Source organism: Micromonospora sp. NPDC047756, assembly GCF_055587245.1.
In genome coordinates this window covers 225894-338785 of sequence record NZ_JBVJGQ010000004.1, presented here as the reverse complement: position 1 = coordinate 338785, position 112892 = coordinate 225894, and the positions used below count along the sequence as shown (strand labels likewise).

The window sequence follows — 112892 nt, the reverse complement described above, 5'->3', positions numbered from 1 at the left end:
CCGCGGTCACCCTGCCCGTCGTCCGGTACGCCGGTGAGGTGCTGCGCGGTGGTGCGGCCAGCGGCATCCTGCTGCTGGTCGCGTTGGCGGTGTTCGTGCCGGCCGCACTGTTGGCGGCGGTCACCCCGCTGGTCGTGAAACTCCAGCTCGCCGACCTGCGCCGCACCGGCCAGGTGGTCGGCCGGCTCTCCGGGATCGGCACCCTGGGCGGCATCACCGCCACCCTGGGCACCGGGTTCGTGCTGGTCGCCGCGCTGCGCAGCACCGTCATCCTGCTCGCCCTGGCGATCTCGCTCGGGCTGGTCGGTCTCGGTCTCGGCTGGTACCTGCGCCGGCAGGAGCCCACCGAGCTGCCCGGTCCGGCCCGGGTCCGCGCCGCGCTGGCCGTGCTCGGCCTGGCCGGGGCGGGGCTGAGCACCGTGGCGCCCAACCCGTGCGACATCGAGACGGCGTACCACTGCGCCCGGGTCACCGCGGACCCCGCTCGGCCCAGCGGGCGGACGCTGCTGCTCAACTCCGCCCAGCACTCGTACGTGGACCTCGCCGACCCGAAGCACCTGGAGTACGCGTACACGAAGTGGATCGGCGCGGTCGGTGACGTCGCCGCGCCGGCCGGTCAGCGCCTGGACGCGCTGCACCTGGGCGGCGGCGGGTTCACGGTGCCGCGCTACCTGACCGCGACCCGACCGGGCACCGACAACCTGGTGTTCGAGATCGACGGCGGGCTGGTCGAGCTGGGTGAGCAGGAGCTGGGCGTACGGTCGGGACCGGACCTGCGGGCGGTGGTGGGTGACGCCCGGATGCTGGTTGCCGGCGAGCCGACCGACAGCCGTGACCTGGTGGTCGGCGACGCGTTCGGGCACCTGGTGGTGCCCTGGCACCTGGCCACCCGGGAGATGGCCGCCGACGTCCGGCGGGTGACCCGCCCCGGCGGCGTGTACGTGCAGAACGTCATCGACTACCCGCCGCTGCGGTTCATCCGCGCCGAGTTGGCCACGGTGGCCGCCGAGTTCGGGCACGTCGCGGTGATCGCGCCCCCGGAGGCGCTCGCCGAGGAGCAGGGCTCCAACTTCCTCATCGTCGGCTCCGACGCGCCGTTGCCGCTGGAGGCCGTCCGGGCCCGGCTGGCCGAGGTGGACCCGAAGGTCAGCCTGCTGTCCGGTGCGGCGCTGACGGACTTCGTCGGTCCGGCGATGGTGTTGACCGACGACTACGCCCCGGTGGACCAACTGCTGGCCACCGCCTGATCGGGTGACAATCCTGACCGATTCCGATACTCCAGGTGTAGGCGGGCCGTTCCTGGGCAACATCGCTCACCATGGGCGGTGGGGACCGGAACGGCGCGCAGTTGCTCGATGAGCGGTACCGGCTGATCGAGCAGCTCGGCGCGGGCGGCATGTCGGTGGTCTGGCGTGGCTACGACGAGGTGCTCGGTCGCCAGGTCGCGGTGAAGGTGTTGGCTTCCCGGCTGGCCAGCGACCGGGCCTTCCGCCACCGCATCCGGATCGAGGCGCAGGCCGCCGCGCGGCTCTGCCACCCCAACATCACCAACGTGTACGACTACGGCGAGTCCGAGCAGGTCGGTCTCACCGTGCCGTACGTGGTGATGGAGCTGGTCGACGGCGCCTCGCTGGCCAGCCGGCTGGGTCGGGAGAGCCAACTGCCGTGGCGGGAGGCGGTGACCATCGGCGCCGAGGTCAGCTCCGCGCTGGCCACCGCGCACGCTCGCGGAGTGGTGCACCGTGACGTCACCCCGGGCAACGTCATGCTCACCTCGACCGGTGTCAAGGTGGTCGACTTCGGCATCTCCGCGCTCGTCGGGGAGAGCGAGAAGGGCCCGGACGGCGCGCTGTTGGGCACTCCCGCGTACCTCGCCCCGGAGCGGCTGGACAACGGCCAGGTCTCCCCGGCCACCGACGTGTACGCCGTCGGGCTGCTGCTCTACCGGATGCTCTCCGGTCGACTGCCGTGGCAGGCCAGCACGACCACCCAGATGCTGCGCGCCCACATGTACAACGACCCGGAGCCGATGCCCACCGTCCCGGGTCTGCCCGACGGGGTGGCCGACCTGGTCGGACGCTGCCTGGCCAAGCGACCCGCGGACCGGCCGGTCACCGCCGAGCTGACCCGGACGCTCGCCGAGGCGGCCGGCATGCTCGCGGCGGTGCCGGTCTCCCCGGCCGCCGGGCCGCTGGACGCGGCGATGCTCGGCAGTGCCCGTACCACCATCCTGCCCTGGTCGGCGGCGACCGACGCGTTGCCGCTGTCGCGGACCCGCAACCGGCGGACGCAGCAGCGGGTGACCCGGCGTCGGCGGGTGGAGGCCGGCGTGGCCGCCGTCGGGCTGATCGCGGTCACCGGGGCGATGTGGGGGTTCACCTCGCGCAGCCCGGCCAGCGGAGGGGACAGGCCGACGACCGAGGCTCGGATGGGTCTGCCGACGGCGGCGCCCTGCGAGGTGGCGTACGCGTTGCGCACCGACTCCGGCACCGACTTCTCCGCCGAGCTGACCCTGACCAACACCGGTGGCCGTGAGCTGCGGGACTGGGCGATGAGCTTCACCTTCCCCGGGCAGCAGAAGGTGACGAAGGCGGAGCCCGCGCCGGTGCAGCAGCAGGGGAGCACGGTGCTGATCCGACCGGCGGCCCAGCGCACCACGCTGGCCCCCGGTGCGGTCGAGAAGGTGACCCTCACGGGCAAGTACAGCGGGGCGAACCAGTTGCCTGTCGAGTTCCGACTCGGCGAGGCGACCTGCGGGGTTCGGGTTTCCGGCGTCGCCGGCAGCGTGCCGTCCACGGCCCCGCCGGCCAAGGCCGCCACGGTGAAGGCCCCGCCGAAGAAGACGACGGCACGCGGCGGCTCCGGCGCGGGTGGCGGTGCGTCGAAGGCCAAGCCGCCGAAGCCTGCGAAGGCCCCGTCGAAGCCAGCGAAGCCCGCGAAGGCCGCCGGTGGTGGTCCGGGAAAAGTGTGAAGGTGACCAAGGGGCCGCGTGGTCACCGGAAATGAGCAGGCCACGGTAGGGGCGTGGCTGGTCAGCGCATCCCCGCGAACCGCTGCACCTGGTCGATCCCACCTTCCACGATGAGCACCCCGCCCTGGGGGAGCGTGGTGTCGTCGGAGGTGTACCGGAAGCGTTCGCCGGGCAGCTTGGCGCCGACCACGCGTACCCCGAAGCGCTCCTCCGGTCTCAGGTCGAGCAGGGTGCGCCCGACCAGGGACTCCGGCACCCGGACGGTGGCGATGGCGAAATCGTCGTCGAACTCGATGAAGTCGAGCAAGCGGCTGACGATCAGGTGCGCGACCCGGTCCCCGGTCTCCGCCTCCGGGAAGATCACGTGGTGCGCGCCCACCGACGCCAGGATCTTCGCGTGCTTCTGCGAGGTGGCCCGCGCCCAGATCTCGGGTACGCCCAGCTCGACCAGCGCCAACACGGTGAGCACACTCGCCTCCACCGAAGCCCCGATGGCCACCACCGCCCGCCCGAAGGTGGTGATGCCCAGCTGCCGCAGCGCTCCCTCCTCGGTCGCGTCGGCCTGAACCACCCGGTCGAGCTGCGCCGACCAGCGCTGCACCTTCGCCGGGCTGTGGTCGATCGCCAACACCTCGCGGTCCATCCGGGTCAGCGACCCGGCCAGGTGGCACCCGAATCGACCCAGCCCGATCACCACGATGCCGCCGCTGTCCGCCCGTCTAGCCGACACCTCGGCCCTCCCTGCTTCCAATGGCGTAGCCGGTGCGCGGGCCGGCGAGACACGCCCTAGCCGACAATGGGTTGCTCCTGGGGGTAGCGGTAGAGCCGGCGTCGGGTGTTCAGGGCGATCGCCGACCCGAGGGTGAGCGTCCCGACGCGGCCGATGAACATCAGCACGGTCAGCGCCACTTGGCCGCCGGCCGGCAGTTCGGCGGCCAGACCGATGGTCAGACCGGTGGTGCTGAACGCCGAGGTGATCTCGAACAGGGCCGCGACGAAGCGGACGCCCTCGGTGAGCAGCAGCAACAGCATGGTTCCGGCCATCACCAACGCGACGCTGAGCAGCGCCACGGTGATCGCCTGCCGCTGGCTCGCAGTGGCCACCCGCCGGTGCCCGATCGTCACGTCGGGCTCACCGCGCAGCTCCGCCCAGATGGTGAACGCCAGCAGGAAGAACGTGGAGACCTTGATGCCCCCGGCCGTGCTGGCGCTGCCGCCGCCGATGAACATCAGCACGATCAGCAGGGGATAGCTCTCCTCCTGGAGAGCGGTGATGTCCAGGACGCTGAAGCCGCCGGTGCGGCTCAGCGCGATCTGGGTGAACGACGCGAGGATCTTCCCGGGTACGTCGTACTGGCCGATCGTGCTCGCGTTGGTCCATTCTGCGGCGAGCAGGCCACCGAAGCCGAGCAGCAGCAGCACCACGCTGCCCCAGATGGTCAACTTCGTCGCCACCGCCCAGCGGATCGGCTGCCGCCATTCGCGGACCGCCTCGAAGAGGGCGGGAAAGCCCAGACCGCCGATGATCGCGCCGATCGCCAGGGGCAGCGACACCCACGGGTCGCGGCTGAAGGCCAGTAGGCCATCGGTGTAGAGCGCGAAGCCACCGTTGTTGAACGCCTGCACGGCATGGAAGACACCCGACCAGAGGGCTTCGGAGAACGAGTAGTCGTAGGTCAGCCAGAGTCGACCGGTGACCAGCGCTGTCATCACCGCCTCGCAGGCGAAGACGGTCAGTGCGATCCGGCGGAGCAACCGGCCCACGTCACCGAGGCCGAACTCCGCCGTCTCGGCCTGCACCAGCAACCGGTTGCGCAGTCCGAGCTGACTGGAGACAACCAGGATGACCAACGCGGCGACGGTGAGGATGCCGAGGCCGCCGAGCTGGGTGAGCAGAGTGATCACCAGCAGGCCCCAGCCGGACCAGTAGTTCGGCGTGTCGGTGATGGCCATGCCGGTGACCGACACGGCCGAGGTGGCGGTGAAGAGTGCCGTGACCACGGGTGGGCGTACCTGTTCGGCGGTCGCCCAGCGCGCCATGAGCAACCCGGTACCGAGCAGGATCGGCACCAGGAACGCGAACGGCACCAGCCGCACGGGATTGCGGAAGAACCGGTGCACCAGACAATCTTCCTGTCCTCCCGCTCCCCTGGAGTGGGAACGGGCATTCCGGAGATTCATCTGCCGGCCAGCCATCGACCAACTCCTGGCAAATCACGGGCGGTCTGCTTACCCGGACCATCGATGACAGGGGACGGCGTTGCGACGTACCCTCTCGACCCGAGATCTCCGGCACCACCGACGTGTCGACCCGCGCGGAGTTCGCGGCGCGTAAGGCGACGAAGACCATCGACGGTGTCGCGGTGACCGGGTGGTTCACCGAGGACTTCACCCTCGCCGAGCTGAAGACGCTGCGGGCGCCCTCACGCTGGCCCGTCGTCGCCACCCGGACGGCGGGCCAGCCCTGTGCCCGCCCGCCGGACGGTGCCGCCTGCGGGGTGCGGGCATCACCCCCCGACGCTATGGAGCTGATGCCGCAAACGAATCGCACCCGCCCCCGTCCGCCCGCGGTGGCCCCGGTCCGCCCGCGCTAACCCTGGACAGGGGCTCCCTGGTCGAGCACCGCAGGTGGAGCGGGAAGATCGCGCCGATCTTGCGGTTTCGGTTGTCGACATGGGTGGAATGCAGCTTATGTCGGGACAGGAAGTGCAAGATCGCGGGGCAGGGACAGCGCGGCGCGGGCGATCATGGAGTTGTGGTGCCCGGGTTGGCAGTTCGGGGGCGTTTTGTTGCCCACCACAACTGCATGATCGGCGAGGTGGCTGTCTGCGGCGGGCTGAGGGAGCGACATCGGCGAAGTGGCGATCTTCGCCTGCTCGGCCTGCGGGGGCGCGCTCGGGCGGCGTTACCGGTCGGGCTGAGCGCTGGGTTCCTCGTCGACGTCGATCGGGCGGAGACGACGGTGTCCGAGGAGGACGCTCAGCGCGTACGTCATCGGGTCTTCTGTGACAGCCCGCTCCACGATCGGCGGCGCTGCTCGCGTGCGGCTGCCCACCACGGGCCCTGCGGCTGACCGAACCGGGCGAATGGCGCGGGACGACACACGGCTCGGGTGGTCCGTGGCGGTTCGGGCCATCGAGGGCAGGGGCTCCCGACTGCTAGTGGGGCCCGTTGTAACCTCCGGCCACCTCATTCCTGTTACTTGTGTGTTTCCGCCACATAGCTCGTGGGTGACGTCACTTCTAGCGTGAGCCGTCACGAAGAAGTTCTCTCCCTCTGAGTCCTCATGTGGAGTCGCAATGACGGTCCGGACGACGCGGCGGGCGTTCCTCTCCGCCGCCACGATGATGGCCGCGGCGTTGGCCGCCACGGCCTGTGGCAGCCCGCAGGACACCGCCACCGGCGGCGGCGACAGTGCCGCGCCGGTCAAGGTCGGCCTGGTGTACTCCCAGTCGGGAGCCCTGGCCAGTTACGGCAAGCAGTACATCGAGGGGTTCAAGGCGGGGCTGGACTTCGCCACCCAGGGCACCGGCAAGGTCGGTGACCGGAAGATCGAGCTGACCGAGGTCGACGACGCGGGCGATCCGGCCAAGGCGGTCTCCGCGGCGAAGGACCTGATCGGCAAGGGCACGAAGATCATCGCTGGCTCCACCGCCTCCGGTGTGGCGCTCCAGGTGGCGCCGATCGCGGCGCAGAACAAGGTGCTGTTCATCTCCGGCCCGGCCGCCACGGACGCGGTGACCGGCGCGAACAAGTACACCTTCCGCTCCGGTCGGCAGTCGTACCAGGACGTGGTGACCGCCAAGTCCTTCATCGGCGACCCCACCGGCAAGAAGGTGGTGGTCTTCGCTCAGGACGGCGCGTTCGGTGACGCCAACGAGGCCGCCGTCAAGGCCGTCATCGGCAGCGCGGGCGCGACGGTGAGCAGCGTCCGGGCCCCGGCCAGTGCCACCGAGTTCACCCCGTTCGCCAGCCAGATCAAGGCCGCCAAGCCGGACCTGCTCTTCGTGGCGTGGGCGGGCACGACCGCCCCGGCCATGTGGCAGACCCTCGACCAGCAGGGCGTCCTCTCGTCCACCACTGTCGTCACCGGCCTGGACATCCGCGCCTCGTGGCCGACCTTCGGTGCGGCCGGCGCGAAGATCTCCTTCCTGTCGCACTACTTCGACGGCGCCAGCGACACCGAGGCCAGCAAGGCGTTGAAGGCCAAGGTCAACACCATCGACCTGTTCCACCCGGACGGCTTCGCCGCCGCGCAGATGGTGGTTCGGGCCGCGCAGGAGGGTGGGGACGACGTCGACAAGATGGTCACCGCCCTGGAGGGGTGGAGCTTCGACGGGGTCAAGGGCAAGATGACCATCCGGGCCGCCGACCACGCGCTGCTCCAGCCGATGTTCCAGGCCAAGCTGGCCGGCAGCGGCACCGCGTTCACGGCGACCGCGCAGAAGAGCCTCACCGGTGACGAGACCGCGCCGCCGGCCGTGGCCATGAAGGGCTGACCATGCTCGCCACCCGCGGTCTGACCTGGCGGATCGGTGAGGTCGCCATCGTCGACAGCGTCTACCTCGACCTGGCGCCCGGGGAGTTCCTGGGCGTCATCGGGCCGAACGGCGCCGGTAAGACCTCACTGTTCAACCTGATCACCGGCCTGCGCCGGGCCACCGAGGGCCGGGTCGTTCTCGACGGGCAGGACATCGGGGCGCTTCCGCCGCACCGGCGGGCCCGCCTCGGCCTGGGCCGTACCTTCCAGGCGTCCTCGGTCTTCGGCTCGCTGAGCGTGCGGGAGAACGTCCGGCTCGCCGTGCAGGCGCACCGCGGGGGCTCGATGGCACTGTGGCGGCGGGCGGCGGCCGACCGGGAGGTCGCCGTCGCCGCCGACGCGGCGCTCGACCGGGTCGGCCTCGCCCACCGGGGTACGGCCCTCGCCGGCACCCTGGCCCACGGCGAGAAGCGCAAGCTGGAGATCGCCCTGCTGCTCGCCGGTGAACCGCGGGTGATGCTGCTGGACGAGCCGATGGCCGGGGTCAGCGCCGAGGACGTGCCGGAACTGGTCGCCGTCATCAAGTCGTTGACCGGCGACAGCGGCCGGGCGGTGTTGATGGTCGAACACCACATGGACGTCATCCTGGAACTGGCCGACCGCATCGCCGTCATGCACCACGGTGCGCTGCTGGCCTGCGACACCCCGGAGACGGTGATGGCCAACCCCACGGTGCAAGAGGCCTACCTGGGGGAGTCGCTGTGATAAGTGAACCGATCCTCAGTGTGGAGGACCTGTCGGTCCGGATCTCCGGGCTGCACATCCTCCAGGGGGTGTCCTTCACCGTCGCCCCGACCGGTGTGACGGTGCTGCTCGGTCGCAACGGCGTCGGCAAGACCACCACGCTGCGCGCGATCGTCGGCCTCACCCCGCCCGCCGGGGAGGTCCGCGGCACCATCCGGATGGGCGCGCAGAGTCTGCTGACCCGGCCGACGCACCGGCTGGTCCGCGGTGGGCTCGGCTACGTGCCCGAGGACCGCTGCGTGTTCGCCGGGCTCACCGTCGCGGAGAACCTGCGGCTCGCCGAGCGGCGCGGCACCACCCCGGCGTACGACAAGGTCTTCGCGCTCTTTCCCGAGCTGGACCGGCGCGGACGGCAACGGGCCGGTTCGCTCTCCGGCGGGCAGCAGCAGATGCTCGCCATCGGTCGGGTGCTGCTCAACGACAACCGGCTGCTGCTCGTCGACGAGCCGACCAAGGGGTTGGCGCCGAAGGTGGTGACCGAGGTGGCCGAGGTGTTGGAACGGGTCGCGGAGTCGGTGCCGGTGCTGCTGGTCGAGCAGAACCTCGCCGTCGTACGCCGACTGGCCCGCGACGCGGTCGTGCTGGCCGCCGGCAAGGTGGCCTGGACCGGCGACGCCCACGAGTTGCTGTTGGAGACCGCGTTGACGAAGTCGCTGCTCGGTGTCGGCTCGGCGGAGGTGTCTGCGCCGAGCGCGAGGAGTGAGCTTGCGAGCCCCGCAGTCGCGAGGGAGGACCAGCACTGATGGGCACCGTGATCCTGTTGGCGTTGACCGGGCTCGGCCTGGCGGCGCTGTACTTCCTGGTCGCCTCCGGCCTGTCCCTGGTCTTCGGTCTGGCCGACGTGCTCAACTTCGCGCACGGGCTGTTCCTCGGCGTGGGCGCGTACGGCACCTGGTGGGCGGCGGGCAACCTGCCGGGCGCCGGCCCGGACGGGTTCGGCTTCGTGGTCGCTGTCGCCTTCGGGGTGGCCGCCGGCACACTGGTCGCGATCCTGGTCGAGCTGGTGCTGATCCGCCCGCTGTACTCCCGCACCATCGAGCAGGTGCTGGTCACCGTCGGGTTGTCGCTGGCCGGGGTGGCGTTGCTCCAGGCCACCTGGGGTGCGGACGCCCGGCCGTTCCCGCGCCCGGACTGGACCCGGCAGGTGACCGGGATCCTCGGCGCGCAGGTGCCCAACGGTGGTCTGCTGCTGATCATCGCGGCGGTGCTGGTGCTCGGCGCGATCCTGGCGTTCCTCCGGTGGACCCGGTACGGCCTGGTGATCCGGGCCGGGGTGGAGAACCGGGAGATGGTGACCGCGCTGGGCATCGACGTCCGCAAGGCGTTCACGCTGGTGTTCGCGATCGGTGGGGCGGCTGCGGCGCTCGCCGGTGCGCTCGGCGGGGTCTACTTCGGCACCGTCTCGCCGGGGCAGGGCGGCTCGCTGCTGATCTTCGCGTTCATCGTGGTGGTGATCGGCGGAATGGGCTCGGTCGTCGGCTCCGCGTACGCGGCGGTCGTGGTCGGGCTGGTGCAGCAGTTCGTCAACTACTACGGCACATCCGGGCTGGGCGACATCTGCGTGGTCGGGCTGCTGGCCGTGGTGCTGCTGCTGCGCCCGCAGGGCATCGCCGGAAAGGTGGCAACGGCATGACGGTGATCGACGCTCCTCCCGCGCAGGTGCCCGACGAGTTGACCCCGCAGCGGGGGCGGTGGCACCGGGTCCGCCCGTTCCTGCCGCTGGTGGCGCTTGTCGTGCTGGCGATCCTGCCGTACTCGACGATCTCCCTGCCGGGGATCTTCGAGGGGCCGGTCAACTCACCCGGCACCCTGCAGATTCTCGCCATCTGCCTGATCTTCGGTGGGCTGGCGGCCGGGTACGACCTGCTCTTCGGCCGGACCGGGATGCTCTCCTTCGGGCACGCGCTGTACTTCGCCGCCGGTGTCTACGGCACCGACATCCTGGTCACCCGGGCCGGTCTGCCGCTGTGGCAGGCGGCGCTGCTGACCGTCACCGGCGGCACCATCCTCGCCGCTCTGCTCGGCGCGGTGGCGCTGCGTACCGTGGGCATCGCGTTCGCCATGGTCACGTTGGCCTTCGCCCAGGTGGGCGCGATCCTGGTGGCCCGGGACTTCGGCGGGCTCACCGGCGGTGAGGAGGGCCTGCCGCTGGACGTGTCCGGGCTGCCCGCCGGCCTGGTCGGGGTGACGAACACGGTCAACCTGTACTGGTTGGCGCTGGCGTACCTGACGCTGGTGGTCTTCGTGGTGCACCGGGTGAGCGGCTCACCGACCGGTCGGGTGCTCGCCGGGCTGCGCGACGACGAGCGGCGGATCGGCGTGCTCGGGCTGGACCCGTACCGCTACAAGCTGGTGGCGTTCACCCTGGCCGGCGGGTTGGCGTCGGCGGGCGGGGTGGTCTACGTCCTGATCGTCGGCGGCGCGTCGCCGCACATCACGTCCTCCGAGCTGACCCTGTCGCTGCTGGTCATGGTGGTGCTCGGCGGGCCGGGCACCCGCTGGGGTCCGGTGCTCGGTGGTGTCCTCTACATGTACCTGGACCACCGGCTCACCGCCTTCGGCACGAGCGACGCGGTAGACAACCTGCCGGCCGTCCTCAGCCGCCCACTGAGCCAGCCCCTGTTCGTCCTGGGCACGGTATTCATCCTGGCCGTCTACTTCTTCCCCGGCGGCCTAACGAGCCTGGCCCCCCGCCTCTCCCACCTGACCAAAGCCCTCCGCCCCCGCCGTTAAGCGTTGATCAAGAGGTTTGCGTCAGAATCCGACCGGATGGTGACGCAAACCTCTTGATCAACAGGGGTGTGACGGGCGGCGCTGGTAGAAATGCCGGGTGGAGACAGCAGAGCGGGCAGCGGTACGTGAACGGGCCGAGGCGGTGCTGCGCCGGCTGGCCGGTGACCACGCCCGGCTGCGCGAGGATCAGTGGCGCGCGATCGAGGCGCTGGTCGTCGACCGGCGGCGCGTGCTCTGCGTCCAGCGCACCGGTTGGGGCAAGTCGGCTGTCTACTTCGTGGCCACCGCCCTGCTGCGGGAGCGGGGGGAGCACGGCCCGACGGTCATCGTCTCGCCGCTGCTGGCGTTGATGCGCAACCAGGTCGAGGCCGCCGCGCGCGCCGGCATCCGGGCCCGCACGATCAACTCGGCGAACCTCGACGAGTGGGACGAGATCACCGCCGAGATCCAGACCGGCGCGGTGGACGTGCTGCTGATCAGCCCGGAACGGCTCAACAACCCGGATTTCCGCGACGGCGTGCTGCCGAAGTTGGCCGCCACCACCGGCCTGCTGGTCGTCGACGAGGCGCACTGCGTCTCCGACTGGGGGCACGACTTCCGACCGGACTACCGGCGGCTGCGGACGTTCCTCGCCGAGCTGCCCGAGCGCACCCCCGTGCTGGCGACCACCGCCACCGCCAACGCCCGGGTCACCCAGGACGTCGCCGAGCAACTGGGCGACGCCCTCATCCTGCGCGGCACCCTGGACCGCGAGTCGCTGCGCCTCGGGGTGCTCGACCTGCCCAGCCCGGCGCACCGGCTGGCCTGGCTCGCCGACCACCTGGACCAGCTGCCCGGCTCGGGCATCGTCTACACGCTGACCGTGGCGGCAGCGGGGGAGACCGCCGAGTTCCTGCGCTCCCGGGGCTACCCGGTCGCCTCGTACAGCGGGCAGTCCGACGACGCCGACCGGCGCGCCGCCGAACAGGACCTGCTCGACAACAAGATCAAGGCGTTGGTCGCCACCAGCGCCCTCGGCATGGGCTTCGACAAACCCGACCTGGGCTTCGTCGTCCACCTCGGCGCGCCGCCCTCGCCGATCGCGTACTACCAGCAGGTCGGCCGCGCGGGTCGCGCCGTCGAGCATGCCGAGGTGCTGCTGCTGCCCGGCGTCGAGGACGCCGCGATCTGGCGGTACTTCGCCTCGCTGGCGTTCCCACCGGAGCAGCAGGTCCGGGCCGTGCTGGCCGCCCTGCACACCGACCGCCCGCTCTCCACCCAGGCCCTCGAACCCCTCGTCGACCTGCGCCGGGCCCGGTTGGAGCTGATGCTCAAGGTGCTCGACGTGGACGGCGCGGTCCGTCGGGTGCGCGGTGGTTGGCTCGCCACCGGCGAGCCGTGGGTCTACGACGAGGCCCGGTTGCGCCGCGTCGCCGAGGCGCGCACCGTCGAGCAACAGGCCATGCGGGAGTACGCGACGACGTCCGACTGCCGGATGCGGTATCTACGGGAACGCCTGGACGACACCGAGGCGGTCGACTGCGGTCGCTGCGACAGGTGCGCCGACCCCCTCTTCGCCGCGGACGTGTCGACGGCAGCGCTCGCCGCCGCGCAGACCTTCCTGGGTCGACCCGGCGTGGAGATCGCTCCGAAGAAGCTCTGGCCGACCGGGCTCGACGCGGTGGGCGTACCCCTCAAGGGCCGCATCGCCCCCGCGGAGCAGGCGCTGCCGGGCCGGGCCGTCGGGCGCCTCTCCGACCTGGGTTGGGGTGGCCGGCTGCGTGCCCTCGTCGGCCCGGACGCGCCGGACGCTCCGGTGCCCGACGACGTGGCCGGCGCGGTCGTGGAGGTGCTGAAGGCGTGGGCGCATGGCGACGACCCGTGGCCCCGCCGGCCGGCGGCGGTGGTCGCGGTCGGTTCCCGGCGGCGGCCCCGGCTGCTCGGCTCGCTGGCCGAGCGGATCGCCACAGTGGGCCGGCTGCCGCTGCTCGGTGAGGTCACCGCGGCCGGTCCCGACGGCCCGGCCGGGCCGCGCGGCAACAGCGCCCAACGGGTACGCGCGCTGCACGACGCCTTCACCGTGCCGGCCGACCTGTCCGACGCCCTGGCCGGGCTGGACGGCCCGGTGCTGCTCGTCGACGACCTGATCGACTCGGGCTGGACGATGACGCTGGTGGCCCGAGCCCTGCGTCGCGCCGGCGCGACCGACGTGCTCCCGCTCGCCCTCGCCGTGGCCGGCTGACCCGCTGCCGGCACGTCGGTCGCGAGGCCAGTCCTCGGCGATGGTCCGGTCTGCGCCGTGGTCCGTGCCCGCCCGGCGCTGCGGCGTGGTCCGTGCCGTGGTCGGCGCCGTGCTCGGGGCGTTGCCGGGCGCTGTGGCGTGGTCGGCGCCGTGGTCGGTGCTTGTTTGGGGTGTTGCCGGGCGCTGTGGCGTGGTCGGTGCCGTGGTCGGGGTGTCGCCGGGCGCGCTGTGGCGTGGTCCGCGCCGTGGTCGGGGGTGTTGCCCGGCGCTGTGGCGTGGTCCGCGCCGCTCGGGGTGGGAAAGTTCCCGGGCGGTGTCGAGTGCGACGGTCGCCACGCTGTCCGGGCGTCGGCCTGACCCGGCGGAGCGCGGCGGTACCGTGGTCGGCATGACCGACCGGCAGCCCTTCACCCGTGCGCGCACCGTCGCCGGCAGGACCGCTGGCGGCGAGGCCAGCGAGGCGCTGGGCGTCGGTCGTGGCTGACCAGGGCCCCGTCGAGCCGGACCGGAGCACCCTCCGGCTGGCGTTGGTGGTCGGCGGGCTGGTGCTGGCCGTGCTGCTCGGCTTCGGCCTCGGCCGGCTGAACGCCAACGGTGCCGCCACCGGCAGCCCGTCGTTGGCCGCCGAGCACACCGACCCACCGGGCGTCGCGCCGCACAACCACGGCAGTGCCACCGCCACCGATCAGGGAGCGGCCGTCGAGCCGGGCGGTCTGGCGGTCAGCTCGGCCGGGTTCACCCTGGTGCCCCTGGCCACCGAGTTCGCGGCGGGTCGCCCCGGTCAGCTCCGCTTCCAGGTGCGCGACGCGCAGCGGCGGCCGATCACCCGGTTCGCCATCGTGCACGACAAGCCGATGCACCTGATCGTCGTCCGGCGGGACCTGACCGGTTACCAGCACCTGCACCCGAGCATGGCGGCGGACGGCACGTGGTCGGTGCCGTTGACCCTCGCGCAGCCCGGCCTCTGGCGCGCGTACGCCGATTTCACGGTGGTCGCGGACAGCGGCGCGCAGACCGCCGTGACCCTCGGCGCGGACCTGGTGGCCCCCGGCGACTACCGACCCCGTCCCCTGCCGGGGCCGGCCACCTCGACGACCGTCGACGGCTTCACCGTCGGCTACCAGGGCACCGCGCAGGCCGGGGCGACAGTGCCGCTGACCTTCCGGGTGGACGGCGCTGATGGCGCAGCGAAGTTGGAGCGGTACCTCGGGGCGTACGGGCACCTGGTGGCGTTGCGCGAGGGCGACCTCGGCTATCTGCACGTGCACCCGGAGACCGAGTTGGTGGACGGTCAGATCAAGTTCTGGTTGACCACCCCGGGCCCGGGTCGCTACCGCCTCTACCTCGACTTCCAGGTGGACGCGGAAGTCCGAACGGCCGAGTTCACCCTGACCGTCCCCTAACCCCACCTCCCCGGGCCCACCCCCCGTTGATCATGAAGTTATTGCCCTTCGCCTCGGCGTGTCGTGGCAATAACTTCATGATCAACGGCTGCAAGGGGTGGGCGCGGGGCGGGGGGTGGGGGGGTTAGCTGGCTCGGCGGTTGGGGCGGCGGGCCAGGTAGCGGAGCAGGTCGCGGATGTGGTGCTTCTCCTCGGCGGGGACCGTGGGGTCGGCCAGTCGGTCCAGGATGGCCCGGACGTCGGCCTCGACCGGGCCGTCGTCGTGGCGTCGGCGGGGCGCGTGACCGGCGTCGGGCAGCCCGAGCGCGCGGAACGCGGCAGCGACCGGCAGATCCAGCGCGCTGCAGAAGCCGCGCACCTTGGCCAATTCGGGATAGTCCTGCCAGTCGCCGGCCAGCCAGCGGAAGACGGTGGAGCGGCCGACGCCCGTGTGTGAGGCAAGGTCAGTCACGGTCCAGCCTCGTTCCTCGCGAGCGTCATCGATGGCGCGCCGGACGAAGCGGGCGAAGGCCATCTGCGGTGATACGTCGGCTGATCCCATCCCTGCGTGTCTTCCCCCCTGCCGGAGCACCGGGACGATGCGCCTCCCGAGGGTAGTACGCGAGGAGCCGGAAACAATTGACTGACCGCACAAACTGTCCCGTGGGCGAGACTTTTCTCTGGAAGCGTGTGTGCAGAACGAAAATTGCATCGAGCGATCTTCATCGTTCTTCGATTAAGCTCGGTGCCCGTCCCGACATCGCGTCCGTCCCCTGCCGCCTGCGACCGGACCATCGCCGAGGAGCACCATGGCCGAATCGAGCCGCCCCCAGCCGTACCAGCCCGGTGCGGTGAGCCTCTTCTTCGTCGCCAAGGCCGGCGTCTTCGCCGCCGCGTTCTGGATCTGGTTGCTGGTCCTGGTGCTCCGCACCGACTCCGCGACCGGTCTCCAGGTGCTGGCTGCCACCGGCGCCATCACCACCACGCTGGTCGCTGTGCTGCTCGGTGCCCGGATGGCGTTGCAACACAACGCCGCCATCCGGCACGCCGAGGTGAAGAAGCTGCTGGTCGACATATCGTGGAACGCCTTCGCGGCGGCCGGCAACGCCGGGACCGAGGGCAAGGTCGTGCCATTCCCGACCACCCCGGGCGACGGTGACTGGGCCGGCCAGCGGCCCGCCGCCGACCGGGTGTCGGTCCTCGACCGTGCCGCCAGCGAGCGCAACGGTGGCCGGGACCGCCGACGCTAGGTGCCTAGGGGCTGAGCGGGTGCCTCTCCGGCGGCCAGCAGGGTCTCCAGCCGGGGCGTGACCTGCCACTGGTCCACCAGCGCGCGGTACTCCGCGCGCTGAGGCCCGGTCGCCCCGGCGCCGGTGCGACGGGCGCGGATCAGCAGGTTACGCGGGGTGTGCTGCGAGTCCACGAACTCCACCACCTCGGTTCGGTAGCCGTGCACCCGCAGCAACCCGGCGCGCAGCGCGTCGGTGAGCACGTCGGCGAAGCGCTCGCGCAGGATGCCCTGCCGGGTCAGCATCTCGTACGGGGCCGGAGCGGGATGGGCGCGGAGCTGCTTCGCCAGGTCGTGGTGGCAGCACGGCGCGGCCAGCACCCAGCGGGCCTCCCAGCGCACCGCGCGGGCCAGCGCCTCGTCGGTGGCGGTGTCGCAGGCGTGCAGCGCCAGCACCAGGTCGGGGGCGGGGTCGACGACGGCGTCGGCGATCGTCCCGGCCACGAAGCTGACCTGGTTCGCCCAACCCAACCGTTGCGCCAACTCGGTGTTGCGCCGCCGCTGGTCCTCCCGGACGTCCACGCCGACCAGGTGGACGTCGAGCCCCCGACCGGTCAGGTAGCGGTACGCGGCGAACGTCAGGTAGGCGTTGCCGCAGCCCAGGTCGACCACCCGTAGCGGACCGGTCAGGTCGTCGGGCAGGGTCGCGGCCAGGGCCCGCAGGAACGCGTCCACCTGGCGGCGCTTGGCCGCCGACCCGCCGATCTCGGCGAAGATCGGGTCACCGGGGTCGAGCAGGTATTCCTTCGCCCGGTCGTTCCCGGTGGGCGTCGCCGCCGGACGGGACGTCGCGGCCCGGTGCACCTGTGCCTCACCCGACTTGGTCACCCGCAGTTGCAGGGTCGCGTCGGCCGTCTCGACGTGCCAGTTGCCGAACGGCTCGGCCAGCAGTTCGTCGATCGCCGCGGCGGCCTCCGGACCGGAGGCGAGGTTGCGGGTGTAGGGGCGAGCACCGTCGGACGTGGTGATCTGCATCCGGGGCCCGGCCTTGAGCCGTACCGGCCGCAGTTCGGCCCGCTCAACTGTGGGGCGGCGACCGCGTCGACGTCCGGCGGCGACCGCCCGGGTCAGCGCGGGGTCGAGCAGCAGCGCCCGAACCTCGGTCAGGGCGGCGTCCAGTGGTTGCGGCATCGTTCCATCTTCGGCAGGTGGGGTGGGAGAAGGGAACATCCCCCGTACCGCGCGAGGCGGTGCGGGGGATGTCAGGTGTGGCTGGTGGTCAGTCGGCTGTCGCCTCTGCCGGCGTACCCGCACCGGAACCGCCATCACGGCGGCGGCGTCGGCGGCGCGGCTTGGACGCCTCGCCGTCGGACGCGGTGGCCGGCTCGGACGGGCCGGCGTCGGCGGAGATCACCGCGGTCGTCTCGGCCGCGACCACCTCGCCGGCCCGACGGCGACGCCGGCGGCGGGGGGTACGGGTGCCTTCGTCGGCGGCATCGGCCGCAGGTGCCTCGGCGGCGGCCGGCGAGCCGGCGTCGGAGCGGTCGCGGCGGCCGTCACCCCGACCGCGGCGCTCGCCGCGACCCTCGCCACGGCTCTCGCCGCGCCGGGACCCCCGACCACCGTTGTCGCCCCGACGGGAGCGGGTCGTCCCACCCAGATCCTCTTCGATCTCGGCGGACAGCCCGGCCCGGGTGCGCTCTGCCGTGGGCAGCGTGCCGCTGACCTCGGTGGAGATGTGCAGGTCGGTGTAGAGGTGCGGCGACGTGTGGTACGTCTCCGGCGGCTCCGGCATCTCCAGACCGAGGGTCTTGTCGATGATCCGCCAGCGCGGCATGTCGTCCCAGTCGACGAAGGTCACCGCGACACCCGTCGCGCCGGCCCGGCCGGTACGACCGATCCGGTGGGTGTAGGTGTCCTGGTCTTCCGGGCAGTCGTAGTTGATGACGTGGGTGACGCCGGTGACGTCCAGCCCACGGGCCGCCACGTCGGTGGCGACCAGGATGTCGATCTTGCCGGCCCGGAAGGCCCGCAGCGCCCGCTCACGGGCGCCCTGGCCGAGGTCACCATGCACGGCGGCGACCGCGAACCCACGGAAGTCGAGATCCTCGGCGACCCGGTCGGCCGCCCGCTTCGTACGCGTGAAGATCATGGTCAGCCCGCGGCCCTCCGCCTGGAGGATGCGCGCCACCACCTCGACCTTGTTCATCGAGTGGGTGCGGTAGACCAACTGCTGGGTCTGCGGCGACGGGCCGGTCTCGGCGGTGTGCCCGGCGTGGATCGTCATCGGCTGGCGCAGGAAGCGCCGCGACAGGGTGACGATCGGGTCCGGCATGGTGGCCGAGAAGAGCATCGTCTGCCGGTCTTCCGGAAGCATCGCCAGGATCTTCTCGACGTCGTCGAGGAAGCCCAGATCGAGCATCCGGTCGGCCTCGTCGAGGACGAGCGCGTGCACCCGGTCGAGCCGGAGGTGCTTCTGCTTCTGCAGGTCCATCAGTCGGCCGGGCGTGCCGACCAGGATCTCGACGCCCTTGCGCAGCGCGTCGATCTGCGGCTCGTACGCGACGCCGCCGTAGATCGGAAGCACCCGGACGCCGCGCGTGCGTCCGGCGGCGGCCAGGTCCTTGGCGACCTGGATGCCCAGCTCACGGGTGGGGACGACGACCAGCGCCTGGGGAACACCGTCGCCGCCCTCGCCCGGGGCGAAGACCCGGTCGAGCAGCGGTACGCCGAAGCCGAGGGTCTTGCCGGTGCCGGTGGGCGCCTGGCCGATCAGGTCGACGCCGCGCAGCGCGATCGGGATCGCGTACTCCTGGATGGCGAAGGCGCGGGTGATGCCGGCCGAGGCCAGGGCCTCGACGGTCTCGGCGCGGGCGCCGAGTGCGGCGAACGTGGGGGCCTCCGGTCGAACCGGGGCGGTGGGGGCCAGTTCCTGGCCGTCCAGCAAATCTTGAGTCAGGTCGCTCATCTGGATGTGGGGGTGCCCTCTCGTGGGTGCGCCCGTCATGTCCTCAGGGCGCGTTCGGTATGACGCGGGCCACACGGTCGGCGGCAGATTGCCGAGCCGGACCGGGCCGCACGCGCGCCGCGGGCTGAGCTTCGATCAGATCGGCGCCCACGGCAACTGCTCCATGTTACCTGAACAGGCATACCCCCGTCCCGATTCCCAGCCGGCCACTCGCCACGCGGGGCAAGTAATTGTGACCCACGCCACACCAGCCCCACCTCCCATCCCCGCGCGCCCCTGTGCCCCGCCCGCGCCGCCCGTCGCCTGCCTGCGCTCACGCCCCGCCCGCCGCCGGGGCCGATCATGGAGTTGTGGTGGTGGGCAAAAAGCTCAAATCTCCACTAATTCGGCACCACAAGTCCATGATCGGCGGGGGCGACGCGGAGGGCGACCACGCGATAGCCTGCCGCTCGTGTCCGCCTCCGGTTCCGCGTACGCCGACCTGCTCGGTCTGGTCGCCTTCGGTGAGCTGCTGGCCTTCGAGCGGATGGCGGGCGATGCGCGGCTCGCTCCCGACCTGCGCCGCCGGGCCGCGCTGAACGAGATGGCCGCGGTCGAGATCGCCAACTACCGGCGCCTCGCCGACCGGCTCACCGCGTTGGGCGTGCCGCCCGAGGACGCGATGGCGCCCTATATCGAGCCGTTGCAGGCGTACCACGACTCGACGGAGCCGCGGGACTGGGCGGAGGTGGTCACGAAGGCGTACGTGGGCGACGCGATCACCGACGACTTCGTTCGCGAGATCGCCGACGCGCTGGAGGAACCGGACCGGGCGCTGGTGCTGGAGGTCCTGCACGACTCCCGGTACGCGGAGTTCGCCGCGGCGGAGATCAGGGTGGCCGTCGCCGACGACCCCCGGGTGGCCGGTCGGCTCTCCATGTGGGCCCGGCGGCTGGTCGGTGAGGCGTTGTCCCAGGCCGGACGCGTCGCCGCCGAGCGGGCCACCCTCACCGCGCTGATCGCGCGCGACGGCCGGGTCGACGTGGCGGGGCTCTTCGGCAGGCTCACCACCGCGCACACCGCGCGCATGGCCGCCGCCGGGCTGAACAACTGACCACCCGGCCGGGCCGGGCCGGCCTGCGGCAGGTGGGCCGAGTGCCGACCTGCCGCGATGGCCGGACCGGTCAGCGGACGGTGAACCCGACCGCCCGGGGCGACGCCTCGGCGATCTCGACGTAGGCGACCTTCTCGACCGGAACGATGACCCGCCGGCCCTTCTCGTCGGTCAGGGAGAGCGTGCCGCCGTTGCCGGCGAAGGCGTCGGTCACGATCTGCTCGATCTCGGCCGGCGACTGCGCGCTGTCCACTACCAGCTCGCGTGGCGCGTACTGCACGCCGATCTTGACCTCCACTGTGCCTCCTCAACTGGGGCGAGAGAACCGCCCTGCGAAGGCTATCCGATCACGGGCCCGGCGGTCAGGCTGACTCACCTTGCAGCGGGAAGCTCGCGATGCCCCGCCACGACAGTGCGGCCACCAACGCCTCAGCTTCGGCCTTCGGCACCTGCCGGCCGCCGGCCAGCCAGAACTGTGCGGCCGTCTCCGCCGCGCCGACCAGCCCGGAGGCGAGCAGCTCGGCGTGCGCCCGGCTCACCCCGGTGTCGGAGATGATGGTGTCGGTGATCGCCGCGATGCAGCCCTGCTCGACCCGCTCCACCCGCTGCCGTACGGCCGGGTCGTTGCGCAGATCCGACTCGAAGACGAGCCGGAACGCCTCGCTCTCGTGGTCGACGAAGTCGAAGTACGCCCGTACCGACGCGCTGACCCGTTCCTTGTTGTCGCTGGTGCCGCGCATCGCATCCTGCACCTGAGCGACGATGGCGTCACAGTGCGTGTCGAGCAACGCCAGGTAGAGATCCATCTTTCCGGGAAAGTGTTGGTAGAGCACCGGCTTCGAGACCCCGGCTCGCTCGGCGATGTCGTCCATCGCGGCGGCGTGGTAGCCCTGCGCGACGAACACCTCCTGCGCCGCAGCGAGAAGCTGCTTACGACGCGCGGAGCGAGGCAGGCGGGTGGGCCGGCCAGCGGTCTGTGCACCGTTCCCCACAGCGGTCATGGGATCCTCCGAGTTCTCCGTACGAGCCGGCATTTTCCCCCCAGACCGGGCGAGGCCCGTGACCTCGGTCGTGGAAATGGCCCGCCGCTGTAACTTATCGCCACTCTCGGCACACGGTAGCCTCAGCGGGGGCGACCAAGGAGCGCGCGGTGAGTGAAACAGGGCAACCCGGAGCCGCCACCCCGGGAGAGCACGGTGACGGAGCGGGTCAGCACGACGACCCGAGCCGTTCCGTCAGTGGGTGGGCGCCTCAGGCGGGTGGGTGGCCCCGAGCCGCCGACCACGAGGACGCCCGGGATGAGGCGCCGCGCTGGCAGCCCGACCCCGCGTCGGGCTGGCGAACCTCCTCGCCACGGCACGGTGATCTGCCATCCCCGCTGGTCGGGCGGTCGGGCGACCCGGAGTCGCCGGCCCGCGCCAACGGCCACCACGTCAACGGCGCGCGTCAGCCGGACGACGTCAACGGCGCGCACCACCCCGGGCTCGAACCGCCCGCGGGGCGCCCCACACCGGTGAGCGCGCCGCCCGGGCTGCCCGCCGAGAGCCGTCCCGGGGCGGCCGGCGACCGGCTCGTGGTGCCCGCCCAACGTCCCGCGCCGCCAACGGAGCAGGGTGCCGCCGAGTCCGACCCTGGCCCCGCCCCACACGCCGGCGCCGACCCGGCTGCGGCGCACCGCGCCCGCTGGGCCGAGCCCGGCCTGCCCACCTCGGCCCCGCCGGCCGTCCAGGTGCCACCCGTCGGCACCGCGGCGTCGGGTTTCGAGGTTCCACCCGGCTTCCACGCGCCGATCGGCGAGCGGCTGACCGCCGACGAGAGCCCGGCCGCCCCCCGCGACTGGCGGGATCCGCTCGCAGCCGAGCCCGCCGCGACCACGGGACGCAACCCGGGCCCGGCCGCCTCCGCCGACGACGGCGAGCCCGGTCGCGCTTCCGAGGGCTCCCCGCCGGCAGACACGCCCCGCGCCGGCGAGGCGCATCGCGCCGGGGACGCGCACCGTCCGGGCGAGACGCACCGGGCCGGCGAGTCGTCGGCCATCGAGCCCGACTGGTCGGGGCCGAGCTGGAACCGCCCGAGCTGGGGTGGCGGGTGGGCCCCGCCCTGGTCCCGCCAGGACGACGAGCCGGCTGGCCCGGCAGCACGGGACGAGCCGGCAGCACGGGACGCACCGACGCCGGACTGGGTCGGCGAACCCCACCAGCCGTACGAGCCGGTGCGCGCCGACGTGCCCCGTCCGTACGAGCCGGTGCGCGCCGACGTGCCTCGTCCGTACGAACTCGGCCGCGTCGAATCAGCGTCCGCCCCGGAACGCCCCGCCGAACCGACCAGCGCACCACCCGCCGACCGTCCGTCGTGGGCGGGTGGCGCGACGCCGACCAGTGGTCCGCCTGCTGACCGTCCGTCGTGGGCGGGTGGCGCGACGCCGACCAGTGGTCCGCCCGCCGACCGTCCGTCGTGGGCGGGTGGCGCGACCGGCGGGCCCCGGGCCGACCGCCCGTCCTGGGCCGGCGGGGCCGATTCCGACCCCAGCAGCGCGTCGCCCGCGCGGCCCTCCTGGGCCGGGGGAGCCGATCCGACGCCGACCAGCTTGCCGCCGGCGCGGCCGTCCTGGGCCGGCGGGTCCGAGGCGGCGACCAGTGTGCCGCCGGTACGACCGTCCTGGGCCGGCGGTTCCGAACCGCCCGCCACCGGCGCGGCGGCGACGCGACCCTCCTGGGCCGGCGGAGCCGATCCGGCACCGGCCAGCTCCCCACCGACGCGACCCTCCTGGGCCTCCAGCCCGGCATCGGCCGACCCGCCCGCACCGACCGAGGCGGCACCTCCGGCACCCGCCGGACCGCCTCCGGCTCCGGCCGGGCCACCTCCCGCGCTGACCGACGCGCCACCGGCTCCGGCGGGCCCGTCGACGGTCGCGAAGCGCTCGTCCTGGACCGGCGGTTCGCCGACGGCGAGCAGTTCCCGGGCCGAGCGGCCGGACTGGTCCGAGGGCCGGCTCCCGGCCACCCCGGTCGAGCGCCCGTCCTGGCCGGCCAGCCGGTCGGCCAGCGCTGGTGGGGGCGACGGGGGCGAGACGCCGGGCCGGTCCCGGCCCGACGCCCGACCGACCGGGCCGTTCCGGCTCCGGCCGGCGACGCCCGAGCCCGGTCCGTCACCCGTCGAGCCGCCCACACCGGTGAACGGCTCGCCATCGACTGACGCCACCCCGTCCTCCACGGCAGCGGCCCCGCCCACCGCCACCAAGGGTTCCGGCCCCCGCGATCAGTCCGCAGCGACGTCCGCCTCCGCCTACGCGGCGCGCCGATCGGCCCCCGACCCGAGGTCCCCGGCTGACGACGGCCGGCAGTCGGCTGCGAGCGCTGTGGTGCTGCCGCAGCGCGTCCCCGCGGAACCGGACGTGCCTGTCGTGCCGGAGCCGCCAGCCGTGGAGCCACCCGCCGAAACCCCGGAACTCGCCCGCATCGCTACTCACCTGCGCCGGGACGACGAGCCAGCCCCACTGCGCGAGCGCCCCGAGGGGTTCGATGTCAACGCGATCCTGGACGCCGTCCGGGAGGTGGCCGGTGTCCGCGACGCGGCCCTGCGCCGCACACCGGCGGGGGCGCACAGTCTGCGACTGGACCTGGCCGACGGTGCCGACCCGGCCGAGGTGAGCCGGCAGGTGGCCCGCCTGCTCCAGGAGCGGATGGGGTTGGCCGCGGCCCCGCAGAACGTGCCCGGCCTGCCCAGCACGCCACCACCACCGGTTCGCCGTCGCGCGGCCGAGCCCGCCGAGCGGCGTACCCCGGAAACTCGAAACGCGGCTTTGCGCGATCCCGGCGAGGTCCGGTCGGCCGAGTCGCCGACGGTCGCCCGCCCGTCAAGCGGTCGGGTCGAGTCCCCGCCGGCCGGGCCGGAGCCACGGACCGGCACGGACCCGGCGCGCCGCCGCCGGTCGAACGCTCCGCACCGGGGGCGTGCCACGGTGGAGGAACCAGGGTCGGTCTCGCCAGCGCCGGCCGGCGCCGCGACCGGTAGCCCGGCGACACTGGGCACGTCGTACTCCGGTGGTCAGGTGACCACGACGGAGTCGGCGCCGTCGCGACCGCTGGAGACCGGCGGTACGCCGGGGCCCCGGGTGGTGATCGACCACGTGCAGGTCAGCACCTTCGGCCTGGACGCGAACGTGGAGGTCCGGCTGCTGGCCGGGGGTGAAAGCGCCTCCGGGTACGCCACCGGGCCGGCGGTGGACGGTTACGTGTTGCGGCTCTGCGCGGTGGCGGCGGCTGCTGCGGTGGACGAGTTGCTGCGCGGTGCCGAGAACGCCGAGCGTGGGCGCTGTTTCGTCGAACACGCCGCGGTGGTGCCCTTCGGCAACTGCGAGGTGGCCACCGTCGTGGCGCTGCTGGTCTGTGAGGGCTGGGTCGAGCAGCTCGCCGGGTCGGCCCTGGTCGCGGGTGATCCGCGTCAGGCGGTGGTCCGGGCGACGCTGGCGGCGGTCAACCGTCGGCTGGAGGCTCTGCTGTCCTGAGTGGTTCGAGGCAGACTGGAGCGATGAGACGCGCCACCCTCTGGCCGGACCACCTGCTCCCCGACGACCGCGTTCCGCCGCCGTGGCCGGGCCGGGAGGTCCGCCTCGACGGCCGGGTCACCTACGTCCGGGACACCCCGGCCACCGCCTCCGGGGCGGAGCCGGCGCTGTACGTGCACGGGTTGGGCGGGTCGTCGCAGAACTGGACCGACCTGGCCGGTCTGCTCGCCGACCGGCTGGACGGTCAGGCCATCGACCTGCCCGGCTTCGGCCGTAGCGAGCCGGGCCCGAGCTACACCATTCCGGCCTTCGCGAATCTGGTCGTCCGCTGGATCGAGCATTCCGGTCGAGGGCCGGTGCACCTGTTCGGCAATTCGCTGGGTGGGGCGGTCGCGGTTCAGGTCGCCGCGCTCCGGCCGGATCTGGTCCGCACCCTCACCCTGATCTCCCCGGCGCTGCCGTTCCTGGATTTCCGGCGCTCGTTGCAGGGGCGGATGCTGCCGGTGCTCGCCATTCCCCGAGGTGAGCGGCTGGTCGCCCGGCATCTCACCCAGCTCGCTCCCGAGGTGATGGCCCAGCAGGTGCTGGAGGCGTGCGTCGCCGACCTGAGCCGGATCTGCGATCAGCGCCGGGCGGAGGCGCTGGAGGAGATCCGGGTGCGGTACGAGGCCGAGCACTACGCCGCCGCGTACGTCCGGACGTTCCGTGGCCTGGTCTCCAGCTTCCTGCGGGCGTACCTGCGGGGGCCGGGGTCGCTGTGGCGCCTCGCCGAGGCGGTACGCGCGCCGACCCTTGTGGTGGGTGGTCTGCAGGACCGTCTGGTCGACGTGCGGGTCGGGCCGCAGACCGCCCGACTCATTCCGGACAGCCGATTGATGATGCTCGAGGGCGTCGGCCATGTGGCGCAGTTGGAGGTTCCTCGGCTGGTTGCTCGCGCGGTGGTCGGCCTGCTCACCGAAACGGGGGACGCCGCGGGGCGGTCTGATCTGGCAGGCTGACCTGGATGCTCAGCTCAGCCCGCCATCCTGCTCGCCGTCGGCGACGTTTCGCGCTGTTCGCCCAGCTGGTGGCGGTGGTGGTGGCCGTCGCCGCAGCGGTGACCGTGATCGCCGAGGGGTCGGGTGGGCATCCCGGTGCTGAGCGGTTGGCCGCTGAGGAGATCGGCGCACCGCCGCCGCTGGTGGCCGGGCCGCTGCCGCCCGCCCCTTCGCCCTCCGGCGCGGTCACGCCGAGCCCGACGCCGGTGTTGCGGGTGCCCGGCGCGGTTCCGAGCGCGGGCACGGGAGGGTTCGGCTATGACGCCCGTTCCGGCCCGGTGCTGGGTCGGGCGGGTGAGCTGCGGCGTTACCGGGTCGCTGTGGAGTCGGGCAGTGCCGAGGACGTCGCCGGGTTCGCCGAGGCGGTGGAGGTGGCGCTGGCCGGGCCGGGCAGTTGGGTCGACAGCGGCAGGTTGCGGCTGCAGCAGGTGCCGGGGGCTGCGCCTCGGGACTTCACCGTCTACCTGGCCACCGCCCGGACCGCGGGTCGGATGTGCGCGAAGGGTGGGGTCGACATCCGGATCGACGGCCGTCCGTACACGTCCTGTCGGGCGCCCGGCCAGGTGATCATCAACCTGGATCGGTGGCGGTTGTCGGTGCCGCACTTCGTCTCGGCCGGCGTGCCGTTGACGGTCTACCGGACGTACGTGGTCAATCACGAGGTGGGTCACCAGCTCGGGCATCGGCACGAGCGCTGCCCCGGCAAGGGCCGGCCGGCACCGGTGATGATGCAGCAGACGCTCTTCCTCAACGGCTGCCGGGCCAATCCGTGGCCGTACCTGAACGGGCGTCGATACACCGGTCCCGCCCTCTGAGAACGACACGCCGACCAGTGACCCCTCCATCAGGCGTCTTGCGGCAATAGCGGCGAAAACGGAGAAATGCCCGAATAATCTGGCAGGCTTGATCCTATGACGCCGTCGTCCCCTTACGGCCCGCCCCGGCCGGCCGAACCCCGGTCGGCGGTGCGGGGCGCGCGTCCCGCTCTCGTCCGGATGCACCGGCGTCGTCGTCGCAGCATGCTGCTCGGTCTGCTCGTGCTCGCGGCCGCCATCGGGGTGACTGTGAGCCGGGGCGGCGAACCGTCGGTCGAGTCTCCGGCCACCACCCAGGGCGGAATGGGCCACGGAGGTGGGGTGGCCGCGCACCCTGCCCCCACCGGCTATCCGTCGGTCGGAGCGGGACGCTTCACGGCAGCCGACGGTGAGACCCCGGTGCACGGCACGGACGGGCCGCTGCACCGATACCGGGTCGTCGTGGAACGCGACGCCGGCCAGGACGCCGACGTGTTCGCCTCGCGAGTGGACGAGGTGCTGGCCGACCCGCGCAGTTGGATCGCGTCCGACGAGCTGCGGGTGCAACGGGTGGCCGACGCCGAGACCGCCGACTTCACCATCTACCTGGCCACCCCGGTCACGTCCGAGCGCATGTGCGCCGAGGGTGGGCTGACCACCGAGGGCTACACCTCCTGTCGCCTGCCCGGTCAGGTCATCATCAACCTGGCCCGCTGGATGGAGGCGGTCCCCGACTACGGCGCTCCGCTGGACACCTACCGGACCTACGTCATCAACCACGAGGTGGGCCACGAGTTCGGCGAGGAGCACGAGGCGTGTCCGGGCCCGGGGGAGCCGGCCCCGGTGATGCAGCAGCAGACGTACGGGCTGCAAGGCTGCGTCGCCAACGCCTGGCCGTACCTCGACGGTCGTCGCTACGCGGGGGACATCGTCCCCTGATCCGCCGGGTCGTCGGTTATTCCCGCTCCCGCATACCGGACCACGTGTCGTCCCTCATGGCCGAGGGGGGCTCCCGCGAGCAACAATGGCGCGGTTCACACCGCCGATCCCGGGGAGTCCACCGTGTCGTTGCCCCCGCTCGTCGAGCCCGCCGCCGAGCTGACCGTAGACGAGATCCGCCGCTACTCACGCCACCTGATCATTCCGGACGTCGGGGTGACCGGCCAGAAGCGGCTGAAGAACGCCCGGGTGCTCTGTGTCGGCGCCGGTGGCCTCGGGTCGCCCGCCCTGATGTACCTCGCCGCGGCCGGAGTCGGCACGCTCGGCATCATCGACTTCGACACCGTCGACGAGTCGAACCTCCAGCGCCAGATCATCCACGGCGTGTCCGACATCGGCCGGTCCAAGGCCGAGTCCGCCGCCGCGTCGATCCGCGAGATCAACCCCCTGGTGAACGTGGAGATCCACAACACCGCGCTGGACCGGGAGAACGTCCGCGAGATCTTCGCCCAGTACGACCTGATCGTCGACGGCACCGACAACTTCGCCACCCGCTACATGGTCAACGACGCGGCGGTGCTGCTGGGTAAGCCGTACGTCTGGGGGTCGATCTACCGCTTCGACGGCCAGGCGTCGGTGTTCTGGGCCGAGCACGGCCCCTGCTACCGCTGCCTCTACCCGGAGCCGCCGCCGCCCGGCATGGTTCCCTCCTGCGCCGAGGGCGGCGTGCTCGGGGTGCTCTGCGCGTCGATCGGTTCGATCCAGGTGAACGAGGCGATCAAGCTGCTCACCGGTATCGGTGAGCCACTGGTCGGCCGCCTGATGGTCTACGACGCCCTGGAGATGGAATACCGCAAGATCAAGGTCCGCAAGGACCCGAACTGCGCGCTCTGCGGCGACAACCCGACGGTCACCGACCTGCTGGAAGACTACGAGGACTTCTGCGGCGCGGTCTCCGAGGAGGCCCAGGAGGCGACGCTCGACTCGACCATCACCGCTCTTGAGCTGAAGGAGTGGCAGGACGCCGGCAAGGACATCTTCCTCGTCGACGTACGCGAGCCGGCCGAGTACGAGATCGTCCAGATCCCCGGCGCGACCCTGATCCCCAAGGGCGACATCATCTCCGGTGAGGCCCTCTCGAAGCTGCCACAGGACCGGCAGATCGTGCTGCACTGCAAGTCGGGCGTGCGCTCGGCGGAGGCGCTCGCCGCGCTCAAGGCGGCCGGCTTCAAGGACGCCGTGCACGTGCAGGGCGGCGTGCTCTCCTGGATCAAGCAGATCGACCCGTCGCTGCCCGCGTACTGACCGATCGAGCCGGGGCGGCCCTGGCGCGGCCACGCCGCCGCGCCGGGGCGGCCCCGCGACCGCCTTAGGCAAATCGACGCAGATGACGCCGAGCGGCCGTCCGGCCGGAGCGACGCAGCCATTCCGGGCTGGCCGATTCTCTGAGGCGGCATCGCGTCTGCGCAGGTAGCGTCTCCGCCGTGGTCGACTTGGAAGCCGCGATCGGGTTCGTCGTGGCGCACGGGGATGCGGTGGAACGTGCCCGCCTCTCCTGGCTCCGCAACGGCACCGCCGTGCCCGCCGAGTTGCTGGAGACGGCCGAGGTCGGCCAGTCACCGGACGGCGGTTGGCCGGCCACCTGGGGCGGCGAGGTCGCCTCGATCGACGCCACCTGTTTCCGGCTCGTCGAGCTGGACGACCTGGGGGCGCTCGGCCGTCCCGCCGCCCGCCGAGCGCTGGACTGGCTGGCGTCCCGGCAGCAGGCCGACGGCGGTTGGGAAGAGGACGCGTCGCTGGCCGACTCCGCGCCGGAGTGGGCCCGTCCCGGCGATCCGGAGGCCGGGTTCCTCGTGTCGGCCAACGCCGGCTTCTGGCTCACCGTCGCCGGGCTGGACGCCCGGGCGTCGGGTCCGCTCGACCACCGGGTCGGTGGTGCGTACGCCGGGGTGGTGCAGGCCGCGGCCCACTCGCTCGCCGCGCGGCTGCGCCCGGACGGTGGCTGGCCGTCGTACCTGGCGGCGGGTTGGCTGAGCGCGGCGGTGCTGCACCGGCAGGAGATGTTCCAGGAGTCCGCCCGGATCCAGGTGGTGCTGGCCGAGCGGATGCCGAAGATGTCCCCCGGGGACGTGGCGTGGCTGGCGGCCACGTTGCGCCGTGCCGGCGTCGACCCACAGGACTGGATCATGGTGCGGGCGCTGCGCCGGCTGACCGAGACCCAGCGCAGCGACGGCGGCTGGGAGAGCGACGACGGCCACCAGTTCGACGTGCACGCCACGCTGGCCGCGATCCGAGCAGCCCGCCCCGCGCCCCCCACCTGACCCACGCGCGCCTCGCCCCTCGCCCCTCGCCCCGCCCGCGCCCCTCGCCCCGCCCGCGCCGCTCGCCCCCCGACCTCGCCGATCTTGCAGTTTCTGTCGCGGATTTGCGGATAAATGCCCCTTACGCCGGGACAGAAAGTGCAAGATCGCGCGGGCGGCGGGCGGCGGGCGGCGGGCGGCGGGCGGCGGGCGACGGGCGGGGCGGGGGTTAGCGCAGGTGGCCGTTGCCGGTGACGACGTATTTGGTGCTGGTCAGTTCGGGCAGGCCCATCGGGCCGCGGGCGTGCAGCTTCTGGGTGGAGATGCCGATCTCCGCGCCGAAGCCGAACTCGCCGCCGTCGGTGAACCGGGTCGAGGCGTTCACCATCACCGCCGCCGCGTCCACCCGCGCGACGAAGTCACGGGCCGCGCTCGCCGAGTCGGTGACGATCGCCTCGGTGTGGCCGGTGCCGAAGCGGCGGATGTGCGCGACCGCGGCGTCCAGCGAGTCCACCACCGCCACCGAGATGTCGGCGGACAGGTACTCGGTGGCGTAGTCCTCCTCGGTCGCCGGGACCACTGCGGCGGAGTGGGCGGCCACCTCGGGTGAGCCGTGCACCGTCACCCCCGCCTCGGCGAACGCGGCCAGCACCGGCGGCAGGAACGCGTCGGCGATGTCCGCGTGCACCAGCAGCGACTCGGCGGTGTTGCAGGTGGACAGGCGTTGCGTCTTGGCGTTCAGCGTCACCGCGACGGCCTTCGCCAGGTCGGCGGCGGCGTCGACGTAGACGTGGCAGTTGCCCACCCCGGTCTCGATCACCGGCACCGTCGACTCCTCGACCACGGTGCGGATCAGCGACGCGCCACCGCGCGGAATGAGCACGTCGACGAGACCCCGGGCGCGCATCAGCTCCTTGACCGAGTCGCGGGAGCTGGCGTCGAGCAACTGCACCGCGTCGGCGGGCAGACCGGCCCCGGCGACCGCGTCACGCAGCACCGCGACCAGCGCGGCGTTCGAGTGCGCGGCCGACGACGACCCGCGCAGCAGCGCCGCGTTGCCGGACTTGAGGCAGATCCCGGCGGCGTCCACCGTCACGTTGGGCCGCGCCTCGTAGATGATGCCGACCACCCCGAACGGCACCCGGATCTGGCGCAGCTCCAGACCGTTGGGCAGGGTGGACCCGCGGACCACCTCGCCGACCGGGTCGGGCAACGCGGCCATCTCACGCAACGCGTCGGCGATCCCGGCCACCCGACCCGCGTCGAGCGCGAGCCGGTCCAGCACGGCCGTGCTCAGCCCGGCCTCGCGGCCCGCCGCCAGGTCCGTCTCGTTCGCGCTCAGGATCTCCGGGGTACGCGCCACGAGCGCGTCTGCCATCGCCACCAGCGCGGCGTCCTTGACGGTACGGGTGGCGGTGGCCAGGTCGGCGGCGGCGTTCCGCGCCCGCTTCGCCTGCTCGACGACGCTCATCGACTACTCCTCAGCTGGGCAGTTGGCTTACAGCAGCACCAGGTCGTCGCGGTGGACGACCTCTCGTTCGTACGCCGGGCCGAGCGCCGCGGCGAGTTCGGACGTGGAGCGGCCGAGCAGCCCGGGTAGCTCCACCGCGTCGTAGTTGACCAGCCCTCGGGCGACCGACGCGCCGGCGGTGTCCACCAGGTCCACCGGGTCGCCGGCGGTGAACGTGCCGTCCACGGCGGTGATGCCGGCCGGGAGCAGCGACTTGCGCCGCCCGACGACGGCGGCGACGGCGCCCGGGTCGAGGTGCAGCCGGCCCCGGGGTGAGGTGGCGTGGGCCAGCCAGAACAGCCGGGCCGTAGGGCGTCGCCGCTGCGGGTGGAAGAGCGTGCCGATCGGCTCGCCGGCCAGCGCCGACGTCGCCAGGTCGGCGGCGGTGAGCACCACCGGGATGCCGAAGCCGGTGGCGATCCGCGCGGCCTCGACCTTGGTCACCATGCCACCGGTGCCGACGCCGGACCGGCCGGTGCCGCCGATGGTGATGCCGGCAAGGTCCGTGTCGTCGCGCACCTCGGCGATCCGGGTCGAGCGCGGGTTGGTGGGGTCACCGGTCCAGAGGGCGTCCACGTCGGAGAGGAGCACCAGCAGGTCGGCGTGCACCAGCGCGGCCACCAGGGCGGCCAGCCGGTCGTTGTCGCCGAACCGGATCTCCTGGGTGGCCACCGTGTCGTTCTCGTTGACGATCGGCACCGCCCGCAGGTCGAGCAGCTTGCGCAGTGTTCGGTACGCGTTGCGGTAGTGCGCTCGCCGGGTCACGTCGTCGACGGTGAGCAGCACCTGCCCGACGGTGCGGCCGTGCCGGGCGAAGCTGGCCGCGTACCGGCCGATCAGTAGCCCCTGCCCGACGCTGGCGGCGGCCTGCTGGGTGGCCAGGTCGCGCGGGCGTCGGGACAGCCCGAGCGGGGCGAGCCCGGCGGCGATGGCGCCGGAGGAGACCAGCACCACCTCGCGACCCTCGGCGGTGAGTCGACCGAGGGTGTCGACCAGCGTGTCGACGCGCTCGTCGGCCAGCCCGCCGGTGGCGGTGGTCAACGAGGAGGATCCGATCTTGACGACGACCCGTCGGGCCGTCGTGACTGCGTCGCGCACCCGACCATTCTGCGTGGTCACCGCCGCACCGCCCGGCGGCGTTCCCATATGGTGGCGGATTGTGACTCCAGACGAGTACGTCGAGGCGGTTCTCGACCTGGTCGAGCGGATCCCGGAGGGCCGGGTCATGTCGTACGGCGGGGTGGCCGACGCGCTGTCCGAGCGCTCGGGCCGCACGTCGGCGCGGTTGGTCGGCAGCATCATGGCCCGGCACGGGGGCTCGGTGCCCTGGCATCGGGTGGTGACCGCGGGTGGTCGACTGCCGCCGGGGCACGAGCGGGAGGCGCGGTCCCGACTGCGGGCCGAGGGGGTGCCGCTGCGCGGCGAGGGCGTGGACATCGCGGCGGCGGGCTGGTCGCCCGACGAGGGGTTGTGATCGCCGACGGTCGTCCTCGGGACGGCCGGGACGTTGCTCCACACCGACGGTGCCCCGCCCCGGTGGGGATCGGGGCGAGGCACCGTGCGGTCGATCAGAGTGGGAGTGGGGAGCGCACCTCGTTGTCGTTCCGTTTCAGGTCGGGCCAGTAGCGGTCCTGCGCGTCGCAGTGGACGACGATGTAGCTCCGGGTGTATGCGTCAGGTCCCGGCCGGCCGGGCACCAACTGGACGAACGTGTAGCGGCGCGATTCACCCACCGGCACCCCGGGCAGCAGGCACGACGCATTATCGGCCTGCGGTCCCGGGTCCGGGTCGCACCGGGACCAGTCCCCGCCGGCCCGCTCGCCGCCCTCGATGTGGAAGGCGACCTGGGCCGCGTCGACCGGCCCGGCGTTGGTCACCGTGAAGACCGTGGTGAGTTGGCGTCGGGTGTCCGCCCCTGGAACGTCGACGAGCTGGTGCGTCATGGTCATCCGTAGGTCGGTGAGCCGGGGATCCCTCCCGAATGCGGTGGGGCCGTCGGTCTGATCGAATCGCTTCCCGTCCCACTGGTACGTCCGCACCTGCTCTCGCCGCAGGTAGCCGGGTGTGCCACAGCACGGCTGGATGTCGGCCACCCGCACCTCGACCGACCCGTTCCGGTTGATCTCCACAGCGCGAATGTCGTCGAACCCGTCGCCGGTCCGGACCACTCTGCCCAGCGTCACGATGTGGCCGTCGCGATCCCGGTCGAAGGCCACCACCTGCTTCGCCAACGCCTCGCCCAACCGGCAGGAGACGACGGCGATGGTCTCGGTGGCGCCGTCGCCATCGACGTCGCCGTACTCGAAGGCGTCTTCTGCCAGCTCCGCCACGTGGGTCTTCTTCGTGTCGGTCTGGAGCCGGACCTTGGCGGTGGCACAGCCGCTCGCCATCTCGCTCGGCTGCCAGTTCGGCAGGTCGACCCGGGTGGCGAGCAGTTGGGCCCGACTGATCCGTCCGTCCGGGGCGTTCGGGGTGCTCGTGGTCGCCGACGCCGACGGCGGTGTGGTCGGGGTGGGCGTCGGCGGCGGCGCGGTGGGGTCGACGGACTCCGCCGGCACCGGTGGGCTCTGGTCGCGGTGCAGTGCGGCGTTGGCGACGACGGGTGCCAACACCAGCGCGACCGCCGCGGCGGCCACGGCCACCGCCGTCGTCCGCTTCCGTCGGCGCAGCAGGAGCCGGGCCTCGTCGGGGCCGGGACCGGCGACGTGGCTGATCACGTCATTGCGGTACGCGCCGAGCCGCTGGCGCAGTCGCGGGTCGAGGTCAGACATCGCACACCCCCTCGGTGTTCTCGTCGAGCAGCCCGGCCAGGGCCGTCCGACCTCGGTGCAGCCAGGACTTCACGGTGCCTTCGGCCACTCCTTCCTGAGCGGCGATCTGGCTGACCGACAGGTCGGCCAGGTAGTGCAGGATGACCGCCCGGCGGTGGTTGGCGGGCAGTTGGGCCAGTGCCGCGTCGATGGCGACCCGGTCGGGTGTCGGGCCGGCCACCTCGGCCTCGGTGCGCCGTTGCCGCAGCAGGTGGTTGCGGGCGGTACGCAGGCGTCGCCAGCGGCTTCGGGCCAGATTCCAGGCGACCTGCCGGACCCAGGCCACCGGGTCGTCGTAGCGGATCAGCCGGTCCCAGCGGGCCAGCGCCCGGTAGAACGCCTCCTGGGCCAGGTCCTGGGCATGGCCCAGGTCTCCGGTGTACGCGCACAGTTGGGCGGTCACGCTGCCGAAGTGCGCGTGGTAGAAGTCGTCGAAGGTGATCGTCTCCTCGACCACCGCACCGGCCGTCCTTGCCGCCGGTGGCTCGTTGGCGCGGGCCCCCATCATCGCCGTCACTGTCCCTCCCCCGTCAGCGTCGGGCTGGTGTGCCCTTGGCGCCGGTAACACTCCGAGACTGCGGAGGTGGTTGCGGGGTCCGCTGCCGGTTACCCGACTGTGTGGTTGTCCGCGACGGGCCGGTGGGTTGATCACCGGATGAGGGGATGTGACCCCCGACTCAACGTGAGTAATATTCGGCCCCATGACAACGCCGCCGGGGCCCGGCTCGCTGCCTCGACGGGTGCACGCCGGTTACGCGCTCGGCTCCCTGGCGACCGGAGCGTTCGGCACCGTGCCCGGTCTGCTGCTGCTGCCGTACCTGACCGACACGCTGGGCGTGGCTGCCGGGCTGGCCGCGCTGCTGGTGCTGCTGCCCAAGGCCTGGGACGTGCTGGTCAACCCGGTCGCCGGGCGGATCTCCGACCGCACCCGGTCGCGATGGGGCGCCCGCCGGCCGTACCTGCTCGTCGCCGGCCTCGCGCTCGCCGTCCTGTTCGCGTCGATCTTCGCCGCGCCGTTCGGTAACGGCTCGGGCGCCGCGGCCTACGTGGCGTTCGCCTTCCTCGCCACCGCCACCGCGTTCGCCTTCTTCCAGGTGCCGTACGTGGCGATGCCGGCGGAGCTGACCGACGACTACGCCGAGCGCACCCGCTTGATGACCTGGCGGATCGCGGTGCTGGCGCTGGCCATCCTGGTCTCCGGCGCGGTCGCGCCGCTGGTGGTCGGTGCCGGTGGTGACGGCGTGGCCGGGCATCGCTGGATGGGCCTGTTCGTGGCGGTGCTGATCGCCCTCGGCGCCCTCGGCGCGTTCCTGGGCACCCGGTCCGCGCCGACCGGCACCGTGGGCGAGAGCGAGCCGACGCTGCGAGCCCAGCTCGCGGTGGCCGGTGCCAACCGTCCGTTCCGGGCGTTGTTGATCTGCTTCGTCGTGCAGTCCGCCGGGGTGGCGACGATCCTGGCCGGGGTCAACTACTTCGCCGGGCAGATCCTGCGCGACGAAGAGAGCGGGCCGACCCTGCTCTTCGTCTGCTTCGTCGGGCCGGCGCTGCTGGTGATGCCGGTCTGGAGCCGGATCGGTGCCCGGCTGGGCAAGCGCACCGCCCTGGTGGTCGCCTCGCTGATCCTCGCCGTCGGGGCCTTCGCCCTGGTCGCCGCGCCGGTGCTGCCGGCGGTCGCCGTCTATCTCGTGGTCGCGCTGATCGGCGTGGGGTACGCCGGACAGCAGGTCTTCGCGCTGGCGATGTTGCCGGACTGCATCGCGTACGAGACGGCGCGCACCGGGCGACGGCAGGCGGGCGTCTTCACCGGGCTGTGGACCGCCGGGGAGACCTTCGGCCTGGCGCTCGGCCCCGGCATCTACGGACTGGTGCTCCAACTGTCCGGCTACGTGTCCTCCGACACCGGCTCGGCGGCGGCCCAGTCCGACCCGGCGAGGCTGGGCGTCCTCCTCGGCTTCACGCTGATCCCGGCCCTGCTGATCGCCCCGCCGATCCTCCTGCTGCGCCAGTACACCCTCACCGCCCACAGCGACCTGGGCGATCATGGAGTTGTGCTGGGGGACGAGAGCGTTGACCGCCACGAGAAGGGCACCGTTACCCCATGATCGACGAGAGCAGGGTCGAGGCCGGAGCGCTTCGCGCCACCGGGGTTCCGGCGGAACAGGTTCTGGAAGAGGTGCGCACGCTGCGGGCGGGTGACGCGCCCACCCACGGGGGACGCCTGTTCGCGTACGTCTACGACCCGGCGGTCCCGGGGCTGGACGAGCTGGCCGCCGCAGCCCACCGGGAGAGCGCGCACGTCAACGGATTGGACCCGACCGCGTTCCCGTCCCTGCTGGCCATGGAGAACGCGCTCATCGGCGCCGCCGGCCGGGTGCTGGGCGCCGGCCCCGGGACGACCGCCCCGGACGTCGTCGGCAGCGTCACCAGCGGCGGCACCGAATCACTGATCCTCGCCGTCAAGACCGCCCGGGACGCCCACCCGGAGATCACCGAACCCCGGATCGTGGTGCCGTCGAGCGCACACGCGGCATTCGCCAAGGCGGCGCACTACCTGCGGGTGGCACTGGACGTCGTGCCCGTCTCCCCGGAGACGCTGCGGGCCGACCCGGCCGCGATGGCCGCCGCGATCCGCCCGGAGACGGTGCTGGTCGCCTGCTCCGCGCCGTCGTACGCGCACGGGGTGGTGGACCCGGTCACGCAGATCGCTGCCGCCGCGGCCGATGCCGGGGTGCGCTGCCACGTGGACGCCTGCTTCGGCGGCTGGACCCTGCCGTACCTGCGTCGGCTCGGCGAGCCGGTGCCGCCGTTCGACTTCGCGGTGCCCGGGGTCACCTCCATCTCGGTCGACCTGCACAAGTACGCGTACGCGCCGAAGGGGGTGTCGGTGCTGCTGCACCGCGACGCCGCACTGCGCGCCCCGCAGTACTTCGCGTACGCCGACTGGCCCGGCTACACCATGATCAACCCGGTGATCGCGTCCACCCGCTCGGGCGGCCCGATCGCCGCCGCGTACGCCACCGTGCGGCACCTCGGCGACGAGGGTTACCTGCGGCTGAGCGCCATCACCCGGGACGCGGTGGCCGGACTGGCCGACGCGGTGCGCGCCGTCGACGGGCTGCGGTTGATGGCCGAGCCGGAGTCGACAGTGGTCTGCTTCACCGCGACCGACGATGGCCCCGACCTGTTCGTCCTGGTCGACGAGCTGACCGCGCGGGGCTGGCACACCCAACCCCAGCTCTCGTACGACGGCCTGCCCGCCAGCGTGCACCTCACGGTGACCGCCGCTGTCGCGCCCCGGGTGGCCGAGTTCGGGCCGGACCTGACCGCCGCGGTGGCCGCGACCAGGGCCGCCGGCCCGGTGCGGCTGCCCGCCGAACTGGCGGCCCTGGTCGGCGCGCTGACCCCCGAGGCGCTGACCCCGGACCTGGTCGTCGGCCTGGCCGCCGGGCTGGGCCTGGGTGGCGAAGAGGGGTCGGACGCGGGACCGCTGCCGGAGCGGATGGCGCTGGTGAACACCCTGCTCGACGCCGCGCCATCAGCGATGCGCGAGCGGTTGCTCATGGAATTCGTCAGTCTGCTGCAACGCCCCAGGTGGACGCCGAGCTGACCGTGCGGCAACGGATCGGCCGCAGCCGACCGCGTCGTACGCCCCCGTGGCGTACGACGCGGCCGGCGACCGTCAGCCGTAGGTCAACCTCATCTGAACCAGGTTGTCGGCTCTGTTGACGTCCGGCAGGACGTCACGTTCGCTGTCCATCGGCTGGACGTCCACGTCCGCCTTGTCAGTGCTCAACGTGATCCCTTCGAGCACCCGGAAGTCCAGGTCCAGCCGCATCTCCGCCCCGGCGGCCAGCTCACCCAGGCGGCAGGTGATCGGTTCGACGCCGTCGAGGACGCCCGCGCACGGGCCCCACCCGTCGACGTCCGCGCGCACCGCGGCGGGCACGCCCAACCGCAGCACCACGTGGGCGACCGGGCCCGTGCCCCGGTTGCGGATCCGCACCGTGGCCGTACCCGTCCGGGAGCCGTCGTCGGCGGTTCTCAGCACGAGGTCGCCGGTGGTGACGGCGACGTCCGCCAGGTTCGGGTTCGGACCGAAGCTCGTCGGCCCGGACACCTGGCTGAAGGCGTCACCCTTCCAGCGGTAGCCCCGCCACTGCCGTTGTGACCACCTGGCGTTCCAGCCACCCCCGGGAGCGATGTCACCGACCTGAACGCGCACCGTGCCGTCGCCCACGACATCCAGCGCGAACAGCCACTCCGGCTTGTCGATCGTGGTCGCGACCACCCGGCCGACGGTCGTCGCCTTTCCTGCCTCGTCGCGGTCGAAGGCGACCACCTGCATCGGCCCACGGGTGCCGAGCACGCACTGCACGAGAGCCACGGTCTCCACCGCGCCGTCACCGTCGATGTCGCCGTGGTCGAGCGCCAAGAGCCAGTTCGCGCCCTCCCGGGCATCGGCGGTGAGCCGCGTCTGCGACGTCGGGCAGCCTCGTCCGGCCCGCCACGCCGGCAGGGTCACCGGTGCCGCCAGCAGTTGGGCCCGGCTGAACCGGCCGTCCGGCGCCCCGACGGTCGGGCTGGCGCTGGTCCCGGCAGGGCTGGGGGTCGGGCTCGTCGGCGTAGGCGTCGGCGTCGGTGACGCCGAGATGCTCGGCGTCGGGTCGACCGGACCGGGCCGGTGGTCCGGGCCGCTCAAGGCCGCGTATCCGACGGCCGACCCGCCGAACAGGGCGAGCGCCGTCGTGGCGGAGGCGGCCAGCCGGCCTCGACTGCGGCCTCGTACGGTCCGTCGAACGGCGGCGGGCCCCGGTGCCTCAACCTCCGCCAGCGCGGTACGGCGGTAACGGGCGAACTCTTCGGCCAGGTCAAGAATCTCCTGCTCAGACATCCCGCACCTCCTCATTGGTGTCGCGTAGATGAGTGGCGAGCGCGGTTCGGCCCCGGTGCAGCCAGGACTTGACCGTCCCTTCGGCGACCTGTTCCTGAGCGGCGATCTCCGCGACCGTCAGGTCAGCGAGGTAGTGCAGGACGACGGCTCGCCGCTGTTTCGGCGGCAACTTCGCCAACGCGGAGTCGACGGCGACCCGGTCGGGGCTCGGCTCCGCGACGTGTGTCTCCCGCTGCCGCAGCAGCCACTGCTGGGCGGTCCGCAGCCGCCGCCAGCGGTTGTGTCCGAGATTCCACGCGACCCGACGGACCCAGGCCAGGGGGTCCTGGTAACCGGCGAGCCGGTCCCAGTGGGCGTACGCCCGACAGAACGCCTCCTGGACAAGGTCCTGCGCCTGCCCGCGGTCACCGGTGTACGCGGTCAACTGCACCACGAGGCCGCGGTAGTGGGCGTGGTAGAAGTCGTCGAAGACCAGCTCTGCCGGCGCGGAGGTCGTGGCTCCCGGCGGGTCCGGTGGGCGCCCACCCACCGGCACATCTCGTGTCACAAGCACTCGTCCTCCCCGTGGCGACTGCCGGCGTCGTGTTCGCCAGCACCGGTCACACAAACGAGCGCACCGGCAGGTTGCGCGTCAACCGCCGCCGATCCTTGTCGGCTCGGGGACAATTGGCGGACCGCTCGGGCCGATCACCGCCGGACCGCGCGGACGCCGGCTGTGATTCACTGTCGGTGAGGAGAGGGGGCGGTCGTGCAGCTGCCGGCAGTGCTCGGCGAGCCGATCCGGTTCGTGCTGAACTGGGGGCGCCGCTACTCGCTCTGGGTGTTCAACTTCGGTCTGGCCTGCTGTGCCATCGAGTTCATCGCCACCAGCATGGGTCGGCACGACTTCATCCGACTCGGCGTGATCCCGTTCGCCCACGGCCCCCGCCAGGCCGACCTGATGGTTGTCTCCGGCACGGTGACCGACAAGATGGCCCCGGCGATCAAGCGGCTCTACGACCAGATGCCGGAGCCGAAGTACGTCATCTCGTTCGGCGCCTGTTCCAACTGCGGCGGCCCCTACTGGGATTCGTACTCGGTGACCAAGGGCGTCGACCAGCTCATCCCGGTCGACGTGTACGTGCCCGGCTGCCCGCCCCGGCCGGAGGCGCTGCTGCACGGCATCCTGCGCCTGCAGGAGAAGATCGCCGCCGAGCAGTCCGGCATCGGGGGTGTGCCGCAACGGGACGTGCTGGCCGCGCCGCTGGACGCCCCGCCCCGCGAGGCCGCCGCGCCACGCTCGGTCGACTCGCTCACCGCCCCGCCGGTCCGCCCACCCACCGCGAACTGAGGACGACCGGCCGCCACCCGGAGCTGGTCCGGGCGGCGACCGACCACCGCACCATCAGGTCAGCTGGCCGCCACGGCCAGGTTGAACGTGACGGTGTTGTCGCTCGGGTCGACGTCCGGCACCGTCTCGTTCCAGTAGAGGGTGGCCAGCTCCACGGTGATCGGGGTCGCCTCGTCCGCCGGGTCGGTCGGCCGGCTGATGAACAGCGCCACGTCGCGCTCCTCACCCTGCATCAGCAGCCCGCCCGGCACGTGAGCCTGCGAGCCGTACGCCGGGCCGTCGAAGGGCTCGGTAAAGAGGATCATCGACCCGGCGGGCAACCCCGTGGCCGTCAGCGAGCTGCCGAGCTGCCGAGCGTCACCCGAGTACCGGACCCGCAGCGGCACCCGCCGGGTGTTCTCCGGGCCGTCGGTCACCGGGCCGACCAGCTCGACGGACGCGTTCGCCTGGGCGTCCTGCACGTACGTCTGAGGGCGGGCCAGTTTGCCGTCGAGGGAGCGGAACTGCGCGCTGAACGGCACGGTGCCCAGCGATCCGGTTTCGTACGAGTAGGCGGTGACCAGACCTCCCGCCGCGATCATCGGGTAGCTGCGAGGCGTGGTCAGCACCTGGAACTCCACAGTCGCCCGGCGAGACTCGCCCGGGGCCAGATCGTTGCCACGCGGCAGGGCGCAGGTGCGGACCAACAGCCCCTCCTCCACGCCGTCCGACTCGCAGCGCGACTCCACGCCCCCGGAGAAGGAGCCGGCCACGGCCTCGCGGATCCGGAAGTAGAAGCCCTGCGTGCTGTCACTGTTGTTGGTGATGGTCACCCGAAGGCTGCCCCGGTAGCCGCGCTCGGTCGGCTCGAGCACCAGCCGGCTCAGCGAGAACGTGGGAGCGTCGGCGGAGGCCGACGGTGCGGCCGAGGCCGGTCCGGCCGCGCCGATCGTCGCCGTCAGGCCGAGTAGTGCGGCGGTGAGCAGGGTCCCCGTTGTGCGGAACATCTTTGTCTGGTCCTCCATGGTCGACGCCCGGCGAGGGACCTGCCGCCGCTCGTGGCGATGCCGCGATCGATCGACGTAACCATGGTGTCCGGGCCCCCGCGCGTGACCCGCACAGCATGATCGATGGATGCGTCGTTCGCCACCCCGTTGTGGACCCGCCGCACTACCCTGCGGACTATGAGCAGCTCAGGGGACCAGCGCTCTGCCCACATCGTCGACGTGCTCACCGAGGAGTTCGGGGCGTCGATGGCGATCGACCCGGCCGCCTTCCGCCGCAAGTTCCGCAAGATGGCGGCGTCGCCGTTCGCGTTCTACCGGGGCAGCGCCGCGCTGTTCTACGCCGACCAGCTCGGCGACTTCGCCGACGACCGGTTCTCCGACGAGCAGACCAGCCGGGTGTGGATCCACGGTGACCTGCACGCGGAGAACTTCGGCACCTACATGAACGCCTCCGGGCAGCTCGTGTTCAACGTCAACGACTTCGACGAGGCGTACGTCGGACCGTTCACCTGGGACCTGCGACGGCTCGCGGCCAGCGTGGCGCTGCTCGGCTACGGCAAGGCGCTCTCCGACACGGCGATCGGGGAGTTGGTGGCCGGCTTCGCCCGGTCGTACCTGACCGAGCTGCGGGCCATCGCCGCCGGCGGCGACGACGCGATCGGCTCGATCACCCTGGACAACGCCGACGGGGTGCTGCGCCGGGTGCTGCAACGGGCCCGGCTCAACACCCGCGTGGACCTGCTGGCCGCGCAGACCACCATCGACAACTACGAGCGACGGTTCTCCATCGGCGACGGGGTCTTCGAGATCGACGACGCCACCCGCGACCTGGTCAGCGCCGCCTTCCAGGAATACCTGGGCACCCTGCCAACCGCCGCGACGCAGCTGCGCCCGGTGGCGGCTCGGATCAAGGATGTGGTGCTGCGCAAGGGGGTGGGCATCGGCTCGGCCGGGCTGCCGTCGTACAACCTGCTGCTGGAGGGGCACACCCAGGCGCTGGAGAACGACGTCGTCATCTACATGAAGCAGGCGCAGGTGCCGGCCGTGGCGCGGTACGTCACCGACGAGTCGGTCCGCGGCTACTTCCAGCACCAGGGGCACCGGACCGCCGAGTCGCAGCGGGCGTTGCAGGCGCACGCCGACCCGTGGCTGGGCTTCACCGAGCTGAACGGGGCCGGTCAGCTCGTCGCCGAAGTCTCCCCGTACGCCGCTGACCTGGACTGGTCGGACGTGAACGAGCCGGAGGAACTGACCGGCGTTCTCGTCGACCTCGGTCGGGCGGTGGCCCGGATGCACTCGGTCGCCGACGACGAATCCAGTCACGACCTGGTGGACTACTCCACCGAGGAGGCGATCGTCGCGGCGGTGGACGCCGACGAGCGGGGCTTCGTCGCCCACCTGGTCGACTTCGCGCACGCGTACGGGGTGCGCGCCCGCCAGGACCACCAGCTCTTCGTCGACCTGTTCCGCAACGGTCGACTGCCCGGCATCTGATCCGGCGCGGCGTCGCTCAGGACGCGAACTCCAGCACCACCTTGATGTCGTCCGGCCCGGGGGTGTACGCGTCGGCGTACCGGTTCACCGGCACCCGCCGCGTGATCAGCGACTCGAGCCAGACCTGGTCCGCGCGGGCCAGCGCCTGCGCGGCCATGGTCCAGTGTCGCCGGTTGGCGTTCACCGACCCGAACACCACGTTGTTCTCCAGCACCAGCTCCCGGTTCAGCGCCCCGGCGTCGAAGTCGATGCTCCGGCCACCGCTGGACACCCCGGCCAGGCAGACGATCCCGGTGGGGGCCGCCTTGCACATGACGTCGAGGACCACTGTGGGAGCGCCGGTGCACTCGATCACCACGTCCGGTTCGAAGGGCAGGTCGTTGACCGACACCGTGTGGTACGTGGCGCCCAGCCCGGCGACCAGCTCCGGCTTCGGCCCCTCGGTGTTGCGGTCCAGCACGTGCACGGTGAGCCCGCGCTGGGTGCCGAGCAACGCGGCCAGCAACCCGATCGGGCCGGCCCCGGTCACCAGGACGGACTGCGGCTGCCACTCGGCCCGGTGCCCGATCCGCTCGATGTGGTCCCAGGCCTTCGCCACCACACTCGTCGGCTCCAACAACACTCCGACCTGGGCGAGTGTCGGGTCGAGCTTGACCGCGAACTGAGGTTCGATCCGCCAGCGGTCCCGGGCGAACCCGGGAAGCGCCTTGATGCCGTGTTCGGTGTACTGGTCGTTGCGGCACATGTCCCACTCGCCGACCGCGCAGTTGGGGCAGGGGACCGGGTCGGGGTGCCTGACGATGCCGGCCACCAGGTCGCCGGTTTGCAGCGTGCCGCTCGAGTCCTCGATCACCCGGCCCAGTGACTCGTGGCCGATGATCAGGCGTTCCGCACCTGGCGGGGCCTCGCCGTACTCCCCGGAGATGATTTCGTGGTCGGTGCCGCAGATCCCCACCGCCAGCGCCTCGACCAGAACAGAGCCCTCCTCGGCAGCCGGCTCCGGCTGATCCTCGACGAGGCTCAGCGAGTTGGCGACCCCAGGTTTCACCGTCACAGCGCGCACACCCTCATCTTTCCCCGCTGGCGCGTACGCCGGGCCCAAAGCCGGCAGATCGCCGGGCATCGGCGGCGGCCAGGTGCGGCCTCGGCCGGCACTAGGATCAGCGGCATGACTCCCGAAGAGGTCGGCGCTCGACTGGTCGCGCTGCTCGCGCCGGCTGAGGCGACCCCGTCGGTCTCCGGCGGGCAACGGTTCGCCCGGGCCACCGTCGACGTGCCACCCACGAGTTGGCTCACCGCGGTCTCGGCCGCCCGCGACGACGCCGAGCTGGCCTGCGACTTCTTCGACTGGCTCTCCGCCGTCGACGAGTTGGCCGAGGGCTTCGACGTGGTGGCGCACCTCTGGTCGACGCGACTGCGACACGGCCTGCTGCTGCGTACCCGGTTGCCGCGCGAAGCGCCCACTGTCGCCTCGGTGGTCGACGTCTACCCCGGTGCCGCCTGGCACGAGCGGGAGACGCACGAGATGTTCGGCATCGACTTCGCCGGGCATGGGGAGTTGCTGCCGCTGCTGCTGCCGCCGGAGTTCGAGGGTCACCCGCTGCGTAAGGAGTTCGTGCTGGCGTCGAGGGTGGCGAAGCCCTGGCCGGGTGCGAAGGAGCCGGGCGAGTCCGAGGCCGGCGCCGGGCGTCGACCGATCCGCCCGCCGGGCGTACCCGCTCCGGGCGAGTGGGGTCCCACGCCCACCCCGGCCGGCGCCGGCGGAGTGGGGGAGGGCCCGCGTGGCGGCACCCCGGCCAGACCGGCCCGTGAGCGTCCGGCGCGGCCCGCCCCGGGGGCCCGTCCGGCGCGTACTCCCCGACCGGTCGGCGCCACCGACGGCCCGACCCCCGCCGACCAACCCGCGCCCGACGCAGGCCCGGCCACACCCGACCAACCCGGCGCCGGCCCGACTGCCGCGCCCGGCGTGGCCGCACCTGACCGGCCCGTGCCCGAGGGACCGGCTGCCGCGCCTGTGCCCGGCGTTGACGGGGTCGGCCACAACGCGTCCGGCGTGGCCTCATCGGGCAGGCCCGACGAGGACCCGGCCACCTCGGGTGGCGAGCCGGTCGCGGACCCGCCGGGCCGCGACGACCGGAGCGACCACGACGGGGGTACGGCCTGATGCCGCTCTGGGTGGAGCTGGTGCTCCGGATCGGCGGCGTGGTGGTCGCCTTCCTCACTCTGCCGTTGCTTGTCGGTCAGGCCGAGCACAAGGTGATGGCGCACATGCAGGGTCGGCTCGGGCCGATGTACGCGGGCGGCTTCCACGGCTGGGCTCAGCTGGTGGCCGACGGGGTCAAGTTCGTGCAGAAGGAGGACATCACCCCGCGCGAGGCGGACCGGGCGGTGTTCCGGCTGGCGCCGGCGGTGGCCCTGGTGCCCTACCTGCTGGTGTTGCTCGTCATTCCGCTCGGTCCGAACGACCTGGTCGGGCAACCGTTGGACATCGGCCTCTTCTTCGTGCTGGCCGTGGTCGGCGTCGGGGTGGTGGCGGTGCTGATGTCGGCGTGGGCGTCGGCCAACAAGTACAGCCTGCTGGGCGGCTTGCGGGGGGCGGCCCAGCTGCTCGGTTACGAGCTCCCGCTGGTGCTGGCCGCCGCGTCGGTGGCGATGGCAGCCGGCACGCTCAGCCTGTCGGGCATCGTCGAGGCGTGGCAGCCGTGGTGGCTGCTCTGGCAGGCGCCCGCGATGATCATCTTTTTCGTCGCCGGGCTGGCCGAGATCCGTCGACCACCGTTCGACATGCCGGTGGCCGACTCTGAGCTGGTCTTCGGGTACATGACCGAGTACACCGGTCTGCGGTTCGCGTTCTTCCTGCTCGCCGAGTACGTCGGCATCGTGGTGATCGCCGCGCTGACCACTGTGCTGTTCCTGGGTGGGTGGCAGGGCCCGTTCGCCGACGAGCAGTTGGGCTGGCTCTGGACGCTGCTCAAGATTTTCGCGGTCTCCTTCGTGATCATCTGGCTTCGGGTTTCCTACCCCCGGCTACGCGAGGACCAACTCCAACGCCTCTGCTGGCTGGTCCTGGTCCCGGCCGCGCTGGCGCAACTGGTCCTAACCGCAGCCGTCCGCATAGCCCTGTAACCCCGCCCCGCCCGGCCTCACCCTGCCCTGCCCTGCCCGGCTCGCGCCCTGCCCGCGCCCCGTCGCGCGGGTCTGCGCGGCCCGGGTCTGCGCGGCCCGGCCCTGCGCAGCCCTGCCCGGCCCTGCCCGGCCCTGCCCGCGCCCCGTCGCGCGGGTCTGCGCGGCCCTGCCTTTCCGCCCTGCCCTGCCCTGCCGTGCGGGCCTCGCCTCGCCTCGCCTTGCCCCGTCCCGCGCGCCCCGCCGCCCCTGCTGCGTCGATCATGGAGTTGTGGTGGGTGACAAAGTCCCCGAAAAAGCAGTAATCCGGGCACCACAAATCCATGATCGACGGGGTTGAGAGGTCACCGAACCGCGATCTTGCACTTACTGTGCCGACATAAGGGGCGTAGTTCTCGAATCGACATCCGAAACTGCAAGATCGGCGAGGCGGGGCGGGGTGAGGCGAGGCGGGGCGGGGCGGGGCGGGGCGAGGCGAGGCGAGGCGAGGCGAGGCGAGGCGGGGCGGGGCGGGGTGAGGCGGGGCGGGGTGAGCGGGGCGGGGCGAGCGCGGGGCGGGGTGGGGCTGGGCGAGCGCGGGGGCGGGGGGCGGGGACGAGCGTGGGGCGCGGGCGGGGGCCGCGCGGGCGGGGCGCGGGGCGGGGGCGGGCGGGCGCGGGGGCGGGGCGGGGTTGGTGTTTAGGGGAGCGGGGTGTGGGTGGGGTCTACGGGCTCGACCGGGGGTGGGGGCGGGGTGCCGTCGCCGAAGGGGCGGCCGCCCAGCGCTTCCCGACCATGCGGGGTGAGCCAGTTGGACAGGTCCGGGCCGAGCGGCACGATCCCGGTCGGGTTGATGTCGCGGTGCACCTCGTAGTAGTGCCGCTTGATGTGGTCGAAGTCGATGGTGTCGCCGAAACCGGGAGTCTGGAACAGGTCCCGGGCGTACGCCCACAGCACCGGCATCTCGCTGAGTTTCTGCCGGTTGCACTTGAAGTGGCCGTGGTAGACCGGATCGAAGCGGACCAGCGTGGTGAACAGCCGCACGTCGGCCTCGGTGATGGTGTCGCCGACCAGGTAACGCTGGTCGGTCAACCGCTCGGTGAGCCAGTCCAGCCGGTCGAAGAGCCGGTGGTACGCCTTGTCGTACGCCTCCTGGCTGCCGGCGAACCCGCACCGGTAGACGCCGTTGTTGACGTCCCGGAACACCACGTCGTTGACTTCGTCGATCTGCTCCCGCAGGTGCTCGGGGTAGAGCTGCGGGGCGCCCTCGCGGTGGTACGCCCTCCACTGCGTGGACAGGTCCAGGCTCATCTGCGCGTAGTCGTTGGTCACCACCTGCCCGGTCGGCACGTCGACGATGGCCGGGACGGTGATGCCGCGTTCGTAGCCGGGGAAGCGCTTGAAGTACGCCTCCTGGATGCGCTCGATGCCGAGCACCGGGTCCCGGCCGTCGGGGTCGAGGTCGAAGGTCCAGCTCCGGGCGTCGTGGGTCGGGCCGGCCACCGCCATCGAGAGGGCGTCCTCCAGACCGAGCAACCGCCGCACGATGATCAGTCGGTTGGCCCACGGGCAGGCCCGGCTGACCGCCAGCCGGTACCGGCCCGGCTCGACGGGGTATCCGTCGCGCCCGTCCTCGGTGATCCGGGTGGCGATGTACCGCTGGTCGCGGGTGAACTCGCCACCCGGCTCGACGTACTTGCCGCCTGTTTCCTCGCCCACGTCAGCCTCCCGGTCGTGTTGCTGCCCTGCTCCCCATCCTTACCGATCTCCGACCGATCGACGCGGTGAGCCCGGATACCCTCGCCGGCATGACGGATGTGGAGGCGGCGGCCCGGCGGTTCATCGCCGATGTGTGGAATGCCCGCCAGGAGGAGTCGGCGTACGAGTTGGTCGCCGAGGAGTGCCCGGGGCTGGGCGGCACCGGGCCGGAGGCGACGTTGGCCTGGCACCGCGAGCGTCGGGCGGCCTTCCCGGACCTCCGCTACAAGATCGTCGACGTGGTCGCGGCCGGCGAGCGGGTGGCGGTGCACTGGCGGGCGGCGGGCACCCACGCCGGGCAGTTCGGGCCGGTGCCGCCGACCGGGCAGGTGGTCAGCTACTCGGGGGCGACGTTCCTGCGCTTCGACCCCGCGGGCCGGATTGTCGAGGTGTGGAGCTGCACCGAGTTGTTCCAGTTGCTGCAACAACTGGGTGTCGAGATGCTCCCACCGGCTGTCGTCGGCGGACCTGGGGCGTGAGCGGGCTGATCTGCGGGTGACAGGTGGGCCCTGAGGTCGTCGACCTGTGGGTGGTGGTCGCGCGCGCAGTGGCCACAGGGCAGGATGGTCCACATGAGCGACCCCAGCGAGCACGGCGACACCAGCGGGCGCGGCCTCCCCGGCGCGGGCCTGGTGAAGGGGCTGGCGGTCACCCTCAAGACGATGACCAGCCGGTCGACCACCCAGCAGTACCCCGATGTGGCCCCCGAGCTGCCGCCCCGTTCGCGTGGCGTGATCGCGTTGTCGGAGGAGAACTGCACGGTCTGCATGCTCTGCGCCCGGGAGTGTCCGGACTGGTGCATCTACATCGACTCGCACAAGGAGGAGGTGGTGGTGCCCGGTGCCGCCCGCCCCCGCCAGCGCAACGTGCTCGACAAGTTCGACATCGACTTCTCGCTCTGCATGTACTGCGGCATCTGCATCGAGGTCTGCCCGTTCGACGCGCTCTACTGGTCACCGGAGTTCGAGTACGCCGAGTACGACATCAAGGACCTGCTGCACGACAAGGACCACCTCGGTCAGTGGATGGCCACCGTTCCGCCGCCGCCCGCGCACGACCCGAACGGCGAGCCGGCCAAGGAGGAGACCTCCGCCGCGCGCAAGGCGGCCGCCGCACGTCCCGCTCCTCCGGCGGTACGCTCCGACGCCGACCAGGACCCGGCGTCGTGAGCGCCCCGGCCGCAAGGGCGCTCCGGTGACCGGCGCGGACGTGCTGCTGCTCGCCCTCGGCGCGGTGGCGGTCGGTGCCGGCGTGCTGGTGGTGACCACGAAACACCTGGTCCGGGCCGGGCTGTACCTGGTGGTGTGCCTGGGCGCGTTGGCCGGTGACTTCCTGGTGCTCAGCGCCGAGCTGGTGGCCTGGGTGCAGGTGCTGATCTACGTGGGCGCGGTGGTGGTCCTGCTGCTGTTCGCGGTGATGCTGACCCGGGCTCCGATCGGCGCTTCCGACGACCTGGACCGGCCGGGCTGGCCGGCCGCGCTGATCGGCGGCGGCGCCGGGCTGGGGCTGGCCGCGCTGCTGGTCGACGCGTACCGCTGGAGCACGGTCACGTTGCCTGACGCCGGCACCGCCGAGCGGCTGGGCGAGCAGATCTTCCAGTCCTGGGTGCTGCCGTTCGAGGTGCTGTCGGTGCTGCTGCTCTCCGCGCTGGTGGGCGCGATCGTGCTGTCACGGCCGGACATCGGCCGTGCCGCCCCGCGACGCGACGCAGGCGACCTGGTCGACAGCGAGCCCGGGGGGCGCCGGTGAGGCCGGTCATCCCGTACGTCACCGCCGCGCTGCTGTTCGGTCTCGGCGTGTACGGCGTACTGCGCCGACGCAACGCGGTGCTGGTGCTGATGTCGGTCGAGTTGATGCTCAACGCCGTCAACCTGATCCTGGTCACCGCGGACACCACCGCCCGCGCCGTGCTTCCGCACTCGGGGCAGGTCTTCGCGTTGTTCGTCATCGTCCTCGCCGCCGCCGAGATCGGGGTGGGGCTGGCGATCGTCCTTCAGCTCTACCGGTTGCGGGCGACCGTCGCGGTGGATGACGTGCCGCTCACCGAGTCGGCGGATCCCTCCGCCGGGCGTGAGCCGGTCGTCGCGGACTCGGAGGCCGGCCGGTGACCGGGCTGCTCGGGGCGCTGCTGCCCGCCGTACCCCTGGTGGCCGGGCTGCTCGGTCTGCTGCTGCCACCGGCCCCTCGGCGCGACAGCGCGACCGGCGGCGACCGGGCCCGGTCGACCGCCGTGACGCTCGGCGTCATCGGTGCGGCCGGCGCGCTGGCGTTGGCCGTCGCTCTGCTGTTCACCGTCGACGGGCCGACGGAGACGTCGACCACCTGGGTCGACTTCGGTGGGCTCGCGGTGACCCTCGGCGTACGGCTGGACGGCGCCGCCGCGCTGGTCGCCGTGGCGGTCACCGCGGTCGCCCTGGCCGTGCAGGTCTACTCGATCGGCTACCTGCGGCGCGGTCCGCACGACGACGTCGACGTGGACCACCGCTACCCGCCCTACGCCGCCCAGATCAGCCTCTTCACCGGTGCCATGCTGCTGGTGGTGGTCGCCGGCGACCTGATCATGCTGTTGGTCGGCTGGGAGGTGATGGGCCTCTGCTCGTACCTCCTGATCGCCCATGACCGCCGACTGGCCGCCGCCCCCGCAGCCGCCATGAAGGCGTTCCTGGTGACCCGGGTCGGTGACGTCGGGTTCCTGCTCGGCATCGCGCTGCTGGGTGTGTCGACGGGCAGCTTCCGGATCGCCGACGTGCTCGCCCACGACCATTCCGGCGCGACGTTGACCGCTGCCGGCCTGCTGCTGCTCGCCGGTGTGGCCGGCAAGAGCGCGCAGTTCCCGCTGCACACCTGGTTGCCGGACGCGATGGCCGGCCCGACCCCGATCTCCGCGCTGATCCACGCCGCGACGATGGTCGCCGCCGGGGTGTACGCGGTGGCCCGGCTCTACCCGCTGTTCACGGCCGCGCCGGTGACGTTGACAGTGCTGGGGGTGCTCGGCGCGATCACGCTGCTGCTCGGCGCGCTCGCCGCCACCGCCCAGGACGACATCAAACGCGTGCTGGCCTGGTCGACGGTGTCCCAACTGGGTTACCTGACCGGCGCGCTGGCGGTCGGTTCGCCGTCGGCCGCGCTGTTCCACCTGCTCACCCATGCCGCCTTCAAGGCGCTGCTGTTCCTCGCCGCCGGTGCCGTGATCCACGCCGTCGGCACCACGTTGATGTCGGAGATGGGCGGGCTGCGGCGCAGCATGCCGGTGACGTTCTGGTGCACCGTAGTGGGCCTGGGCGCGTTGGCCGGGGTGCCGCCGTTGGCCGGTTTCTGGAGCAAGGACGGCGTACTGACGGTCGCCGAGTCGGCCGCGCTGGAGGGCACCGGGCCGGCGCCGTCCTGGGTGGGCTGGATCGTCTGGATCGCCGGGCTGGTCGGCGTGGCGGTCACCGCCTGGTACGCGGGTCGGCTGCTGCTGCGCGCCTTCTTCGGCACCCCGCGCCTGCCCCTGGTCCAGCCGCACGACCCGCCGGCCGTGCTGCGCTGGCCGGTGCTGCTGCTGGCCGTACCGGCCGCGCTGCTCGGTCTGGCCGGGTTCGTCGGGGCGTTCGCCGACCGCCTGCGGTTCCCCACCGTTCCGGTGGCGGGCTCCGAGGACGGCCTGGTCCACCTGGGGCCGGGGGTGCTGCTGCCGCTGGCGTTCCTGCTGTTCGGCGCCGCGCTGGTGACGCTGGGCTGGCGGCGCGACCCAGCCGCCGACCCGGCCGCCGCGCTGGGTCCGCTGCGGCCGGTCTTCGCCCGCGCGTTCCGGCTCGACGACGTCCAGCACACTCTCGTGGTACGTCCCGTCCGCGCGCTGGCCCGCGCCGCGCGCACGGGTGACGAGGTGGTGGTGGACGGCGCGGTCGAGGGCAGTGGGCGGGCCGCTTCCGGTCTGGGCGCGGGGCTTGCCGCGCTGCACCGCGCGGCGCTGCCCCGGGCCGCCGCCGGCGTACTGGCCGGTGCTCTGCTGATCGGCCTGGCCGCCGCCGTGTTGGGAGTTGTCCAGTGAGCGCGAGGAGTGAGCCGGGTTTGCGAGCCCCGCAGTCGCGAACAGAGGCGGTCCAGTGATGGTGGGGCAGGGGTTGCTGGTCGCGGTGCTGGTGCTGCCGGCGCTGGGCGCGGTCGCGGTGGCGGCGACGCCCCGGGACCGGGCGGCCCGGCTGGTCGGTACTGTCGCGGCGGCGTTGACCCTGCTGGCGGCGGTGCCGCTGGTGTTCGGCGGGCGGGGCTGGGTCGCCTGGTCGGCGGACGAGCCGGCGGTGCGCCCGTGGCACCAACTGGACCTGCCCTGGGTGCCCGGTCTGGAGTTGCGCTTCCACCTCGGCGTCGACGGCATCTCCTGGCCGCTGGTGGTGTTGACCGCGCTGCTCACGTTGCTCTGCTGCGCGTACACGATGTGGCGGGTCCCGGACGGCGGCAGCGGCCGGGCGCTCGTCGCGCTGCTGCTGGTGGTCGAGGTGGGCATCCTGGGCACCTTCCTCGCCCTGGACCTGGTGTTGTTCTTCCTGTTCTTCGAGGTCGTCCTGCTGCCGATGTACGCGATCATCGCCGGCTGGGGTGGCGCGGACCGGCGTCGGGCGGCCCGGAAGTTCGCCCTCTACACGCTGTTCGGCTCGGTGCTGCTGCTGGTCGGCGTGTACGTCGTGGTCGCCGCCGCCGGCACCGCCGACCTGGTGACGCTGACCGGTGGCGCGGGAATGTCCCGGGGCACGCAGTTGGCCGCGTTCACACTGCTCGCGTTGGCGTTCGCGGTGAAGAGCCCGCTGTGGCCGTTGCACTCCTGGCTGCCCGACGCGCACACCCAGGCACCCACCGTGGGCAGCGTCGTGTTGGCCGGTGTGCTGCTCAAGATGGGCACGTACGGCCTGATCAGGGTCGCGGTGGGGGTGGCGCCGGAGGGCGCCCGTTGGGCGGCGCCGGTGCTCGGCGTGCTCGCCGTCGCCGCCATCCTGATCGGCTCGCTGGTCTGCCTGGCCCAGTCGGACGTGAAACGGCTCATCGCGTACTCCAGCGTGGGGCACATGGGCTTCGTGCTGCTGGGCGTCGCGACGCTGACCACCGTTGGCATCCAGGCGGCGTTGATCGGCAACGTGGCGCACGGAGTGATCACGGGTCTGCTGTTCTTCCTGGCCGGGGCGGTGAAGGACCGTACCGGCACCGGCACCCTCACCGAACTGTCCGGGCTGCGGGAGACCTCGCCCCGGTTGGCCGGTCTGCTCGCGTTCGCGGCGATCGCGTCGCTGGGCCTGCCCGGCCTGGCCGGTTTCTGGGGCGAGGCGTTCGCGGTGATCGCCGCCGTGCAGGTGGGCGGCCCGCTCTGGACCACCCTCGGGGTGCTGGCGGCGGTCGGTGGGGCGCTCACCGCCGCGTACTTCCTGCGGTTGCTGCGCCAGGTCACCCACAACCGGCCGAGCCCCGCCGTCGGTCGGGTCGGCCCTGGCCTGGCCGGGGCGGAGTTGACCGCCTGGGTGCCGCTGGTACTGCTCGCGTTGGCCATCGGCCTGGCGCCGACGCTGGTCCTCGGCGTCGCCGAGGCTCCCGTCGACGCCCTGATCGGGGTGGTCAAACCATGAACGTCGTGCAGAGCGTGGACAGCGTCGCGCTGCTGCCGGCCTACCTGGCCGCCGGCACGGCCGTGCTCGTGCTCATCACCGATCTGCTCGTGGCCCGGCCACGGGCCACCATCGCCGTGGCCGCGCTCGGCGCGCTCGGCACCGCCGTCGGCTCCGCGCTGGTCGGGGCGGGTGCCGAGCGGCGGACGTTCTGCGTGGGCGCCGACTGCTCCTGGATCTTCGGCGGTCGGGCGGCCCTGATCGCCGTGGTGGTCGCGCTGCTCACGGCGGGCGTGCTCGGGCTGTCGGTGCCCGCGCTACGGGCCGGGCGGTCACCGGTCGGGGAGTACGCCTTCCTGTTGGCCTGCTCGATGACCGGCGGCGTGGTGCTCGGCGCGGCCGGCGACCTGATCACGCTGATCGTCGCGCTGGAGACGCTGACCCTGCCGCTGTATGTGCTGGTCGGCCTGCGCCGGGGCAGCCTGGCGAGCGCCGAGGCGGCGGTGACCTTCTTCGTGGTCAGCGTGGTGGCGACCACGCTGACCCTGCTCGGCGCGGCGCTGCTGTACGCGGTGACCGGTGGGCTGCACCTGGACCGGCTCGGCGCGTTGATCGCCGAACAGCCGCAGTTGCGGGACCTGCCGTTGACCACGGCCGCGGTGGCGGTGCTGCTGGTCGGCCTGGCCTTCAAGGTGGCGGCGGTGCCGTTCCACGCCTGGGCCCCGGCCACCTACGACGGCGCGCTGCTGCCGGTGGCCGCGTACCTGTCCACAGCGTCGAAGCTGGGCGGCCTGGTCGCCCTGCTCGCTGTGGTGCAACGGGCGCTGCCGGCGGACCAGACCGGTCCGGTGCTCGCCCTGCTGGCCGTGCTCACCATGACCGTCGGCAACCTGGTCGCCCTGCGTCAGCGGCGGACCGTCCGGCTGCTCGCCTGGTCGTCCGTCGCGCAGGCCGGGTACATCCTCGCCCCGTTGGGGGCGTTGGCGCTGGCCGCCGGACGCACGGACGAGGCACGGTCCGCCGCGTACGCGGCCGCCATCGCGTACGCCGTCTTCTTCGTGGTGTTGGAGCTGGCCGCGTTCGCCGCAGTGACCGCGCTGCGGCCGGCGGGTGCGGACGGCGGCACGCTGGACGACCTGCGCGGGGCAGCCCGGCGGCACCCGTGGCGAGCCGCGGCGTTGGGTCTCGCGCTGGTGGGTCTGGCCGGTCTGCCGCCGGGGCTGGCTGGCCTGTTCGCGAAGGTGACGGTGGTCCGGGCGCTGCTGGACGGTGGCGCGGCCTGGCTGGCGCTGGTGGTGGCGCTGAACGCCGTGATCGGGCTCGCCTACTACCTGCGGGTGACCGCCGCGCTCTGGGCGCCGACGCCCCTCGCCGCCCCGAACGTCGGCGGTGCTGCGGCCGTACCCGTGATGGGTGTGGTGGGGGTGGTGCTGGCGGTGGCGACGGTGGCCGCCGTGGTGCTGGGTGTCGCCCCGCAACTGGTGCTCGACCTGGCCGGACGTTGACCTGACCTGCGACTTCGGTCTCAGTGAACTCTCAGCGTTGTAACGGATGGTTGGCGGGTACCGGGTTGTTGAACCGGTCAGCGGATCCCGGCGATCCGTGCACCGAAGGAGACATTGTGCACCACAACCGTCTGAAGACCGCAGCGCTGCTTGGCCTGCTCAGCGCCCTGATCCTGGCGGTGGGCTACTGGTTCGGCGGCAGCGGTGGCCTGGTCATCGCCGTCGTCGTGTCTCTGGTCATGAACGGCGTCACCTACTTCTACTCCGACAAACTCGCACTGCGCTCGATGGGGGCGCAACCGGTCACCGAGGCGCAGTTCCCCGAGCTGTACCGGATGGTCCGGGAGTTGGCCACCGACGCCCGGCAGCCGATGCCGCGGCTCTACGTCAGCCCCACCGCGCAGCCCAACGCGTTCGCCACCGGCCGAAACCCGCAGCACGCGGCCGTCTGCGTGACCCAGGGCATCACCGAGATCCTCGACTACCGTGAGTTGCGCGGCGTGATCGGGCACGAGCTGTCCCACGTCTACAACCGGGACATCCTGATCTCCAGCGTGGCGGCCGGCCTGGCCAGCATCATCACCCTGCTGGCGAACCTCGCCTTTTTCATCCCGTTGGGCGGCGGGGACGACGAGGATCGGCCCAACCCGGCGGTGCTGCTGCTCACCCTGATCCTGGGCCCGATCGCGGCCACGGTGATCCAGTTGGCGATCAGCCGGAGCCGCGAGTTCCAGGCGGACGCCTCGGGCGCCGAGCTGAGCCGCGACCCGCTGGCCCTGGCCAGCGCGCTCCGCAAGATCGATGCGGTGGCCCGACGCCGGCCGTTGCCGGCCCAGGGGCAGCTCACCAGCACCGCCCACCTCATGATCGCCAACCCGTTCCGGGGTGGCGGCATGGCGGCGCTCTTCTCCACCCACCCCAAGATGGAGGACCGCGTCGCCCGGCTGGAGCAGATGGCCCGCAACTCGGGGCCGGTGCAGTTCCAGCGCTGACCCGCTGAAACACCGCCTCCGCCCGTACCCGGCCACGCCAGGTACGGGCGGAGTGCTGCATTTCCGTTGTCTACCGGCCGAGTGATGGCGTTAGGGTCATAACGGCTCACGCTCGTTACATCCTCGGGAGGTTCACGGTGACCGCGCTGCGTCAGTACCTGGGTGTCTGGCGGATCCCCGGCGCGCCCATGCTGCTGATCACCGGCATCATCGGGCGGCTCGGAATCGGCATGACCCCGCTGGCGCTGCTCCTGGTCGTCGAGCAGGTGACCGGGCGATACTCGCTGGCCGCCATCGCCGGCGGCATCTACGCCCTCGCCGGCGCCGCGCTCAGCCCGGTGGCCGGCCGCATCGCCGACCGGGTCGGCCCCAGCCCGGTGCTGCTGCTCACCGCCGTGGCCCACCCGCTGGCACTCATCGGGCTGCTGCTGGCCAGCCGCTCCGGCGACGACGCGCTCCCCGTCATCTACCTCGCCGCAGGCGTGGCCGGCGCCACCTACCCGCCGCTGAGCGCCGCCATCCGAGGCGCCTGGAACGACCTGACCGGCCCCAACTCCGGCCGATACCACCTCCGCAACACCGCGCTGGCCGCCGAGACCACACTGTTCGAAATCGTCTTCGTCATCGGCCCACTGCTCGTCGCCGGCTTCGTCCTCGTCGCCGACGCGGCGGCCGCGCTGATCGGTGCGGCAGTGGTCACCCTGGTCGGCACGACCGCCGTGGCCCTCGGGCGGGTCATGCGCGGCTGGCGTCCGCACCCGCAGGAACACCACGCGCGCGGCCTCGGCCCGCTCCGGGTCGCCGGCTTCCCGGCCCTGCTGATCTGCGTCGCCGGCCTGGGCATCGCGTTCGGGGCCGCCGGGGTGATCGTGCCGGCGTTCGCGAGCGACCACGCCACCGGCGACCCGGAGAGCCTCGCCGGCGTCCTGCTCGCCGTCTGGGGGATCGGCAGCGCCATCGGCGGGCTCTGGTTCGGCGTCCGCAAGCCAGCACCGAACATGACCCGACAGTTCGCCCTGCTGCTCGCCGCGCTGGCCGCCACCTTCGCCGTCTTCGCGGTGATGCCCAACCCGCTCGCCCTGGGTGTCGCGCTGATCGCCGGCGGGGCCACCATCGCGCCCGCGCTGACCCTGGAGAACACCCTGGTCGGCCGGATCGCCCCGACCGGGATGTTGAACGAGGCGTACACCTGGGTGGTCACCGTCGCGGTGGCGTCGAGCGCCGCCGGCGGCTCGGTGGCCGGCGTGATCGTCGACCACGCCGGCGGCGTCCGCTGGGCGTTCCTGTTCGCCGGGGCGGCGGTCGCCGTCGGGGCCGCGGTCGCCGCACTGCCCACCGGGCCCATCGCCCGCGCGGAAACCACCGCGGTACGCGCCGAACACCCCGTCCCCGCCTGACCGCGTGGGCGGCCTTACGCCCCGGCCTTTTCGCTCGCTGGCCGCCGCGGGTGACCCTTGCTTTGATCCACTCGGATTCCTGGAAGTCGCGGTGTTCCAGTCACCCGGATGCCCTGGCTTTCAGGAACCCGAGTCGATCTCTCCCGGACGCGCTCCGTCCGGGAGCGGTGGCGGCTCGCGGTGTCCGATCCTCAGCGGTAGTTGTTGAACTGGAGAGCGACGCCGAAGTCCTCGCCCTTGAGCAGCGAGATGACGGCCTGAAGGTCGTCCCGCTTCTTGCCGGTCACGCGCAGTTGGTCACCCTGGATCTGCGCCTGCACACCCTTGGGGCCCTCGTCGCGGATCTTCTTGCTGATGGCCTTGGCCTTGTCCGTCTCGATGCCCTGGATCACCTTGCAGTCGATCTTGAAGATCTTGCCCGACGGGCGCGGCTCCCCAGCATCCAGCGACTTCAGCGAGATGTTCCGCTTGACGAGCTTCTCCTTGAACACATCCAGCGCGGCGCGGACGCGCTCCTCGGTCTCCGCCTGAAGGCCGATCGCCTCCTCGCCGGACCAGGAGATCTCAGCGCCGGTGCCGCGGAAGTCGAACCGCGTCGCAAGTTCCTTCTCCGCCTGCCGAAGGGCGTTGTCGACCTCCTGACGGTCAACCTTGCTCACGATGTCGAACGACGGGTTCGCTGCCATGCTTCTGCTCCTGCTGTCCGGCGGTCTGGGCCTGCCGTCGGCCGCCGACCAGCGGCACGACCCCCTGACCGTACCCGGTTGCGTGGGTGCCGGGGGGAGCCGCTATCCTTGCTTCCGCCGCCGCGTTACGACGCGGTGGGGTGCCCTGGCGGGTTGCCCGAGCGGCCAATGGGAGCGGACTGTAAATCCGTCGCGAAAGCTTCAGAGGTTCGAATCCTCTACCCGCCACCAGGTGCAGACACGGCCCCTGACCAGCAGAGATGCTGGTATCAGGGGCCGTTGTCGTTGATCTAGCCGAGTCCGGATCGGCTCATGCGGTCGATCAGCGAACGCGCCCGCTGGCGCTCCGATCTGTTCGCCGCCAAGGACCGGGCCGCGCAGCGATCTCCAGATCTTTCGGCAACTCAGCACAGCGCACAGCACGGCGGCGACGACACCATGAACGACAAGATCAGTGGCGCCCTCGGTTGAGTTGCCCGACAGTGCGGACTATGGATCGGGATGAGGCTCGGGAGTTGGCTACCGCTGAGTTCGTCAGACGGATGCGAGCAGGGAAACCCAGGGGTGGGTTCCGGATTGAGGACTGGCATGTCGGCGAGCCGTACGAGGAAGAGCTGCGAGCACTCACTGGTAAGAAGCCCTTCCTCATCGTCGACTTCGTTCCTCAGGGTGACGCCGAGCTCCAGGGCTACCGCAAGCTCGGCATGGCGGTGGACCCAGAGACGGGCGAGCTAGACATGCTCCGATGACGAGACGCGGAGCACCGCCAGCAGTGGGCAGCTAGCGACACGAGCGCGTTCGTCGACTGTCCCTCTTCCGGATGCTGCTCCTGGCTGTCGTGCCGCCGGCGAGACGGCGAGCTTCCCGACGAGGTCCGCGCTCCTCACGCTGCCGCGTATCCGCCTGGGCGGCCGGATCCGTGGCCGCCGAAGACGGGAGTGCCGAAGCGTAGACGGCCAAACGGCCGGTCGATGGCACGGTTGGTTCCGCGTCGGTCACCTCCCGCCCGGCCAGCGAGGAGCCGGAGCTCGTCGATGCCGGGGCGCGTGCCGTGTTCCGGGCATCACGGTGACACCCTCCGGTCGCCGCGTTGGTGGCGAAGTTGGCACCACGCAGCGCTTCTTATAAGGATCCATCGATACGATACGCGATCCTAGCTGCGCAGATACTGACCACGGCCGGTGCTCGTCCTGCTCTCCACCCAACTGAAATGAACCCGACGAGGTACTGGCGGGATGGCGAGGAGGCGGTATGGTGGTCGATGGCCGGATCGGAGGCGCACGGGTGCCGGGGGCTGTGGAGGCGTTGCTGACGGTGACTGTCGAACCGGATGTGGCGAGTCCCTCCGGCTAAACCCGAATTGTGTTGAAGGTCGTATTCGACGCTGCGTGAAGCGGTTAAGCGCCCTACAGGCTTCTGGTCTGGTCCGGTGCGTTGGGGGCGGTAGGCCGAACGGCGGGAAGTAACAGACGGTGGGGCCAGTCGGGCTACCGCCACTTCTCTGGCTGCCCGCGCTGTGGCACGATCGTGGAACCTCCATCAACGCTGTACATCTCCCGACAGGAGCGATCATGTCTGGTCGAAGGCTAGGCCGACTCGGTGGGTCTCTCCTCCTTGTTCTTGCCGCCGCCGCCATCGTGGCCTTCCCCGCCGGCCTCTTTGACAGCAACACAGGCGGGGCTCAGGCCATCGATCTCATCTGGACCGTCGTTCCGGAAGGCGCTACCGTCGGCAGTGGTCGCTGACTGGCTCAGCTCATCCCCATCCAAGGGCGGTAAACCGCAGGCGCCGTAGGGAGCGGTATGGCTCCGCGTGATCGATCGCGACGCCGTTCGGCGGATCGCGCCTGGTTCATCACCGCGCCGCTGGTGTTCTTCGCAGCGATCTGTTCCATGGTCACCGGGCTGGTGTCATCCCAGCCCTTCGGTGACTGGCTTCTCGCGCTCCTGCTGTTGGTCGCCATGGCCGGCGTGGGTATGCCGGTGCTCAACTTCGTCGTCCGGCGGCAGTCGTTCGGCATGACATTGACCGAGATTCCGCTGGTTCTGGCGCTGTTTCTGCTGCCACCGCTGACCGTCGTCGTGATCTACACGGTGGCGTCCATGCTCACGCAGACACGGCACCGGTTCGCGCCCGTCAAGTTCTGGTTCAACGTGGCCAAGGCGGCCGCCGGCACCTCTCTCGCCGTTCTCCTCCTTCAGGCGCTACCGCCCTCGAACGAGGTGGACGACCCCGGCACCTGGCTGAATCTCTTCGCGGCCGTGACCGCGGTGATCCTCGTCAGCCTCGCGGGCATCGTCGGCGTGCACACCCTCCTACAGGGTTGGCAGGCGGGACGGGACTCTCTCCGCACCGCACGTCCGGCTCTGCTCACCGCGGCGATCAACGTCTCGCTCGGTCTGATCATTCTGATCGCCGTCACCACCACCTGGTGGTCGTTGGTGCTGCTGGCCGCCCTCGGTGCGGCACTTGTTCTGGTCTACCGCTCCTACGCGGAGTTCTTCCGGCAACACCGGACACTGGCCGCCATGTACGACCTGACCCGCGCGATCGGGGAGCGGGGCCAGGACGGCGCGCTCGTCGATGCTCTCCTGGGTCGGGTGCGGGCCCTGATGCAGGCCGAGTACGCGACCCTGTGGCTGCCGGCGCTGGGCCGTCATCCCGAGGTGCTGCTCACTGCCCGGGTCGATGATCCGGGTCTGTTGGACGTCGTACGGACGCCGGCTTCTCTTCGTCAGCGCGCCGCGGACGAGGGGCGGACCATCGCGGTGGGGCGGGCCTTCGACGAGGAGTCGAACGAGCGGCAAGCCCTGAGTGAGGGCAAGATCAAGGACGTCATCGTGGTGCCGCTGCGGTCCGGCCAGGCGGTCATCGGCACCCTGGAGGTCGCCAACCGGCTCAGCGACGTCGGCCACTTCACCCCGGGTGACATCCCCATCTTCGAGACCGTGGCGGCGCACGCGGCCGTGGCTCTGGAGAATTCGCGGCTGGTCGACCGGCTCCGCCACGACGCGCACCACGACACGTTGACCCGGCTGCCGAACCGGCGGCGCATCACCAGAGCCCTTGACGAATCGGTCAAGATCGGCGCGCCGGACGAGGTGGTGGCGCTGCTGCTCTTCGACGTCGACGGGCTGCGCCAGGTGAACGAGTCCCTGGGGCACGCGGCCGGGGACAAGGTCCTCACCGAGGTCGCCGATCGGTTGCGGGCCAGCGCGCCGTCGTCGGCTCTGGTTGGTCGCGCCGGTGGGGACGAGTTCCTGGTGACGCTGCGGTTGGAGAGCGCCGACGCGGCGGTCGAGTTGGCGGCCCAACTGCGCGACCAGATCCGCGACGAGATGGTCTTCGACGCGCTCACCCTCGACGTGGACACTGCCGTCGGGGTGGCCGTACACCCGGATCATGGCAGCGACGCGGCGACCCTGCTGCTTCGGGTCGACCTCGCCGCCACCGCGGCCAAGTCGGTGCCGGGCAGCGTGCAGCTGTTCAATCCCGCGCTGGAGTCCCGTTCACTGCGCCGGTTGGGTCTGGCCGGCGATCTGCGCCGAGCACTGGACCAGGACGAGCTGGAGGTCTACTTCCAGCCCAAGGTGACTCTGCGGGACCGGCGCCTGGTGGGTGTGGAGTGTCTGGCCCGCTGGGAGCACCCGGCGCACGGCACTGTCGCGCCCGAGGACTTCGTGGCGGTGGCCGAGCACACCGGCCAGTTGAGTCGGCTCACCGAGGTGGTGCTCCGGGAGGGCCTTCGGCGCAGCCGGGACTGGGCGCTGGCCGACCAGCCGTTGCCCATCGCGGTCAACCTGTCGGCCCGTACGCTCATCGACCGGCACTTCCCGGACCGGGTCCAGGAGCTGTTGACCGAGTACAAGGTGCCGGCGCAGCGCCTCACCCTGGAGATCACCGAGTCGGGGGTGCTGGACGGCACGGACCGGCCCATCCCCACGCTGCAACGGCTGCGTGATCTGGGCGTACGGCTGTCGGTGGACGACTTCGGCACCGGTGACTCGTCTCTGGCGCACCTGCGCCGGCTGCCGGTGCACGAGGTGAAGGTGGACCGCTCCTTCGTGCAGGGCATGGCGACCGACCCGGGGGACCTGGCGATCGTCAACGCGGTGGTCACCCTCTCCCAGCAGTTCGGCCTGACGGTGGTGGCCGAGGGGGTGGAGAGCGAGTTGACCCTGGAGCTTCTCCAGGACATCGGCTGCGAGATCGGGCAGGGCTTCCTGTTCAGCCGGCCGCTGCCGTACGAGCGGTTGGCTGCCTGGTTCGGGGCTCAGGTCGAGCCGGAGACGACCTCGAACGGGGAGCTTCCGCGCCTGCGTGTTGTGCCCTGAGCAGGGCGCGGACGATCACCGGGGATCCGATTTCACCTGTCGAGCCGGGCCGTGTACTCTTACTCCTGCGCGCCCCACGGGGAGATCGCGCAGGCCCCCTTAGCTCAGTCGGCAGAGCGTCTCCATGGTAAGGAGAAGGTCTACGGTTCGATTCCGTAAGGGGGCTCGAGGGTTCAGCTGGACCCATCGCAGCGGTGTAGCTCAGATGGTAGAGCAAGCGGCTCATAATCGCTGTGTCGCCGGTTCAAGTCCGGCCACCGCTACTCTCGTCTTCCGGGCTCGTTGCCGGTGGTCGTAAGAATGGGCGCTTCTGGCGCCCACTTTGCATGTCCGCGCTGTCAGCGTCTAGGCTGGCGCGTCGTAGTTGTTTCCGTTAGCGAGGAAGGCACTCCGCCGTGGCGAAGGCTACCGATGTCCGGCCGAAGATCACTTTGGCGTGTGTGGAGTGCAAGGAGCGCAACTACATCACGCGCAAGAACCGGCGCAACGACCCCGACCGCATCGAGCTGAAGAAGTTCTGCCCGCGTGACGGTCGGCACACGGTCCACCGCGAGACCCGCTGACGGCTGGCCGGCCCCGCGGCCGGCCGTTGTCGAAGCTTTCCGATCGCCGATCTGACCGGTTTGGTGCGGCTCCGCCGCCGCCTACCGATCAGGTCGGCGATTGGGCTTTCCGTGTAGGTTCGCGGCATGCCTCTGGACCCTTCCTTCGTCGGCCGGACGTATCCGCCGACCGCCCCCTACCAGGTGGGCCGAGAAAAGATCCGCGAGTTCGCCAGCGCCATCGGGGCCACCGACCCGGCCCACCACGACCCGGAGGCCGCGCGGGCGTTGGGCCACCCTGACGTGGTGGCCCCGCCGACCTTTCCGGTGATCGTGACGATGGCCGCGAGCAGCCAGATCATCGAGGACCCGGCCCTGGGTGTCGACTACAGCCGCCTGGTGCACGGTGACCAGCGGTTCGCGTACACCCGGCCGGTGGTGGCCGGCGACGAGCTGGTCTGCACCAACACCATCGAGGACGTCAGCACCAGGGGTGGGCACGGGTTCCTGACCACGCGCACCGACGTGAGCACCGTCGGCGGGGAACCCGTGGTCGCGGTGTGGGCCAGGTATGTCATTCGCGGGGAGGCGTGACATGGAGCTGCCAGCACAGACGTTTCGGGTGACCCGCGCGGACCTGGTCCGCTACGCCGGCGCCTCGGGCGACTTCAACCCGATCCACTGGAGCGAGCGGGTCGCCACCAAGGTGGGCCTGCCCGGGGTGATCGCCCACGGCATGTTCACCATGGCCCTGGTCGGGCGTGCGGTCACCGAGTGGGCCGGGTCGCCGGACGCGGTGGTCGAGTACGGCGTGCGTTTCACCAGGCCGGTGGTGGTCCCCGACGATGACCAGGGGACCGAGATCGAGGTGACGGCGCGGGTCCGTGAGGTGACCGAGGACGGTCTCACCCGGCTCGAGGTCACCGCCACCTGCCTGGGTGAGAAGGTGCTGTCCCAGGCGCGGGCAACCATCCGGACGGCAGGCTGAACCGAGCCCGCCACGCGTGGCGGAGAGACCGGTTGGGAAAGTCGGGCGGCTACCCGTACACTGGTCCGCCGTGGGGCAAGTGACCCCTGCTCGGTCGTCTGTGGCCGCGTGGGGCGAGTGTTGCCACATAGGGGTGTAGCTCAATTGGCAGAGCAGCGGTCTCCAAAACCGCAGGCTGCAGGTTCAAGTCCTGTCACCCCTGCGCCTCAGGCCTGACCGTTCCCGTGGGCCGCGCCGCCACCTGGCGGCGTCCGGCCCGTGGTGGTGGCATCGGCGGGGTGGCTCCGAGGCAATCGGGGCCCTCCGGTGATCCACCGGCCGCGGCCCGTCGCGGGACGGTTGGGTCCGGCCGGCGTGACCAGCGCCGCGTACGCCACTCGGCGTGCGACCCCAGATTCCGCGACGGAGGGCGAAGTGGCCGACAACAAGCGGCGCGACGACGACGGCGACGATCGTCTGGACGACGAGATCGTCGACGACGTGGCCGACGACGACGCCTCCGGCGCGGACGAGCCGGTTTCCCGGGGAGGCACCGCCACGCGGTCCCGTGCCCGGGCGGAGTCGGCGGACAGCGTGCCGACCACGCGTTCGGAAAAGGGTCGGGTGGGCGTCTTCGGCCGCATCGCCCGGTTCTTCCGCGAGGTCGTAGCTGAACTGCGTAAGGTCATCTGGCCGACCCGCAAGGAGTTGCTGACCTACACCGCCGTGGTGGTGGCGTTCGTCGCGGTGATGCTGACGATCGTGGGTGTGCTGGACTTCGGCTTCGCCAAGGTCGTGTTGTTTGTCTTTGGCAACTCGGACTGACCGGCTGCCTCCAGCCATAGTGACGGAAGTGAGCGAGCGTGCCTGAGTACGACGAGACCGCCGGACCGGTGGACGATCAGTCCACGGTCGCGACGGCGGCTGGTGACGAGTCGGTCGAGGCCGCCAGCGAGCCGGAGTTCCCTACGACCGAGCCCGCACCGGACGAGGACTACGACCCCGTCGCGGAGCTGAGGCAGAAGCTTCGCTACGCACCGGGTGACTGGTACGTGGTGCACTCGTACGCCGGCTACGAGAACAAGGTCAAGACCAACCTCGAGACCCGGATCACGAGCCTCGACATGGAGGACTTCATCTACCAGGTCGAGGTGCCGACCCGGGAAGAGGTCGAGGTCAAGAACGGTAAGCGTTCGCAGATCCAGGCCAAGGTCTTCCCGGGTTACATCCTGGTCCGGATGGAGCTGACCGCCGAGTCCTACTCGTGTGTCCGGAACACCCCGGGTGTGACCGGCTTCGTCGGCGCGACCGACCGGGCCGACCGGCCCGCTCCGCTCTCGCTCGACGAGGTGCTGAAGTGGCTGGCGCCGGCCGTCGAGACCGAGCAGAAGAAGGCGAAGCCCGAGATCAAGGTCCTCGACTTCGAGGTGGGCGATTCCGTCACCGTCACCGACGGCGCGTTCGCGTCGCTGCCGGCCACGATCAGCGAGATCAACGCCGACCAGCAGAAGCTCAAGGTGCTGGTGTCGATCTTCGGTCGTGAGACTCCGGTGGAGCTCAACTTCAACCAGGTCGCCAAGATCTGATTGGTCGTCGGCGGCGGGCCCGGCCCGCCGCCGACGTCGGCGTACGCGCTCTCGCTCGACCTCGGCGGACGAGTGGGCTGCGGCCTGCGCTACTCTTGAATGTCGCCGCTGTCGCACCGCGCTGACCGTGCGCGCCCGAGGGCGGCGACAGCCGCATTTTCCCAGCTCCAAGCCCCAGGAAGTGACATGCCTCCGAAGAAGAAGCTCGTCAAGACGTTCACGCTTCAGTTGCCGGCGGGCCAGGCCACGCCGGCGCCGCCGGTCGGCCCCGCGCTCGGCCAGCACGGCGTGAACATCATGGAGTTCTGCAAGTCCTACAACGCGCAGACCGAGTCTCAGCGGGGCGACATCGTCCCCGCCGAGATCAGCGTGTACGAGGACCGGTCCTTCACGTTCGTGCTGAAGACCCCGCCCGCCGCCCGGCTGCTGATCAAGGCCGCTGGTGTGCAGAAGGGTTCGGGTGTTCCGCAGTCCGAGAAGGTCGGCTCGGTCAGCCGCGCCCAGCTGCGTGAGATCGCCGAGAAGAAGATGGCCGACCTCAACGCCAACGACATCGCCCAGGCCGAGAAGATCATCGCCGGCACCGCCCGGTCGATGGGCATCACCGTCAACGACTGACGTCGGTCCCGACCTTCGTTCCGACCGTGGGAGGGCTCGCGCCGAGCGGCCCGCCAGAGACCACAGGAGTAATCAGCAATGCAGCGCAGCAAGAGCTACCGCAAGGCCGCCGACGTCATCGACCGGTCGAAGCTCTACACCCCCACCGAGGCCGTGAAGCTGGCCAAGGAGACCACCAACGTCAAGTTCGACGCCACGGTCGAGGTCGCCATGCGCCTCGGCGTCGACCCCCGCAAGGCGGACCAGATGGTCCGCGGCACGGTCAACCTGCCGCACGGCACCGGTAAGACCGCCCGCGTGATCGTGTTCGCCAGCGGCGCGAAGGCCGAAGAGGCCGCCGCCGCGGGTGCGGACGAGGTGGGCACCGATGAGCTGGTCGCCCGCATCCAGGGTGGTTGGCTCGACTTCGACGCGGCGATCGCCACGCCGGACCAGATGGCCAAGATCGGCCGGATCGCGCGGATCCTGGGCCCGCGCGGTCTCATGCCGAACCCGAAGACCGGCACGGTGACCATGGACGTCACCAAGGCGGTGCAGGACATCAAGGGCGGCAAGATCACCTTCCGGGTGGACAAGCACTCCAACCTGCACCTGATCATCGGCAAGGCCTCCTTCACCGAGGGCCAGCTGGTGGACAACTACGCCGCGGTGCTCGACGAGGTGCTGCGTGCCAAGCCGTCCGCGGCCAAGGGCAAGTACCTCCGCAAGGTCATCCTGACCACCACGATGGGCCCGGGCGTTCCGGTCGACCCGAACCTGGTGAAGAACCTTCGGGAGGACCAGGCCGACGCCTGAGTCGACAGTTCGCTCCGCCGGGGCGCCGCCATGACCGTGGCGGCGCCCCGGCGCGTTCGAGGTGTGGCAGGCTCGACGCCATGCGGCTGGAGAACGTCTGGTTGCGGTACCACCGGCGGGGGCCGTGGGTGCTGCACGGCATCGACGTGCGGATCGGTCCCGGCGAGGTGGCGGTCGTGCTGGGTCGCAACGGGGTGGGCAAGTCGACACTGCTCCAGGTGGCCGCAGGGGTCCTCCGCCCGGGTCGGGGCCGGGTCACCGACCGGCCGGCGCGGGTGGGCTGGGTGCCGGAGCGTTTCCCCGCGGACCAACCGTTCACGGTGACCCGCTATCTGACCGGCATGGCCCGGGTGGCGGGGCTGGACCGGGCCGCGGCCGACGAGGCGGTGACCTCCTGGACGGCCCGGCTCGGGCTGTCCGCCTTCCGCTCGGTCCGGTTGCCGGAGCTGTCCAAGGGCACGGCGCAGAAGGTCGGTCTCGCTCAGGCGCTGCTGCGCCCACCGGGCCTGCTGGTGCTCGACGAGCCGTGGGAGGGGCTGGACGCCGCCACCCGTGAGCTGGTGCCCGAGCTGATCGCCGAGGTGCTGGCCGCCGACGGGTCCGTCCTGGTCAGCGACCATCGCGGCGAGACGGTCCGGCTTCCGGCCGCGCGCCGCTGGTTGGTGGCCGACGGCTCGCTCTCGGAGGAGACGTCGTCGACGGACGAGAGGATCGCGGTGGTCGAGGTCGCGGTGCCGGCCGCGCGGGTCGCCGGGACCGTCGCCCGGTTGCGCGCCGAGGGCCATCAGGTGCTGCGGGTACGCTCCGACGCCTCGACCGCCGCTTCCCAGGCCCTACCCGCCGAGCCGCTCCGGTCGGCCGGTGCCGCCCGACCCGCCGAGCCGTCGCCCGGGATGGCCGGGGAGCCGGCAGCGGGGCGGCCGGAGGCGACCGACGCCACCGTCGAGTCGGCAGTGGGGGAGACCCGGTGATCGCCCTGGTCCGGATGCGGTTGGCTGGTTTCCTGCGGACCGGCCGGGCGTTGGCGCCGTTGCTCGCCGGCCTGATCACGCTCGGCACCCTCTACGGCGGTGGCCGCGCTCAGCCGGCGGAGGCGTACGGGGTCTCCGCGGTGGTGCTCTTTCCGGTGCTCGCCTGGCAGACCAAGATCCTTCTCGACGTCGAGCCGGACGTGCAGCGTCGGCTGGCGCAGGTGACGGTCGGGGTGGCCCGGGAGCGGTTGGCCGGACTGCTCGCCGCAGCGGTGGCGGCACTGGTAACGGTGACCGTCGCGCTGCTCTTTCCGTGGCTGGTCGGCGGGGTGTCCGGCCCGGTCGACCCGGGGGACCGGTCGATTCCGGTCGGGCTGGCGCTGGGGTTGTGGGCGCACGCGCTGGTCGTACCCGCTGCGGTTGCTCTCGGGGCGTTGGCCAGCCGGGCGTCGGTGGGCGGCGCCGGGTACGGCGTCGCGGTGCTGGCCCTCGGCGGGGTCGGCGCTGTGGTGTTCGGCCTGACCGGCTCGGTGGCCCCCTGGCTGGCACCGCCGATCATGGCGGCCGCTCGCACCACGGCCGGCAACGCCGCCGCACTGACCCTGCTGGGGCTGAGCGGCTGGGCGCTGGCGTGGAGCGCCGCGGTCGTCGGCGGTTACCTGTGGCGTCGGCGAGCCCAGGGCTGACCCGTCGGTGACCCAGCTCACCAGGGGCGATTTGGCGCTGGTGAGCTGGGCGCGTACTCTTCACACCGTCATCCGTGTTCTCATGGATGAGGAACCACCCAGAGACCGCTGGTCATCGTGCTTCGGCACGGTCGAAGGTCCCGCGACAACGGGCGACCCGCGTAGGGCGGCAAGCGTAACTCGGCAGTGAGCATGGTCCGCCGACCGTGACGATCCGCCGGCCCTCGCCCCGTGCGCCCTGCGCCGGGGCTTTTTCGTTGTCGCGCTGCCTCCGCCCCCGTTCCGGCTTCGGCCGAGACGGGGACCAGCCTCGAGTAACGAGAGAGGAGGGACATGGCGGACAAGCCGATCCGGGCCGACAAGGCCACGGCCGTCGCTGAGCTGACCGAGAGCTTCCGCAGCTCGGGCGCCACCGTGCTGACCGAGTACCGCGGTCTGACGGTTTCCCAGCTCACCCAGCTTCGGCGCTCGCTCGGCGCCGACACCAGCTACACGGTCGCGAAGAACACGCTGGCCAAGCGTGCTGCGACGGACGCGGGCATCACCGGCCTCGACGAGCTGTTCACCGGTCCTACCGCGCTGACTTTCGTTTCGGGCGACGTCGTCGAGGCGGCGAAGGGGCTTCGCGACTTCGCGAAGGCCAACCCGAAGCTCGTCATCAAGGGCGGTGTCTTCGAGGGCAAGGCCATCACCGCGGCCGAGGTCACGAAGCTTGCCGACCTGGAGTCCCGCGAGGTGCTGCTGGCCAAGCTGGCCGGCGCGATGAAGGGCAACCTGAGCAAGGCCGCGGCCCTGTTCCAGGCCCCGCTGTCGAAGACCGCCCGTCTGGCGGCTGCACTGCAGGACAAGCGCGAGAAGGAGGGCGCCGAGGCGGCCTGAGGCCCCCACGGCGCACCAGTTCTTTACTTAACAGAACCAGGAAAGGACGCCAGACATGGCGAAGCTCAGCACCGACGAGCTGCTCGACGCGTTCAAGGAGATGACGCTGATCGAGCTCTCTGAGTTCGTGAAGCAGTTCGAGACGACCTTCGAGGTCACCGCTGCCGCCCCGGTCGCGATCGCGGGCCCGGGTGGCGGTGGCGGCGGCGCTGCTGCCGAGGCCGAGCCGGAGCAGGACGAGTTCGACGTCATCCTCGAGGCTGACGGCGGCAAGAAGATCCAGGTCATCAAGGTCGTGCGTGAGCTGACCGGCCTGGGCCTCAAGGAGGCCAAGGACGCGGTCGAGTCCGCGCCGAAGGCCATCCTGGAGAAGGTCAACAAGGAGACCGCCGACAAGGCGAAGGCCAAGCTCGAGGGTGAGGGCGCCAAGGTCACCCTCAAGTGACCTGACGTTCCACCAACGCGTACCCGGCTCGTGAGCTGGGACACCATCGCGTCGCGGCGGGCGGTGATCCGACACGGATCACCGCCCGCCGTTTTGGTGGATCTGGCTGCGACCGGTCCTGAGCTGGGCTCGGACCATGGGTACGCTTGACCCGAACGAGCGTGGCGGGTCGTCCTCCAGTGGGAAACAGGGGGCAACCCGGATACCGGCCCTTGACGCGGCCCGGGGCCGCCAGGCACGCTGACACCAGCAAGACACCGCGCTTGCGACGGCCACGACGTGGGTATGACAGCGGCGGCACCATCGGTCGCTGCAACCCGAGCGGCCCAGTGGGGAGTTGCGTTCTGAGCGGCCCGGCAGACCCCGGTTGACGGGGGCCGAGGTGCGCTCCGCGAACAACCTGCGGGGTGGGCTGGACAGCGGTTAGCCTCTCGGCTACACTGCTAGTTTGCGCTGCCTTCCGACTTGGCCCCTGCTCGGAAATGTCCGTTTACGGATATTTCTGGTGGGGTCATTGGAGTGCACGCGTACCAGCCGTTCTGCAGCACCGGTCCTCGGAAGGACGCATCTTGGCAGCTTCCCGCCCTGCGAAGACCAGTCGTACGTCGAGCGCATTCGCTCCCCGCCGAGTTTCATTCGGCAGGATCACCGAACACCTCGAGGTCCCCAACCTCCTTGCCATTCAGAACGAGTCCTTCGACTGGCTCGTCGGCAACGAGGCTTGGCAGGGCCGGTCGGCGGACGACCCGCACGCACGATCGGGTCTCGCGGAGATCCTTGAAGAGATCAGTCCCATTGAGGACTTCTCCGGCACCATGTCGCTCTCCTTCTCAGCGCCGCGCTTCGACGAGGTCAAGGCCTCGATCGAGGAGTGCAAGGAGAAGGACCTGACCTACTGCGCTCCGCTCTTCGTGACCGCGGAGTTCACCAACAACACCACTGGCGAGATCAAGAGCCAGACGGTGTTCATGGGTGACTTCCCGATGATGACGCCCAAGGGCACCTTCGTCATCAACGGCACCGAGCGCGTCGTGGTCAGCCAGCTCGTCCGGTCTCCGGGCGTGTACTTCGACAAGCAGCCGGACAAGACCTCCGACCGCGACCTCTCCAGCGTCAAGGTCATCCCGAGTCGGGGTGCCTGGCTGGAGTTCGACATCGATAAGCGCGACACGGTCGGTGTGCGCATCGACCGCAAGCGTCGGCAGGCCGTCACCGTCCTGCTCAAGGCCATCGGATGGTCGGCCGAGCGCATTCGTGAGAAGTTCGGCTGGTCCGAGCTGATGATGACCACGCTCGAGAAGGACCACATCGCCGGCGCCGACGAGGCTCTGCTCGACATCTACCGCAAGCTGCGCCCTGGCGAGCCGCCGACGCGCGAGAACGCCCAGACCCTGCTCGACAACCTCTTCTTCAACCCGAAGAGGTACGACGTCGCCAAGGTCGGGCGCTACAAGTTCAACAAGAAGCTGGAAGTCGACGTGCCGATCACCACCGGCACGCTGACCGAGGACGACATCGTCGCCACCGTGGAATACCTCTGCCGGCTGCACGCCGGTGAGGAGGGCTACGAGGCCGACGACATCGACCACTTCGGCAACCGTCGCCTCCGTACCGTGGGTGAGCTGATCCAGAACCAGGTTCGGGTCGGCCTGTCCCGGATGGAGCGGGTCGTCCGCGAGCGGATGACCACGCAGGACGTCGAGGCGATCACCCCGCAGACCCTGATCAACATCCGCCCGGTGGTGGCGGCGATCAAGGAGTTCTTCGGGACGTCCCAGCTGTCCCAGTTCATGGACCAGACCAACCCGCTGGCGGGCCTGACCCACCGGCGTCGGCTGAGCGCGCTCGGCCCGGGTGGTCTGTCCCGGGAGCGGGCCGGCTTCGAGGTCCGCGACGTGCACCCGTCCCACTACGGCCGGATGTGCCCGATCGAGACGCCGGAAGGCCCGAACATCGGCCTGATCGGCGCGCTGTCCACCTTCGCCCGGGTCAACCCGTTCGGCTTCATCGAGACGCCGTACCGGAAGGTCGTCGAGGGTCGGGTCACCGACCAGATCGACTACCTGACCGCGGACGAGGAGGACCGGTTCGTCAAGGCCCAGGCCAACGCGCGCCTGAAGGCTGACGGCACGTTCGCCGAGGACCGGGTGCTCTGCCGTCGTAAGGGCGGCGAGACCGAGGACGTCGTCCCCGGCGCCGTCGACTACATGGACGTCTCGCCCCGGCAGATGACCTCTGTCGCGACCGCCATGATCCCGTTCCTCGAGCACGACGACGCCAACCGGGCACTGATGGGCGCGAACATGCAGCGCCAGGCGGTGCCGCTGGTCAAGGCCGAGGCGCCGCTGGTCGGCACGGGCATGGAGTACCGGGCCGCCGTCGACGCTGGCGACGTGGTGGTCGCCGAGGTCGGCGGTGTGATCGAGGATCTCTGCGCCGACTACGTCACCATCCACCAGGATGACGGCCACCGCCGGACGTACCTGCTGCACAAGTTCCGCCGCTCCAACGCCGGCTCCTGCGTCAACCAGAAGCCGGTCGTCTTCGAGGGCGACCGCGTCGAGGCCGGTCAGGTCATCGCCGACGGTCCGTGCACCGACGAGGGCGAGATGGCACTCGGACGCAACCTGCTGGTGGCGTTCATGTGCTGGGAGGGTCACAACTACGAGGACGCGATCATCCTGTCGCAGCGCCTCGTGCAGCAGGACGTGCTCACCTCGATCCACATCGAGGAGCACGAGGTCGACGCCCGGGACACCAAGCTCGGTCCGGAGGAGATCACCCGCGACATCCCGAACGTCAGCGAGGAAATGCTCGCCGACCTCGACGAGCGCGGCATCATCCGGATCGGCGCCGAGGTCGTCCCCGGTGACATCCTGGTCGGCAAGGTCACGCCCAAGGGTGAGACCGAGCTGACCCCGGAGGAGCGCCTGCTCCGCGCGATCTTCGGTGAGAAGGCGCGTGAGGTTCGGGACACCTCGCTGAAGGTGCCGCACGGCGAGACCGGCACGGTCATCGGTGTGCGCACGTTCTCCCGCGAGGACGGCGACGAGTTGCCGCCGGGTGTCAACGAGCTGGTCCGGGTCTACGTCGCCCAGAAGCGCAAGATCCAGGACGGCGACAAGCTCGCCGGCCGGCACGGCAACAAGGGCGTCATCTCGAAGATCCTGCCGGTCGAGGACATGCCGTTCCTCGAGGACGGCACCCCGGTCGACATCGTGCTCAACCCGCTCGGTGTGCCGAGCCGGATGAACATCGGCCAGGTGCTGGAGACCCACCTCGGTTGGGTCGCCAAGACCGGTTGGAAGGTCGAGGGCGACGACGCCGAGTGGAAGCGCCAGCTCCGCTCGATCGACGCGCACGAGTCCGAGGGCGACACCAACGTGGCCACCCCGGTCTTCGACGGTGCCCGCGAGGAGGAGATCTCCGGTCTGCTCGAGTCGACCCTGCCCAACCGGGACGGCAAGCAGCTGATCGGTCGTACCGGCAAGGCGCAGCTCTTCGACGGTCGTTCCGGTGAGCCTCTGCCGGACCCGATCGCGGTCGGCTACGTCTACATCCTGAAGCTCAACCACCTGGTCGACGACAAGATCCACGCTCGCTCGACCGGCCCGTACTCGATGATCACGCAGCAGCCGCTGGGTGGTAAGGCGCAGTTCGGTGGTCAGCGTTTCGGTGAGATGGAGTGCTGGGCGATGCAGGCGTACGGCGCTGCCTACGCCCTGCAGGAGCTGCTCACGATCAAGTCCGACGACGTGCTCGGCCGGGTGAAGGTCTACGAGGCCATCGTCAAGGGCGAGAACATCCCGGAGCCGGGCATCCCGGAGTCGTTCAAGGTGCTGCTCAAGGAGCTGCAGTCGCTGTGCCTCAACGTTGAGGTGCTCTCCAGCGACGGTGTGGCCCTGGAAATGCGCGAGACCGACGACGAGGTGTTCCGGGCCGCTGAGGAGCTGGGCATCGACCTGTCCCGGCGCGAGCCGAGCTCGGTCGAAGAGGTCTGAGGTGAGCGGTCGGGGGCCGGCTCGCCGGCCCCCGACCCCACCCGAGAATTAGCAGTACAGACGACGACATAGGGGACATAGTGCTCGACGTCAACTTCTTCGACGAGCTGCGCATTGGCCTCGCCACCGCCGACGACATCCGTCAGTGGTCGCACGGCGAGGTCAAGAAGCCTGAGACGATCAACTACCGCACCCTGAAGCCGGAAAAGGACGGGCTCTTCTGCGAGAAGATCTTTGGTCCTCAGCGGGACTGGGAGTGCTACTGCGGTAAGTACAAGCGCGTCCGGTTCAAGGGCATCATCTGTGAGCGCTGCGGCGTCGAGGTGACTCGCTCCAAGGTCCGCCGTGAGCGGATGGGGCACATCGAGCTCGCCGCTCCGGTGACCCACATCTGGTACTTCAAGGGCGTTCCGAGCCGGCTGGGTTACCTGCTGGACCTCGCTCCCAAGGACCTCGAGAAGATCATCTACTTCGCCTCGTACGTCGTGACGAGCGTGGACGCGGAGTCGCGTCACCGCGACCTCTCGACGATCGAGAACGAGATCCTGGCGGAGAAGCGGCAGTCCGAGAACAGCCGCGACTCGGAGATCGAGAAGCGGGCCGCCAAGCTCGAGGCCGACCTGGCCGAGCTGGAGGCCGAGGGTGCCAAGGCGGACGTCCGGCGCAAGGTCAAGGAGGGCGGAGAGCGCGAGATGCGCCAGATCCGCGACCGGGCCCAGCGCGAGATCGACCGCCTGGACGAGGTGCTGGACACCTTCCGCAAGCTGGAGCCGAAGCAGCTGGTCACCGACGAGCTGCTCTACCGCGAGCTGCGCGACCGGTTCGGTGAGTACTTCACCGGTTCCATGGGCGCCGAGGCGATCAAGGCGCTGGTCCAGAACATGGACCTCGACGCCGAGGCCGAGAGCCTGCGGGAGACCATCCGGTCCGGCAAGGGTCAGCGGAAGATCCGGGCGCTCAAGCGACTCAAGGTCGTCGCGGCGTTCCTGAACACCCGCAACTCGCCGCTCGGCATGGTGCTGGACTGCGTCCCGGTCATCCCGCCGGACCTGCGCCCGATGGTGCAGCTCGACGGTGGCCGCTTCGCGACCTCCGACCTGAACGACCTGTACCGCCGCGTGATCAACCGGAACAACCGCCTCAAGCGGCTGATCGACCTCGGCGCGCCCGAGATCATCGTCAACAACGAGAAGCGGATGCTCCAGGAGGCCGTCGACGCGCTGTTCGACAACGGCCGTCGCGGCCGGCCGGTCACCGGCCCGGGTAACCGCCCGCTCAAGTCGCTGTCCGACATGCTCAAGGGCAAGCAGGGCCGGTTCCGCCAGAACCTGCTGGGCAAGCGCGTCGACTACTCCGGCCGTTCGGTCATCGTGGTCGGCCCGAAGCTCAAGCTGCACCAGTGCGGTCTGCCCAAGCAGATGGCGCTGGAGCTGTTCAAGCCCTTCGTGATGAAGCGGCTGGTCGACCTCAACCACGCACAGAACATCAAGTCCGCCAAGCGGATGGTCGAGCGTCAGCGCCCGGTCGTGTGGGACGTGCTGGAAGAGGTCATCGGCGAGCACCCGGTGCTGCTCAACCGGGCACCGACCCTGCACCGCCTGGGCATCCAGGCCTTCGAGCCGCAGCTGGTCGAGGGCAAGGCAATCCAGATCCACCCGCTGGTCTGCACCGCGTTCAACGCCGACTTCGACGGTGACCAGATGGCGGTGCACGTGCCGCTGTCCGCCGAGGCTCAGGCCGAGGCCCGGATCCTGATGCTGTCGTCGAACAACATCCTCAAGCCGGCCGACGGTAAGCCGGTCACCATGCCCACCCAGGACATGGTCATCGGTCTGTACCACCTCACCCACCTCACCGCCGGTGAGAAGGGCGAGGGCCGAGCGTTCAGCTCGGACGCCGAGGCGCGGATGGCCTTCGACAACGGCGAGCTGCACCTGCAGGCGCCGGTGAAGATCCGTCTGCACGACGTGATCGGGGTCGACAACGGCTCCGGTGCCGAGGCGTGGACCGCCCCGGAGGGCTGGGTCGAGGGTGACCCGCTGACCGTGGAGACCACCCTGGGCCGGGTGTTGTTCAACGAGACGCTGCCGCAGGGCTACCGCTTCGTGAACTACGAGATCCGCAAGGGTCAGCTCTCCGCGATCGTCAACGACCTCGCCGAGCGCTTCCCCAAGGTGGCCCTCGCGGCCACCCTGGACGGGCTCAAGGAGGCCGGTTTCCACTGGGCCACCTGGTCCGGCGTGACGATCGGCATGGAGGACGTCATCGCTCCTCCGCGCAAGGCGGAGATCCTGGCGCGGTACGAGAAGGACGCCGACCAGATCGACAAGCAGTACCAGCGTGGTCTGATGACCGCCGAGGAGCGTCGCGGCGAGCTCATCGAGATCTGGACCAAGGCGACCAACGAGGTCGCCAAGGAGATGGACACCGCGCTGCCGCAGGAGAACCCACTGTGGAAGATGATCAACTCGGGTGCTCGCGGTAACCTGCTCCAGCTCCGGCAGATCGCGGCGATCCGTGGTCTGGTGGCCAACCCCAAGGGCGAGATCATCCCGCGGCCGATCAAGGCCAGCTACCGGGAGGGTCTGTCCGTGCTGGAGTACTTCATCTCCACGCACGGTGCTCGTAAGGGTCTCGCCGACACCGCGCTGCGGACCGCCGACTCGGGTTACCTGACCCGTCGTCTGGTGGACGTCTCGCAGGACGTCATCATCCGCGAGGAAGACTGCGGCACCGACCGGGCGATCCCGATGCAGATCGGCGAGAAGCTGGACGGCAAGCTCGTCGTCCACACCCACGCCGAGACCAGCGTGCACGCCCGGACCCTGGCCGACGACATCAAGGGGCCGGACGGCACCGTGGTGGCCGAGCGCGGTCAGGACATCAACTCCATCGGGGTCGACAAGATCGTCGCCGCTGGTGTGGAGACGGTCCGGGTGCGCAGCGTGCTCACCTGCGAGTCGAAGCTGGGCGTCTGCGCGGCCTGCTACGGCCGGTCGCTGCCGACCGGTAAGTCGGTCGACATCGGCGAGGCGGTCGGCATCATCGCCGCCCAGTCCATCGGTGAGCCCGGTACGCAGCTGACGATGCGTACCTTCCACACCGGTGGTGTCGCGGGTGAGGACATCACCCAGGGTCTGCCGCGTGTTCAGGAGATCTTCGAGGCTCGGGTCCCGAAGGGTAAGGCGCCCATCGCCGACACCCCCGGTCGGATCCGGATCGAGGACGGCGAGCGCTCGCGCAAGATCATCGTGGTGCCGGACGACGGCAGCGACGAGATCGTCTACGACAAGATCTCGAAGCGGGTCAAGCTCCGTACCCACGACGGCGGTCACGTCGCGGTCGGCGAGAAGCTGACCGAGGGCACCATCGACCCGCACGAGTTGCTGCGGATCATGGGTCCGCGGGCGGTCCAGGTCCACCTGACCAGTGAGGTCCAGGAGGTCTACCGCTCGCAGGGTGTGCTCATCCACGACAAGCACATCGAGATCATCATCCGCCAGATGCTCAAGCGGGTGACGGTCATCGACTCCGGCTCGACCGAGTTCCTGCCGGGTGTGCTCGTCGACCGGGCGCTGTTCGAGTCGGAGAACCGCCGGCTCGTCTCGGAGGGCGGCGAGCCCGCCGCTGGTCGTCCGGTGCTGATGGGTATCACCAAGGCCTCGCTGGCCACCGACTCCTGGCTCTCGGCGGCCTCCTTCCAGGAGACCACCCGGGTGCTGACCGACGCTGCGATCAACTCGCGCAGCGACTCGCTGGTCGGCCTCAAGGAGAACGTGATCATCGGAAAGCTCATCCCGGCCGGTACCGGCATCAGCAAGTACCGCAACGTCCGGGTCGAGCCGACCGAGGAGGCCAAGGCCAAGGTCTACTCGATGACCGGTTACCCGGAGACCGACTACGGGTTCGGGCCGGCCAGCGGGCAGGCAGTGCCGCTGGACGACTTCGACTTCGGGTCGTACCGCTAAGCACCAGTCACACGACGAGGCCCCCGGTGAAAGCCGGGGGCCTCGTCGTGTCCGTGCCAACCCACCGCCTGCGCCGGGTTCGGCATGATGGGGGGATGACGACCGCACCCGGGCAGGTGTCCGTCGCCCAGCAGGGCGTGCGCCATCCGCTCGACCCGGATCCGGCCCGCGCCACGAAGGCACGGGCGGTCTTCGCGCTGGGCCTGCTCGGCATGCTGACCGGGCTGTTCATCGGTGGCGTGGTGCCGGCCACCGTGGCCCTGCAACTGGCCCGGCAGGCGCGCCGGGAGGCGTACGCCTCGGGGGGTTTCCTGACCGGCGGCGTCTGGCTGCGGCGGGGGGAGTGGATGGCCTGGACCGGCCTGGTGCTGGTCGCGGTCAGCGTCGTGGCCGCTGTGGTCATCGGGGTGGTCCGGTTGGCCGGCGCCCCGTTCGGCCATGACTACCCCGCGAACATGGACTGAGCCACCGGTGGCCGCGCCCGGCGCGGGCGGCGGTGCTCGCGGCGGTAGCCTGGCCGGTGTCCGCCGGGTGACGGTGGCGGCCTTTCGACAGGAGGACCTCGTGACGGAACCGGCGCGGCCCCCTGCGGACGAACCGGCCGGCCCGCCGGACGTGCCGGCTCCGCCACCCGAGCGGAGCGACTGGGCGCGACCCGCCCCGAGCGGCGAGACCCACCAACCGGTGACCACACCGGGCCCGCCGCCCCCGGTGGCACCGCCCCCTGGTTGGGGCCCGAACGGCTGGGGCGCTACCGCGTCGCCCGGCTCCGACCAGCCGTACCCGGTCTCCAGCGCGCCGACCTCGACGCCGCAGGGCTGGGGCCCACCCACCTCCCAGCCGGGCGTGCCGCCCGGCTGGGGCCCGCCGCCGGCTGGTTCGGGAGTGCCGTACGGCTGGGGTCCGTCCCCGTCTGCGCCGCCGGGATGGGGTCCGTCCCCGTCTGCGCCGTCAGCGCCGCCCGGGTGGGGTCCGTCGCCGTCTGCGCCGCCCGGGTGGGGTCCGTCCCCGTCCGGGCCGGTTGCGCCGTACGGGTGGGGACCGCCGCCGGGGCACGGCCCCGGGTGGGGTGGCCCGGCGGGGCGTTCCGTACCGCCGCCCACCGACGACCAACGCCGGCCCCCGAAGCGGGTGGAGCCGGTGTCGGGTACGCCGTTCGGCGTCGTGCACCTGGACGTGGCACCGGTCACCTCCGGGCTGGCCATCGGGGCGCTGGTGGCGGGGATCGCCGCACTTCTGGTCTCCCTGCTGGTGATCTGCTTCGGAGTGGCGTTCAAGAACGACGGCGGGGCCTGGGCCTCCGGGGCGTTCGCCGCGCTGGGTGTGCTGGCCGGCGGGGCGGCGGTCGTGATCGGGCTGCTCGGCCGGCGGCAGATCCGGCGGGCGACCGCTCCCTCAGCGGTCCGGTTCACCGGCCGTGGGCTGGCCATGGCCGGGATCAGCTGTGGCGCGGCGGGTGCCCTGCTCAGCCTGCTGGGTCTGGGTCTTGCCCTGCTTCTCACACTGACGTGAGGATGATCACCGACAGATCCGGCACCTGACGGGGGTTTTCCGCGGAAGGCTTCCGGTCACCCCGGGGGCGATGGGTGCTTCTGCGGGGAAGCCGGTACACTTGTATTCGTAGGTGCCCATCGCGGGCGACGGGCAGGACGAGATCCGGCCGGCGGGTGTGAGACAGTCGCCGGGCCATTCCGTTTTGACCTGGGCGGTTGTGGTAGGTACTCTTTCCCCTTGTGCCCGGGCCTGCCCGGGCAACTCGTGCGTGCGCTGTTTCCGGCTTACGGACGGCGGCACGACAAGCCAAAGATCCGGGGCGGGGCGACCCGCGCGCCGGTGACACAACCCGGTACGAACGCGAGAGCTTCGCAACGGGCCGTGACGAGGGCGACACGCCCGACCGCGGGTGCCGGGGTCTCCGCAAGGCGACCCTGGTCGGAATGTAGGAGAGCCGGTCAGCAGGCCGGCTAACGAGCAGACGGCGCGGCCGCGGATGCGGCCGAAGGGAGCGGAGAAACCCGGTGCCCACGATCCAGCAGCTGGTCCGAAAGGGCCGCCAGGCGAAGACGACCAAGACCAAGACCCCGGCGCTGAAGGGTTCCCCTCAGCGGCGCGGCGTGTGCACCCGCGTGTACACCACCACCCCGAAGAAGCCGAACTCGGCGCTGCGCAAGGTCGCTCGCGTGAAGCTCAGCAGCCAGATCGAGGTGACCGCCTACATCCCCGGCGTCGGTCACAACCTGCAGGAGCACTCGATCGTGCTCGTTCGCGGCGGCCGGGTGAAGGACCTCCCCGGCGTGCGTTACAAGATCGTTCGCGGCTCGCTGGACACCCAGGGTGTCCGCAACCGCAAGCAGGCGCGCAGCCGTTACGGCGCGAAGAAGGAGAAGAGCTGACATGCCGCGTAAGGGACCCGCTCCGCGGCGGCCACTGGTCGCTGACCCGGTGTACAACTCGCCGCTGGTCACCCAGCTGGTGAACAAGATCTTGCTCCGCGGCAAGCGTCAGCTCGCCGAGTCCATCGTGTACGCGGCCCTCGAGGGCTGCCGCGAGAAGTCCGGCACCGACCCGGTCGTCACCCTCAAGCGGGCGATGGACAACGTCAAGCCGACCCTCGAGGTGCGCAGCCGTCGTGTCGGTGGCGCCACCTACCAGGTTCCGGTCGAGGTCCGCCCGACCCGGGCGACCACCCTGGGCCTGCGCTGGCTGGTCACGTACTCCCGCGCCCGGCGCGAGAAGACCATGGTCGAGCGGCTGATGAACGAGCTGCTGGACGCGAGCAACGGCCTCGGTGCCGCCGTCAAGCGGCGCGAGGACACGCACAAGATGGCCGAGTCGAACAAGGCCTTCGCGCACTACCGCTGGTAACACCCTGGTTCCGGCGCCTCCGGGCGCCGGAACCGCCACCAGTTGTGTCGAGACGACGATAAGTAGGGATTGAAGTGGCCGCCGCAGACGCGCTCGCCAACGTACGCAACATCGGCATCATGGCGCACATCGATGCCGGTAAGACCACCACCACCGAGCGAATCCTGTTCTACACCGGCATCACGTACAAGATCGGTGAGGTCCACGAGGGCGCTGCCGTCATGGACTGGATGGAGCAGGAGCAGGAGCGTGGCATCACCATCACCTCCGCTGCCACCAAGTGTGAGTGGAAGGGCCACACGATCCAGATCATCGACACGCCCGGCCACGTCGACTTCACGGTCGAGGTCGAGCGGTCGCTGCGGGTTCTGGATGGTGCGGTAGCGGTTTACGACGGTGTCGCCGGCGTTGAGCCCCAGACGGAGAACGTCTGGCGGCAGGCCGACAAGTACAACGTCCCGCGCATGTGCTTCGTCAACAAGCTCGACCGGACCGGCGCCGACTTCTTCCGCTGCGTGCAGATGATGATCGACCGGCTGAACGCCACGCCGCTGGTGCTCCAGATCCCGATCGGGCTCGAGGGCGACCACATCGGTGTCGTCGACCTGATCGGCATGCGCGCCCTCACCTGGCGCGGGGAGACCCAGAAGGGTGAGGACTACGCGGTCGAGGAGATCCCGGCCGATCTGGCCGACTCCGCGGCCGAGTGGCGCGAGAAGCTGATGGAGACCCTCGCCGACGTCGACGACTCGGTGATGGAGAAGTACCTGGAAGGCGAGGAGGTCTCCGTCGAGGAGATCAAGGCCGCCATCCGGCGTGCCACCATCGCCGGCAAGGCCAACCCGGTGCTGTGCGGCTCGGCGTTCAAGAACAAGGGCGTTCAGCCCATGCTCGACGCCGTGGTCGACTTCCTGCCGTCGCCGCTGGACGTTCCGGCGATCGAGGGTACGGCCACCGACGGCGAGACCCCGCTGCTGCGTAAGCCGTCCAACTCGGAGCCCTTCTCCGGCCTGGCCTTCAAGATCCAGACGGACAAGCACCTGGGCAAGCTCACCTACGTGCGGGTCTACTCCGGCACGCTCGATTCCGGTTCCCAGGTGGTCAACTCCACCAAGGACCGCAAGGAGCGCATCGGCAAGATCTACCAGATGCACGCCAACAAGCGGGAAGAGCGTCCGTCGGCGCAGGCCGGCGACATCATCGCCGTGCAGGGTCTCAAGCAGACCACCACCGGCGACACTCTCTCCGACCCGGCGAACCCGGTCATCCTGGAGTCGATGACCTTCCCGGAGCCGGTCATCTCGGTGGCGATCGAGCCGAAGACCAAGTCCGACCAGGAGAAGCTGGGCACCGCCATCCAGCGCCTGGCCGAGGAGGACCCGACCTTCCGCGTCCAGCTGGACGAGGAGACCGGTCAGACGGTCATCTCCGGCATGGGTGAGCTGCACCTGGACATCCTGGTCGACCGGATGCGCCGCGAGTTCAACGTCGAGGCCAACGTCGGCAAGCCGCAGGTGGCGTACCGCGAGACCATCCGCCGCAAGGTGGAGAAGGTCGAGTACACCCACAAGAAGCAGACCGGTGGTTCCGGCCAGTACGCCCGCGTGATCGTGAGCGTCGAGCCGCTTCCGCTGGACAACGACTCGCCGACCTACGAGTTCGCCAACGCCGTCAGCGGCGGCCGCATCCCCCGGGAGTTCATCCCCTCGGTGGACGCCGGTGCGCAGGACGCGCTGCAGTACGGCATCCTGGCGGGCTTCCCGCTGGTCGGCGTCAAGCTGACCCTGCTGGACGGTCAGTACCACGAGGTCGACTCGTCGGAAATGGCATTCAAGATCGCCGGCTCGATGGTGATGAAGGACGCGGCCCGCAAGGCCGATCCGGCACTGCTCGAGCCGATGATGGCCGTTGAAGTCACCACTCCTGAGGAGAACATGGGTGACGTCATCGGTGACCTCAACTCCCGCCGCGGCATCATCCAGGCGATGGAGGAGCGCAGCGGCGCCCGCATCGTCCGGGCCCTGGTGCCGTTGTCGGAGATGTTCGGCTACGTCGGCGACCTGCGGTCGAAGACCCAGGGCCGGGCTAGCTACAGCATGCAGTTCGACTCCTACGCCGAGGTTCCGCAGAGCGTCGCGAAGGAGATCATCGCCAAGGCAACGGGCGAGTAGCGCTCTGAGCAGGTGATTCGTGGTTGGTCGCGGGAGGTTTCACCCGCCCGCGGCCACCACGATCGGATCGCGTGAGACCGGGCCTGTAGGCTTCATCGCCGCAGAACCCACAAAGGCTCTCCGGCCCTCGGGCCGGAAAGGCTGTCGACAGAGTCCTAAGCGCCGACCGGCGCGCCGGGCGTACGAACCAAGAAGTCCACAGGAGGACACCAGTGGCGAAGGCTAAGTTCGAGCGGACTAAGCCGCACGTCAACATCGGCACCATTGGTCACATCGACCACGGTAAGACGACGCTGACGGCGGCCATCACCAAGGTCCTGCACGACCAGTACCCGGACCTGAACCCCTACACGCCGTTCGACGAGATCGACAAGGCGCCGGAGGAGAAGGCCCGCGGTATCACGATCTCGATCGCGCACGTCGAGTACCAGACCGAGTCGCGGCACTACGCGCACGTCGACTGCCCTGGGCACGCCGACTACATCAAGAACATGATCACCGGTGCCGCGCAGATGGACGGCGCGATCCTGGTGGTCGCGGCGACCGACGGCCCGATGCCGCAGACCCGCGAGCACGTGCTGCTGGCCCGTCAGGTCGGTGTGCCGTACATCGTCGTGGCGCTCAACAAGAGCGACATGGTCGACGACGAGGAGCTCCTGGAGCTCGTCGAGCTCGAGGTCCGCGAGCTACTCTCCTCGCAGGAGTACCCGGGTGACGACCTGCCGGTCGTTCGGGTTTCGGCGCTGAAGGCCCTCGAGGGTGACCCCGAGTGGACCGGCAAGCTGCTGGACCTGATGACCGCTGTCGACACCTCGATCCCGCAGCCGGAGCGCGAGGTTGACAAGCCGTTCCTGATGCCCGTTGAGGACGTCTTCACGATCACCGGTCGTGGCACCGTCGTCACCGGTCGCGTCGAGCGCGGCGTTCTCCTGCCGAACGAGGATGTTGAGCTCGTCGGTATCAAGGAGAAGAGCTTCAAGACCAAGGTCACCGCGATCGAGATGTTCCGGAAGACCCTGGACGACGCCCGCGCAGGCGAGAACGTCGGCCTGCTGCTGCGTGGTACCAAGCGCGACGAGGTCGAGCGCGGCATGGTCGTCGTGAAGCCGGGCTCGAACACCCCGCACACGGAGTTCGAGGCGACGGTCTACATCCTCTCCAAGGAGGAGGGTGGCCGTCACACCCCGTTCTTCCAGAACTACCGTCCCCAGTTCTACTTCCGGACCACGGACGTCACCGGTGTCGTCACCCTCCCCGAGGGCACCGAGATGGTCATGCCGGGTGACAACACCTCGATGTCGGTGAAGCTGATCCAGCCCATCGCCATGGAGGAGAACCTCAAGTTCGCGATCCGCGAGGGTGGCCGCACCGTCGGCGCCGGGTTCGTCACCAAGATTAACAAGTGAACTAGGTAACCCCGATTAGACCCGCCGCCGGTCGTGCGGCATACTAGTCAGGTTGCGTAACGACAGTTCGTCGCCTGTGTTCGGCTTTCGCTGAACCTCCGGGTGGCGAGGCAGTCGAGCGTAGGGTGGTTGGCGGCCCAGTCGCCAACCACCCTCGCACGGCGTTCAGGTCGCGGTAATGCGATCGGCGCCTTGACCCCCAGTGCGGTCAGCACCACTCCGGTACCTAGGGGCGGAGCTCGGCCCGAGGGCGCGACACGCCCGACCGCGGGGGTCGGCGAAGTGGGCCTGTACCAGCCGGTACAGGCGCCCGCAACACAGCGGCATCGAGAGAAGGAACAGAAGCCACCATGGCGGGACAGAAGATCCGCATCCGGCTCAAGGCCTATGACCACGAGGTCGTCGACTCCTCGGCTCGGAAGATCGTCGAGACGGTGACGCGCACCGGGGCGCAGGTCGCGGGCCCGGTGCCGCTGCCCACGGAGATCAACCGTTTCTGCGTTATCCGCTCGCCGCACAAGTACAAGGACTCGCGCGAGCACTTCGAGATGCGCACTCACAAGCGGCTGATCGACATCATCGACCCGACCCCGAAGACGGTCGACTCGCTCATGCGCCTCGACCTGCCGGCTGGCGTCGACATCGAGATCAAGCTGTAGGGACCGGACAAATGGACAGGCAAGTCAAGGGGATCCTGGGCGCCAAGCTCGGCATGACCCAGGTCTGGGAGAACAACCGCGTTGTTCCCGTGACCGTGGTCGAGGCCGGCCCGTGCGTCATCAGCCAGGTTCGTAGCGCCGAGAAGGACGGTTACTCCGCGGTCCAGCTCGCGTACGGCACCATCGACCCGCGCAAGGTCAAGAAGCCGGTCAGCGGGCACTACGCCAAGGCGGACGTGGCGCCGCGCCGGCACATCGTCGAGCTGCGCACCACTGACGCCGGGGAATACTCGCTCGGGCAGGAAGTCACTGTCGAGGAGTTCCCGGCCGGCGTCACCATCGACGTCACCGGCAAGACCAAGGGCAAGGGCTACGCCGGCCCGATGAAGCGGCACGGCTTCCACGGCCTGGGCGCCGGGCACGGCGTCGAGCGCAAGCACCGCTCGCCCGGCTCGATCGGCGCCTGCGCCACTCCGGGGCGTGTCTTCAAGGGCACCCGGATGGCCGGCCGTATGGGTGGCGTTCGGTACACCGTGCAGAACCTCACCGTCCAGGCGGTCGACACCGAGAACAACCTGCTGCTCGTCCGGGGTGCCATTCCTGGTCCCAAGGGCGCGCTCGTTCTGGTCCGTACCGCGGCCAAGAGCAAGGTGAAGAAGGGCGGTGCGGCCAAGTGACCACCGTTGACGTGCGCACCGTCGAAGGCACCACCAGCGGCTCCGTGGAGCTGCCGGAGGACATCTTCGACGTGCAGGCCAACGTCGCGCTGATGCACCAGGTCGTGGTGGCCCAGCTCGCGGCGGCCCGACAGGGCACGCACAAGGCCAAGACCCGCGGCGAGGTCGCCGGTGGCGGCAAGAAGCCGTACAAGCAGAAGGGCACCGGTCGCGCCCGGCAGGGCTCGATCCGCGCGCCGCAGTTCGCCGGCGGTGGCGTCGTGCACGGTCCCGTGCCGCGCGACTACAGCCAGCGGACCCCGAAGAAGATGAAGGCCGCCGCTCTGCGGGGTGCCCTCTCCGACCGGGCCCGCGCCGGGCAGGTGCACGTCGTCGAGGCGTTCGTCTCGGGCGAGAAGCCGTCGACCAAGGCGGCCCTGGCCACGCTGACCAAGCTCACCGAGGCCCGTCGGGTCCTGGTCGTGCTGAGCAGCACCGACGAGCTGAACTGGGTGTCGCTGCGCAACGAGCCGCGGGTGCACCTGATCGAGTCCGGCCAGCTGAACACGTACGACGTGCTCGTGGCCGACGACGTGGTCTTCACCAAGGACGCCCTGGACGAGTTCCTGGGCGTGCCCGCCGAGACCACCGAGGAGGGTGGCAAGTGAGCACGATCGCCGACCCGCGCGACATCATCGTGGCGCCGGTCGTCTCGGAGAAGAGCTACAGCGAGCTGAACCGGAACTGGTACACCTTCCTGGTGCACCCGGACGCGAACAAGACCGAGATCAAGATCGCTATCCAGCAGATCTTCAACGTCCGCGTCCTGACGGTCAACACGCTCAACCGCCAGGGTAAGCGCAAGCGCACCAAGACCGGCTTCGGTCAGCGCAAGGCGACCAAGCGGGCGATCGTGAAGCTGGCTGACGGTGACCGCATCGAGGCCTTCGGCGGCCCGGTCAGCTGAGGGGTGTAGACAATGGCTATCCGTAAGTACAAGCCGACGACGCCGGGCCGACGTGGCTCGAGTGTCGCTGACTTCGCCGAGATCACCCGGTCCACGCCGGAGAAGTCGCTGCTGGCTCCGCTGCCGAAGAAGGGCGGGCGTAACGCCCACGGCCGGATCACCACGCGGCACCACGGTGGCGGTCACAAGCGCCAGTACCGTCTGATCGACTTCAAGCGGGTCGACAAGGACGGCGTGCCGGCGAAGGTCGCTCACATCGAGTACGACCCGAACCGCACGGCGCGCATCGCGCTGCTGCACTACGCCGACGGCGAGAAGCGCTACATCCTCGCGCCGAAGGACATGAAGCAGGGCGACCGCGTCGAGTCCGGTCCGGGCGCCGACATCAAGCCGGGCAACAACCTGCCGCTGCGCAACATCCCGGTCGGTACCACGATCCACAACGTGGAGCTGCGTCCGGGTGGCGGGGCCAAGCTGGCCCGTTCCGCCGGCGTCGGCATCCAGCTGCTCGGCCGTGAGGGCGCGTACGCGACCCTGCGTATGCCGTCCGGTGAGATCCGGCGGGTGGACGTGCGCTGCCGCGCCAGCGTCGGCGAGATCGGCAACGCCGACCAGTCGAACATCAACTGGGGTAAGGCCGGCCGGATGCGGTGGAAGGGCAAGCGCCCGACCGTCCGTGGTGTCGCCATGAACCCGGTCGACCACCCGCACGGTGGTGGTGAGGGTAAGACCTCCGGTGGTCGCCACCCGGTCAACCCGCAGGGTAAGCCCGAGGGCCGCACCCGCCGTAAGGGCCAGCCGAGTGACCGGCTGATCGTCCGCCGTCGCTACGCCACGCGTAAGCGCGGCTGAGGGAGATAAGACATGCCTCGCAGCCTGAAGAAGGGCCCGTTCGTAGACGACCACCTGCTCAAGAAGGTGGAAGTTCAGAACGACAAGGGCTCCAAGAACGTGATCAAGACCTGGTCGCGGCGCTCGACGATCATCCCCGAGATGCTGGGGCACACGATCGCCGTGCATGACGGACGCAAGCACGTCCCGGTGTTCGTGACCGAGGCGATGGTCGGGCACAAGCTCGGCGAGTTCGCGCTGACCCGCACGTTCAAGGGTCACGAGAAGGACGACCGGAAGAGCCGTCGGCGCTGACGCCGCCAGGCATACGGATAGAGGGAACAAGGGGTTACAGCGATGCCAGGAAAGGGCGACGCTCCGGTGCTTCCGGGCGCGCGGGCGGTTGCGCGGCACGTGCGCATCTCGCCGATGAAGGCGCGCCGGGTGGTCAACCTCGTCCGCGGCCTGCCCGCGAAGGAGGCGCTCACGGTGCTGCAGTTCGCGCCGCAGGCTGCGAGCGAGCAGGTGTACAAGGTGCTCGCTAGCGCGATCGCCAACGCGGAGAACAACGAGCGGCTGGACCCCGACGCGCTGCTCGTCAGCGAGGCCTTCGTGGACGAGGGCCCGACGATGAAGCGGTTCCAGCCGCGGGCGCAGGGTCGGGCGTACCGGATCCGCAAGCGCACCTGCCACATCACCGTGGCGGTCGAAGCGGTCGCGCCGGCAGCGCCGAGGAAGGCCGCGGCGAAGAAGGCCGCCCCGGCCACGGAGGCCGCACCGGCCGAAGCGCAGAGCAAGACGGAGGACGCCGAGTAATGGGTCAGAAGGTTCACCCCACTGGGTTCCGGCTCGGCATCTCGACCGACTGGAAGTCCCGCTGGTTCGCGGACAAGCTCTACAAGGACTACATCGGCGAGGATGTCAAGATCCGCCGCATGATGTCCAAGGGCCTCGAGCGTGCCGGGATTTCCAAGGTCGACATCGAGCGCACCCGCGACCGGGTTCGGGTCGACATCCACACCGCCCGGCCGGGCATCGTCATCGGCCGTAAGGGCGCGGAGGCCGACCGGATCCGCGGCGAGCTTGAGAAGCTCACCGGCAAGCAGGTTCAGCTGAACATCATCGAGGTGAAGAACCCCGAGTCGGACGCTCAGCTGGTCGCGCAGGGCGTGGCCGAGCAGCTGTCCAGCCGGGTCAGCTTCCGTCGGGCGATGCGCAAGGCCATGCAGTCGGCGATGAAGAACCCGGCCTGCAAGGGCATCCGGGTTCAGGTCTCGGGTCGCCTCGGCGGCGCCGAGATGAGCCGGACCGAGTTCTACCGTGAGGGCCGGGTTCCGCTGCACACGCTGCGGGCCAACATCGAGTACGGCTTCTTCGAGGCCCGTACCACGTTCGGTCGGATCGGTGTGAAGGTCTGGATCTACAAGGGCGACGCCGTCCCGGGCCGGGAAGCTCCGGCCGAGGCCGGTCCGTCCCGCCCGCGTCGTGGTGAGCGCGGCGACCGTCCCGAGCGTCCGCGCCGTGGCCGGTCGGGTTCGTCCGGCACCACGGCTGGTGGCACCGAGGCCGGTCGGGCTGCTGCGACCACCATCGCGCAGCAGGCCGAGACGCCGAGCGGCGAGCCGGTCGACAGCGCAGCTGTCGCCGCCACTGCTGCTCCGGCAGAAACGCAGCAGGAGGGCTGACAGATGCTGATGCCGCGCAAGCCCCCGAAGGGCTTCCGCAAGCCGCACCACCCGGACCGCAGTGGCGCGTCCAAGGGTGGTAACCGGGTGGTGTTCGGCGAGTTCGGGATTCAGGCTCTCGAGCCGGCGTACGTGACGAACCGGCAGATCGAGTCGGCACGTATCGCGATGACTCGCCACATCAAGCGTGGTGGCAAGGTCTGGATCACGATCTTCCCGGACCAGGCCCTCACCAAGAAGCCTGCCGAGACCCGGATGGGTTCCGGTAAGGGCTCGCCCGAGTGGTGGGTTGCCAACGTCAAGCCGGGGCGGGTTCTCTTCGAGATGTCCTTCCCCAACGAGCAGACCGCGCGAGAGGCCATGCGTCGCGCGATCCACAAGCTCCCGATGAAGTGCCGCATTGTTACGCGCGAAGTGGGTGAATCCTGATGGCAGCGGGCGTTAAGGCGACCGAGCTGCGTGAGCTCTCCGAAGAGGAGCTGGTCACGAAGCTGCGGGAGGCCAAGGCGGAGCTGTTCAACCTCCGCGTGCAGGCCGCAACCGGGCAGCTGGACAACAACCGGCGGCTGCAGGTCATCCGTCGGGAGATCGCCCGGATCTACACGATCATGCGCGAGCGCGAGCTGGGGCTCTCGGCCGCGCCGACTGAGGTGACTGCATCATGACCGAAGACACCGCCACCGCCACCGCGCGGTCCCGCCGCAAGGTCCGTGAGGGCCTGGTGGTCAGCGACAAGATGGACAAGACCGTCGTGGTCGAGGTCGAGGACCGGGTTCGGCACGCTCTGTACGGCAAGATCATGCGCCGTACGAGCAAGCTGAAGGTGCACGACGAGCAGAACGCCGCTGGCACCGGTGACCGGGTTCTCATCATGGAGACCCGGCCGCTGAGCGCCACCAAGCGTTGGCGGATCGTGGAGATCCTGGAAAAGGCCAAGTAGCGAAGGCTCGAGCTCGCCCGGCGTTGCGTCGGGCGTAGGTTCCGCCAGGCTCCGGCCGCTACGGCGGCCGGAGAACCGGCAGACATAGGAGATAGACGTGATTCAGCAGGAGTCGCGACTGCGCGTCGCCGACAACACGGGTGCTCGGGAGATCCTGTGCATCCGGGTTCTCGGTGGCTCGGGTCGGCGCTACGCGAGTATCGGCGACGTCATCGTGGCCACGGTCAAGGACGCGATCCCGGGTGCCGGTGTGAAGAAGGGCGACGTCGTCAAGGCTGTCGTCGTTCGCACCGCCAAGGAGAAGCGGCGTCCGGACGGCTCGTACATCCGCTTCGACGAGAACGCCGCCGTCATCATCAAGGACGGCGGGGACCCGCGTGGAACCCGTATCTTCGGCCCGGTGGGCCGGGAGCTGCGGGACAAGCGGTTCATGAAGATTATTTCCCTCGCGCCGGAGGTGTTGTGACCGTGAAGGTCAAGAAGGGCGACACGGTCGTCGTCATCGCCGGCAAGGACAAGGGTGCCAAGGGCAAGGTCATTCAGGCCTACCCGCGGCAGGACAAGGTCCTGGTCGAGGGCGTGAACCGGGTCAAGAAGCACACCCGCATCAGCACCACCCAGCGTGGCGCCAAGACCGGTGGCATCGTCACCCAGGAGGCCCCGATCCACGTCTCGAACGTGCAGGTCCTGGACTCCGACGGCAAGCCGACCCGCGTCGGTTACCGGATCGACGACAACGGCCAGAAGGTCCGCATCGCGCGTAGCACCGGTAAGGACCTGTGATGACCACGGCTACCGAAAAGACCCTGCCGCGCCTCAAGGAGCGGTACCGCAACGAGATCGTGGCCCAGCTGCGTGAGCAGCACAGCTACGGCAACCCCATGCAGGTGCCGCGGCTGGTCAAGATCGTCGTCAACATGGGTGTCGGCGAGGCTGCTCGCGACGCCAAGCTGATCGACGGCGCGGTCCGCGACCTCGCCACGATCACCGGCCAGAAGCCGCAGGTGCGGCGGGCGACCAAGTCCATCGCGCAGTTCAAGCTCCGCGAGGGCATGCCGATCGGCGCGAAGGTCACCCTTCGCGGCGACCGGATGTGGGAGTTCATGGACCGGCTGCTCTCCATCGCGCTGCCGCGTATCCGCGACTTCCGCGGCCTGGACGGGCGCAAGCTGGACGGGCACGGCAACTACACGTTCGGTCTGACCGAGCAGTCGGTGTTCCACGAGATCGACCAGGACCGGATCGATCGCCAGCGGGGCATGGACATCACGGTGGTCACGACCGCCACGACCGACGACGAGGGCCGGGCGCTGCTCAAGCTCCTGGGCTTCCCGTTCAAGGAGAACTGAGATGGCCAAGAAGGCGCTGATCATCAAGGCGGCCGCGAAGCCGAAGTTCTCGGTTCGCGCGTACACCCGCTGCCAGCGGTGCGGGCGTCCGAAGGCGGTCTACCGCAAGTTCGGGCTCTGCCGGGTCTGCATCCGGGAGATGGCTCACCGCGGTGAGCTGCCGGGCGTGTCCAAGGCTTCCTGGTAAGGGCGACCGCGTCCCGGCCGTCGGCCGGGAACTCCTGCACCGATTAGGTATTGCTCTTCGCCGTAGGCCCGGGGCTGATGCCCCGGGAACCCCGGCGAGAAAGGCTGACGAAATCCATGACGATGACCGACCCGATCGCAGACATGCTCACGCGTCTGCGTAACGCCAACCAGGCGTACCACGATCAGGTGAAGATGCCCTACTCCAAGATCAAGGCGAACATCGCCGAGGTCTTGAAGGCCGAGGGTTACATCGCCACCTGGTCGGTCGAGGAGCCCGAGGAGGGCGCCGTCGGCAAGCGACTGGTCGTCGAGCTGAAGTACGGCCAGAACCGCGAGCGGAGCCTGGCCGGCATCAAGCGCGTGTCCAAGCCCGGTCTCCGGGTGTACGCCAAGTCGGACGGGCTCCCGCGGGTGCTCGGTGGGCTGGGCGTGGCGATCATTTCGACGTCCCAGGGGCTGCTGACCGACCGGCAGGCCCGCAAGCGGAGTGTTGGCGGGGAAGTCCTCGCCTTCGTCTGGTAACGGGAGACAGGTAGAAATGTCGCGAATTGGACGTAAGTCGATCCCGGTGCCAGCCGGCGTCGACATCACGATCGACGGACAGACCGTCAAGGTCAAGGGGCCCAAGGGCCAGCTTGAGCACATCCTCGCCGAGCCGATCACGATCGAGCGGGCCGAGGACGGCCAGCTGAGCGTCAACCGGCCGAACGACGAGCGCAAGGCCAAGGAGCTCCACGGCCTGAGCCGTACGCTGGTTGCCAACATGATCGTCGGGGTCACCGAGGGCTACCGCAAGAGCCTGGAGATCGCCGGCACCGGTTACCGGGTCACCGCCAAGGGTTCGGACCTCGAGTTCGCGCTCGGGTTCTCGCACCCGGTGGTCGTCTCCGCTCCGGCGGGCATCACCTTCACGGTGGAGCGGCCGACGCTGTTCCACGTGGCTGGCATCGACAAGCAGCAGGTCGGTGAGGTCGCCGCCAACATCCGGAAGATCCGCCCGCCGGAGCCCTACAAGGGCAAGGGCGTCAAGTACCAGGGCGAGGTCATCCGCCGCAAGGCTGGAAAGGCAGGTAAGAAGTGAGCGCCACGCTGCTCAAGCGCCGCCGCGGTGTCGCCGCCAAGCGCGCCGTCGGGCGTGCGCGTCGACACTTCCGCGTCCGCAAGAACGTCAGCGGTACGGCCGAGCGTCCGCGCCTGGTCGTCACCCGCTCGCTGCGGCACATGGTCGCCCAGGTCGTCGACGACACCAAGGGTCACACCCTGGCGTCGGCCTCGACCCTGGACGCCTCGCTGCGCGGTGCGGAGGGCGACAAGAGCGCCCTGGCTGGCAAGGTGGGCGCGCTGCTCGCCGAGCGGGCCAAGGCCGCCGGCGTCTCCAAGGTCGTCTTCGACCGCGGCGGCAACCGGTACGCGGGGCGAGTCGCCGCGCTTGCCGACGCCGCCCGCGAAGCCGGGCTCGAGTTCTAACAACCCCGTCACGAGAGAGAAGGAAGGCTGCTGATGCCAGGTCAACAGCGCCGTGGCGGCGGGTCCGGTGGCAACGAGGGTGGTCGCCGCGACAACCGCCGTGAGGGCGGCCGCGGAAACGCGCCCGTCGAGAAGACCCCGCACCTTGAGCGGGTCGTCGCGATCAACCGCGTCGCCAAGGTCGTGAAGGGTGGTCGTCGCTTCAGCTTCACCGCCCTGGTGATCGTGGGCGACGGCGACGGCACGGTCGGCGTGGGCTACGGAAAGGCCAAGGAGGTGCCCGCGGCCATCGCCAAGGGCGTCGAGGAGGCCAAGAAGCACTTCTTCAAGGTCCCGCGGATCGGTCAGTCGATCCCGCACCCGGTGACGGGTGAGGACGCCGCTGGTGTGGTGCTGCTCAAGCCGGCCTCGGCCGGTACGGGTGTCATCGCCGGTGGACCGGTGCGTGCCGTGCTGGAGTGCGCTGGGATCCACGACGTGCTCTCCAAGAGCCTCGGTTCGTCGAACCCGATCAACATCGTGCACGCCACCGTGGCGGCCCTGAAGGGGCTTGAGTCCCCCGAGCAGGTCGCGGCGCGTCGTGGTCTGCCGGTGGAGGACGTCGCGCCGGCCGCCATGCTGGCGTCGCGTGCGGGGGTGGCGAGCTGATGGCACGCCTGAAGGTCACCCAGCTCCGGTCCGGTATCGGGACCAAGCACAACCAGCGTGAGTCGCTGCGTTCGCTCGGTCTCAAGCGGATCAACGACGTGGTGGTCAAGGAGGACCGGCCCGAGATCCGCGGCATGATCTTCACTGTGAGCCACCTCGTGAAGGTCGAGGAGGTCGAGTAATGACGATCAAGGTGCATCACCTGCGCCCGGCGCCCGGTTCCAAGACCGCGAAGACCCGTGTGGGTCGCGGTGAGGGTTCCAAGGGCAAGACCGCCGGTCGCGGTACCAAGGGCTCCAAGGCCCGCAAGAACATCTCGGCGGCGTTCGAGGGTGGGCAGATGCCCATCCACATGCGCCTGCCGAAGATGAAGGGCTTCAAGAACAAGTTCAAGGTGGTCTTCCAGGTTGTCAACCTGGACCGACTCGCTGAGCTGTTCCCGAATGGTGGTCAGGTCGGCCCGCTGGAGCTCGTTGAGTCCGGCGCGGTTCGCAAGGGCCACCCGGTCAAGGTCCTCGGCACCGGGGATCTCGGCGGTGTGGCGCTCCAGGTGTCCGCGCACGCGTTCAGTGCGTCGGCCAAGGAGAAGATCGCTGCCGCCGGTGGCTCTGTCACCGAGCTGTAAGGCTTACGACCATGGCGCCCGTCCAGTTGAGAGCAACTGGACGGGCGCCATGGTCTGCCTGGGGCGTGAGCGCCCGGTAACATCGGAACCGATTTATGTAGTCGGGCACATCTGCCCGGACCGGGGTGAGGCTGTTAGAGTCCCATCCCAGCCATGGATTGCGGGCACTCGCCCGTGATCCACCCCGACCCGCCAGGGATCACCGGCGGCCCGCCTCGCGCAGGAGGAAGAAGTTGCTGTCCGCCTTTCTCAGTGCGTTCCGTACGCCTGACCTGCGCAAGAAGCTGCTGTTCACAGTAGGCATCATTGCGGTCTACCGGCTGGGCGCAACGCTGCCCAGCCCGGGCGTCTCGTACGGCAACGTGCAGAAGTGCCTCGACACCATCCAGGGTGACACCACCGGGGTGGTGAATCTTCTCAACCTCTTCTCCGGCGGAGCGCTGCTGCAGCTCTCGGTCTTCGCGCTGGGCATCATGCCCTACATCACCGCGTCGATCATCCTGCAGCTGCTGACCGTCGTGATTCCCCGCCTGGAGCAGCTCCGCAAGGAGGGCCAGGCCGGGCAGGCGAAGATCACCCAGTACACCCGCTACCTGACCCTCGGTCTCGGTGTGCTGCAGGCGTCGGCGTTCGTGGCGCTGGCCCGCTCGGGCCAGCTGTTCCAGAACCGCTGCGACCAGTTCCCGATCATCCCCACCGGCACCGGCATCCCGGACTGGCTGACCCTGAGCATCCTGGTGATGACGATGACCGCCGGTACCGGCATGGTCATGTGGCTCGGCGAGCTGATCACCGACCGCGGCGTCGGCAACGGCATGTCCGTCCTGATCTTCACCTCGATCGCGGCGCGGCTGCCCAGCGAGGGCTGGCAGATCAAGACCAGCAAGGGCTGGGACATGTTCGCCCTGGTCATCGCGCTGGTTCTGGTGGTCATCACCGCTGTCACCTTCATCGAGCAGTCGCAGCGCCGGATCCCGGTGCAGTACGCCAAGCGGATGATCGGCCGGCGGATGTACGGCGGCACCTCGACCTACATCCCGCTCAAGGTCAACCAGGCGGGTGTGATCCCGGTCATCTTCGGCTCGTCGCTGCTCTACCTGCCGCAGTTGGCGCTGCAGTTCTTCGACCAGACCGACCCGGGCAAGACCCAGTCGTGGATCCAGAACAACCTGGTCAACCCGAGCAGCCCGATCTACATCTCGGTCTACTTCCTGCTGATCATCTTCTTCACGTACTTCTACGTCTCGATCACGTTCAACCCGACCGAGGTCGCGGACAACATGAAGAAGTACGGCGGGTTCGTGCCGGGTATCCGGCCGGGCAAGCCGACCGCCGACTACCTGGACTTCATCCTCAGCCGGATCACCCTGCCGGGTGCGCTCTACCTCGGCATCATCTCGATCCTGCCGAACTTCTTCTTCATCTGGCTGGACAACCAGCAGTACCAGAACTTCCCGTTCGGCGGCACCGCTGTGCTCATCATGGTCGGCGTCGGTCTGGAGACCGTGAAGCAGATCGAGAGCCAACTCATGCAGCGGAACTACGAAGGGTTCCTGCGGTAGATGAGACTCGTTCTGGTTGGCCCGCCGGGCGCGGGCAAGGGCACGCAGGCCGAGTTCATCGCCGCGCACCTCTCGGTGCCGAAGATTTCGACCGGAGACATCTTCCGGTCGAACGTCACCCAGGGCACGCCGCTCGGTGTCGAGGCGAAGCGGTACATGGATGCGGGCGAGCTGGTTCCGGACGAGGTCACCATCAACATGGTCCGGGACCGGCTGGCCGAGCCCGACGCCAGCGAGGGTTTCCTGCTCGACGGCTTCCCGCGGACGACTCCGCAGGCTGCCGCTCTGGACAAGCTCCTGGCCGATCTGGGCACCGCCCTGGATCTGGTCCTGGAGCTGGTCGTCGACGACGACGAGGTGATCCGGCGGCTCTCCGGCAGGCGTACCTGCCGGGGCTGCGGCAAGATCTGGCACGTCGAGTTCGACGCCACCACCCGGCCCGGCATCTGTGACCGGTGTGGCGCCGAGCTGTTCCAGCGCGACGACGACAAGCCGGAGACGATCGCCACGCGGCTCCGCGAATACAGCGAGAAGACCGCACCCCTGGTCGACTACTACGGCGCTCAGGGCAAGCTGGTCGGGATCGACGCCACCGGGCCGGTGGAGGACGTCACCACCCGGGCCATCGACGCGCTGCGGTCGTACGGCGGCTGAGGTCCTCCCCGGGCCACGGGGGATAGAGTGCGAACAGCGGGGTACGCGGTATGTGCCCCGCTGAACGGCCACGAAAGGTAACCGCTCCATGCGTCGTCCCCAGCTGGACATCCAGCTGAAGACCCCTGACCAGATCGAGAAGATGCGGGCCGCCGGGCTGGTGGTGGCCGAGGCGTTGCGTCGGATGCGGCAGGCTGTCGCCCCCGGTGTGAGCACCGCCGATCTGGACGCCATCGCGGAGGCGACCATCCGCGAGGCGGGCGGCGTTCCGTCGTTCAAGGGCTACCACGGTTTTCCGGCGTCGATCTGCTCCTCGGTCAACGAGCAGATCGTGCACGCCATCCCGTCGCCGAAGCAGGTGCTCCAGGCGGGTGACCTGATCTCCATCGACTGCGGCGCGGTGCTGGACGGGTGGCACGGCGACTCCGCCATCACGGTCGGGGTCGGTGACGTCGACCCGGCGCTGCTGAAGATGGCCGAGGTCGCCGAGGACGCCATGTGGGCCGGTATCGCCGCCGCTGCGCGTGGTGCGGCCAGCGGCAAGGGCCGCCTCACCGACATCTCGCACGCCGTGGAGACCGCTGTCCGCAAGGGCGGCCGGTACGGCATCGTCGACGGCTACGGCGGGCACGGCATCGGCACCGAGATGCACCAGGACCCGCACGTGCTCAACCACGGTCGGCCGGGCAAGGGTCCTCGACTGGTCACCGGGATGGCCCTGGCCATCGAGCCGATGATCACCATGGCGTCTCCGCGTACCGTCGAGTTGGCCGACGGGTGGACGGTCGTCACCCGGGACGGTTCGGTGGCCGCGCACGTCGAGCACTCGATGGCGCTGTTGCCCGACGGCGTCTGGGTGCTCACCGCGTTCGACGGTGGCCGGGCCCGCTTGGGCGACCTGGTGACCGCCCGCCAACCAGCGGCCACAAAAATCCTCTAATCTCCTCTGTTGATCATGAAGTTATTGCCCCGACACGCCGGTGTGGCAGGCAACAACTTCATGATCGACCGCTGACGGGGGGCGGGCGGGAGTGGCGCGACGGTGGCATGCTTGCCGGCATGGACGGGCGCGACGGGATGCGAGCCGCGGACTCGGACCGTGCGGCGGTGGCTGACCGGTTGCGGGTCGCCCTCGACGAGGGCCGACTGGATCTGCACGAGTACGACGAGCGGTTGCAGCAGGCTTACGCGGCACGCACGTACGCCGACCTCGAGGCCCTGCTGACCGATCTGCCGCCGGTGACGCCGGCGCAGCGGTCGGGCCTGGCGCCGGTCGCCGGGTCGACGATGAGCCAGCTCGATCCGGCCGTCAGCAGGGGCGTGACGGCCCGCTGGTTGGCCGAGGTGTGGTTCCCGTACCTGTGGGTGATCCCCCTCGTGGTGACCATCTGGGCGGTGACGTCGGTGCTCAGCCAGGATCTGCTCTACTTCTGGCCGGCCTGGGTGGCCGGGCCGTGGGGCGCGGTGCTGGTGGTCCGCACGGTCAGCGGGCTGGCTGCGAAGGAGCCTCAGCGCCAGGCCGTCAAGCGCCAACGCCGCCGGGAGCGCAAGCGGGCGAAGCGCGCCCTCAAACCCGACGACGACCAACCAACCCCCTGAACCCGCCCAACCCCAACGCGCGACCGGACCCACCGCGATTCGGTTGATCATGAAGTTGTTGCCGCCGAGGACGGCGTGTCGTGACAACAACTTCATGATCAACGGGGCTGAGGGTGGGGTTCGGAGGGACTTACGCGGGTTGGTGGGTGGTCGGTTTGGCGGGGGACTGCAGGCCGGCGTACACTTTCAGATCGGCGCACAGCGTCCACTCCTGCATGTCCACCCTGCGCTTCGGTGGAAGCGGGAGCCGCGGCTGGCGCGGGCTCTGATTCTCATCAGATTTCCGTGTAAGACGTTGTGGGCCGCCCGGAGCAATCGACGTCAGGACAGCGGAGGACATGCCGAAAAAAGACGGAGCCATTGAGATCGAGGGTCGGGTCATCGAGCCCCTGCCGAACGCCATGTTCCGGGTGGAGCTCGCGAACGGCCACAAGGTGTTGGCTCACATCAGCGGGAAGATGCGGCAGCACTACATCCGTATCCTTCCGGAGGACCGGGTCGTCGTCGAACTTTCGCCGTACGACCTGACCCGCGGGCGCATCGTCTACCGCTACAAGTAGTCCTGACGACGGCCGGGAAGTCCCGTGTCCGTCTTCGACGTCCGGTACCGCGCAGAGCGCGTGACCGGGCCAGATGGGAAGTAAGGCAACCGTGAAGGTCAAGCCGAGCGTCAAGAGGATCTGCAACAAGTGCCGGGTTATCCGCCGGCACGGCCGGGTCATGGTCATCTGCAGCGACCCGCGCCACAAGCAGCGCCAGGGCTGACTCAGCCCGTCCGGCCGGAGCACGGCCGGGTGGCGTTGGTCCAGGCAGATCCCCAGCGACACACACATCACACATGCTCGTCCCAGCCGCGAGCGGTACGCCAGACGTACCTCTGCGTGGCTGACCCCCGGTCGGAGGCCGGGGCCCGCTCGGGCAGCGACCGATCCCGGTCGCCGGCGCTCACCGCGTCGGAAAGACGGGACGGCCGGTAGCGGGGTGGGACGGGTCCACACCTCCGCCACACATCACGAGGAGTACGCCCGCACATGGCACGTCTAGTCGGCGTGGACCTCCCCCGCGAAAAGCGGTTGGAGATCGCGCTCACCTACATCTTCGGGGTCGGTCGCACCCGCGCCCTGGAGACACTTGCCGCCACCGGCATCTCGCCGGACAAGCGCGCTCGGGACCTCACGGACGAGGAGCTCGTGCAGCTCCGCGACCACATCGAGGGCAACTACAAGGTTGAAGGCGACCTGCGCCGCGAGGTCGCCGCTGACATCCGCCGCAAGGTCGAGATCGGCTGCTACGCCGGCATCCGGCACCGCCGGGGCCTGCCCGTGCGTGGCCAGCGGACCAAGACCAACGCCCGGACCCGCAAGGGCCCGAAGCGGACCGTCGCCGGCAAGAAGAAGCCCGGCAAGAAGTAGTTCTTAACCGGATGACGGGGTCGGCTGCCGCTGAGGCGGGTCAGGCCGCAACCCAGTCCGGAAAGTCAACTAGGAGCGCACAGACTTATGCCACCGAAGGCTCGTGCCGGAGCCGCTGTAAAGAAGGTCCGGCGCAAGGAACGCAAGAACGTCGCCCACGGGCAGGCGCACATCAAGAGCACGTTCAACAACACCATCGTGTCCATCACGGACCCGACCGGTGCGGTCATCTCCTGGGCCTCCGCTGGCCAGGTCGGCTTCAAGGGCTCCCGCAAGTCGACTCCGTTCGCTGCGCAGCTGGCCGCCGAGGCTGCCGCGCGTCGCGCCATGGAGCACGGCATGCGCAAGGTCGACGTGTTCGTCAAGGGCCCCGGCTCCGGCCGGGAAACCGCCATCCGTTCGCTGCAGGCAGTGGGCCTTGAGGTCGGGCAGATCGCCGACGTCACCCCGCAGCCGCACAACGGGTGCCGTCCGCCGAAGCGTCGCCGGGTCTGAGAGGTAGAGAGAGATGGCTCGTTACACCGGTGCAGACTGCCGCCGTTGCCGGCGGGAGAAGATGAAGCTGTTCCTCAAGGGCAGCAAGTGCGATGGGCCGAAGTGCCCGTTCGAGTCCCGGCCGTTCCCGCCCGGGCAGCACGGCCGCGGCCGCACGAAGGAGACGGAGTACCTGCTCCAGCTCCGCGAGAAGCAGAAGGCCCGTCGGGTTTACGGCGTGCTGGAGAAGCAGTTCCGCGGTTACTACGAGGAAGCCGTTGGCAAGCAGGCCAAGACCGGTGAGGTCCTCCTGCAGATCCTCGAGTCGCGGCTGGACAACGTCGTTTACCGGGCCGGCTTCGCCCACTCGCGGGACATGGCCCGCCAGCTGGTCAAGCACGGTCACTTCACGGTGAACGGCAAGAAGGTCGACATCCCGTCGTACCGCGTCAAGGAGCACGACATCATCGAGGTTCGGGGCAAGAGCAAGGAGCTCACCCCGTTCATCGTCGCGCAGGCTCAGGCCGGCTCGAAGACGGTTCCGGCGTGGCTTGAGGCCATCCCGAGCCAGATGAAGGTGCTCGTGCACTCCCTCCCGGCCCGGCAGGTCATCGACACGCAGGTCCAGGAGCAGTTGATCGTCGAGCTCTACTCCAAGTAGTCCGAGCTCGTTCGGTGGCCCGCCCTTCGGGGCGGGCCACCGGAACAGTTTGTGTCGTGGACGTCAAATAGCGGGCGTCCCGGAAGAGAAGAGAAAAGATGCTCATCAGCCAGCGACCCTCCCTCTCCGAGGAGTCGATCAACGAGACCCGGTCCCGGTTCGCCATCGAGCCGCTGGAGCCGGGCTTCGGCTACACCCTGGGCAACTCGCTGCGGCGTACGCTGCTGTCGTCGATCCCGGGCGCGGCCGTCACCTCGATCAAGATCGACGGTGTGCTGCACGAGTTCACCACGATCCCCGGTGTCAAGGAGGACGTGGTCGAGCTCGTCATGAACATCAAGGAGCTGTGCGTCAGCTCCGAGCACGACGAGCCGGTCAGCATGTACCTGCGTAAGCAGGGCCCGGGCGACGTGACCGCGGGCGACATCCAGCCCCCGGCCGGCGTCTCGGTGCACAACCCGGACCTCAAGCTCGCCACCCTGAACGGCAAGGGCCGGCTCGACATGGAGCTGACCGTCGAGCGGGGCCGGGGCTACGTGACGGCGGCGCAGAACAAGCAGTCCGGCGCCGAGATCGGCCGGATCCCGGTCGACTCGATCTACTCGCCGGTGCTGAAGGTGACCTACCGCGTCGAGGCGACTCGTGTCGAGCAGCGCACCGACTTCGACCGGCTGATCATCGACGTCGAGACCAAGCCGTCGATGGGTCCGCGTACCGCGCTGGCCTCCGCCGGCTCGACGCTGGTGGAGCTGTTCGGGCTCGCCCGGGAGCTGGACGAGACCGCCGAGGGCATCGACATCGGGCCGTCCCCGCAGGACGCCCAGCTGGCGGCGGACCTCGCTCTGCCGATCGAGGAGCTGGACCTCACCGTCCGCTCCTACAACTGCCTCAAGCGCGAGGGCATCAACTCCGTTGGTGAGCTCATCGGGCGTACCGAGGCCGACCTCCTCGACATTCGCAACTTCGGTCAGAAGTCGATCGACGAGGTCAAGATGAAGCTCGCCGGGATGGGTCTCGGGCTGAAGGACTCGGCTCCGAACTTCGACCCGGCGCACGTCGTGGACACCTTCGGCGAGGCCGAATACGACACCGACGACTACCGCGAGACCGAGCAGCTCTAGTCCGCGCTGCCGCCACAACTGAGGAGCACCAAAAATGCCCACGCCCACCAAGGGCCCCCGCCTCGGCGGCAGCCCCTCGCACGAGCGGCTGATGCTGGCCAACCTGGCGACCGCGCTGTTCCAGCACGGGAAGATCCAGACCACCGAGACGAAGGCCCGGCGGCTGCGCCCGTTGGCCGAGCAGCTCATCACCAAGGCCAAGCGCGGTGACCTCGCCTCGCGGCGTCGGGTGCTGGGTGTCGTTAAGGACAAGGACGTGGTCTACGCCCTGTTCGACCAGATCGCGCCCCGGTACTCCAACCGCCCCGGCGGTTACACCCGGATCGTGAAGACCGGTCCGCGCAAGGGTGACAACGCGCCGATGGCCATCATCGAGCTGGTGGAGGAGCTTCAGGTCGCCGAGCCGAAGGTGAACAAGAAGACCGCCGCCCGCAAGGCCGCGCAGCAGGACAAGGTCGAGGCGCTCGCCCCGGCCGACGAGGCCCCGAAGTCGGCTCCGGCCGACCAGGACTCGGAGGCGCCGGTGTCGGCGTCCGGTGACACCGACGCCGCCCGCGAGGACAGCGACGAGGCCACCGAGAACAAGGCCTGATCAAGAGGGCATCGTCGGGCCCGGCACCCCATCGGGGTGCCGGGCCCGACCCGTAACAGGAGGTACGAGGTGGACGAGCGGATCCGGCTGCGGCTGGACGTCTCGTACGACGGCACCGACTTCTCCGGCTGGGCCGCCCAGCCGACCCGACGCACCGTCGCGGGGGTGCTGGTCGAGACCCTGGACCTGGTCCTCGGCGTCGGCACCGCCACCGGGCTGACGGTCGCCGGGCGGACCGACGCGGGAGTGCACGCCACCGGTCAGGTGTGCCACGTGGACCTGCCAGTGGACGTGTGGCGTCAGCACGAGGGGCGGCTGTTGCGTCGGCTGGCCCGGCTGCTCCCCACCGACGTGCGGGTACGGGCGATGACCGAGGTGCCGGCCGACTTCGACGCCCGGTTCTCGGCCACCTTCCGGCGCTACGAGTACCGCGTCACCGACGCGCCCTTCGGTGCCGAGCCGTTGCGCCGCCACGAGGTGCTGGCCTGGCCGAAGCCGTTGGACCTGGCCGCGCTGAACGCCGCCGCCACCGGGCTGGTGGGGGAGCACGACTTCGCCGCGTACTGCCGGCGCAAGGAGCACGCCACCACGCTGCGCGAGGTGACCCGGCTGGACTGGCGTCGCGACCCGGACGGCCTCCTGGTCGCCACCGTGCAGGCTGACGCGTTCTGTCAGGCGATGGTGCGCAGCCTGGTGGGAGCCATGCTGGTGGCCGGGGACGGCCGCCGGCCGGTCGAGTGGCCGGGAACCCTGCTCAGCCAGCGGGAGCGGTCCAGCGAGGTGACGGTGGCCCCCGCGCGCGGGCTGACCCTGGTCGCCGTCGGCTACCCGGCGGATCCGGCCGAGTACGCCCAACGGGCGACCCTCACCCGCCGGCTGCGGGTTCCGATCGAGGGCTGACCGTCCGCACCGTCAGTCGCCGGGCAGATCGCCCTGGTTGGCGTTGCTGCCGGTAGGTGCCGCCGTCGGTTGCGAGGCGGTGCCACCGTCGGCCCGGCTCTGCAGCACGCCCCGGCTGAGGTGCAGCTCGATCATGTCGAACAGGATCTCGCGGACCTTGGCGTCACCCGCCTTGACCGCCGTGCCGTCCTTGCGGACCACCAGCGCGTACGCCAGGTAGTGGCCCCGGACCTGCCAGCCGACGCGTGCCGGCGCGTTGGCCAGGACATCGGTACCGTCGCCGTCGTTCGCGGTGAGGCCACGGAAACGGCCCTGCCGCTCGTCGAGAAGTTGCCGGAGCCGGTCTCGGGCGCGTTCCGCGCTGACCTTGTCGGTGAGGTTGAACAGGCCGGCGGTGACCAGGTGGTTGTCGTCGGGCGTACTGAGGGTGGCCCGGACGATCTGGTTGCAGCCGAGCCGGACCAGCAGGTCGGCGACCTCGTCGGTGGCGGCGACGGCGCAACTGCCGCTGGACTGTGTCTTGAGCACCTGGTAGCTCGGCTGGCCGTCGGTGAGCTTCAGCTCCTTGCCGGGGAAGAGTTCCTTGGCGGTGAGCGGGGCCTGGTCGGTGTCCCGGGAGTCGAGGGCCAGCCGTTCCGCCGACGCCGACGTGGGGGCGGCGTTCGGCTGGTACGTCGGGTCGCTCTGCGGCTGCTCGCCGCGGTCGATGAGCAGCGCGGCGGCGCCGAGGCCGCAGAGGGCGAGCAGTACCAGGACGGCTGCGCCGCCGATCAGTGCCTGCCACAGTCGGCCGCCGCCACGCCGGGTGGGCGGCTCCGCCGACGTCGCCGAGGTGTAGATCTGGCTGCGCGGTGGTGCGGGTGGGATGTCGGCGCGGGTCGGCACTGCCTGCGGCGCATCGGTCTGGGCGGCCGGCCCGAGCTGCGGCACCTCGGCACGAGCCGGTGCCGGCTGCGACGAGGGTAGCGAGAGCTGGTTCGGTCGTGGCAGCGACGGCGTGGGGAAGCGTGACGGAGAGGGCCCGGCCGCCGGGGGCGGACCGGCGCCGAGCGCCGACTGGTCGGACCCGGGCTCCGGGTACTCCTCGAAAGCGTCCTCATCGGACTGGTACCGATACACCATGTCGCCCAGAGTAGGAGTGATTGTCCCTTTAGGTGGTAATTTCGAGGAAATGTACGTGCGGGCCGCGTCAGGTCCGCCCCGGACCGGTGCGAGAATTGCCGGGTGACCGGCGACCACTACTTCACCGCTCAGCCCGCCAGCGACGCCCCGGCGCGCGAGGTCGAGTTCACCGTCGCCGACCGCGACTACCGGCTCACCTCGGCCGGCGGGGTGTTCTCCGCCAGCCGGCTCGACCCGGGCACCGCGGTGCTGCTGCGCAAGGCCGAGCTGCCCGGCGACGACACCACTGGTGACCTGCTCGACCTCGGCTGCGGGTTCGGGCCGATCAGCTGCGTGCTGGCCGACCTCGCGCCCACCAGCACCATCTGGGCCGTCGACGTCAACGCCCGGGCCCGCGAACTGACCGCCGCCAACGCGGCTCGGGTCGGTGCCGCCGACCGGGTCCGGGTCAGCGCGCCGGACGATGTTCCGGACGGCGTCCGCTTCACCCAGATCTGGTCGAACCCACCCATCCGGATCGGCAAGGACGGGTTGCACGACCTGTTGCTGCGCTGGCTGCCCCGACTCGCCCCGGACGGCGTCGGCTGGTTGGTCGTCGCCCGACACCTCGGTGGCGACTCGCTGCAACGCTGGCTCACCGAGCAGAGCTGGCAGGTCGAGCGGTACGCCAGCCAGAAAGGCTTCCGGGTGCTGCGCGTCACCCGGTAATTGGATGTACCCCCCGCCCCTCACTGGGGCAGGATCCCGGCGTGGGATACGTGGACGTGGCAGCGGTCGGGCACATCCTGCCCGACGGTCGGGAACTCTTCGCCGACGTGTCGTTCCGGGTCGGGGAGGGCAGCAAGGTCGCCCTGGTCGGGCCGAACGGCGCGGGAAAGACGACGCTGCTGCGGATGGTCGCCGGCGACCTGCCGGTGCGCAGCGGTGTCGTCGCGCGGGCCGGCGGGCTGGGTGTGATGCGCCAGTTCATCGGCATGATCGGTGACGAGTCGACCCTCGCCGACCTGGCGTTGTCACTGGCCCCGCCGGCGCTTCGCGACGCCGGCCGGCGGCTCGGCGAGACCGAGGCGGCCATGCGGGCGGCCGAGGCCCACGGCAAGTTCAGCAACGCCGCGGGCAAGGCCCAGCTGGCGTACGCCGACGCGCTCGGCGCCTGGGGCGAGGCCGGCGGGTACGACGCCGAGGTGCTCTTCGACACCGTCGCGACCATCGTGCTCGGAAAACCGTGGGACGCCGTACGGGACCGTCCGGTGCGTACCCTCTCCGGCGGCCAGCAGAAGCGCTTCGCCCTGGAGTTGCTGCTGCGCGGCCCGGACGAGGTGCTGCTGCTCGACGAACCGGACAACTTCCTCGACGTGCCTGGCAAGCGCTGGCTGGAGGCGCGACTGCGCGAGTCGACGAAGTCGGTCCTCTACGTCTCGCACGACCGCGAGTTGCTGGCCCAGAGCGCCGACCGGGTGGTCGCCGTCGAGGGGGGCAGTGCCTGGGTGCACCCGGGCGGCTTCGCCAGCTGGTACGAGGCCCGGGTGGCCCGGCACGCCCGCCTCGACGAGCTGCGCCGGCGCTGGGACGAGGAGCACCAGAAGCTGCGCGAGCTGATGCTGATGTACAAGCAGAAGGCCGCGTACAACGACGGGTTGGCCTCGCGTTACCAGGCCGCGCAGACCCGGTTGCGCAAGTTCGAGGAGGCCGGGCCGCCGCCCGTACCGCCGAAGGACCAGGACATCCGGATGCGCCTGGCCGGCGGGCGGACCGGCAAGCGCGCGGTCGTCTGCGAGCAGCTGGAGCTCGACGGCCTGACATTCCCCTTCGACCTGGAGATCTGGTACGGCGACCGGGTGGCGGTGCTCGGTGCCAACGGCACCGGCAAGTCGCACTTCCTGCGGCTGCTGGCCCGCGGTGGCACCGACCCGGACCCGGCGAACGGCCCGGTCGACGGCGCCGGCGCGCTCGCTCCGGTGATGCACGAGGGGTCGGCCCGCCTCGGTGCCCGGGTTCGCCCCGGGCACTTCTCCCAGACTCACGACCGGCCGGAGCTGATGTCGAAGACGCTTGTCGAGATCCTCTGGCGGGGCGACGAGCACCGCACCGGGATGGACCGGCACGCGGCGATGGGCGTGCTCAGTCGCTACGAACTGGCCGCGCAGGGCGACCAGCGCTTCGGCACGCTCTCCGGCGGGCAGCAGGCCCGGTTCCTGGTGCTGCTGTTGGAGCTGTCCGGGGCGACCCTGCTACTGCTCGACGAGCCCACCGACAACCTCGACCTGGCCAGCGCGGAAGCTCTCGAAACGGGCCTGAACGCCTTCGAGGGGACGGTGATCGCTGTCACCCACGACCGGTGGTTCACCCGTTCCTTCGACAGGTTCGTGCTGTTCCGGGGCGACAGCGAGGTGGTGGAGACCCCGGAACCGGTCTGGGACGTGGGCTGACCGGTCCCCGACGGTGACGCGTCCGGCCGGCATAGGGTGGATCGCGTGATTGACATGACCTATCGCCGGCTGGGCGACTCCGGGCTCGTGGTGTCCGTGGTCGGCATCGGCTGCAACAACTTCGGCCGCAAGCTCGACCTCGACGGCACCCGGGCGGTGGTGGACGCGGCCCTGGACGCCGGGATCACCCTGTTCGACACCGCCGACATCTACGGCGAGCCGCAGGGCGGCTCCGAGGAGCTGCTCGGGCAGGCGCTCAAGGGTCGCCGGGACGACGTGGTGGTGGCCACCAAGTTCGGCATGGACATGTTCGGTCTCAACGGGCCGGACTACGGCGCGCGGGGTGCGCGGCGCTACATCGCCCGCGCGGTGGAGGCGTCGCTGCGCCGGCTCGGCACCGACCACATCGACCTCTACCAGATGCACGAGCCCGACCCGGGCACCCCGATCGACGAGACCCTCGCCGCCCTGGACGACCTGGTCCGCGACGGCAAGGTGCGCTATCTGGGCAACTCCAACTTCGCCGGGTGGCAGATCGCCGACGCGGACTGGGTCGCCTCGTCCAACGGCCGGTCCCGCTTCATCAGCGCGCAGAACCACTACAGCCTGGTGGAGCGGTCCGTGGAGGCCGAGGTGATCCCGGCGTGTGAGCGGTTCGGCCTCGGCATGCTGCCGTTCTTCCCGCTCGCCAACGGCCTGCTCACCGGCAAGTACAGGCGGGAGGCTCAGCCGCCGGCCGGCAGCCGGCTCTCCGGTGGTGGCCGGTACGCGGAGCGGCTCGCCGCTGCCGACTGGGACACCATCGAGGCGATCGAGGCGTACGCGGCCGAGCGGGGTCTGACGATGCTCCAGGTGGCGATCGGCGGACTGGCCGCCCAGCCGGCGGTGACCTCGGTGATCGCCGGTGCCACCACGCCCGAGCAGGTGCGCGCCAACGCCGCGGCCGGCGTCTGGGAGCCCAGCGACGACGATCTGGCGGCGCTGCGCGCCATCCTCTGAGCGCGGCGGGACGGGCCTCGGCGCCTTGATCCACTCGTGTTCCCGAAAGTCGGGGTGACCCGGGGACCGGGAAGGCGCGGCTTCATGGATGTCGAGTCGATCACGCCCGGTCAGACGACAACGGGCCGGGCCGCTCGTCGCGGCCCGGCCCTGTCCTGCACTGCTGGTTCGGTCAGGTGGTGCGCCGGCGGCCGAACAGCATGGCCACCCCCATCGCGACGGCGACGAGCACGAGACCGGCCGCCGCGAACGGCCACCAGGCGGCGCTGCCGGCGTCGTCCGTCGGCGTGGTCACCGCGACCGGCGCGGGCGCCGGCGGCGACTGCGCCGCCTTCGCCTGCACCGTGGCGGTGGCCTTGCCCGCCAGCGGAGCGGGGGAGTTCACCGACACCTTCCACGTGCCGGTGGAGAGCACCGGGCCGCTGCTGTAGAAGCCGTGCCCCTCGGGTTGCGGTTCCAACTGCACCGGCCCGACCTGCTGCCCGTCCGGGCCGGTGGCGGTGAGGACCAGCCGCACCACCTGCTCCAGCCGGCGACCATCGGCGTAGGTGGCCTGGATGGTGACACCCTGAGCCCCGTCGCCGGCCACAGCGAGCTTGAGCTTGTCGGTCTGAGCCGCCGGGGCGGCCAGAGCGGCCTGGGCTGCGGGAACGGCCAGAGCGGTCTGGGCTGCGGGAACGGCCAGAGCGGTCTGGGCCGCCGCCGGGGCGGCGGCGGACAGGGTCACTGCCAGTCCGACGAGGACGGCGGCAAACACCTTGCGGATACCCGTCACGGACATCCCCTCCCTACCGAATGAGGGAGGCCCCTCCCCGACGCCGTGGCGTCGGGGAGGGGCCTCGTCGGATCAGAGCTGGCGACCGGGTGCCAGCCGGGTGGCGTCGCCACCAAGCCGCCCGGTGCCCTTGACCGAGTCACCGTCGTTCGCCTTGACCCCGGCCTTGCTGGCCGCGCCGCCGAGCCGAACGATCATGGCATCGGCGTCCCGGACCAGGACGTCCCGGACCTCCGCCTCGGCCACCAGCGCGGTGTCGGAGGCGAGCGTCCGGAATGCGGTCAGCTGCCGGACAGCCGCCTTGTCGTCGCCGGCCGCCTCGGACGCACGGACAGCGTCGAGCTTGTTCGACAGCTGCTTGTGCGCCTTGGTCGAGAGCCGCCCCGTCGCCTTGAACCGGTCCAGCAGACTCTGCATGTCCCGGAACGAGGTGGTGACGAAGAACCGGACCGTCGAGGTGGTCTTGTTGCCCGCCTTGTCGGTCGCGGTCACGGTCAGCTCGTGCAGGCCGAGCGACAGGTCGTACATGGCCTGCAGGGTGCCACTGGTGTACGCCTGGCCGTCGAGCTGACCGACCACGCTCGCGATGCCCGAACTCGGGTCGACGGCCTGCCAGGACACCCGGACGTCCTGGCTGTCGCCGTAGAGCTGGCCATCGGCCAGCCCCGACACCAGCAGCGTCGGCTTGGTGCCGTCGATGCGCAGCACCGCCGACTTCAGCGTCTCGACGTTGCCGGCCTTGTCCGCCGAGCGGAACAGCAGCTCGTGCTCCCCGTCGCCGGTCACCTCGATCGGCGTCGAGTACGCCGCCCACGCGCCACCGTCGAGCGACCACTCCACCGTCTTGACGCCGGAACCGGCGTCGGTGGCGGCCAGCACGACCGGGATGGTCCCGTTGTGCCAACCGGCGTCGTTCGCCGGAGCGAACGTCGCCGAGGTCACCGGCGCGGTGGCGTCGATCTTGACCGAGACGGTCTTGGTCGCCTCCACGTTGCCGGCCTTGTCCGTCGAGCGGAACCGCAGCTCGTGCTCGCCGTCCCCGGTGACCGCCACCGGAGCGGTGTACGCCGTCCAGGTGGTGGACCCGTCCAGCTGGTACTCGGTGCTGGCGAGCCCGCTACCGCCGGCCTCGTCCGCACCGGTGAGCGTGATCGTCACCGGCCCGGTGTGCCACCCGTCGGTCGGGGTGCCGGAAACCGCCGCGGTGGTCACCGGTGCCGTCTCGTCGGCCACCTCCGTGCTGAGCCGGAAGTAGTCGAACGAGGCGGTCTTCGACGCCGTCTGGTTGGCGCCGAGAGTGAACAACCCGACCTTCGGGGTCGCCCCGACCGCGCTGTTGGTCAGCGCCGTCAACGCGGTCCAGGTCGTGCCGTCGGCCGAGTACGACGCGGTGAAGGTGTCGCCCGTGCGGGCCAGCCGCAGGTGCCACACCGCCGAGGTCAGGTTGCCGGCCTCGGGCTGCGGGTTCTGGACCACCCCGGCGATCTCGCTGCGGAACTCGATCCGCCGCGTCACCGCCGAGCCGGCCGTGTTGTCCGCGATGAAGTCGAACTTCAGGTAGTTGTCGTCGTCGGCCTGCACGAGCAGACCGGCCTGCTGGTACTGCTCGTTCAGCAGACTGCCGTCGACCTTCGTCTCCAGGGTCCAGTCGCCCGAGGGCGCGGTCTGGAGGATGAAGTTCTTCGGCCCGGTGTTGTCGGTGCCGTAGATGTCACCGTTGGGCACGTCGATGCGCAGCGCGCCACCGGTGACCCGGTAACCGTTCGGGTCCTCCCGCAGGATCGCGTCCCAGCGGCACTTGTCCAGCGTGCTGCCGGTGAACTCGTCCGACGGGTCGACCGGCCCGGCCGGGGCGTCCGGCGTCACCTGGAACGAGTCGAAGGCCGCGTTGACGACCGGCGCCTCGGTGCCGCCGTTGAGAGCGAAGACCCCGATGCGCGGGTTGGTGATGCCGGCGAGCGCGGCCGAACGGCCGACCGGGGTGAAGGTCTGCCCGTCGGCCGAGAAGGCCGCGGTCAGGTTCGTCCCGTCGCTGGTGACCCGCAGGTACACGGTGTCACCCGCCGGTGCGTTGGTGGCGTCGGCGCCCTCGTTGCGAGGCGTGCCGGCCGTCTCCCGGATGAACTCCACCCGACGGCTGCTGTTGTACAGCAGGTCCACCTTGGCGTAGTTGTCGTCGTCGCCGTACACCAGCAGACCTGCCTGCTGGTAGTTGGCCGTCACCGGGAGGGTGACCTTGGTGGTCATCTCCCAGGCGCCGGTCGGCGCAGGCTGGAGCACCAGGTTCGTGGCGTCGTTGCGAGCGCCGTAGAGGTCACCCACGGCGGTGGGCAGCTGGAGAGCGCCGCCACTGAGCGAGTAGAGCTGGTTCTCCCGGACGACGCTCCAGCGCTCCTTGTCGAGGCTGTTGCCGTTGAAGTCGTCCGAACGCGCCCCGAAGCAGGACGTGTCCGGAGCGTCGACCCGCACCGGCACCGTGGCGTACGACTTGGCGCCCTTGCTGTCGGTCACCGTGAGGGTGGCCGTGAAGGTGCCCGCGGTGGTGTAGGTGTGGCTGGCGTCCAGGGTGGTCGCCGTGCCTCCGTCACCGAAGTCCCAGGCGTACGTCAGCGGGGTGTCGCCCTCGGCGTCGGTGGCCGTGCCGTCGAAGGCGACGGTGACCGGTGCGGTGCCGGTGCCCGGGGTGGCCGTGGCGCTGACCACCGGCGGCCCGTTCTCGGTGACACCGCGGCCGACGAAGTCCATCCAGTTGACGTTGAACAGCGAACCACTTCCACCGTTCGGATCGCGCGCCACGAAGTACAGCGAACCGCTCGCGGCACCGGTGACCGGCGCGCTCACGTCCGTGTACGTCTGCCACGCCCCGGTCGACGGTACGACGGCCGTGGCGACCACCGGTCCGTCGACGGCACCGGCACGCACCTCGATCCGACCGCCAGCGGCGGCGGAGGCGGCCCGGAACCGGATCTCGGTGATGTTGGTCAGGTTCGCCGGGGCGACCGACCACCAGTCACCGTCCTCGATGAAGGCGATGCTCTGGCCGCCACCGGCGGTGTCGGTGGCGTTCTCGCGCTGCACGCCGGGGTCTCCACCGCCGGTGCTCACCGGGGCACGCCCGGTGGCGGTGAAGTACTCGGCCTGCTTCTGCTTCGGCTGCAGGACCTCGATCTGCCGACCGGTGAGGGCACCGGAGCCACCGGCACCACCCTCGTCGGTGTAGGTGGCCTCGAAGACCGCGAACACGTTCGCCTCGGCGCCGTGCCCGGAGGCGAGCGACGTCTGGACGGTGCCGGTGCAGCCGGTGTGCTGCTCCAGCGGGTGGGCGTGCTCGTCGTGACCGAGCAGCACCTGCAGCCCGACCCGGTCGCAGTCGATCTCCCCGTCCTCGGGGTCGGTCACCTTGATGGTGTACCGGACCTGGTCACCCCAGTTGAAGAACCCGCCGTCCGGCGGGAACTCGATGGTGACCGTCGGCGCGGTGTTGCCGACCGTCACCGGCACGTTCGCCACCGCGGTCCGGCCCTTGGGGTTGGTGACGGTGAGCTGGGCGGTGTAGTTGCCCGCCGTGGTGTACGTGTGGGTCGGGTTGGCCTCGGTCGAGGTCTGCCCGTCGCCGAACGTCCACGCGTAGGTGAGCGTGCCACCGTCCGGGTCCCGGGAGCCGGCGCTGGAGAAGGTGACAGCCAACGGCGCCGGACCCGAGGTCGGGTTGGCGGACGCCGCCGCGATCGGCGCACGGTCACCGGCGGTGTAGTCGATCCGGTAGACGCCGGAGTTGTCGTTGTTGCCGCCGAAGCCGCTGCCCCACTCGATCAGGTACAGCGCGCCGTCCGGGCCGAACTCGAAGTCCATCGGCCGGATCATGCTCATGCCGGTGAGCAACTGGTTGATGTCCACCAACGACTTGCCGTCGGGGGTCACCTGCATGGTGTACATCTTGTTCTGGTTCCACTCACCGAGCAGAGCCTTGCCGTCGTAGTACGCCGGCCACTTGCGGTTCGAGTTCAGGTCGGCGTCGTAGCGGTAGACCGGGCCACCCATCGGGGCGCCGCCGCCGCCGATCTCCGGGTAGCGCGCGTCACCGGCGTACCCGTAGTCGACGGTCGCCGGGACCACCGGCGGGAGGTTGGTCAGGCCGGTGTTGTTCGGCGAGTTGTTGACCGGTGCGGCGCAGTCGAACTTCGGGCCACTCGGACCGGACGGGAACGGGTAGTCGTTGTACGCCTCGTTCGTGCCCGTGCAGTACGGCCAGCCGTAGTTGCCCGGCGTGACGATGTTCCACTCGACCAGACCGCGGGGGCCGCGGTTCGGGTTGTCGGAGTTGGCGTCCGGCCCGTAGTCCGCCACGTACAGCGTGTTGGTCTTCGGGTCGGTGCCGATCCGGAACGGGTTGCGGAAGCCCATCGCGTAGATCTCGGGACGGGTCTTCTCGGTGCCCGCCGCGAAGAGGTTGCCGGCCGGAACGGTGTACGTCCCGTCGTCCTCGGGGTGGATCCGGATCACCTTGCCGCGCAGGTCGTTGGTGTTCCCGGAGGTGCGCTGCGCGTCGTAGTCCTGGCGGCCCGCCCGCTCGTCGATCGGCGTGTACGAGTTCGACTCGAACGGGTTGGTGTTGTCACCGGTGGCCAGGTAGAGGTTGCCGTCGCTGTCGAAGGCCATGCTGCCGCCGGCGTGGCAACAGGTGTTGCGCTGGGTGTCGACCCGGAGCACCTGCTTCTCGCTGGCCAGGCTGATGGTGTCGCCGGTGACCGTGAAGCGGGACAGCAGGTTGCGGGTGACCCCGTCGTTCGGGGCGTAGTACAGGTACACCCAGTTGTTCGTGGCGAAGTCCGGGTCGAGCCGGAT

110 protein-coding genes, 4 tRNA genes and 2 pseudogenes (2 of these 116 cut by a window edge) are annotated in these 112892 nt (G+C 70.5%); 96 read left to right on the top strand and 20 right to left on the bottom strand.

Features of this window, described 5'->3' with window-relative positions; translation table 11 throughout:
* Together ACZ6NZ_RS14745 and ACZ6NZ_RS14740 are read left to right on the top strand one after the other, a co-directional pair.
* A protein-coding gene (locus ACZ6NZ_RS14745) for a fused MFS/spermidine synthase (protein WP_366610644.1) crosses the window boundary here: on the top strand, positions 1–1247 show its 3' portion. The gene continues 316 nt to the left of window position 1, outside the view; the window shows 1247 of its 1563 coding nt (coding positions 317–1563); its start codon lies beyond the left edge, outside the window; its stop codon occupies positions 1245–1247.
* A gap of 71 nt (positions 1248–1318) precedes the next feature.
* On the top strand, positions 1319–2971 hold the full coding sequence (locus ACZ6NZ_RS14740; protein WP_465858603.1) for a protein kinase domain-containing protein: 1653 nt from the start codon (positions 1319–1321) through the stop codon (positions 2969–2971).
* 61 nt (positions 2972–3032) lie between these two features.
* On the opposite strand, the gene ACZ6NZ_RS14735 is transcribed toward ACZ6NZ_RS14740, so the two are convergent.
* Both ACZ6NZ_RS14735 and ACZ6NZ_RS14730 read right to left on the bottom strand, forming a co-directional pair.
* Positions 3033–3701: a potassium channel family protein gene (locus ACZ6NZ_RS14735; protein ID WP_465858602.1), complete on the bottom strand. Its 669-nt coding sequence runs from the start codon at positions 3699–3701 to the stop codon at positions 3033–3035.
* Between the two features lie 56 nt (positions 3702–3757).
* Positions 3758–5092, bottom strand: coding sequence for a TrkH family potassium uptake protein (locus ACZ6NZ_RS14730; RefSeq protein ID WP_465858601.1), 1335 nt, complete (start codon positions 5090–5092; stop codon positions 3758–3760).
* Between the two features lie 161 nt (positions 5093–5253).
* On the opposite strand from ACZ6NZ_RS14730, the pseudogene ACZ6NZ_RS14725 reads away from it, so the two are divergent.
* From ACZ6NZ_RS14725 to ACZ6NZ_RS14690, 8 genes and pseudogenes are all read left to right on the top strand, one after another.
* Positions 5254–5412, top strand: a pseudogene (locus ACZ6NZ_RS14725) (glycerophosphodiester phosphodiesterase); the annotation flags it as partial.
* Between the two features lie 858 nt (positions 5413–6270).
* The gene (locus tag ACZ6NZ_RS14720; RefSeq protein WP_366610637.1) at positions 6271–7470 is read left to right on the top strand and encodes a substrate-binding domain-containing protein; all 1200 of its coding nucleotides are present in this window, start codon (positions 6271–6273) and stop codon (positions 7468–7470) included.
* Between the two features lie 2 nt (positions 7471–7472).
* Positions 7473–8216 carry an ABC transporter ATP-binding protein gene (locus tag ACZ6NZ_RS14715; protein WP_355005715.1) on the top strand — a complete coding sequence of 248 codons (744 nt, stop codon included), beginning with the start codon at positions 7473–7475 and terminating at the stop codon, positions 8214–8216.
* A complete protein-coding gene (locus tag ACZ6NZ_RS14710; protein WP_366610969.1) occupies positions 8216–8998 on the top strand; it encodes an ABC transporter ATP-binding protein in 783 nt (260 codons plus the stop codon). The genes ACZ6NZ_RS14715 and ACZ6NZ_RS14710 overlap by 1 nt, the downstream gene beginning before the upstream one ends.
* A complete protein-coding gene (locus ACZ6NZ_RS14705; RefSeq protein WP_366610633.1) occupies positions 8998–9888 on the top strand; it encodes a branched-chain amino acid ABC transporter permease in 891 nt (296 codons plus the stop codon). The genes ACZ6NZ_RS14710 and ACZ6NZ_RS14705 overlap by 1 nt, the downstream gene beginning before the upstream one ends.
* Positions 9885–10988, top strand: a complete 1104-nt coding sequence (locus tag ACZ6NZ_RS14700; RefSeq protein ID WP_366610632.1) for a branched-chain amino acid ABC transporter permease — start codon at positions 9885–9887, stop codon at positions 10986–10988. The genes ACZ6NZ_RS14705 and ACZ6NZ_RS14700 overlap by 4 nt, the downstream gene beginning before the upstream one ends.
* A gap of 97 nt (positions 10989–11085) precedes the next feature.
* Positions 11086–13209, top strand: a complete 2124-nt coding sequence (locus ACZ6NZ_RS14695; RefSeq protein ID WP_465858600.1) for a RecQ family ATP-dependent DNA helicase — start codon at positions 11086–11088, stop codon at positions 13207–13209.
* Positions 13210–13685: 476 nt separating this feature from the next.
* Positions 13686–14612, top strand: a complete 927-nt coding sequence (locus tag ACZ6NZ_RS14690; protein ID WP_465858599.1) for a hypothetical protein — start codon at positions 13686–13688, stop codon at positions 14610–14612.
* A 124-nt stretch (positions 14613–14736) separates the two neighbouring features.
* Here ACZ6NZ_RS14690 and ACZ6NZ_RS14685 read toward each other — a convergent pair whose 3' ends face one another.
* On the bottom strand, positions 14737–15153 hold the full coding sequence (locus ACZ6NZ_RS14685; protein ID WP_465858598.1) for a helix-turn-helix domain-containing protein: 417 nt from the start codon (positions 15151–15153) through the stop codon (positions 14737–14739).
* 247 nt (positions 15154–15400) lie between these two features.
* Between ACZ6NZ_RS14685 and ACZ6NZ_RS14680 the strand changes: the two genes are divergently transcribed.
* Positions 15401–15841 carry a hypothetical protein gene (locus ACZ6NZ_RS14680; RefSeq protein ID WP_366612786.1) on the top strand — a complete coding sequence of 147 codons (441 nt, stop codon included), beginning with the start codon at positions 15401–15403 and terminating at the stop codon, positions 15839–15841.
* Here the strand turns inward: ACZ6NZ_RS14680 and ACZ6NZ_RS14675 are convergent.
* Positions 15838–17010, bottom strand: coding sequence for a class I SAM-dependent methyltransferase (locus tag ACZ6NZ_RS14675; protein ID WP_465858597.1), 1173 nt, complete (start codon positions 17008–17010; stop codon positions 15838–15840). The two genes, ACZ6NZ_RS14680 and ACZ6NZ_RS14675, sit on opposite strands and share 4 nt — an antisense overlap.
* 88 nt (positions 17011–17098) lie before the next feature.
* Positions 17099–18787 (bottom strand): DEAD/DEAH box helicase, encoded by a 1689-nt coding sequence (locus ACZ6NZ_RS14670; protein ID WP_465858596.1) that lies wholly within the window; start codon positions 18785–18787, stop codon positions 17099–17101.
* 451 nt (positions 18788–19238) lie between these two features.
* On the opposite strand from ACZ6NZ_RS14670, the gene ACZ6NZ_RS14665 reads away from it, so the two are divergent.
* Entirely contained in the window at positions 19239–19880 is a 642-nt protein-coding gene (locus ACZ6NZ_RS14665) for a ferritin-like fold-containing protein (protein ID WP_465858595.1), read from the top strand.
* 70 nt (positions 19881–19950) lie between these two features.
* Here the strand turns inward: ACZ6NZ_RS14665 and ACZ6NZ_RS14660 are convergent, their stop codons facing one another.
* Entirely contained in the window at positions 19951–20178 is a 228-nt protein-coding gene (locus ACZ6NZ_RS14660; RefSeq protein ID WP_179781071.1) for a DUF3107 domain-containing protein, read from the bottom strand.
* Positions 20179–20242: 64 nt separating this feature from the next.
* Complete coding sequence (locus ACZ6NZ_RS14655; protein WP_465858594.1) at positions 20243–20881, bottom strand: TetR/AcrR family transcriptional regulator; 639 nt, start codon at positions 20879–20881, stop codon at positions 20243–20245.
* 1637 nt (positions 20882–22518) lie between these two features.
* Between ACZ6NZ_RS14655 and ACZ6NZ_RS14650 the strand changes: the two genes are divergently transcribed.
* The 6 genes from ACZ6NZ_RS14650 to ACZ6NZ_RS14625 all read left to right on the top strand — a co-directional run bounded on the left by ACZ6NZ_RS14650 (position 22519) and on the right by ACZ6NZ_RS14625 (position 29478).
* Positions 22519–24387 (top strand): hypothetical protein, encoded by a 1869-nt coding sequence (locus tag ACZ6NZ_RS14650; protein WP_465858869.1) that lies wholly within the window; start codon positions 22519–22521, stop codon positions 24385–24387.
* Between the two features lie 23 nt (positions 24388–24410).
* Positions 24411–25385 (top strand): alpha/beta fold hydrolase, encoded by a 975-nt coding sequence (locus tag ACZ6NZ_RS14645; protein ID WP_465858593.1) that lies wholly within the window; start codon positions 24411–24413, stop codon positions 25383–25385.
* Positions 25386–25390: 5 nt separating this feature from the next.
* The gene (locus ACZ6NZ_RS14640; protein WP_465858592.1) at positions 25391–26239 is read left to right on the top strand and encodes a DUF3152 domain-containing protein; all 849 of its coding nucleotides are present in this window, start codon (positions 25391–25393) and stop codon (positions 26237–26239) included.
* 96 nt (positions 26240–26335) lie between these two features.
* On the top strand, positions 26336–27157 hold the full coding sequence (locus ACZ6NZ_RS14635; RefSeq protein WP_465858591.1) for a DUF3152 domain-containing protein: 822 nt from the start codon (positions 26336–26338) through the stop codon (positions 27155–27157).
* 123 nt (positions 27158–27280) lie between these two features.
* Positions 27281–28462 carry an adenylyltransferase/sulfurtransferase MoeZ gene (moeZ, locus tag ACZ6NZ_RS14630; protein ID WP_465858590.1) on the top strand — a complete coding sequence of 394 codons (1182 nt, stop codon included), beginning with the start codon at positions 27281–27283 and terminating at the stop codon, positions 28460–28462.
* A gap of 128 nt (positions 28463–28590) precedes the next feature.
* Positions 28591–29478 (top strand): prenyltransferase/squalene oxidase repeat-containing protein, encoded by an 888-nt coding sequence (locus ACZ6NZ_RS14625; protein ID WP_465858868.1) that lies wholly within the window; start codon positions 28591–28593, stop codon positions 29476–29478.
* Between the two features lie 208 nt (positions 29479–29686).
* On the opposite strand, the gene ACZ6NZ_RS14620 is transcribed toward ACZ6NZ_RS14625, so the two are convergent.
* Both ACZ6NZ_RS14620 and proB read right to left on the bottom strand, forming a co-directional pair.
* Positions 29687–30928: a glutamate-5-semialdehyde dehydrogenase gene (locus ACZ6NZ_RS14620; RefSeq protein ID WP_465858589.1), complete on the bottom strand. Its 1242-nt coding sequence runs from the start codon at positions 30926–30928 to the stop codon at positions 29687–29689.
* A gap of 27 nt (positions 30929–30955) precedes the next feature.
* On the bottom strand, positions 30956–32113 hold the full coding sequence (gene proB, locus ACZ6NZ_RS14615; RefSeq protein ID WP_465858588.1) for a glutamate 5-kinase: 1158 nt from the start codon (positions 32111–32113) through the stop codon (positions 30956–30958).
* Between the two features lie 13 nt (positions 32114–32126).
* On the opposite strand from proB, the gene ACZ6NZ_RS14610 reads away from it, so the two are divergent.
* Positions 32127–32441 (top strand): MGMT family protein, encoded by a 315-nt coding sequence (locus ACZ6NZ_RS14610; RefSeq protein ID WP_465858587.1) that lies wholly within the window; start codon positions 32127–32129, stop codon positions 32439–32441.
* A gap of 94 nt (positions 32442–32535) precedes the next feature.
* Here the strand turns inward: ACZ6NZ_RS14610 and ACZ6NZ_RS14605 are convergent, their stop codons facing one another.
* On the bottom strand, positions 32536–33738 hold the full coding sequence (locus ACZ6NZ_RS14605) for an EF-hand domain-containing protein (RefSeq protein WP_465858586.1): 1203 nt from the start codon (positions 33736–33738) through the stop codon (positions 32536–32538).
* Positions 33731–34285: a SigE family RNA polymerase sigma factor gene (locus ACZ6NZ_RS14600; protein ID WP_465858867.1), complete on the bottom strand. Its 555-nt coding sequence runs from the start codon at positions 34283–34285 to the stop codon at positions 33731–33733. Before ACZ6NZ_RS14600 ends, ACZ6NZ_RS14605 begins: the two co-directional genes overlap by 8 nt.
* 193 nt (positions 34286–34478) lie before the next feature.
* Here ACZ6NZ_RS14600 and ACZ6NZ_RS14595 point away from each other — a divergent pair, with 193 nt between their 5' ends.
* Positions 34479–35879, top strand: coding sequence for an MFS transporter (locus ACZ6NZ_RS14595; protein ID WP_465858585.1), 1401 nt, complete (start codon positions 34479–34481; stop codon positions 35877–35879).
* Entirely contained in the window at positions 35876–37384 is a 1509-nt protein-coding gene (locus ACZ6NZ_RS14590) for a pyridoxal phosphate-dependent decarboxylase family protein (RefSeq protein ID WP_465858584.1), read from the top strand. Before ACZ6NZ_RS14595 ends, ACZ6NZ_RS14590 begins: the two co-directional genes overlap by 4 nt.
* 72 nt (positions 37385–37456) lie before the next feature.
* Here the strand turns inward: ACZ6NZ_RS14590 and ACZ6NZ_RS14585 are convergent, their stop codons facing one another.
* Positions 37457–38668, bottom strand: a complete 1212-nt coding sequence (locus ACZ6NZ_RS14585; RefSeq protein ID WP_465858583.1) for a hypothetical protein — start codon at positions 38666–38668, stop codon at positions 37457–37459.
* Positions 38661–39221: an RNA polymerase sigma factor gene (locus tag ACZ6NZ_RS14580; protein ID WP_465858582.1), complete on the bottom strand. Its 561-nt coding sequence runs from the start codon at positions 39219–39221 to the stop codon at positions 38661–38663. Before ACZ6NZ_RS14580 ends, ACZ6NZ_RS14585 begins: the two co-directional genes overlap by 8 nt.
* Before the next feature lie 195 nt (positions 39222–39416).
* On the opposite strand from ACZ6NZ_RS14580, the gene ACZ6NZ_RS14575 reads away from it, so the two are divergent.
* The gene (locus tag ACZ6NZ_RS14575; RefSeq protein WP_465858581.1) at positions 39417–39998 is read left to right on the top strand and encodes an NADH-quinone oxidoreductase subunit B; all 582 of its coding nucleotides are present in this window, start codon (positions 39417–39419) and stop codon (positions 39996–39998) included.
* A 59-nt stretch (positions 39999–40057) separates the two neighbouring features.
* Here the strand turns inward: ACZ6NZ_RS14575 and ACZ6NZ_RS14570 are convergent, their stop codons facing one another.
* Entirely contained in the window at positions 40058–40984 is a 927-nt protein-coding gene (locus ACZ6NZ_RS14570; RefSeq protein ID WP_465858580.1) for a hypothetical protein, read from the bottom strand.
* A gap of 177 nt (positions 40985–41161) precedes the next feature.
* On the opposite strand from ACZ6NZ_RS14570, the gene ACZ6NZ_RS14565 reads away from it, so the two are divergent.
* A complete protein-coding gene (locus tag ACZ6NZ_RS14565; protein ID WP_465858579.1) occupies positions 41162–42478 on the top strand; it encodes a DUF2252 domain-containing protein in 1317 nt (438 codons plus the stop codon).
* A gap of 16 nt (positions 42479–42494) precedes the next feature.
* On the opposite strand, the gene ACZ6NZ_RS14560 is transcribed toward ACZ6NZ_RS14565, so the two are convergent.
* A complete protein-coding gene (locus ACZ6NZ_RS14560; protein ID WP_465858578.1) occupies positions 42495–43541 on the bottom strand; it encodes a glucose 1-dehydrogenase in 1047 nt (348 codons plus the stop codon).
* A 105-nt stretch (positions 43542–43646) separates the two neighbouring features.
* Between ACZ6NZ_RS14560 and ACZ6NZ_RS14555 the strand changes: the two are divergent.
* Both ACZ6NZ_RS14555 and ACZ6NZ_RS14550 read left to right on the top strand, forming a co-directional pair.
* A pseudogene (locus tag ACZ6NZ_RS14555) lies at positions 43647–44243 on the top strand (NADH-quinone oxidoreductase subunit C); the annotation flags it as partial.
* Between the two features lie 398 nt (positions 44244–44641).
* Positions 44642–45604, top strand: coding sequence for a complex I subunit 1/NuoH family protein (locus tag ACZ6NZ_RS14550; protein WP_366612802.1), 963 nt, complete (start codon positions 44642–44644; stop codon positions 45602–45604).
* Positions 45605–46279: 675 nt separating this feature from the next.
* Here ACZ6NZ_RS14550 and ACZ6NZ_RS14545 read toward each other — a convergent pair.
* Positions 46280–47299 carry a glutathione S-transferase family protein gene (locus ACZ6NZ_RS14545; RefSeq protein WP_465858577.1) on the bottom strand — a complete coding sequence of 340 codons (1020 nt, stop codon included), beginning with the start codon at positions 47297–47299 and terminating at the stop codon, positions 46280–46282.
* A gap of 89 nt (positions 47300–47388) precedes the next feature.
* On the opposite strand from ACZ6NZ_RS14545, the gene ACZ6NZ_RS14540 reads away from it, so the two are divergent.
* From ACZ6NZ_RS14540 to ACZ6NZ_RS14500, 9 genes are all read left to right on the top strand, one after another.
* A complete protein-coding gene (locus tag ACZ6NZ_RS14540) occupies positions 47389–47817 on the top strand; it encodes an ester cyclase (protein WP_465858576.1) in 429 nt (142 codons plus the stop codon).
* A gap of 84 nt (positions 47818–47901) precedes the next feature.
* Positions 47902–48507, top strand: coding sequence for a NuoI/complex I 23 kDa subunit family protein (locus tag ACZ6NZ_RS14535; protein WP_465858575.1), 606 nt, complete (start codon positions 47902–47904; stop codon positions 48505–48507).
* A 25-nt stretch (positions 48508–48532) separates the two neighbouring features.
* Positions 48533–49087, top strand: a complete 555-nt coding sequence (locus ACZ6NZ_RS14530) for an NADH-quinone oxidoreductase subunit J family protein (RefSeq protein WP_366612806.1) — start codon at positions 48533–48535, stop codon at positions 49085–49087.
* Positions 49084–49446, top strand: a complete 363-nt coding sequence (gene nuoK, locus ACZ6NZ_RS14525) for an NADH-quinone oxidoreductase subunit NuoK (protein ID WP_366612807.1) — start codon at positions 49084–49086, stop codon at positions 49444–49446. Before ACZ6NZ_RS14530 ends, nuoK begins: the two co-directional genes overlap by 4 nt.
* Entirely contained in the window at positions 49443–51374 is a 1932-nt protein-coding gene (locus tag ACZ6NZ_RS14520) for an NADH-quinone oxidoreductase subunit 5 family protein (protein ID WP_465858574.1), read from the top strand. The genes nuoK and ACZ6NZ_RS14520 overlap by 4 nt, the downstream gene beginning before the upstream one ends.
* A 58-nt stretch (positions 51375–51432) precedes the next feature.
* Positions 51433–52938 (top strand): complex I subunit 4 family protein, encoded by a 1506-nt coding sequence (locus ACZ6NZ_RS14515; protein ID WP_465858866.1) that lies wholly within the window; start codon positions 51433–51435, stop codon positions 52936–52938.
* Positions 52935–54422: an NADH-quinone oxidoreductase subunit N gene (locus tag ACZ6NZ_RS14510; RefSeq protein WP_465858573.1), complete on the top strand. Its 1488-nt coding sequence runs from the start codon at positions 52935–52937 to the stop codon at positions 54420–54422. The genes ACZ6NZ_RS14515 and ACZ6NZ_RS14510 overlap by 4 nt, the downstream gene beginning before the upstream one ends.
* 116 nt (positions 54423–54538) lie before the next feature.
* A complete protein-coding gene (gene htpX / locus ACZ6NZ_RS14505) occupies positions 54539–55414 on the top strand; it encodes a zinc metalloprotease HtpX (RefSeq protein ID WP_124858758.1) in 876 nt (291 codons plus the stop codon).
* Between the two features lie 137 nt (positions 55415–55551).
* Entirely contained in the window at positions 55552–56811 is a 1260-nt protein-coding gene (locus ACZ6NZ_RS14500) for an MFS transporter (protein WP_465858572.1), read from the top strand.
* Between the two features lie 191 nt (positions 56812–57002).
* Here the strand turns inward: ACZ6NZ_RS14500 and ACZ6NZ_RS14495 are convergent, their stop codons facing one another.
* The gene (locus tag ACZ6NZ_RS14495; protein ID WP_124774541.1) at positions 57003–57497 is read right to left on the bottom strand and encodes a YajQ family cyclic di-GMP-binding protein; all 495 of its coding nucleotides are present in this window, start codon (positions 57495–57497) and stop codon (positions 57003–57005) included.
* A gap of 147 nt (positions 57498–57644) precedes the next feature.
* Between ACZ6NZ_RS14495 and ACZ6NZ_RS14490 the strand changes: the two genes are divergently transcribed.
* The 59 genes from ACZ6NZ_RS14490 (at position 57645) to truA (ending at position 102722) form a co-directional block, all read left to right on the top strand.
* Positions 57645–57728 (top strand) — tRNA-Tyr (locus tag ACZ6NZ_RS14490).
* 81 nt (positions 57729–57809) lie between these two features.
* Positions 57810–57968, top strand: coding sequence for a hypothetical protein (locus ACZ6NZ_RS14485; protein ID WP_465858571.1), 159 nt, complete (start codon positions 57810–57812; stop codon positions 57966–57968).
* A 20-nt stretch (positions 57969–57988) separates the two neighbouring features.
* Complete coding sequence (locus tag ACZ6NZ_RS14480; protein WP_465858570.1) at positions 57989–58246, top strand: hypothetical protein; 258 nt, start codon at positions 57989–57991, stop codon at positions 58244–58246.
* Between the two features lie 1053 nt (positions 58247–59299).
* The gene (locus ACZ6NZ_RS14475; protein WP_465858569.1) at positions 59300–61831 is read left to right on the top strand and encodes a putative bifunctional diguanylate cyclase/phosphodiesterase; all 2532 of its coding nucleotides are present in this window, start codon (positions 59300–59302) and stop codon (positions 61829–61831) included.
* Positions 61832–61924: 93 nt separating this feature from the next.
* Positions 61925–61997, top strand: a tRNA-Thr gene (locus ACZ6NZ_RS14470).
* A gap of 24 nt (positions 61998–62021) precedes the next feature.
* Positions 62022–62094 (top strand) — tRNA-Met (locus ACZ6NZ_RS14465).
* Between the two features lie 132 nt (positions 62095–62226).
* Entirely contained in the window at positions 62227–62394 is a 168-nt protein-coding gene (rpmG, locus tag ACZ6NZ_RS14460) for a 50S ribosomal protein L33 (RefSeq protein ID WP_007073056.1), read from the top strand.
* 126 nt (positions 62395–62520) lie between these two features.
* Entirely contained in the window at positions 62521–62967 is a 447-nt protein-coding gene (locus ACZ6NZ_RS14455) for a MaoC family dehydratase N-terminal domain-containing protein (protein ID WP_091402433.1), read from the top strand.
* Position 62968: 1 nt separating this feature from the next.
* Entirely contained in the window at positions 62969–63361 is a 393-nt protein-coding gene (locus ACZ6NZ_RS14450; RefSeq protein ID WP_366612817.1) for a MaoC family dehydratase, read from the top strand.
* A gap of 129 nt (positions 63362–63490) precedes the next feature.
* Positions 63491–63563: transfer RNA gene (locus tag ACZ6NZ_RS14445), tRNA-Trp, on the top strand.
* Positions 63564–63775: 212 nt separating this feature from the next.
* Positions 63776–64165 carry a preprotein translocase subunit SecE gene (gene secE / locus ACZ6NZ_RS14440; RefSeq protein ID WP_366612823.1) on the top strand — a complete coding sequence of 130 codons (390 nt, stop codon included), beginning with the start codon at positions 63776–63778 and terminating at the stop codon, positions 64163–64165.
* 38 nt (positions 64166–64203) lie between these two features.
* Positions 64204–64926, top strand: a complete 723-nt coding sequence (gene nusG / locus ACZ6NZ_RS14435) for a transcription termination/antitermination protein NusG (protein ID WP_366612818.1) — start codon at positions 64204–64206, stop codon at positions 64924–64926.
* A 186-nt stretch (positions 64927–65112) separates the two neighbouring features.
* Positions 65113–65544, top strand: a complete 432-nt coding sequence (gene rplK, locus ACZ6NZ_RS14430; RefSeq protein WP_124820953.1) for a 50S ribosomal protein L11 — start codon at positions 65113–65115, stop codon at positions 65542–65544.
* 78 nt (positions 65545–65622) lie between these two features.
* The gene (rplA, locus tag ACZ6NZ_RS14425) at positions 65623–66339 is read left to right on the top strand and encodes a 50S ribosomal protein L1 (RefSeq protein WP_130404749.1); all 717 of its coding nucleotides are present in this window, start codon (positions 65623–65625) and stop codon (positions 66337–66339) included.
* 80 nt (positions 66340–66419) lie between these two features.
* Positions 66420–67310 (top strand): ATP-binding cassette domain-containing protein, encoded by an 891-nt coding sequence (locus ACZ6NZ_RS14420; protein ID WP_465858568.1) that lies wholly within the window; start codon positions 66420–66422, stop codon positions 67308–67310.
* Positions 67307–67996 (top strand): hypothetical protein, encoded by a 690-nt coding sequence (locus tag ACZ6NZ_RS14415; RefSeq protein ID WP_465858567.1) that lies wholly within the window; start codon positions 67307–67309, stop codon positions 67994–67996. The genes ACZ6NZ_RS14420 and ACZ6NZ_RS14415 overlap by 4 nt, the downstream gene beginning before the upstream one ends.
* A 333-nt stretch (positions 67997–68329) precedes the next feature.
* Entirely contained in the window at positions 68330–68875 is a 546-nt protein-coding gene (rplJ, locus tag ACZ6NZ_RS14410) for a 50S ribosomal protein L10 (protein WP_112584808.1), read from the top strand.
* A gap of 55 nt (positions 68876–68930) precedes the next feature.
* The gene (gene rplL / locus ACZ6NZ_RS14405; protein ID WP_357208428.1) at positions 68931–69320 is read left to right on the top strand and encodes a 50S ribosomal protein L7/L12; all 390 of its coding nucleotides are present in this window, start codon (positions 68931–68933) and stop codon (positions 69318–69320) included.
* 569 nt (positions 69321–69889) lie between these two features.
* Positions 69890–73321 carry a DNA-directed RNA polymerase subunit beta gene (gene rpoB / locus ACZ6NZ_RS14400; protein ID WP_145778892.1) on the top strand — a complete coding sequence of 1144 codons (3432 nt, stop codon included), beginning with the start codon at positions 69890–69892 and terminating at the stop codon, positions 73319–73321.
* Positions 73322–73401: 80 nt separating this feature from the next.
* Positions 73402–77289 (top strand): DNA-directed RNA polymerase subunit beta', encoded by a 3888-nt coding sequence (locus ACZ6NZ_RS14395; protein WP_465858566.1) that lies wholly within the window; start codon positions 73402–73404, stop codon positions 77287–77289.
* A gap of 95 nt (positions 77290–77384) precedes the next feature.
* A complete protein-coding gene (locus ACZ6NZ_RS14390) occupies positions 77385–77753 on the top strand; it encodes a hypothetical protein (RefSeq protein WP_210784125.1) in 369 nt (122 codons plus the stop codon).
* 676 nt (positions 77754–78429) lie between these two features.
* Positions 78430–78801, top strand: a complete 372-nt coding sequence (locus ACZ6NZ_RS14385) for a hypothetical protein (RefSeq protein ID WP_465858565.1) — start codon at positions 78430–78432, stop codon at positions 78799–78801.
* Positions 78802–79307: 506 nt separating this feature from the next.
* Positions 79308–79682: a 30S ribosomal protein S12 gene (rpsL, locus tag ACZ6NZ_RS14380; RefSeq protein WP_007465318.1), complete on the top strand. Its 375-nt coding sequence runs from the start codon at positions 79308–79310 to the stop codon at positions 79680–79682.
* 1 nt (position 79683) lies between these two features.
* The gene (rpsG, locus tag ACZ6NZ_RS14375) at positions 79684–80154 is read left to right on the top strand and encodes a 30S ribosomal protein S7 (RefSeq protein WP_007465317.1); all 471 of its coding nucleotides are present in this window, start codon (positions 79684–79686) and stop codon (positions 80152–80154) included.
* Between the two features lie 74 nt (positions 80155–80228).
* Positions 80229–82325, top strand: coding sequence for an elongation factor G (fusA, locus tag ACZ6NZ_RS14370; RefSeq protein ID WP_363611581.1), 2097 nt, complete (start codon positions 80229–80231; stop codon positions 82323–82325).
* Between the two features lie 212 nt (positions 82326–82537).
* A complete protein-coding gene (gene tuf, locus ACZ6NZ_RS14365; RefSeq protein WP_030489585.1) occupies positions 82538–83731 on the top strand; it encodes an elongation factor Tu in 1194 nt (397 codons plus the stop codon).
* Positions 83732–84081: 350 nt separating this feature from the next.
* Entirely contained in the window at positions 84082–84390 is a 309-nt protein-coding gene (rpsJ, locus tag ACZ6NZ_RS14360) for a 30S ribosomal protein S10 (protein ID WP_007073037.1), read from the top strand.
* 11 nt (positions 84391–84401) lie between these two features.
* A complete protein-coding gene (gene rplC, locus ACZ6NZ_RS14355) occupies positions 84402–85067 on the top strand; it encodes a 50S ribosomal protein L3 (protein WP_366612191.1) in 666 nt (221 codons plus the stop codon).
* Positions 85064–85714: a 50S ribosomal protein L4 gene (gene rplD, locus ACZ6NZ_RS14350; protein ID WP_030489587.1), complete on the top strand. Its 651-nt coding sequence runs from the start codon at positions 85064–85066 to the stop codon at positions 85712–85714. Before rplC ends, rplD begins: the two co-directional genes overlap by 4 nt.
* On the top strand, positions 85711–86013 hold the full coding sequence (gene rplW, locus ACZ6NZ_RS14345) for a 50S ribosomal protein L23 (RefSeq protein ID WP_007465304.1): 303 nt from the start codon (positions 85711–85713) through the stop codon (positions 86011–86013). The genes rplD and rplW overlap by 4 nt, the downstream gene beginning before the upstream one ends.
* Positions 86014–86025: 12 nt before the next feature.
* Positions 86026–86865 carry a 50S ribosomal protein L2 gene (rplB, locus tag ACZ6NZ_RS14340; RefSeq protein WP_053653944.1) on the top strand — a complete coding sequence of 280 codons (840 nt, stop codon included), beginning with the start codon at positions 86026–86028 and terminating at the stop codon, positions 86863–86865.
* 12 nt (positions 86866–86877) lie between these two features.
* Positions 86878–87159 (top strand): 30S ribosomal protein S19, encoded by a 282-nt coding sequence (gene rpsS, locus ACZ6NZ_RS14335; RefSeq protein WP_007465299.1) that lies wholly within the window; start codon positions 86878–86880, stop codon positions 87157–87159.
* Between the two features lie 42 nt (positions 87160–87201).
* Positions 87202–87660: a 50S ribosomal protein L22 gene (gene rplV / locus ACZ6NZ_RS14330; protein ID WP_007465297.1), complete on the top strand. Its 459-nt coding sequence runs from the start codon at positions 87202–87204 to the stop codon at positions 87658–87660.
* The gene (gene rpsC, locus ACZ6NZ_RS14325) at positions 87660–88529 is read left to right on the top strand and encodes a 30S ribosomal protein S3 (RefSeq protein WP_449563448.1); all 870 of its coding nucleotides are present in this window, start codon (positions 87660–87662) and stop codon (positions 88527–88529) included. The genes rplV and rpsC overlap by 1 nt, the downstream gene beginning before the upstream one ends.
* A gap of 3 nt (positions 88530–88532) precedes the next feature.
* Complete coding sequence (gene rplP, locus ACZ6NZ_RS14320) at positions 88533–88958, top strand: 50S ribosomal protein L16 (protein ID WP_053653940.1); 426 nt, start codon at positions 88533–88535, stop codon at positions 88956–88958.
* A complete protein-coding gene (gene rpmC, locus ACZ6NZ_RS14315) occupies positions 88958–89194 on the top strand; it encodes a 50S ribosomal protein L29 (protein WP_007465283.1) in 237 nt (78 codons plus the stop codon). The genes rplP and rpmC overlap by 1 nt, the downstream gene beginning before the upstream one ends.
* The gene (rpsQ, locus tag ACZ6NZ_RS14310) at positions 89191–89469 is read left to right on the top strand and encodes a 30S ribosomal protein S17 (RefSeq protein WP_112584814.1); all 279 of its coding nucleotides are present in this window, start codon (positions 89191–89193) and stop codon (positions 89467–89469) included. Before rpmC ends, rpsQ begins: the two co-directional genes overlap by 4 nt.
* A 97-nt stretch (positions 89470–89566) precedes the next feature.
* Positions 89567–89935 carry a 50S ribosomal protein L14 gene (gene rplN / locus ACZ6NZ_RS14305; RefSeq protein ID WP_007073026.1) on the top strand — a complete coding sequence of 123 codons (369 nt, stop codon included), beginning with the start codon at positions 89567–89569 and terminating at the stop codon, positions 89933–89935.
* On the top strand, positions 89932–90252 hold the full coding sequence (gene rplX / locus ACZ6NZ_RS14300) for a 50S ribosomal protein L24 (protein WP_172899047.1): 321 nt from the start codon (positions 89932–89934) through the stop codon (positions 90250–90252). The genes rplN and rplX overlap by 4 nt, the downstream gene beginning before the upstream one ends.
* Positions 90252–90818, top strand: coding sequence for a 50S ribosomal protein L5 (gene rplE, locus ACZ6NZ_RS14295; protein WP_196919809.1), 567 nt, complete (start codon positions 90252–90254; stop codon positions 90816–90818). The genes rplX and rplE overlap by 1 nt, the downstream gene beginning before the upstream one ends.
* A gap of 1 nt (position 90819) precedes the next feature.
* The gene (locus tag ACZ6NZ_RS14290; protein ID WP_007465272.1) at positions 90820–91005 is read left to right on the top strand and encodes a type Z 30S ribosomal protein S14; all 186 of its coding nucleotides are present in this window, start codon (positions 90820–90822) and stop codon (positions 91003–91005) included.
* A gap of 116 nt (positions 91006–91121) precedes the next feature.
* Positions 91122–91529, top strand: a complete 408-nt coding sequence (gene rpsH / locus ACZ6NZ_RS14285) for a 30S ribosomal protein S8 (RefSeq protein ID WP_007465270.1) — start codon at positions 91122–91124, stop codon at positions 91527–91529.
* 16 nt (positions 91530–91545) lie between these two features.
* Positions 91546–92088, top strand: a complete 543-nt coding sequence (rplF, locus tag ACZ6NZ_RS14280; RefSeq protein ID WP_357355002.1) for a 50S ribosomal protein L6 — start codon at positions 91546–91548, stop codon at positions 92086–92088.
* Positions 92085–92474: a 50S ribosomal protein L18 gene (gene rplR / locus ACZ6NZ_RS14275; RefSeq protein ID WP_091402381.1), complete on the top strand. Its 390-nt coding sequence runs from the start codon at positions 92085–92087 to the stop codon at positions 92472–92474. Before rplF ends, rplR begins: the two co-directional genes overlap by 4 nt.
* 33 nt (positions 92475–92507) lie before the next feature.
* Complete coding sequence (gene rpsE, locus ACZ6NZ_RS14270; protein ID WP_013288621.1) at positions 92508–93122, top strand: 30S ribosomal protein S5; 615 nt, start codon at positions 92508–92510, stop codon at positions 93120–93122.
* Complete coding sequence (gene rpmD / locus ACZ6NZ_RS14265) at positions 93122–93304, top strand: 50S ribosomal protein L30 (RefSeq protein ID WP_007465262.1); 183 nt, start codon at positions 93122–93124, stop codon at positions 93302–93304. The genes rpsE and rpmD overlap by 1 nt, the downstream gene beginning before the upstream one ends.
* A complete protein-coding gene (gene rplO, locus ACZ6NZ_RS14260) occupies positions 93304–93747 on the top strand; it encodes a 50S ribosomal protein L15 (RefSeq protein WP_030329906.1) in 444 nt (147 codons plus the stop codon). Before rpmD ends, rplO begins: the two co-directional genes overlap by 1 nt.
* A 233-nt stretch (positions 93748–93980) precedes the next feature.
* The gene (gene secY / locus ACZ6NZ_RS14255) at positions 93981–95309 is read left to right on the top strand and encodes a preprotein translocase subunit SecY (RefSeq protein WP_366612185.1); all 1329 of its coding nucleotides are present in this window, start codon (positions 93981–93983) and stop codon (positions 95307–95309) included.
* Complete coding sequence (locus tag ACZ6NZ_RS14250; protein WP_088950228.1) at positions 95310–95963, top strand: adenylate kinase; 654 nt, start codon at positions 95310–95312, stop codon at positions 95961–95963. It begins immediately after the preceding gene.
* Positions 95964–96051: 88 nt separating this feature from the next.
* On the top strand, positions 96052–96903 hold the full coding sequence (gene map, locus ACZ6NZ_RS14245) for a type I methionyl aminopeptidase (RefSeq protein WP_366612183.1): 852 nt from the start codon (positions 96052–96054) through the stop codon (positions 96901–96903).
* A 119-nt stretch (positions 96904–97022) separates the two neighbouring features.
* Positions 97023–97562: a DUF1707 SHOCT-like domain-containing protein gene (locus ACZ6NZ_RS14240; RefSeq protein ID WP_465858564.1), complete on the top strand. Its 540-nt coding sequence runs from the start codon at positions 97023–97025 to the stop codon at positions 97560–97562.
* A gap of 338 nt (positions 97563–97900) precedes the next feature.
* Positions 97901–98122, top strand: a complete 222-nt coding sequence (gene infA, locus ACZ6NZ_RS14235) for a translation initiation factor IF-1 (RefSeq protein ID WP_007073013.1) — start codon at positions 97901–97903, stop codon at positions 98120–98122.
* Positions 98123–98213: 91 nt separating this feature from the next.
* A complete protein-coding gene (rpmJ, locus tag ACZ6NZ_RS14230) occupies positions 98214–98327 on the top strand; it encodes a 50S ribosomal protein L36 (RefSeq protein WP_043965539.1) in 114 nt (37 codons plus the stop codon).
* Between the two features lie 266 nt (positions 98328–98593).
* Complete coding sequence (gene rpsM / locus ACZ6NZ_RS14225) at positions 98594–98974, top strand: 30S ribosomal protein S13 (RefSeq protein WP_030329917.1); 381 nt, start codon at positions 98594–98596, stop codon at positions 98972–98974.
* An 87-nt stretch (positions 98975–99061) separates the two neighbouring features.
* Complete coding sequence (rpsK, locus tag ACZ6NZ_RS14220; RefSeq protein ID WP_030329919.1) at positions 99062–99469, top strand: 30S ribosomal protein S11; 408 nt, start codon at positions 99062–99064, stop codon at positions 99467–99469.
* 13 nt (positions 99470–99482) lie between these two features.
* Positions 99483–100109 carry a 30S ribosomal protein S4 gene (rpsD, locus tag ACZ6NZ_RS14215; protein ID WP_030329921.1) on the top strand — a complete coding sequence of 209 codons (627 nt, stop codon included), beginning with the start codon at positions 99483–99485 and terminating at the stop codon, positions 100107–100109.
* Positions 100110–100207: 98 nt separating this feature from the next.
* Entirely contained in the window at positions 100208–101230 is a 1023-nt protein-coding gene (locus ACZ6NZ_RS14210; RefSeq protein WP_465858563.1) for a DNA-directed RNA polymerase subunit alpha, read from the top strand.
* A 34-nt stretch (positions 101231–101264) separates the two neighbouring features.
* Positions 101265–101822: a 50S ribosomal protein L17 gene (rplQ, locus tag ACZ6NZ_RS14205; RefSeq protein WP_053653920.1), complete on the top strand. Its 558-nt coding sequence runs from the start codon at positions 101265–101267 to the stop codon at positions 101820–101822.
* A gap of 69 nt (positions 101823–101891) precedes the next feature.
* Positions 101892–102722 carry a tRNA pseudouridine(38-40) synthase TruA gene (gene truA / locus ACZ6NZ_RS14200; protein ID WP_465858562.1) on the top strand — a complete coding sequence of 277 codons (831 nt, stop codon included), beginning with the start codon at positions 101892–101894 and terminating at the stop codon, positions 102720–102722.
* 12 nt (positions 102723–102734) lie between these two features.
* On the opposite strand, the gene ACZ6NZ_RS14195 is transcribed toward truA, so the two are convergent.
* On the bottom strand, positions 102735–103844 hold the full coding sequence (locus ACZ6NZ_RS14195; RefSeq protein ID WP_465858561.1) for a hypothetical protein: 1110 nt from the start codon (positions 103842–103844) through the stop codon (positions 102735–102737).
* A gap of 102 nt (positions 103845–103946) precedes the next feature.
* Between ACZ6NZ_RS14195 and ACZ6NZ_RS14190 the strand changes: the two genes are divergently transcribed.
* The 3 genes from ACZ6NZ_RS14190 to ACZ6NZ_RS14180 are packed head-to-tail and all read left to right on the top strand — an operon-like array spanning position 103947 to position 107272.
* A complete protein-coding gene (locus ACZ6NZ_RS14190) occupies positions 103947–104552 on the top strand; it encodes a class I SAM-dependent methyltransferase (RefSeq protein ID WP_465858560.1) in 606 nt (201 codons plus the stop codon).
* A gap of 41 nt (positions 104553–104593) precedes the next feature.
* Positions 104594–106273 carry an ABC-F family ATP-binding cassette domain-containing protein gene (locus ACZ6NZ_RS14185; protein ID WP_465858559.1) on the top strand — a complete coding sequence of 560 codons (1680 nt, stop codon included), beginning with the start codon at positions 104594–104596 and terminating at the stop codon, positions 106271–106273.
* A gap of 36 nt (positions 106274–106309) precedes the next feature.
* On the top strand, positions 106310–107272 hold the full coding sequence (locus ACZ6NZ_RS14180; protein WP_465858558.1) for an aldo/keto reductase: 963 nt from the start codon (positions 106310–106312) through the stop codon (positions 107270–107272).
* A gap of 172 nt (positions 107273–107444) precedes the next feature.
* Here ACZ6NZ_RS14180 and ACZ6NZ_RS14175 read toward each other — a convergent pair whose 3' ends face one another.
* The gene (locus tag ACZ6NZ_RS14175) at positions 107445–108047 is read right to left on the bottom strand and encodes a hypothetical protein (protein WP_465858557.1); all 603 of its coding nucleotides are present in this window, start codon (positions 108045–108047) and stop codon (positions 107445–107447) included.
* Positions 108048–108119: 72 nt separating this feature from the next.
* Positions 108120–112892, bottom strand: partial view of a ThuA domain-containing protein gene (locus ACZ6NZ_RS14170; RefSeq protein ID WP_465858556.1) — the 3' portion only. 1056 nt of this gene lie beyond the right edge of the window; the window shows 4773 of its 5829 coding nt (coding positions 1057–5829); the start codon falls outside the window, past its right edge; its stop codon occupies positions 108120–108122.

What these genes read in the sequence shown, in the direction of transcription:
- ACZ6NZ_RS14740 (WP_465858603.1), top strand. Translation starts at nt 1,319, where the DNA reads ATGGGCGGTGGGGACCGGAACGGCGCGCAGTTGCTCGATGAGCGGTAC.
- ACZ6NZ_RS14685 (WP_465858598.1), bottom strand. Translation starts at nt 15,153, where the DNA reads ATGGGATCAGCCGACGTATCACCGCAGATGGCCTTCGCCCGCTTCGTC.
- ACZ6NZ_RS14540 (WP_465858576.1), top strand. Translation starts at nt 47,389, where the DNA reads ATGACGGATGTGGAGGCGGCGGCCCGGCGGTTCATCGCCGATGTGTGG.
- rplK (WP_124820953.1), top strand. Translation starts at nt 65,113, where the DNA reads ATGCCTCCGAAGAAGAAGCTCGTCAAGACGTTCACGCTTCAGTTGCCG.
- ACZ6NZ_RS14240 (WP_465858564.1), top strand. Translation starts at nt 97,023, where the DNA reads ATGGACGGGCGCGACGGGATGCGAGCCGCGGACTCGGACCGTGCGGCG.
- ACZ6NZ_RS14635 (WP_465858591.1), top strand. Translation starts at nt 26,336, where the DNA reads ATGACGCCGTCGTCCCCTTACGGCCCGCCCCGGCCGGCCGAACCCCGG.
- ACZ6NZ_RS14590 (WP_465858584.1), top strand. Translation starts at nt 35,876, where the DNA reads ATGATCGACGAGAGCAGGGTCGAGGCCGGAGCGCTTCGCGCCACCGGG.
- ACZ6NZ_RS14705 (WP_366610633.1), top strand. Translation starts at nt 8,998, where the DNA reads ATGGGCACCGTGATCCTGTTGGCGTTGACCGGGCTCGGCCTGGCGGCG.
- ACZ6NZ_RS14480 (WP_465858570.1), top strand. Translation starts at nt 57,989, where the DNA reads ATGGATCGGGATGAGGCTCGGGAGTTGGCTACCGCTGAGTTCGTCAGA.
- rplV (WP_007465297.1), top strand. Translation starts at nt 87,202, where the DNA reads ATGCCAGGAAAGGGCGACGCTCCGGTGCTTCCGGGCGCGCGGGCGGTT.
- rplP (WP_053653940.1), top strand. Translation starts at nt 88,533, where the DNA reads ATGCTGATGCCGCGCAAGCCCCCGAAGGGCTTCCGCAAGCCGCACCAC.
- rplE (WP_196919809.1), top strand. Translation starts at nt 90,252, where the DNA reads ATGACCACGGCTACCGAAAAGACCCTGCCGCGCCTCAAGGAGCGGTAC.
- ACZ6NZ_RS14455 (WP_091402433.1), top strand. Translation starts at nt 62,521, where the DNA reads ATGCCTCTGGACCCTTCCTTCGTCGGCCGGACGTATCCGCCGACCGCC.
- rplF (WP_357355002.1), top strand. Translation starts at nt 91,546, where the DNA reads ATGTCGCGAATTGGACGTAAGTCGATCCCGGTGCCAGCCGGCGTCGAC.
- rpsM (WP_030329917.1), top strand. Translation starts at nt 98,594, where the DNA reads ATGGCACGTCTAGTCGGCGTGGACCTCCCCCGCGAAAAGCGGTTGGAG.
- ACZ6NZ_RS14595 (WP_465858585.1), top strand. Translation starts at nt 34,479, where the DNA reads ATGACAACGCCGCCGGGGCCCGGCTCGCTGCCTCGACGGGTGCACGCC.
- rpmD (WP_007465262.1), top strand. Translation starts at nt 93,122, where the DNA reads ATGGCACGCCTGAAGGTCACCCAGCTCCGGTCCGGTATCGGGACCAAG.
- rpsC (WP_449563448.1), top strand. Translation starts at nt 87,660, where the DNA reads ATGGGTCAGAAGGTTCACCCCACTGGGTTCCGGCTCGGCATCTCGACC.
- ACZ6NZ_RS14485 (WP_465858571.1), top strand. Translation starts at nt 57,810, where the DNA reads ATGCGGTCGATCAGCGAACGCGCCCGCTGGCGCTCCGATCTGTTCGCC.
- ACZ6NZ_RS14600 (WP_465858867.1), bottom strand. Translation starts at nt 34,285, where the DNA reads ATGATGGGGGCCCGCGCCAACGAGCCACCGGCGGCAAGGACGGCCGGT.
- proB (WP_465858588.1), bottom strand. Translation starts at nt 32,113, where the DNA reads ATGGGAACGCCGCCGGGCGGTGCGGCGGTGACCACGCAGAATGGTCGG.
- ACZ6NZ_RS14655 (WP_465858594.1), bottom strand. Translation starts at nt 20,881, where the DNA reads ATGACCGCTGTGGGGAACGGTGCACAGACCGCTGGCCGGCCCACCCGC.
- ACZ6NZ_RS14720 (WP_366610637.1), top strand. Translation starts at nt 6,271, where the DNA reads ATGACGGTCCGGACGACGCGGCGGGCGTTCCTCTCCGCCGCCACGATG.
- ACZ6NZ_RS14510 (WP_465858573.1), top strand. Translation starts at nt 52,935, where the DNA reads ATGAACGTCGTGCAGAGCGTGGACAGCGTCGCGCTGCTGCCGGCCTAC.
- ACZ6NZ_RS14585 (WP_465858583.1), bottom strand. Translation starts at nt 38,668, where the DNA reads ATGTCTGAGCAGGAGATTCTTGACCTGGCCGAAGAGTTCGCCCGTTAC.
- rpsH (WP_007465270.1), top strand. Translation starts at nt 91,122, where the DNA reads ATGACGATGACCGACCCGATCGCAGACATGCTCACGCGTCTGCGTAAC.
- rpsD (WP_030329921.1), top strand. Translation starts at nt 99,483, where the DNA reads ATGGCTCGTTACACCGGTGCAGACTGCCGCCGTTGCCGGCGGGAGAAG.
- map (WP_366612183.1), top strand. Translation starts at nt 96,052, where the DNA reads ATGCGTCGTCCCCAGCTGGACATCCAGCTGAAGACCCCTGACCAGATC.
- ACZ6NZ_RS14645 (WP_465858593.1), top strand. Translation starts at nt 24,411, where the DNA reads ATGAGACGCGCCACCCTCTGGCCGGACCACCTGCTCCCCGACGACCGC.
- ACZ6NZ_RS14550 (WP_366612802.1), top strand. Translation starts at nt 44,642, where the DNA reads ATGCCGCTCTGGGTGGAGCTGGTGCTCCGGATCGGCGGCGTGGTGGTC.
- rplC (WP_366612191.1), top strand. Translation starts at nt 84,402, where the DNA reads ATGGACAGGCAAGTCAAGGGGATCCTGGGCGCCAAGCTCGGCATGACC.
- rplO (WP_030329906.1), top strand. Translation starts at nt 93,304, where the DNA reads ATGACGATCAAGGTGCATCACCTGCGCCCGGCGCCCGGTTCCAAGACC.
- ACZ6NZ_RS14620 (WP_465858589.1), bottom strand. Translation starts at nt 30,928, where the DNA reads ATGAGCGTCGTCGAGCAGGCGAAGCGGGCGCGGAACGCCGCCGCCGAC.
- ACZ6NZ_RS14390 (WP_210784125.1), top strand. Translation starts at nt 77,385, where the DNA reads ATGACGACCGCACCCGGGCAGGTGTCCGTCGCCCAGCAGGGCGTGCGC.
- ACZ6NZ_RS14495 (WP_124774541.1), bottom strand. Translation starts at nt 57,497, where the DNA reads ATGGCAGCGAACCCGTCGTTCGACATCGTGAGCAAGGTTGACCGTCAG.
- ACZ6NZ_RS14420 (WP_465858568.1), top strand. Translation starts at nt 66,420, where the DNA reads ATGCGGCTGGAGAACGTCTGGTTGCGGTACCACCGGCGGGGGCCGTGG.
- rpsG (WP_007465317.1), top strand. Translation starts at nt 79,684, where the DNA reads ATGCCGCGTAAGGGACCCGCTCCGCGGCGGCCACTGGTCGCTGACCCG.
- ACZ6NZ_RS14195 (WP_465858561.1), bottom strand. Translation starts at nt 103,844, where the DNA reads ATGGTGTATCGGTACCAGTCCGATGAGGACGCTTTCGAGGAGTACCCG.
- rpsS (WP_007465299.1), top strand. Translation starts at nt 86,878, where the DNA reads ATGCCTCGCAGCCTGAAGAAGGGCCCGTTCGTAGACGACCACCTGCTC.
- ACZ6NZ_RS14715 (WP_355005715.1), top strand. Translation starts at nt 7,473, where the DNA reads ATGCTCGCCACCCGCGGTCTGACCTGGCGGATCGGTGAGGTCGCCATC.
- rpsJ (WP_007073037.1), top strand. Translation starts at nt 84,082, where the DNA reads ATGGCGGGACAGAAGATCCGCATCCGGCTCAAGGCCTATGACCACGAG.
- ACZ6NZ_RS14290 (WP_007465272.1), top strand. Translation starts at nt 90,820, where the DNA reads ATGGCCAAGAAGGCGCTGATCATCAAGGCGGCCGCGAAGCCGAAGTTC.
- ACZ6NZ_RS14640 (WP_465858592.1), top strand. Translation starts at nt 25,391, where the DNA reads ATGCTCAGCTCAGCCCGCCATCCTGCTCGCCGTCGGCGACGTTTCGCG.
- ACZ6NZ_RS14675 (WP_465858597.1), bottom strand. Translation starts at nt 17,010, where the DNA reads ATGCCGCAACCACTGGACGCCGCCCTGACCGAGGTTCGGGCGCTGCTG.
- rplB (WP_053653944.1), top strand. Translation starts at nt 86,026, where the DNA reads ATGGCTATCCGTAAGTACAAGCCGACGACGCCGGGCCGACGTGGCTCG.
- rpsE (WP_013288621.1), top strand. Translation starts at nt 92,508, where the DNA reads ATGCCAGGTCAACAGCGCCGTGGCGGCGGGTCCGGTGGCAACGAGGGT.
- ACZ6NZ_RS14535 (WP_465858575.1), top strand. Translation starts at nt 47,902, where the DNA reads ATGGTCCACATGAGCGACCCCAGCGAGCACGGCGACACCAGCGGGCGC.
- rplQ (WP_053653920.1), top strand. Translation starts at nt 101,265, where the DNA reads ATGCCCACGCCCACCAAGGGCCCCCGCCTCGGCGGCAGCCCCTCGCAC.
- ACZ6NZ_RS14565 (WP_465858579.1), top strand. Translation starts at nt 41,162, where the DNA reads ATGAGCAGCTCAGGGGACCAGCGCTCTGCCCACATCGTCGACGTGCTC.
- ACZ6NZ_RS14475 (WP_465858569.1), top strand. Translation starts at nt 59,300, where the DNA reads ATGGCTCCGCGTGATCGATCGCGACGCCGTTCGGCGGATCGCGCCTGG.
- ACZ6NZ_RS14605 (WP_465858586.1), bottom strand. Translation starts at nt 33,738, where the DNA reads ATGTCTGACCTCGACCCGCGACTGCGCCAGCGGCTCGGCGCGTACCGC.
- ACZ6NZ_RS14670 (WP_465858596.1), bottom strand. Translation starts at nt 18,787, where the DNA reads ATGAGCGACCTGACTCAAGATTTGCTGGACGGCCAGGAACTGGCCCCC.
- rpmC (WP_007465283.1), top strand. Translation starts at nt 88,958, where the DNA reads ATGGCAGCGGGCGTTAAGGCGACCGAGCTGCGTGAGCTCTCCGAAGAG.
- ACZ6NZ_RS14250 (WP_088950228.1), top strand. Translation starts at nt 95,310, where the DNA reads ATGAGACTCGTTCTGGTTGGCCCGCCGGGCGCGGGCAAGGGCACGCAG.
- rpsK (WP_030329919.1), top strand. Translation starts at nt 99,062, where the DNA reads ATGCCACCGAAGGCTCGTGCCGGAGCCGCTGTAAAGAAGGTCCGGCGC.
- ACZ6NZ_RS14680 (WP_366612786.1), top strand. Translation starts at nt 15,401, where the DNA reads ATGGCCGAATCGAGCCGCCCCCAGCCGTACCAGCCCGGTGCGGTGAGC.
- ACZ6NZ_RS14515 (WP_465858866.1), top strand. Translation starts at nt 51,433, where the DNA reads ATGGTGGGGCAGGGGTTGCTGGTCGCGGTGCTGGTGCTGCCGGCGCTG.
- ACZ6NZ_RS14700 (WP_366610632.1), top strand. Translation starts at nt 9,885, where the DNA reads ATGACGGTGATCGACGCTCCTCCCGCGCAGGTGCCCGACGAGTTGACC.
- ACZ6NZ_RS14570 (WP_465858580.1), bottom strand. Translation starts at nt 40,984, where the DNA reads ATGTTCCGCACAACGGGGACCCTGCTCACCGCCGCACTACTCGGCCTG.
- rpsQ (WP_112584814.1), top strand. Translation starts at nt 89,191, where the DNA reads ATGACCGAAGACACCGCCACCGCCACCGCGCGGTCCCGCCGCAAGGTC.
- rplL (WP_357208428.1), top strand. Translation starts at nt 68,931, where the DNA reads ATGGCGAAGCTCAGCACCGACGAGCTGCTCGACGCGTTCAAGGAGATG.
- infA (WP_007073013.1), top strand. Translation starts at nt 97,901, where the DNA reads ATGCCGAAAAAAGACGGAGCCATTGAGATCGAGGGTCGGGTCATCGAG.
- ACZ6NZ_RS14450 (WP_366612817.1), top strand. Translation starts at nt 62,969, where the DNA reads ATGGAGCTGCCAGCACAGACGTTTCGGGTGACCCGCGCGGACCTGGTC.
- ACZ6NZ_RS14210 (WP_465858563.1), top strand. Translation starts at nt 100,208, where the DNA reads ATGCTCATCAGCCAGCGACCCTCCCTCTCCGAGGAGTCGATCAACGAG.
- rplA (WP_130404749.1), top strand. Translation starts at nt 65,623, where the DNA reads ATGCAGCGCAGCAAGAGCTACCGCAAGGCCGCCGACGTCATCGACCGG.
- rplJ (WP_112584808.1), top strand. Translation starts at nt 68,330, where the DNA reads ATGGCGGACAAGCCGATCCGGGCCGACAAGGCCACGGCCGTCGCTGAG.